Annotated in this window: 118 protein-coding genes and 4 tRNA genes (2 of these 122 only partly in view); 77 read left to right on the plus strand and 45 right to left on the minus strand. The window is 58.1% G+C overall.

Features of this window, described 5'->3' with window-relative positions:
- Positions 1-1470 carry the 5' portion of a TRAP transporter large permease gene (locus J0X12_RS12225; protein ID WP_207046144.1) on the minus strand. It extends 108 nt beyond the left edge of the window, so the window shows 1470 of its 1578 coding nt (coding positions 1-1470); the start codon lies at positions 1468-1470; the stop codon falls past the left edge of the window.
- Positions 1467-1985: a TRAP transporter small permease subunit gene (locus tag J0X12_RS12230; protein ID WP_207046146.1), complete on the minus strand. Its 519-nt coding sequence runs from the start codon at positions 1983-1985 to the stop codon at positions 1467-1469. The genes J0X12_RS12225 and J0X12_RS12230 overlap by 4 nt, the downstream gene beginning before the upstream one ends.
- 554 nt (positions 1986-2539) lie before the next feature.
- Between J0X12_RS12230 and J0X12_RS12235 the strand changes: the two genes are divergently transcribed.
- The 3 genes from J0X12_RS12235 to J0X12_RS12245 all read left to right on the plus strand — a co-directional run bounded on the left by J0X12_RS12235 (position 2540) and on the right by J0X12_RS12245 (position 7356).
- Entirely contained in the window at positions 2540-3631 is a 1092-nt protein-coding gene (locus J0X12_RS12235; RefSeq protein WP_207046148.1) for a TRAP transporter substrate-binding protein, read from the plus strand.
- A 64-nt stretch (positions 3632-3695) separates the two neighbouring features.
- Positions 3696-4691, plus strand: coding sequence for a TRAP transporter small permease subunit (locus tag J0X12_RS12240; RefSeq protein ID WP_207046150.1), 996 nt, complete (start codon positions 3696-3698; stop codon positions 4689-4691).
- Between the two features lie 10 nt (positions 4692-4701).
- Positions 4702-7356 carry a TRAP transporter large permease subunit gene (locus J0X12_RS12245; RefSeq protein ID WP_207046152.1) on the plus strand — a complete coding sequence of 885 codons (2655 nt, stop codon included), beginning with the start codon at positions 4702-4704 and terminating at the stop codon, positions 7354-7356.
- 103 nt (positions 7357-7459) lie between these two features.
- On the opposite strand, the gene J0X12_RS12250 is transcribed toward J0X12_RS12245, so the two are convergent.
- Together J0X12_RS12250 and J0X12_RS12255 are read right to left on the minus strand one after the other, a co-directional pair.
- Complete coding sequence (locus tag J0X12_RS12250) at positions 7460-8179, minus strand: arginyltransferase (RefSeq protein ID WP_207046154.1); 720 nt, start codon at positions 8177-8179, stop codon at positions 7460-7462.
- 91 nt (positions 8180-8270) lie between these two features.
- Positions 8271-10130 (minus strand): SLC13 family permease, encoded by a 1860-nt coding sequence (locus tag J0X12_RS12255; RefSeq protein WP_207046157.1) that lies wholly within the window; start codon positions 10128-10130, stop codon positions 8271-8273.
- Between the two features lie 150 nt (positions 10131-10280).
- Here J0X12_RS12255 and J0X12_RS12260 point away from each other — a divergent pair, with 150 nt between their 5' ends.
- Positions 10281-11543, plus strand: coding sequence for an NAD(P)/FAD-dependent oxidoreductase (locus tag J0X12_RS12260; protein WP_207046159.1), 1263 nt, complete (start codon positions 10281-10283; stop codon positions 11541-11543).
- Here J0X12_RS12260 and J0X12_RS12265 read toward each other — a convergent pair.
- Positions 11538-12050 carry an RDD family protein gene (locus J0X12_RS12265; RefSeq protein ID WP_207046160.1) on the minus strand — a complete coding sequence of 171 codons (513 nt, stop codon included), beginning with the start codon at positions 12048-12050 and terminating at the stop codon, positions 11538-11540. The genes J0X12_RS12260 and J0X12_RS12265 overlap by 6 nt on opposite strands.
- A gap of 131 nt (positions 12051-12181) precedes the next feature.
- On the opposite strand from J0X12_RS12265, the gene J0X12_RS12270 reads away from it, so the two are divergent.
- Positions 12182-13384 (plus strand): MFS transporter, encoded by a 1203-nt coding sequence (locus J0X12_RS12270; RefSeq protein WP_207046162.1) that lies wholly within the window; start codon positions 12182-12184, stop codon positions 13382-13384.
- Between the two features lie 12 nt (positions 13385-13396).
- A complete protein-coding gene (locus tag J0X12_RS12275) occupies positions 13397-14170 on the plus strand; it encodes a class I SAM-dependent methyltransferase (protein WP_207046164.1) in 774 nt (257 codons plus the stop codon).
- 1 nt (position 14171) lies between these two features.
- On the opposite strand, the gene motB is transcribed toward J0X12_RS12275, so the two are convergent.
- Positions 14172-15065, minus strand: a complete 894-nt coding sequence (gene motB / locus J0X12_RS12280; protein WP_207046166.1) for a flagellar motor protein MotB — start codon at positions 15063-15065, stop codon at positions 14172-14174.
- 29 nt (positions 15066-15094) lie between these two features.
- Positions 15095-15952, minus strand: coding sequence for a flagellar motor stator protein MotA (motA, locus tag J0X12_RS12285; protein ID WP_207046168.1), 858 nt, complete (start codon positions 15950-15952; stop codon positions 15095-15097).
- Positions 15953-16200: 248 nt separating this feature from the next.
- Here motA and J0X12_RS12290 point away from each other — a divergent pair, with 248 nt between their 5' ends.
- On the plus strand, positions 16201-16674 hold the full coding sequence (locus J0X12_RS12290; RefSeq protein WP_207046170.1) for a flavin reductase family protein: 474 nt from the start codon (positions 16201-16203) through the stop codon (positions 16672-16674).
- 105 nt (positions 16675-16779) lie between these two features.
- Positions 16780-17658, plus strand: a complete 879-nt coding sequence (locus tag J0X12_RS12295) for an NAD(P)-dependent oxidoreductase (RefSeq protein WP_207046172.1) — start codon at positions 16780-16782, stop codon at positions 17656-17658.
- A gap of 8 nt (positions 17659-17666) precedes the next feature.
- Here J0X12_RS12295 and J0X12_RS12300 read toward each other — a convergent pair whose 3' ends face one another.
- A complete protein-coding gene (locus tag J0X12_RS12300) occupies positions 17667-18065 on the minus strand; it encodes a CAP domain-containing protein (RefSeq protein WP_207046173.1) in 399 nt (132 codons plus the stop codon).
- 81 nt (positions 18066-18146) lie between these two features.
- Between J0X12_RS12300 and J0X12_RS12305 the strand changes: the two genes are divergently transcribed.
- Both J0X12_RS12305 and J0X12_RS12310 read left to right on the plus strand, forming a co-directional pair.
- Entirely contained in the window at positions 18147-19304 is a 1158-nt protein-coding gene (locus J0X12_RS12305) for a trans-sulfuration enzyme family protein (RefSeq protein ID WP_207046175.1), read from the plus strand.
- Positions 19304-20050: an SDR family oxidoreductase gene (locus J0X12_RS12310; protein ID WP_207046177.1), complete on the plus strand. Its 747-nt coding sequence runs from the start codon at positions 19304-19306 to the stop codon at positions 20048-20050. The genes J0X12_RS12305 and J0X12_RS12310 overlap by 1 nt, the downstream gene beginning before the upstream one ends.
- A gap of 12 nt (positions 20051-20062) precedes the next feature.
- Here the strand turns inward: J0X12_RS12310 and hemB are convergent, their stop codons facing one another.
- Entirely contained in the window at positions 20063-21064 is a 1002-nt protein-coding gene (hemB, locus tag J0X12_RS12315; protein ID WP_207046179.1) for a porphobilinogen synthase, read from the minus strand.
- 166 nt (positions 21065-21230) lie between these two features.
- Between hemB and J0X12_RS12320 the strand changes: the two genes are divergently transcribed.
- A complete protein-coding gene (locus tag J0X12_RS12320; RefSeq protein ID WP_288900845.1) occupies positions 21231-22382 on the plus strand; it encodes an isobutyryl-CoA dehydrogenase in 1152 nt (383 codons plus the stop codon).
- Positions 22383-22385: 3 nt separating this feature from the next.
- Positions 22386-23441: an enoyl-CoA hydratase/isomerase family protein gene (locus J0X12_RS12325; protein WP_207046183.1), complete on the plus strand. Its 1056-nt coding sequence runs from the start codon at positions 22386-22388 to the stop codon at positions 23439-23441.
- Positions 23442-23448: 7 nt separating this feature from the next.
- Here the strand turns inward: J0X12_RS12325 and J0X12_RS12330 are convergent, their stop codons facing one another.
- Positions 23449-23751 (minus strand): DUF1330 domain-containing protein, encoded by a 303-nt coding sequence (locus J0X12_RS12330; protein WP_207046185.1) that lies wholly within the window; start codon positions 23749-23751, stop codon positions 23449-23451.
- Positions 23752-23803: 52 nt separating this feature from the next.
- On the opposite strand from J0X12_RS12330, the gene J0X12_RS12335 reads away from it, so the two are divergent.
- Together J0X12_RS12335 and J0X12_RS12340 are read left to right on the plus strand one after the other, a co-directional pair.
- Entirely contained in the window at positions 23804-24598 is a 795-nt protein-coding gene (locus J0X12_RS12335; RefSeq protein ID WP_207046187.1) for an enoyl-CoA hydratase/isomerase family protein, read from the plus strand.
- 397 nt (positions 24599-24995) lie between these two features.
- Complete coding sequence (locus tag J0X12_RS12340; protein ID WP_207046189.1) at positions 24996-26462, plus strand: reverse transcriptase domain-containing protein; 1467 nt, start codon at positions 24996-24998, stop codon at positions 26460-26462.
- A 104-nt stretch (positions 26463-26566) separates the two neighbouring features.
- On the opposite strand, the gene J0X12_RS12345 is transcribed toward J0X12_RS12340, so the two are convergent.
- Complete coding sequence (locus J0X12_RS12345) at positions 26567-27343, minus strand: crotonase/enoyl-CoA hydratase family protein (protein WP_207046191.1); 777 nt, start codon at positions 27341-27343, stop codon at positions 26567-26569.
- Between the two features lie 172 nt (positions 27344-27515).
- Between J0X12_RS12345 and J0X12_RS12350 the strand changes: the two genes are divergently transcribed.
- Positions 27516-28331 carry an alpha/beta hydrolase gene (locus J0X12_RS12350; RefSeq protein WP_207046193.1) on the plus strand — a complete coding sequence of 272 codons (816 nt, stop codon included), beginning with the start codon at positions 27516-27518 and terminating at the stop codon, positions 28329-28331.
- A 16-nt stretch (positions 28332-28347) separates the two neighbouring features.
- Here the strand turns inward: J0X12_RS12350 and J0X12_RS12355 are convergent, their stop codons facing one another.
- Both J0X12_RS12355 and J0X12_RS12360 read right to left on the minus strand, forming a co-directional pair.
- Positions 28348-29112: an SDR family oxidoreductase gene (locus J0X12_RS12355; protein WP_207046195.1), complete on the minus strand. Its 765-nt coding sequence runs from the start codon at positions 29110-29112 to the stop codon at positions 28348-28350.
- Positions 29113-29172: 60 nt separating this feature from the next.
- A complete protein-coding gene (locus J0X12_RS12360) occupies positions 29173-30366 on the minus strand; it encodes an acyl-CoA dehydrogenase (protein WP_207046196.1) in 1194 nt (397 codons plus the stop codon).
- Between the two features lie 157 nt (positions 30367-30523).
- Between J0X12_RS12360 and J0X12_RS12365 the strand changes: the two genes are divergently transcribed.
- The gene (locus J0X12_RS12365) at positions 30524-30775 is read left to right on the plus strand and encodes a DUF6898 family protein (RefSeq protein ID WP_207046198.1); all 252 of its coding nucleotides are present in this window, start codon (positions 30524-30526) and stop codon (positions 30773-30775) included.
- 9 nt (positions 30776-30784) lie between these two features.
- Here J0X12_RS12365 and J0X12_RS12370 read toward each other — a convergent pair whose 3' ends face one another.
- Both J0X12_RS12370 and J0X12_RS12375 read right to left on the minus strand, forming a co-directional pair.
- Positions 30785-32401, minus strand: a complete 1617-nt coding sequence (locus tag J0X12_RS12370) for a phosphoethanolamine transferase (RefSeq protein ID WP_207046200.1) — start codon at positions 32399-32401, stop codon at positions 30785-30787.
- A gap of 212 nt (positions 32402-32613) precedes the next feature.
- A complete protein-coding gene (locus tag J0X12_RS12375) occupies positions 32614-32988 on the minus strand; it encodes a Ros/MucR family transcriptional regulator (protein ID WP_273543424.1) in 375 nt (124 codons plus the stop codon).
- A gap of 825 nt (positions 32989-33813) precedes the next feature.
- Between J0X12_RS12375 and glyA the strand changes: the two genes are divergently transcribed.
- From glyA to J0X12_RS12425, 10 genes are all read left to right on the plus strand, one after another.
- Entirely contained in the window at positions 33814-35103 is a 1290-nt protein-coding gene (gene glyA, locus J0X12_RS12380; RefSeq protein WP_207046866.1) for a serine hydroxymethyltransferase, read from the plus strand.
- Between the two features lie 57 nt (positions 35104-35160).
- Complete coding sequence (nrdR, locus tag J0X12_RS12385; protein WP_207046204.1) at positions 35161-35622, plus strand: transcriptional regulator NrdR; 462 nt, start codon at positions 35161-35163, stop codon at positions 35620-35622.
- A 34-nt stretch (positions 35623-35656) separates the two neighbouring features.
- Positions 35657-36772 carry a bifunctional diaminohydroxyphosphoribosylaminopyrimidine deaminase/5-amino-6-(5-phosphoribosylamino)uracil reductase RibD gene (gene ribD, locus J0X12_RS12390; RefSeq protein WP_207046206.1) on the plus strand — a complete coding sequence of 372 codons (1116 nt, stop codon included), beginning with the start codon at positions 35657-35659 and terminating at the stop codon, positions 36770-36772.
- Positions 36773-36777: 5 nt separating this feature from the next.
- On the plus strand, positions 36778-37374 hold the full coding sequence (locus tag J0X12_RS12395) for a riboflavin synthase (RefSeq protein WP_207046208.1): 597 nt from the start codon (positions 36778-36780) through the stop codon (positions 37372-37374).
- Positions 37371-38483 (plus strand): 3,4-dihydroxy-2-butanone-4-phosphate synthase, encoded by a 1113-nt coding sequence (gene ribB / locus J0X12_RS12400; RefSeq protein WP_207046210.1) that lies wholly within the window; start codon positions 37371-37373, stop codon positions 38481-38483. Before J0X12_RS12395 ends, ribB begins: the two co-directional genes overlap by 4 nt.
- Positions 38484-38486: 3 nt before the next feature.
- Positions 38487-38951, plus strand: a complete 465-nt coding sequence (locus J0X12_RS12405) for a 6,7-dimethyl-8-ribityllumazine synthase (protein ID WP_207046212.1) — start codon at positions 38487-38489, stop codon at positions 38949-38951.
- Positions 38948-39427, plus strand: coding sequence for a transcription antitermination factor NusB (nusB, locus tag J0X12_RS12410; RefSeq protein WP_207046214.1), 480 nt, complete (start codon positions 38948-38950; stop codon positions 39425-39427). The genes J0X12_RS12405 and nusB overlap by 4 nt, the downstream gene beginning before the upstream one ends.
- Complete coding sequence (gene thiL, locus J0X12_RS12415) at positions 39414-40427, plus strand: thiamine-phosphate kinase (protein WP_207046215.1); 1014 nt, start codon at positions 39414-39416, stop codon at positions 40425-40427. The genes nusB and thiL overlap by 14 nt, the downstream gene beginning before the upstream one ends.
- A gap of 105 nt (positions 40428-40532) precedes the next feature.
- Entirely contained in the window at positions 40533-41093 is a 561-nt protein-coding gene (locus J0X12_RS12420) for a DUF4865 family protein (RefSeq protein WP_207046217.1), read from the plus strand.
- Positions 41094-41140: 47 nt separating this feature from the next.
- On the plus strand, positions 41141-42331 hold the full coding sequence (locus J0X12_RS12425) for an MFS transporter (RefSeq protein ID WP_207046219.1): 1191 nt from the start codon (positions 41141-41143) through the stop codon (positions 42329-42331).
- 54 nt (positions 42332-42385) lie between these two features.
- Here the strand turns inward: J0X12_RS12425 and ppa are convergent, their stop codons facing one another.
- Positions 42386-42901: an inorganic diphosphatase gene (gene ppa / locus J0X12_RS12430; RefSeq protein WP_207046221.1), complete on the minus strand. Its 516-nt coding sequence runs from the start codon at positions 42899-42901 to the stop codon at positions 42386-42388.
- A gap of 293 nt (positions 42902-43194) precedes the next feature.
- Here ppa and J0X12_RS12435 point away from each other — a divergent pair, with 293 nt between their 5' ends.
- A complete protein-coding gene (locus J0X12_RS12435; protein WP_207046223.1) occupies positions 43195-45300 on the plus strand; it encodes a sodium-translocating pyrophosphatase in 2106 nt (701 codons plus the stop codon).
- A gap of 264 nt (positions 45301-45564) precedes the next feature.
- Positions 45565-46092, plus strand: a complete 528-nt coding sequence (locus J0X12_RS12440) for a DUF6622 family protein (protein WP_207046225.1) — start codon at positions 45565-45567, stop codon at positions 46090-46092.
- A 38-nt stretch (positions 46093-46130) separates the two neighbouring features.
- Here the strand turns inward: J0X12_RS12440 and J0X12_RS12445 are convergent, their stop codons facing one another.
- A complete protein-coding gene (locus J0X12_RS12445) occupies positions 46131-46583 on the minus strand; it encodes an outer membrane protein assembly factor BamE (RefSeq protein WP_207046227.1) in 453 nt (150 codons plus the stop codon).
- Positions 46584-46746: 163 nt separating this feature from the next.
- On the opposite strand from J0X12_RS12445, the gene J0X12_RS12450 reads away from it, so the two are divergent.
- The 8 genes from J0X12_RS12450 to J0X12_RS12485 all read left to right on the plus strand — a co-directional run bounded on the left by J0X12_RS12450 (position 46747) and on the right by J0X12_RS12485 (position 51616).
- Positions 46747-47292 (plus strand): ubiquinol-cytochrome C chaperone family protein, encoded by a 546-nt coding sequence (locus J0X12_RS12450; protein ID WP_207046229.1) that lies wholly within the window; start codon positions 46747-46749, stop codon positions 47290-47292.
- Between the two features lie 182 nt (positions 47293-47474).
- Entirely contained in the window at positions 47475-48032 is a 558-nt protein-coding gene (locus J0X12_RS12455) for a YceD family protein (protein ID WP_207046230.1), read from the plus strand.
- Between the two features lie 83 nt (positions 48033-48115).
- Positions 48116-48301, plus strand: coding sequence for a 50S ribosomal protein L32 (rpmF, locus tag J0X12_RS12460; protein ID WP_207046232.1), 186 nt, complete (start codon positions 48116-48118; stop codon positions 48299-48301).
- A gap of 42 nt (positions 48302-48343) precedes the next feature.
- On the plus strand, positions 48344-49489 hold the full coding sequence (plsX, locus tag J0X12_RS12465) for a phosphate acyltransferase PlsX (protein ID WP_207046234.1): 1146 nt from the start codon (positions 48344-48346) through the stop codon (positions 49487-49489).
- A gap of 12 nt (positions 49490-49501) precedes the next feature.
- Positions 49502-50473 (plus strand): beta-ketoacyl-ACP synthase III, encoded by a 972-nt coding sequence (locus J0X12_RS12470; RefSeq protein ID WP_207046236.1) that lies wholly within the window; start codon positions 49502-49504, stop codon positions 50471-50473.
- A gap of 185 nt (positions 50474-50658) precedes the next feature.
- Positions 50659-50964, plus strand: a complete 306-nt coding sequence (locus J0X12_RS12475; protein ID WP_207046238.1) for an integration host factor subunit alpha — start codon at positions 50659-50661, stop codon at positions 50962-50964.
- A 22-nt stretch (positions 50965-50986) separates the two neighbouring features.
- On the plus strand, positions 50987-51406 hold the full coding sequence (locus J0X12_RS12480; protein WP_207046868.1) for a MerR family transcriptional regulator: 420 nt from the start codon (positions 50987-50989) through the stop codon (positions 51404-51406).
- 133 nt (positions 51407-51539) lie between these two features.
- Positions 51540-51616: transfer RNA gene (locus J0X12_RS12485), tRNA-Pro, on the plus strand.
- 593 nt (positions 51617-52209) lie between these two features.
- On the opposite strand, the gene J0X12_RS12490 is transcribed toward J0X12_RS12485, so the two are convergent.
- A complete protein-coding gene (locus J0X12_RS12490) occupies positions 52210-52599 on the minus strand; it encodes a type II toxin-antitoxin system HicB family antitoxin (RefSeq protein WP_207046240.1) in 390 nt (129 codons plus the stop codon).
- 167 nt (positions 52600-52766) lie between these two features.
- On the opposite strand from J0X12_RS12490, the gene J0X12_RS12495 reads away from it, so the two are divergent.
- A complete protein-coding gene (locus J0X12_RS12495) occupies positions 52767-53846 on the plus strand; it encodes a COX15/CtaA family protein (RefSeq protein WP_207046242.1) in 1080 nt (359 codons plus the stop codon).
- Between the two features lie 42 nt (positions 53847-53888).
- On the opposite strand, the gene J0X12_RS12500 is transcribed toward J0X12_RS12495, so the two are convergent.
- The 3 genes from J0X12_RS12500 to J0X12_RS12510 all read right to left on the minus strand — a co-directional run bounded on the left by J0X12_RS12500 (position 53889) and on the right by J0X12_RS12510 (position 55680).
- Positions 53889-54440 carry a hypothetical protein gene (locus J0X12_RS12500; RefSeq protein ID WP_207046243.1) on the minus strand — a complete coding sequence of 184 codons (552 nt, stop codon included), beginning with the start codon at positions 54438-54440 and terminating at the stop codon, positions 53889-53891.
- Between the two features lie 66 nt (positions 54441-54506).
- On the minus strand, positions 54507-55298 hold the full coding sequence (locus tag J0X12_RS12505) for a CsgG/HfaB family protein (RefSeq protein ID WP_207046245.1): 792 nt from the start codon (positions 55296-55298) through the stop codon (positions 54507-54509).
- Positions 55282-55680: a hypothetical protein gene (locus J0X12_RS12510; protein WP_207046247.1), complete on the minus strand. Its 399-nt coding sequence runs from the start codon at positions 55678-55680 to the stop codon at positions 55282-55284. The genes J0X12_RS12505 and J0X12_RS12510 overlap by 17 nt, the downstream gene beginning before the upstream one ends.
- An 89-nt stretch (positions 55681-55769) precedes the next feature.
- Between J0X12_RS12510 and J0X12_RS12515 the strand changes: the two genes are divergently transcribed.
- Positions 55770-56150, plus strand: a complete 381-nt coding sequence (locus tag J0X12_RS12515; protein WP_207046249.1) for a VOC family protein — start codon at positions 55770-55772, stop codon at positions 56148-56150.
- A gap of 3 nt (positions 56151-56153) precedes the next feature.
- Here the strand turns inward: J0X12_RS12515 and J0X12_RS12520 are convergent, their stop codons facing one another.
- Genes J0X12_RS12520 through J0X12_RS12530 form a run of 3 tightly spaced genes read right to left on the minus strand, consistent with a single transcriptional unit; the run spans position 56154 to position 58735 of the window.
- A complete protein-coding gene (locus J0X12_RS12520; RefSeq protein ID WP_207046251.1) occupies positions 56154-57431 on the minus strand; it encodes an O-acetylhomoserine aminocarboxypropyltransferase in 1278 nt (425 codons plus the stop codon).
- A 1-nt stretch (position 57432) separates the two neighbouring features.
- Positions 57433-57924 carry a CoA-binding protein gene (locus J0X12_RS12525; protein ID WP_207046253.1) on the minus strand — a complete coding sequence of 164 codons (492 nt, stop codon included), beginning with the start codon at positions 57922-57924 and terminating at the stop codon, positions 57433-57435.
- A 4-nt stretch (positions 57925-57928) separates the two neighbouring features.
- Positions 57929-58735 (minus strand): enoyl-CoA hydratase, encoded by an 807-nt coding sequence (locus tag J0X12_RS12530; RefSeq protein ID WP_207046255.1) that lies wholly within the window; start codon positions 58733-58735, stop codon positions 57929-57931.
- Between the two features lie 176 nt (positions 58736-58911).
- Between J0X12_RS12530 and J0X12_RS12535 the strand changes: the two genes are divergently transcribed.
- The 4 genes from J0X12_RS12535 (at position 58912) to J0X12_RS12550 (ending at position 61378) form a co-directional block, all read left to right on the plus strand.
- Positions 58912-59322, plus strand: a complete 411-nt coding sequence (locus J0X12_RS12535) for a PaaI family thioesterase (RefSeq protein WP_237688153.1) — start codon at positions 58912-58914, stop codon at positions 59320-59322.
- 190 nt (positions 59323-59512) lie between these two features.
- Complete coding sequence (gene rplM / locus J0X12_RS12540; RefSeq protein ID WP_207046259.1) at positions 59513-59977, plus strand: 50S ribosomal protein L13; 465 nt, start codon at positions 59513-59515, stop codon at positions 59975-59977.
- Between the two features lie 2 nt (positions 59978-59979).
- Positions 59980-60513: a 30S ribosomal protein S9 gene (gene rpsI / locus J0X12_RS12545; protein WP_207046261.1), complete on the plus strand. Its 534-nt coding sequence runs from the start codon at positions 59980-59982 to the stop codon at positions 60511-60513.
- Positions 60514-60643: 130 nt separating this feature from the next.
- Positions 60644-61378 carry a DUF3800 domain-containing protein gene (locus J0X12_RS12550; RefSeq protein ID WP_207046263.1) on the plus strand — a complete coding sequence of 245 codons (735 nt, stop codon included), beginning with the start codon at positions 60644-60646 and terminating at the stop codon, positions 61376-61378.
- Between the two features lie 209 nt (positions 61379-61587).
- Here J0X12_RS12550 and J0X12_RS12555 read toward each other — a convergent pair whose 3' ends face one another.
- Positions 61588-62733 carry a PAS domain-containing sensor histidine kinase gene (locus J0X12_RS12555; protein ID WP_207046265.1) on the minus strand — a complete coding sequence of 382 codons (1146 nt, stop codon included), beginning with the start codon at positions 62731-62733 and terminating at the stop codon, positions 61588-61590.
- 259 nt (positions 62734-62992) lie between these two features.
- Here J0X12_RS12555 and J0X12_RS12560 point away from each other — a divergent pair, with 259 nt between their 5' ends.
- Positions 62993-63889, plus strand: a complete 897-nt coding sequence (locus tag J0X12_RS12560) for a fatty acid desaturase (protein ID WP_207046267.1) — start codon at positions 62993-62995, stop codon at positions 63887-63889.
- A gap of 130 nt (positions 63890-64019) precedes the next feature.
- Entirely contained in the window at positions 64020-64544 is a 525-nt protein-coding gene (locus tag J0X12_RS12565) for a hypothetical protein (protein WP_207046269.1), read from the plus strand.
- An 18-nt stretch (positions 64545-64562) separates the two neighbouring features.
- Here the strand turns inward: J0X12_RS12565 and J0X12_RS12570 are convergent, their stop codons facing one another.
- Entirely contained in the window at positions 64563-65543 is a 981-nt protein-coding gene (locus tag J0X12_RS12570) for an MBL fold metallo-hydrolase (RefSeq protein ID WP_207046271.1), read from the minus strand.
- Between the two features lie 296 nt (positions 65544-65839).
- Between J0X12_RS12570 and J0X12_RS12575 the strand changes: the two genes are divergently transcribed.
- Both J0X12_RS12575 and J0X12_RS12580 read left to right on the plus strand, forming a co-directional pair.
- The gene (locus J0X12_RS12575) at positions 65840-66625 is read left to right on the plus strand and encodes a DUF169 domain-containing protein (RefSeq protein WP_207046273.1); all 786 of its coding nucleotides are present in this window, start codon (positions 65840-65842) and stop codon (positions 66623-66625) included.
- A 202-nt stretch (positions 66626-66827) separates the two neighbouring features.
- Positions 66828-67361: a PAS domain-containing protein gene (locus tag J0X12_RS12580; protein WP_207046275.1), complete on the plus strand. Its 534-nt coding sequence runs from the start codon at positions 66828-66830 to the stop codon at positions 67359-67361.
- On the opposite strand, the gene J0X12_RS12585 is transcribed toward J0X12_RS12580, so the two are convergent.
- The 4 genes from J0X12_RS12585 to J0X12_RS12600 all read right to left on the minus strand — a co-directional run bounded on the left by J0X12_RS12585 (position 67346) and on the right by J0X12_RS12600 (position 69524).
- Entirely contained in the window at positions 67346-67987 is a 642-nt protein-coding gene (locus tag J0X12_RS12585) for a CatA-like O-acetyltransferase (protein WP_207046277.1), read from the minus strand. The two genes, J0X12_RS12580 and J0X12_RS12585, sit on opposite strands and share 16 nt — an antisense overlap.
- Before the next feature lie 2 nt (positions 67988-67989).
- Entirely contained in the window at positions 67990-68529 is a 540-nt protein-coding gene (locus J0X12_RS12590) for a SixA phosphatase family protein (RefSeq protein ID WP_207046279.1), read from the minus strand.
- 86 nt (positions 68530-68615) lie between these two features.
- Positions 68616-69092, minus strand: coding sequence for a GFA family protein (locus J0X12_RS12595; RefSeq protein WP_207046281.1), 477 nt, complete (start codon positions 69090-69092; stop codon positions 68616-68618).
- A gap of 12 nt (positions 69093-69104) precedes the next feature.
- Complete coding sequence (locus J0X12_RS12600) at positions 69105-69524, minus strand: GFA family protein (RefSeq protein WP_207046283.1); 420 nt, start codon at positions 69522-69524, stop codon at positions 69105-69107.
- Between the two features lie 413 nt (positions 69525-69937).
- Between J0X12_RS12600 and J0X12_RS12605 the strand changes: the two genes are divergently transcribed.
- The 5 genes from J0X12_RS12605 to J0X12_RS12625 all read left to right on the plus strand — a co-directional run bounded on the left by J0X12_RS12605 (position 69938) and on the right by J0X12_RS12625 (position 73423).
- A complete protein-coding gene (locus J0X12_RS12605; protein WP_207046285.1) occupies positions 69938-70147 on the plus strand; it encodes a cold-shock protein in 210 nt (69 codons plus the stop codon).
- Between the two features lie 156 nt (positions 70148-70303).
- Entirely contained in the window at positions 70304-70636 is a 333-nt protein-coding gene (locus tag J0X12_RS12610) for a hypothetical protein (protein ID WP_207046287.1), read from the plus strand.
- A 45-nt stretch (positions 70637-70681) separates the two neighbouring features.
- A complete protein-coding gene (gene argC, locus J0X12_RS12615; protein WP_207046289.1) occupies positions 70682-71743 on the plus strand; it encodes an N-acetyl-gamma-glutamyl-phosphate reductase in 1062 nt (353 codons plus the stop codon).
- 28 nt (positions 71744-71771) lie between these two features.
- The gene (locus tag J0X12_RS12620; RefSeq protein ID WP_237688135.1) at positions 71772-72296 is read left to right on the plus strand and encodes a gamma carbonic anhydrase family protein; all 525 of its coding nucleotides are present in this window, start codon (positions 71772-71774) and stop codon (positions 72294-72296) included.
- 137 nt (positions 72297-72433) lie between these two features.
- A complete protein-coding gene (locus tag J0X12_RS12625; RefSeq protein WP_207046291.1) occupies positions 72434-73423 on the plus strand; it encodes a cytochrome P460 family protein in 990 nt (329 codons plus the stop codon).
- Positions 73424-73449: 26 nt separating this feature from the next.
- Here J0X12_RS12625 and phaC read toward each other — a convergent pair whose 3' ends face one another.
- Positions 73450-75288: a class I poly(R)-hydroxyalkanoic acid synthase gene (phaC, locus tag J0X12_RS12630; RefSeq protein WP_207046293.1), complete on the minus strand. Its 1839-nt coding sequence runs from the start codon at positions 75286-75288 to the stop codon at positions 73450-73452.
- 216 nt (positions 75289-75504) lie between these two features.
- Here phaC and J0X12_RS12635 point away from each other — a divergent pair, with 216 nt between their 5' ends.
- The 8 genes from J0X12_RS12635 to J0X12_RS12670 all read left to right on the plus strand — a co-directional run bounded on the left by J0X12_RS12635 (position 75505) and on the right by J0X12_RS12670 (position 82769).
- Positions 75505-76668 (plus strand): OmpA family protein, encoded by a 1164-nt coding sequence (locus J0X12_RS12635; RefSeq protein WP_207046296.1) that lies wholly within the window; start codon positions 75505-75507, stop codon positions 76666-76668.
- A 101-nt stretch (positions 76669-76769) separates the two neighbouring features.
- Positions 76770-77978, plus strand: coding sequence for an LL-diaminopimelate aminotransferase (locus J0X12_RS12640; RefSeq protein ID WP_207046298.1), 1209 nt, complete (start codon positions 76770-76772; stop codon positions 77976-77978).
- A gap of 2 nt (positions 77979-77980) precedes the next feature.
- A complete protein-coding gene (locus tag J0X12_RS12645; protein WP_207046299.1) occupies positions 77981-79273 on the plus strand; it encodes a homoserine dehydrogenase in 1293 nt (430 codons plus the stop codon).
- Positions 79274-79332: 59 nt separating this feature from the next.
- A complete protein-coding gene (glpX, locus tag J0X12_RS12650; protein WP_288900767.1) occupies positions 79333-80292 on the plus strand; it encodes a class II fructose-bisphosphatase in 960 nt (319 codons plus the stop codon).
- A gap of 13 nt (positions 80293-80305) precedes the next feature.
- A complete protein-coding gene (gene recJ / locus J0X12_RS12655) occupies positions 80306-82093 on the plus strand; it encodes a single-stranded-DNA-specific exonuclease RecJ (RefSeq protein WP_207046301.1) in 1788 nt (595 codons plus the stop codon).
- A 92-nt stretch (positions 82094-82185) separates the two neighbouring features.
- Positions 82186-82260 (plus strand) — tRNA-Glu (locus J0X12_RS12660).
- A gap of 29 nt (positions 82261-82289) precedes the next feature.
- Positions 82290-82364: transfer RNA gene (locus J0X12_RS12665), tRNA-Glu, on the plus strand.
- A 102-nt stretch (positions 82365-82466) separates the two neighbouring features.
- Positions 82467-82769 carry a hypothetical protein gene (locus J0X12_RS12670; RefSeq protein WP_207046303.1) on the plus strand — a complete coding sequence of 101 codons (303 nt, stop codon included), beginning with the start codon at positions 82467-82469 and terminating at the stop codon, positions 82767-82769.
- Positions 82770-82785: 16 nt separating this feature from the next.
- Here the strand turns inward: J0X12_RS12670 and J0X12_RS12675 are convergent, their stop codons facing one another.
- Positions 82786-84060: a pentapeptide repeat-containing protein gene (locus J0X12_RS12675; RefSeq protein ID WP_207046305.1), complete on the minus strand. Its 1275-nt coding sequence runs from the start codon at positions 84058-84060 to the stop codon at positions 82786-82788.
- A gap of 174 nt (positions 84061-84234) precedes the next feature.
- Here J0X12_RS12675 and J0X12_RS12680 point away from each other — a divergent pair, with 174 nt between their 5' ends.
- On the plus strand, positions 84235-84492 hold the full coding sequence (locus J0X12_RS12680; protein ID WP_207046307.1) for a hypothetical protein: 258 nt from the start codon (positions 84235-84237) through the stop codon (positions 84490-84492).
- A gap of 2 nt (positions 84493-84494) precedes the next feature.
- Here the strand turns inward: J0X12_RS12680 and J0X12_RS12685 are convergent, their stop codons facing one another.
- Complete coding sequence (locus J0X12_RS12685) at positions 84495-84833, minus strand: PilZ domain-containing protein (RefSeq protein WP_207046309.1); 339 nt, start codon at positions 84831-84833, stop codon at positions 84495-84497.
- A gap of 193 nt (positions 84834-85026) precedes the next feature.
- Between J0X12_RS12685 and J0X12_RS12690 the strand changes: the two genes are divergently transcribed.
- The 3 genes from J0X12_RS12690 (at position 85027) to J0X12_RS12700 (ending at position 87542) form a co-directional block, all read left to right on the plus strand.
- Complete coding sequence (locus tag J0X12_RS12690; RefSeq protein WP_207046310.1) at positions 85027-85278, plus strand: hypothetical protein; 252 nt, start codon at positions 85027-85029, stop codon at positions 85276-85278.
- A 158-nt stretch (positions 85279-85436) separates the two neighbouring features.
- Positions 85437-86042 carry a hypothetical protein gene (locus tag J0X12_RS12695; protein ID WP_207046312.1) on the plus strand — a complete coding sequence of 202 codons (606 nt, stop codon included), beginning with the start codon at positions 85437-85439 and terminating at the stop codon, positions 86040-86042.
- 264 nt (positions 86043-86306) lie between these two features.
- Entirely contained in the window at positions 86307-87542 is a 1236-nt protein-coding gene (locus J0X12_RS12700) for an acyl-CoA dehydrogenase family protein (protein WP_207046314.1), read from the plus strand.
- Between the two features lie 22 nt (positions 87543-87564).
- Here J0X12_RS12700 and J0X12_RS12705 read toward each other — a convergent pair.
- Positions 87565-87638 (minus strand) — tRNA-Gln (locus J0X12_RS12705).
- A gap of 190 nt (positions 87639-87828) precedes the next feature.
- Complete coding sequence (locus J0X12_RS12710) at positions 87829-88953, minus strand: hypothetical protein (protein WP_207046316.1); 1125 nt, start codon at positions 88951-88953, stop codon at positions 87829-87831.
- 307 nt (positions 88954-89260) lie between these two features.
- On the opposite strand from J0X12_RS12710, the gene J0X12_RS12715 reads away from it, so the two are divergent.
- The 9 genes from J0X12_RS12715 (at position 89261) to J0X12_RS12755 (ending at position 98703) form a co-directional block, all read left to right on the plus strand.
- Positions 89261-90376 carry a Ppx/GppA phosphatase family protein gene (locus J0X12_RS12715; RefSeq protein ID WP_207046318.1) on the plus strand — a complete coding sequence of 372 codons (1116 nt, stop codon included), beginning with the start codon at positions 89261-89263 and terminating at the stop codon, positions 90374-90376.
- The gene (locus J0X12_RS12720; protein WP_207046320.1) at positions 90373-91119 is read left to right on the plus strand and encodes an RlmE family RNA methyltransferase; all 747 of its coding nucleotides are present in this window, start codon (positions 90373-90375) and stop codon (positions 91117-91119) included. Before J0X12_RS12715 ends, J0X12_RS12720 begins: the two co-directional genes overlap by 4 nt.
- Before the next feature lie 176 nt (positions 91120-91295).
- Positions 91296-92759, plus strand: coding sequence for an IMP dehydrogenase (gene guaB, locus J0X12_RS12725; protein ID WP_207046322.1), 1464 nt, complete (start codon positions 91296-91298; stop codon positions 92757-92759).
- Positions 92756-94063: an RsmB/NOP family class I SAM-dependent RNA methyltransferase gene (locus J0X12_RS12730; RefSeq protein WP_207046325.1), complete on the plus strand. Its 1308-nt coding sequence runs from the start codon at positions 92756-92758 to the stop codon at positions 94061-94063. Before guaB ends, J0X12_RS12730 begins: the two co-directional genes overlap by 4 nt.
- Before the next feature lie 139 nt (positions 94064-94202).
- The gene (locus J0X12_RS12735) at positions 94203-94709 is read left to right on the plus strand and encodes a tetratricopeptide repeat protein (protein WP_207046326.1); all 507 of its coding nucleotides are present in this window, start codon (positions 94203-94205) and stop codon (positions 94707-94709) included.
- 73 nt (positions 94710-94782) lie between these two features.
- Entirely contained in the window at positions 94783-96330 is a 1548-nt protein-coding gene (gene guaA, locus J0X12_RS12740; protein ID WP_207046328.1) for a glutamine-hydrolyzing GMP synthase, read from the plus strand.
- Positions 96331-96434: 104 nt separating this feature from the next.
- Complete coding sequence (locus J0X12_RS12745) at positions 96435-97055, plus strand: DJ-1/PfpI family protein (protein ID WP_207046330.1); 621 nt, start codon at positions 96435-96437, stop codon at positions 97053-97055.
- An 85-nt stretch (positions 97056-97140) separates the two neighbouring features.
- Positions 97141-98295: an acyltransferase family protein gene (locus J0X12_RS12750; protein WP_207046332.1), complete on the plus strand. Its 1155-nt coding sequence runs from the start codon at positions 97141-97143 to the stop codon at positions 98293-98295.
- 18 nt (positions 98296-98313) lie between these two features.
- A complete protein-coding gene (locus J0X12_RS12755; RefSeq protein ID WP_207046334.1) occupies positions 98314-98703 on the plus strand; it encodes an MAPEG family protein in 390 nt (129 codons plus the stop codon).
- 18 nt (positions 98704-98721) lie between these two features.
- Here J0X12_RS12755 and J0X12_RS12760 read toward each other — a convergent pair whose 3' ends face one another.
- Positions 98722-99351: a glutathione S-transferase family protein gene (locus tag J0X12_RS12760; RefSeq protein ID WP_207046336.1), complete on the minus strand. Its 630-nt coding sequence runs from the start codon at positions 99349-99351 to the stop codon at positions 98722-98724.
- A 95-nt stretch (positions 99352-99446) separates the two neighbouring features.
- The gene (locus J0X12_RS12765) at positions 99447-100037 is read right to left on the minus strand and encodes a TetR/AcrR family transcriptional regulator (RefSeq protein WP_207046338.1); all 591 of its coding nucleotides are present in this window, start codon (positions 100035-100037) and stop codon (positions 99447-99449) included.
- A gap of 65 nt (positions 100038-100102) precedes the next feature.
- Between J0X12_RS12765 and J0X12_RS12770 the strand changes: the two genes are divergently transcribed.
- Both J0X12_RS12770 and J0X12_RS12775 read left to right on the plus strand, forming a co-directional pair.
- Positions 100103-100513 carry a VOC family protein gene (locus tag J0X12_RS12770; RefSeq protein WP_207046340.1) on the plus strand — a complete coding sequence of 137 codons (411 nt, stop codon included), beginning with the start codon at positions 100103-100105 and terminating at the stop codon, positions 100511-100513.
- Between the two features lie 30 nt (positions 100514-100543).
- A complete protein-coding gene (locus tag J0X12_RS12775) occupies positions 100544-100798 on the plus strand; it encodes a hypothetical protein (protein ID WP_207046342.1) in 255 nt (84 codons plus the stop codon).
- 906 nt (positions 100799-101704) lie between these two features.
- Here J0X12_RS12775 and J0X12_RS12780 read toward each other — a convergent pair.
- On the minus strand, positions 101705-101887 hold the full coding sequence (locus J0X12_RS12780; RefSeq protein ID WP_207046344.1) for a hypothetical protein: 183 nt from the start codon (positions 101885-101887) through the stop codon (positions 101705-101707).
- A gap of 99 nt (positions 101888-101986) precedes the next feature.
- On the opposite strand from J0X12_RS12780, the gene J0X12_RS12785 reads away from it, so the two are divergent.
- The 3 genes from J0X12_RS12785 to der are packed head-to-tail and all read left to right on the plus strand — an operon-like array spanning position 101987 to position 105404.
- A complete protein-coding gene (locus tag J0X12_RS12785; protein ID WP_207046346.1) occupies positions 101987-102697 on the plus strand; it encodes a tetratricopeptide repeat protein in 711 nt (236 codons plus the stop codon).
- Complete coding sequence (locus tag J0X12_RS12790; protein WP_207046348.1) at positions 102694-104049, plus strand: outer membrane protein assembly factor BamB family protein; 1356 nt, start codon at positions 102694-102696, stop codon at positions 104047-104049. The genes J0X12_RS12785 and J0X12_RS12790 overlap by 4 nt, the downstream gene beginning before the upstream one ends.
- Before the next feature lie 17 nt (positions 104050-104066).
- A complete protein-coding gene (gene der, locus J0X12_RS12795) occupies positions 104067-105404 on the plus strand; it encodes a ribosome biogenesis GTPase Der (protein ID WP_207046368.1) in 1338 nt (445 codons plus the stop codon).
- Here der and J0X12_RS12800 read toward each other — a convergent pair.
- The 7 genes from J0X12_RS12800 to alr all read right to left on the minus strand — a co-directional run.
- Positions 105401-106099, minus strand: coding sequence for an SDR family NAD(P)-dependent oxidoreductase (locus J0X12_RS12800; RefSeq protein ID WP_207046371.1), 699 nt, complete (start codon positions 106097-106099; stop codon positions 105401-105403). The two genes, der and J0X12_RS12800, sit on opposite strands and share 4 nt — an antisense overlap.
- 24 nt (positions 106100-106123) lie before the next feature.
- Positions 106124-107596 (minus strand): amidophosphoribosyltransferase, encoded by a 1473-nt coding sequence (purF, locus tag J0X12_RS12805; protein WP_207046373.1) that lies wholly within the window; start codon positions 107594-107596, stop codon positions 106124-106126.
- Positions 107593-108288, minus strand: a complete 696-nt coding sequence (locus tag J0X12_RS12810; RefSeq protein WP_207046375.1) for a CvpA family protein — start codon at positions 108286-108288, stop codon at positions 107593-107595. Before J0X12_RS12810 ends, purF begins: the two co-directional genes overlap by 4 nt.
- 8 nt (positions 108289-108296) lie before the next feature.
- Complete coding sequence (gene radA / locus J0X12_RS12815) at positions 108297-109676, minus strand: DNA repair protein RadA (RefSeq protein ID WP_207046377.1); 1380 nt, start codon at positions 109674-109676, stop codon at positions 108297-108299.
- Between the two features lie 67 nt (positions 109677-109743).
- Entirely contained in the window at positions 109744-110520 is a 777-nt protein-coding gene (locus tag J0X12_RS12820; protein WP_207046387.1) for an ABC transporter ATP-binding protein, read from the minus strand.
- Between the two features lie 4 nt (positions 110521-110524).
- A complete protein-coding gene (locus J0X12_RS12825; RefSeq protein WP_207046389.1) occupies positions 110525-111301 on the minus strand; it encodes an MlaE family ABC transporter permease in 777 nt (258 codons plus the stop codon).
- Between the two features lie 3 nt (positions 111302-111304).
- Positions 111305-111776, minus strand: partial view of an alanine racemase gene (gene alr, locus J0X12_RS12830; RefSeq protein WP_207046391.1) — the final stretch only. It continues 641 nt past the right edge of the window; 472 of the gene's 1113 nt are visible here — the last part of the coding sequence; its start codon lies off the right edge, out of view — the gene reads right to left on this strand; the stop codon is at positions 111305-111307.

Below are 111776 nucleotides of genomic sequence, written 5' to 3' on the forward strand. Positions count from 1 at the left end.
CCGGTAGATAACACCCGTCGTTACCTCGGGCGGGGCCACTCCGCGCAGGTAGAATAGGGCAAAGCCGAAAGGCGGGGTCAGGAAGGAAGTCTGCAGGTTGAGCGCGATCATGATGCCAAGCCAGATCGGGCTGATATCCATGAGCAGCAGCACCGGCGCGACGACCGGGACAACGACGAAGGTGATCTCGACGAAATCGAGAAAAAAGCCCAGCACGAAGATAATCCCCATCACGACGAGAAGCGCCCCGAACTGCCCGCCCGGAAGGTCGCTGAGCAGCCGGTAGACGAGTTCATCCCCGCCCAGTCCGCGAAAGACAAGACTGAAAATAGTCGCCCCGATCAGGATGACGAAAACCATGGCTGTCATCTCCATGGTCGATTGGCATACCTCCCTCAGGATTTGGCCGCGATAGAGCCGGAGAAGGGCAAGCGCAAGGCCGGCCACCACAATCGCGAGAAGAAGAAAGGCAAGGATCGAGTTGGGGCCGACTCCCTCTGCGGCAATACCTTTGAGATCCGTGATATTGGCGAGAACTAACAGCAGCACAACGCTTCCCCCCGCAGTGTAGAGCAGCCAGGTTGCCGGGCCGTCTTCCCTCAGCGCTGCCAGCAGAAGGGCGCCGACGGCTCCAACGGAGGCAGCTTCGGTTGGGGTGGCGATACCGAGCAGGATCGAGCCCAGCACGGCAACGATCAGGATGACCGGCGGCAACAGCGAACGAAGCAGGCCGGGGATCAGGGAGCTATCCGCCGCTGTTCCGTCCTCTTCCAGAACTGCCGGCGAACTTTCCGGATTAAAGAAGGCGACAAGGATCTGGTACGAAATATAAAGGCCGACAAGAATCAGGCCCGGAATCAGTGCCCCGGCGAACAGGTCGCCGACCGAGACCGGCTCCGGCGACCAGTTGCCTTTCAGGGACTGCGCGGCGAGATAGGCGTTGGAAATCTGTTCCGCCAGGATGATCAGCACGATGGAGGGCGGGATAATCTGGCCAAGGGTGCCGGCCGCGCAGATCGACCCGGCGGCAAGACGCGGATCATATCCCTTTTTCAGCATAATCGGCAGCGACATCAGCCCCATGGTGACAACGGCCGCGCCAACGATCCCGGTGGAGGCGGCAAGCAAGGCCCCGACGATAAACACCGAAATCCCGAGGCCGCCACGCAAGCTTCCGAACAGGCGGCCCATAGCGCCGAGTAGCTCCTCCGCCACCCGCGATTTTTCGAGCATGATCCCCATGAAAATGAACAGCGGCACGGCAAGCAGTGTCTCGTTCCACATGGCGACGCCGAAGATGCGCGACGGGATTGCCCCGAGCAGGGACAGGTCAAACACCCCCAGCAGCCAACCGATGCCCGCCATGAAAAGAGCGCTACCCGCGAGGGTGAACGCCACGGGATAACCCGCCATCAGGCTGAAAATTGTAACCGCAAAAAGGGCGAGGGCGAGATAGTCGGCGATGGTCATGGCCGTTCCTCCCGCGACAGGATCTCTGTGATCGCGCGGCAGGCGATGGCCAGCCCTTGAAGGATCATGAGGACCGGAAAGACCAGAAGGAGGGATTTCAGAAGAAAGAGAAACGGCAGGCCGGAGCTTTCACGCGAGCCTTCGACAATGGTCCAGGATCCGGCGACATAGTTCCAGCTCAGGAAAAGGATTACGAGACAGACCGGGAACAACAGAAACAGGGTTCCTACAAGATCGATGGCCGCCTTGCCGGTTTGGCCGAGATTACCATATAGGAAATCGATGCGGACATGGCCACCGCGGCGCAATGTATCGGCAGCCCCGAGCATAAAGAGAAGGGAGAAGCTGTAGATAACGCTTTCCTGCAGCGCAACAGGACCGACACCAAAAACATAGCGGGCGAGGACGAGGCTGAACTGGACCAGCACCATGAAGAGCGCGAGCCAGGAAAGATATTTCCCGATGACGGCGCTCAGTGAATCAAGTAATCCGGCAAATGAGGTGAGGCGGGTCACGCAAATGTCTTCCAAATCACAGGGTCTTCGCCCTGTCTACCAGAACTAACGGCGTTATAGGCGAGCCGTCTGGATTTGGCAACCATAGGGAATATTGACCTGAGGGTAAGGCGATATCCACGCCAGATTCGAGGAAATTGCTCCGGATTTGCCGGAATTTGCCTTAAGCCTCGATAACTCAAGCCTTTTTCTAAACTCCATTCAAGAAATGGTGAAGATAATTTTATCTGCCCCGGATAAAATGAGTAAAACTTAAATATATTTAATAAAAACAATTGTTTAAAAGTGTGTATTAAATCAGCTTGATAGAAGACAGCAGTAATATGCGTTTTTTTTAATATGAAAATTTGCCTTGTATTTGGCATATCTTCCTGCAAAATGCGATCAACAGGGAGAATTCGCGAAATCTAGATAACCGGCACATGATGCCGGACAGATAAGAAATCTGCGCAAAAAGCAGTTCAACGAAATCCCGCGAAAAATCTGTTACATGATTGCTATTTTTGAAGGGCGGTTTGTCCCGTCATTCAGTTTTAAAATGGGAGGAACATTTTATGGAACGACGCAAGTTTTTAACAGGCGCTGCGCTTGCTGGTGCAGGGGTTGCTGCTGCACCGTTTGCGGCTCCGGCCATTGCCCAGGAACGCCGGGAGATGACGGTCGTCTCTACCTGGCCACGGGACTTTCCCGGGCTCGGCATCAGTGCCCAGCGTCTTTGTGCACGGATCACTGAAGTCAGTGAAGGCCGTATCACGGTAAACTATTTCGCCGCGGGTGAACGCGTTGGTGCATTTGACTCGTTCGACGAAGTTGCTTCCGGTAATGCGCAGGCCTACATCGGCGCTGACTACTACTGGAAAGGCAAGCATCCGGGCTTCGCTTATTTCACCTCCGTGCCGCTTGGCATGACCACGGTGGAATGGAACGCCTGGATCAAGTTCAAGGGCGGTCAGGATCTCTGGGACGAAATGTCCGGTGAATTCGGGCTGAAAGCACTGCCTTGCGGCGCAACCGGTACCCAGATGGGTGGTTGGTTCAACAAGGAAGTGAATTCCGCTGAAGATTTCAAGGGCCTCAAGTTCCGTATGCCGGGTCTCGGCGGCGACGTTATTGCCAAGCTCGGCGCGTCGGTTGTTTCGCTTCCTGGTGGTCAGATTTATGAAAACCTTGTTTCCGGCGCTATTGATGCTACGGAATGGGTTGGTCCTTACAACGACTACTTCCTGAAGTTCTACGAAGCCGCCAAATATTACTACTATCCGGGTATGCATGAGCCGGGTGGGGGACTTGCCTTCGGCATGAACAAATCCTGGTGGGAAAGCCTCACGAAATGGGAGCAGGCACTTATCACGACTTGCTGCATGGAAGAACATGCCGCACAGTATGAAGAAGCTCAGGCCCTCAACGGTCAGTATCTGCAGAAGATGATCACGGAAAACGGCGTTGTCCTCAAAGAATTCAATGATGACGTGTATGACGCCTTTGCCGAAGCCGCTCTCGCGGTTTTTGAAGAAACACGTGCCCATAGTGCACTTGCGGCGAAGATCGACGAGTCTTTCCAGGCCAACCTCCGGGAAATCGGTGGCTATCAGAAGATCGCGGAAGTCGCCTTCTCCAACCAGCGGAACCGTGTGCTGGGAATTTAAATAGCATGAGTTGCAAGGCAGGGGCGGGACAAACATCTCGCCCCTTCCACTATGGGAGGCGCTTATGACGATGGCGGGAGATGTCTATGCATCTAACCGTGGACTGCAATATTCGGTTCGGGTTTTCGGTTGGTGTATGTTGATTGGGGTGCCAATCTATTTTCTCAACAACTATTTTATTTTCGTTCAGGGTTGGCCTGGCATCGAACCGATATTTGCCGGGGGTGAAGTTACTGTCGATTCCTGGATACAGCTCGGTCTCTATTTACTCGGGCTTGTTTTTGCCATAGCGCTGGTCCGCAAGAACGCCTCGCGAACCTTGCGAGACGAGGCGGCGAGGATCACGCGGTTCAATACCTATCTGGTTCGAGCGGCGTTCTGGGCAGTATTCCTTGTCGGACTAGTCGATATGTCCCTGTCCTTTCTCCGGATTGAAGGGATACTTCCCTATATCGTGGGTGATCAGCTGAATGCCGATCTGGGACGCGTGCATTTCCGCGGTCCTTATGTCCATATCCCGCTGATTATTCTATCGCTTCTGATCGCGCTTCGATCCCGCACATTGGGCTTCCAGTGGCTGGCACTTTTGGTTGTCTTTGCCGAACTCGCGATTGTTTTCTCACGCTTCATCTTTTCTTACGAACAGGCGTTCATGGGGGATCTTGTCCGGTTCTGGTACGCGGCACTGTTCCTGTTCGCCAGTGCCTACACCCTCGTAGAGGAGGGGCATGTGCGCGTCGATGTTTTCTATGCCGGCTTTACCAACAAGACCAAGGGCTTCGTCAATGCGATCGGAACCCTGCTGATGGGCATTACCCTGTGCTGGACCATCCTGTTTGTCGGCATGGGCAGCAAGGCGTCCATCATCTACAGCCCGCTCGCCAATTTCGAGGTGAGCCAGTCCGGTTTCGGCATGCATGTAAAATATCTTATGGCCGGATTTCTTGCCGTGTTCGCGGTGACCATGCTGATCCAGTTTGTCAGCTACCTGATGGAGGCGGTAGCCGATTATCTGGAACAACCGGGTCATCAGGATCATGAAGCGTCACTGACGGGATAGAGTTTAAATCATGGAACTAGTCTTTCTTGCTCTACTTATCTTCCTGATGGCTCTGGCCCTCGGGTCCGGCTACCCGGTTGCCTTTGCGTTACCCGGGTCGGCCATTGTTACCGTCGCCCTTGCCGCCATTGTCGGCTATGCGGCCACCGGAAATCCGGATGCCTATTTTTCTCATGGCGGTCCCTGGCAATGGCTGAGTGCCGGTGTGACCAACCTGCGCGGGGTTTATTGGGAGGTTGAGCGGGATACGCTGATCGCCATTCCGCTGTTCATCTTCATGGGCATTATGCTGCAGCGCTCCAAAATCGCCGAAGATCTGCTGGTGACCATGGCGCAGCTGTTTGGCCCGGTGCCGGGTGGTCTTGGTATTTCTGTTGTCTTCGTTGGCGCGCTTCTGGCAGCAACGACCGGCATTGTCGGCGCAACCGTGGTGGCGATGGGACTGATCTCCTTGCCGGCGATGCTGCGCAACAATTACTCCAAATCCCTCGCGACGGGGACGATCGCGGCCTCGGGCACGCTCGGGCAGATTATCCCGCCGTCAATTGTTCTCATCATCCTCGCTGACCAGCTGGCCAGTGCAGTGGATCAGGCGGGAACGGCGCGCAAGGCCCTCTATAAGTCCGCGACGGGGGAGCTCTCCATGCCGTCCTCGTTCGATGTGGTGTCTACCAGCGCCGGTGAAATGTTCCTCGGCGCGTTTGTGCCGGGCCTGTTGCTTGTTGCCATCTACATGCTGTTCATCCTGATCTATGCCCTGATCAACCCGAAAGTTGCGCCCGCCGTTCATGGCGGAACATTCGACCGGGCTTTTTTCGGCAAGCTCGCATTGGCGCTTTTCCCGCCGCTTGGACTGATCTTCCTCGTCCTGGGGTCGATCCTGGCTGGTATTGCAACGGTAAACCAGGCCGGCGCCATCGGCGCGGTCGGTGCGATCATGATGGCCGGATACCGCCTGAAGGACGGGAGCAGGGGGGCCTATACGCCCGTGCTCCTCGGCCTCGCTTCACTCGTTCTCATTCTTGGCGTGTTGCTGATATTCCATCCCAACATCAAGTCCATTGAGACAACCAAGGATGCGATCGGCATTGCGCTTGGCGTTATCGGGACCGTGGGTCTTGTCATTGCCATCGGCTGGAGCAGCCTGCGCGCCTTCAAGATTGAAAACACTCTGCAGGAAGTGATGATAGAGACGGCCAAGACAACCTCTCTCGTGTTCATCATCCTGCTTGGCGCGGCGATGTTAACGGCGGCCTTCCGTGCGTTTGGCGGTGAGGAACTCGTCCGTGACTTCCTCAACAGTATGCCGGGCGGATTCTGGTCGAAATTCATCATCGTGATGGCGGTTATTTTTGTTCTCGGCTTCTTCCTCGACTTTATCGAGATTGCCGTGGTTGTCGTCCCGATCGTGGCACCGATTCTGCTGGCCGATCCCTCGGCGAATATTACCGCGGTCTGGCTCGGCGTAATGATTGGTCTGAACATCCAGACGTCGTTCCTGACACCACCGTTTGGTTTCGCGCTCTTCTATCTGCGGGGCGTGGCGCCGGCCATCGTCAAGACAGTGGATATGTACAAGGGCGTGATCGCCTTCATTTCGCTGCAGCTGATCGCCCTGGCAATTGTCGGTCTTTATCCGCAGCTGGTTAACTATCTGCCAAACCGTTCCTCGCTGACATCGGAGACGGCGCCACCGCCACGGAACCCGCGCCTGAATTATTGTGTCGATCGGTATATTTCCGATCAGTTCACGACGAATGGTGCCACAATCAATGCCGCGATTGCGGAAGCTCGGCAGCTTAATCTCGATTATCTGCCCAAGCGGTTGAAGTCCAATCTTGAAAAGAGTTTTGAGGCCGCGACTGAGGCGCCGGAACTGATGGCGCAGGCCTGGCAAGCTGATGCCGTCATCAATGAAAATGTTGGGGCATATCTGCCGATCCAGCAGAGTGTCCGTAATATCGAGTCCGAAATTGCAGACGTGGATCTGGAGATCAAGGACCTCAAAACCGATATCGGCCGGATGTATTCTGAAGATCAGGCAGATGCCAAGAAGAAGTTGCAGGATCTGGTCGCCGGGCTTGAAGCAGAACGCAAGGAGCTTGTCGCTGAAATTCCGTCCGACTGGAAAGAGACCTACGGCGCGTTCAAGAAACTGCTGAAAGAGGAAGCACTTCTCCGCAGCAAGTTCGGTCGGGCAGCCGGAGACGCCTACAAACCTGTTGCGGAAACAGTCGCCCTTCTTGAAAGCAATGACGCCTACATGGACCTGAAGGCGGGTATTATGCAGATCAAGAATGACCTTGCCGGCGCGGACGCGGATAAGCTGGTCGCTGAAATTGAGGAACTGAGCAGCCGTGTCAGCGATGTGGAAGGTGCATCCGATATAGCCTCGGGCCTGTCAAAGGTCCGGCGCAGCCTGAAGTCCAATACACCGGACTTCGAAAAGGCGACCGAGGAAATGGATAAGGTCGTTGCGGATTACGAGGAGCAGATTGACTGGCGGAACCAGGCCGGAACCAATCTCCTGCCCACTCTGGTTAAGTATGAACAGGCGATCCGCAGCACCATGGGACTTCGGGAACAACGCAAGCTGGATAAAGAACAGGCTCTCTTTGTCGCCAGTTGCCAGTCCGGCCATCGGAACGTGTCCCATTACTTCTAATGCCTTATACGGCAATCCGGTGAAATAGTCCGGCGGCGGCGGGTTACATAATCCGCCGCTTTTTTTTTGGTTTCGGAAAAGCTGTGGGGCGGACGCGCGGGCGCTACTTGGGCAGCAGTTGCCAGCCGTCGCGGGTCAGGATCTCGGATGGATAGAAGCGCTTCTTATAGGCCATCTTCGGGCTCTGGTCGATCCAGTAACCAAGATAGACATAGGACAGGTTCTGCCGCTCGGATTCGGCAATATGCCAAAGGATAAGATAGCTGCCCGGGCTGCGATGGTCTTCATCCGGATCAAAGAAGCTGTAGACAAGCGACAGGCCGTCCTCCATCTCGTCGATCAGGCAAACCGCGAACAGGCTGCCGTCGGGCTTTCTGAATTCCGACAGCCTTGAGCGAACCGGGCTTTCCTCGACCATCGCCTGATAATCGGAATAATCCATATCCACCATGCCCCCCTCCGAATGGCGGGAGGTCAGATAGCGGTGGAAAAGGTCAAAATGTTCGCGCGTCGCTTCAGAGGGAAGAATGCGCGCGGTGATGTCTGCATTCGTCTTCCAGATCCGGCGGAAGGATTTTTTAAGCGGAAACCCCTGAGCGCGGACCCGGATGGGAATACAGGCGTCGCACCCGTCACAGGCGGGCCGGTAGGCGAGATCCTGGCTGCGCCGGAACCCGGCATGGCTGAGCGTGTTGTGCAGGCCGTCCGGATCGTCACCGGCAAGCAGGGTCACTACCTTGCGTTCCAGCCGATCATCGAGATAGGGGCAGGGTGCCGGTGGGGTCGAGAAGAAAAATCGCGAGGGAATTTCAACGCGCTTCATCTTGCCATATGTCTCGTTTTTTTTCCCATAGAGTAAAGGTAACGCGAATTCGCGACTTCGCAAATAGGGCGATGAAATAAATGTCGTGAATCTACATTAAACCATAATAAAATGGCGCGAAAAGCGAGAATATGATCCAAAGTAGCAACACAAGCGGCGCGCCAGCCTTGAAAAAATCGGCAAATTTATAGTGCCCCGGACCCATCACGAGAAGATTCGTTTGATAGCCCATTGGCGTGGCGAAGGAACAGTTGGCGGCAAAGATAACAGCGAAGACAAAGATCATCGGATCAACGCCAAGTTCGCGCGCAATACTGATCCCGATGGGCGTGAACAGGACCGCCGTCGCGTTGTTGCTGAGAATATTGGTAAAGATCGCCACCAGCAGGAAAAAGGCGGAGAGAATCACTGGCGGTCCGGCGCCCACCATGACCGAGAGAACCCCATGCGCAAGATAGCTGGCGCCGCCGGTCGCCTGCATCGCCGCCCCGAGGCCGAGAGCCGCGCCGATGAGCAGCAGGATACGGCGGTCAATGGCCCGACTCGCCTGATAGATATTGAGGCAGCCGCTCGCCACCATCGCCACCGCCCCGCAGACGGCGGCCACAACAATGGGCAGCAGGCCGGTTGCGGCGCATACAACGACGGCGCCGAATATAAACCGGGCGCGCCAGGCAAGCGCCGTCGCCGGCAGTTCGCGGGCGGACCATTCCAGCAGCAACACATCCGGATTATTGCGTAGCCGCATGATGTCCGACCGGTTTCCAAGGATGAGCAGGACGTCCCCGGCCTCGAGCCGGATATCCGTCATCCGGCTGGTCCGGATCATGCGGGATCGCCGCTGGATCCCGATCACCACGCAGCGGGTGCGATAGTGGAAACTGATCTGATACAGCGCCCGGCCGATCATGCGCGACGCCGGGGCCACAACGGCCTCGGCCAATGTCTGGTCCTGCGCGGCACCGCCAAGTTCTGCGCTGGCCTCCGCCGTCGGGCTGTCCGGTTCCAGGAAGCCCTGCAATATCTGCGGGTTGTCGGAAAAAGCCTCGGTGATGGATTTGCGTGTTCCGGCAAATACTACCGCATCGGCGGGCTTCAGCGTGATGCCGTCAAACGGCGGCAGCAGGACATGCTCGCCGCGCTGAATGAACCGGATGGTGATGTTGCGCAGGCTCGGGAACTGACCGGCGACGGCTTCCTCTCCAACCAGCGGGCTGTCCGGCGCAACCTCCATCTGGACAATGAACTGCTTGCCGGAGATATCGATTACCTCCCCTTTCATCGACGTCCGGTCGGGCAGGATGCGGGGGATCACGATCAGGGCATAGACAAGCCCGAAGAGGGCGAGCACGGCGCCCGGCACGGTAAAGTCGAAAAACCCGATTTCGGGCTGCCCCGCCTGCGCGGCCGCGGCCATCACCAGAAGATTGGTCGAGGAGCCGATCAGCGTGGTCATGCCACCGAGAATCGACGCGTAGCTCAAGGGAATCATCAATGTCGAGGTGGAGCGATGCAGCCGCTCGGCAAGCGCGGTCATCAACGGGATAAAGATAACAACGACCGGTGTGTTGTTCATAAAGGCGCTAATGACCAGCACTGTCGCCAAGACCACGGCGATGGCGAGAATGGGGTGATGACGGCGCAGCGCGACAAGGCGGCGGATCGGCTGCTCCAGAGCGCCGGTGCGAACGATCCCCTGTCCGACCACCAGCAGCGAGAGGACCGTAATCAGTGCCGGATCGGCGATGCCGGCCAGAATCTGGGTGGGGGTCAGCAGATCATTGCCCGCCTGATCCAGCAGCGGATAAAAATGAAACAGCAGTAACAGGGCGGCGATCACCCCGATGGAGGACATTTCCAGCTCGATCTGCTCATTCGCAAAGGCGAAGATCGCAACGGCAATTAGGGCGAAAACCGCCCAGATGTGAAAAACTGATCCAACTATTTCCATGGGCCGCAAAAATTTCCTTGCTGTTTTAGCGCGTCGGAGTAAAAGCGTCGCGTTGGCAATATACCGACACCTCCATCATGAGGATAGTCTCTGATCTTGCAAGCCTGTTATTATCGCCGAATGGCCATAAACCGTTGAAGAAAAACCAAGATGAACGTCTCCTATTATGACGCCTCGGCGATAGCGCGTGCCGAGTATCCGCAGCTGAAAGGCGAGCGGAAAGCGGATGTCTGTATTGTCGGCGCTGGTTATACCGGGCTCTGCACGGCGCTGGACCTGGCGGAGGCAGGCTTTTCTGTCACCCTGCTTGAGGCGAAACGCATCGGGTTCGGGGCATCCGGCCGGAATGGCGGCCAGATTGCCACCGGCTACTCCCCCGGGATGATCGATACGGAAGAACTTGTGGGTCGGGAAGACGCCGCGCGGCTCTGGAAATTCTCCGCCGAGGCGATCCGGCTGCTGAAAGACCGTATAGCCCGCCATGATATCGACTGCGACCTGAAAGAGGGGGAGCTCTACGCGGCGGTCAAGCCACGCCATCGTGATTGGCTGCTGGATGAACTCGCGCATTGCGAAAAAGCCTATGGCTACAGCAATTACAGCTGGATCGACGAGCCCGACCTTGGCGAGTTGCTCGCCACGGAGCGGTTTTGCGGGGCGCTTTATGATTCTGAGGGCGGGCATCTGCATCCGCTGAATTACGCGCTGGGGCTGGGGCGTGCGGCGCAGGAAGCCGGGGTCACGATATTCGAAAATTCCGCTGTTCTCGAAATTACCGAGGGGCTTGCGCCGCTGGTCAGAACCGAGAAGGGGACGGTACAGGCCCGTCATGTGGTCCTGGCCGGCAATGCCTATCTCGCGGACCTGGACAGGACCCTGGCGGCGAAGATTATCCCGGTCGATGCCTGCATCATCGCGACGGAGCCGCTCGGGCAGGCGCGGGCGCGATCCTTGATGAATACGGAAGCCTGCGTGTCCGATACGAATTTCAATCTCGATTATTTCCGTATGTCAGCGGACCACCGCCTGCTGTATGGCGGGCAGGACAGGCTGATCGGTCACCGGAAGATGGCGGACGAGGCTTTGCGCGAGAATATGCTTGTCACCTTCCCGCAGCTGGAGGATGTCAAGATCGACTATGCCTGGGGTGGCAAGGTCGCGGTAACCCGCAATTTCCTGCCCGATGTGGGGCGCAAGGGAGGGAACGTCTATTACGCACAAGGTTATTCAGGGCAGGGCGTGCCGCTTTCGGCAATTGTCGGGCGCCTGCTGAGTGAGGCCATTCGCGGGGACGCCAGCCGCTTTGACGTGTTTGCCCGCATTCCGCACAAGCCCTTTCCGGGCGGGACGGCGCTTCGCGTGCCACTTCTGTCCATCGCCCGGTTATATTATGAACTCAAGGATGCGTTATGAGTGGATCGGCACGCGCCGGATCATCGTATCGACCAGATAGTCATGGAGCAGCCGGCCCCGCGGGTTGAACAGCGAGACCAGCAGGATCAATGACGAGGTGGCGGCAAGGGTGAAGTAGAACAGCGCGGCATGAATAAGGGCGATCAGATAGTCCGGTGCGTCCCCGTTCATCCGCTCCATGCGGACGTTCATAAACCGCATGCCGAATGTGGCACTCCCGGGACCACCAACGAGCAGGGTATGATAGGCGAGGGGGATAGCCGTCAGGATCAGCACAAGTAGCGGCGTCAGCACACCAAAGGTAATCACCCCGATCAGCGTCGCAGCAAAGGTGGCCGCGATCGAAATGACGGCAATGCAGAGCACGTCAATCGCATAGGCGAAGATTCGGCGCAGGCGAATTGACTCAAAATCATCGGGATTGAAGGTCCCGTTAGCGGCCCTTGTTTCGTGCTGGTCTCCTTTCAGAGGTGAGAGCTCGATTAGGGGTCCGTCGGTGTTTTTCATGTCGGGCGAAATCCTCTCGCTAAGACAACAATTGGTATCGTATTTATTTTTTAAATGGTACTTGTTGGTTGAAATACAATGATCCATTGCTGTTTCCGGGCGCGGCAGAATGGCACGGAAAAGGAAGCATCATGCAGTCACGTCCCATCCTCGTCCTTATTCTGGCTGGCGGATTGATCAGCCTGATCGCCATGGGGTCGCGCGCGGCCTTTGGCCTTTTTCTGGAACCTGTCTCGTCGGAATTCGGCTGGGGTCGGGAAGTGTTCGGCCTTTCCCTCGCGATCCAGAATATCGTCTGGGGATTGTCCCAGCCCTTCGCCTCCGCCATCGCGGATAAATACGGATCCGGCCGGACGCTGTTGGTGTCTGGTATTGTCTATGCGGCGGGCCTTTTCCTGATGTCGCAGACGGGCAGCGCGACCGAGCTGCACCTCTCTGCCGGATTGATGATCGGCCTTGGCCTTTCTGGGACTGGATTCGGTGTTGTCATCGGCTCTGTTGGCCGCGCAGTGCCGGAGGAAAAACGCTCCATGGCGCTCGGGATCGTTGGCGCGTCGGGCAGCCTTGGCCAGTTTCTAATGGTCCCGCTCGGGCAGGCATTCCTGTCCGGTTACGGCTGGTCGATGGCGCTGGTACTGATCGGCTGCTGCGCGTTGTTGATGATCCCGGCCGCTGCCTGGGTGACGGGTCGGGCGGAAGATAGCGCGGCCGCCGGTGCCGCGAACCTCACGGCGGCCATCCGCGAAGCGGCGTACAATGGCAGCTACTGGCTGCTGTTCTTCGGGTTCTTCGTGTGCGGTTTTCATGTCACCTTCGTCGCCGTGCATCTGCCCGCCTATATCGTGGACATGAATGTGGCGCCGGAATATGGCGCGATTGCCCTGTCCGTGGTCGGGCTGTTTAACGTGATCGGGTCGCTGGCGTCCGGATATCTCGGCGGGAAATACTCGAAGAAGTATCTCCTTAGCACGCTTTATTTCCTGCGTGCGGCCCTGTTTGTCGCCTTTATCCTCGTGCCGATCAGCCCGCTGACGATCCTCATTTTTGCCGGCGCGCTCGGTCTTTTATGGCTGTCGACGGTGCCGCTGACCTCCGGGCTGGTGGCGGTGATGTTCGGGCCGAAATATATGACGACCCTGTTCGGCTTCGTCTTCTTCGGCCACCAGATCGGCGCGTTTCTCGGAGCCTGGATCGGCGGTGTCGCCTATGACATGTACGGGTCCTACGATATTGTCTGGTGGATGAGTGTCGCGCTCGGCATTGTCTCCGGCATCCTGCACTGGCCGATCCGCGAGCGCATGCTTGTCCGACCGGCCCAGGCGGTCGGCGGCTGACGAGTAGGCAGGATGAATTTTCTAAAGAAGGAACTCTCCCCGGTCTTTGCCGCACTCGCCATTCAGGCGGTGATTTTCGGCGGTCTTTCCCTGTTGCGACCGGTGATCGCGGAGGCGATCGACATGCCGGTTCCGCTGCTCTGGCTGGCGCTGACGCAGGGGTTGATTGCCGGGATCGTCACACGGGGTTTCGGCTTTTCCATCCCCTGGGTGATCGGCCAACTGGTCGCACCGCCGCTGTTGCTGTTCGCGCTCGTCCTCGACCTGCCAAGCTGGATTTTCCCGGTTATCCTGTTGCTGCTGATCCTGGTGTTCTGGAATGTGGCCGTGGGCCGGGTGCCGCTGTTCCTGACCAACCGCACGACCTCTGTGGCGATCCTGAAGCTGCTGCCGAAAAAGAAGGGGGTGCAGATGGCCGATCTGGGCAGTGGCCTTGGCGGGACGCTCCGTCACCTTGCGAAACACCGACCGGATGCCCGGTTTACCGGCCTTGAAACGGCACCGATTCCCTTCGCGCTGTCCTGGCTGCTTGGTCGGCTAAGCGGCGCGAACAATCTGGCCTTCCGTTTTCAGGATATTTTCAGGGCGGATCTCGGTGCGTTCGACGTGGTTTATTGCTTTCTCTCGCCGGTCCCGATGCCGGAGCTGTTCAAAAAGGCCAAGGCGGAGATGAAACCCGGCAGCCTGTTCATCAGCAACAGCTTCGAGGTGGCGGGCCATAAACCGCACAAAATTGTCGAGGTTGACGACCGGCGACGGACGAAGCTTCTGGTCTGGAGGATGTAGCTTATTTAAGATTGGGGGGCAGGACGGGCGTTTCCCGAAGCAGGATTATACTGATCCGGCGGTTCCCGGGGTTCGATGGATCATCGGAAATCAACGGATCCGTATCCGCCCGGCCCGCAACTTTTTCAATCCGGTCCGGGGCGAGCCCGGCATCCAACAGGGCGCGGCGGCTGGCATTGGCACGATCAGAGGACAGTTCCCAGTTCGTGTAGTCGCCGCCATTGAAGGACGAACTGTCCGTATGGCCGCTGATGGACAAGCTGTTGGGCAGTTCCTCAATCGATTTGACGATCATCCCGACCAGCGCCCGGATGCGCGGGGTGATTTTGGCGCTGCCGCTTTCAAACATGCTTTCGTTAAACTGGTCGACGATCTGGATGCGCAGGCCTTCTGGCGTCATGTCGATGATCACGTGATCCTTGAGGCCGGAGAGCTCGGGGTCCTTGTTGATTGCCTGGCGAATCTGTTCGCGGGCCTGTTCAAAGCTGGCTTCCTCAATCTTCGCCAGCTTTTCAAGGAGTTCCGCTTCCTCCATTTCCCGTGTTTTCTTGGCGTCCTTGGTTTCACCCTTGCTGCCGTTCTCCGGCGGGCTGATGCTGGAAACGACGGAGGGAACACCAAGGTCGGAAACTCGCGAGCCTTCCGTCTGCATGCTGGTCCCACCAAGCATGCCGCCGGCTCCGGATTGGCTGATGCTGGCGGTTGTCGGCGCGAAATAGTCGGAGAGCCCCTCTTTTTGCTCGGTTGTCGTCACGTTGAGAAGCCAGAGCAACAGGAAGAACGCCATCATCGCCGTCACGAAGTCGGCATAGGCAACCTTCCAGGCACCGCCATGGGCGCCGTGGCCGCCTTTCTTGACTTTCTTGACGATAATCGGGGCGAGATCATCCGCCATGGGACACCCTTACACTGTCAGGAAACATATCAGATGGTCGGCGCTTCATTGCAGGCTTCTTCCAGTTCGATGAAGGAAGGACGTTCATGGTTATAGAGAGTCTTGCGGGCGAACTCGACCGACACGGCCGGGGCATAACCCTGCAAATGGGCGAGCAATCCCTGCTTGATGCATTCGAAATACTTTCCGTCCGCGTCCGAGAACTGCTCGAGATTCTTGCCCATGGGCGAAAAGAGTCCGTAGGCCACGAAAATACCGAAGAAAGTACCGACAAGTGCCGCGGCAATCAGGCCACCCAGCACTTCCGGCGGCTCGGCAATGGAGCCCATGGTCACGATCACGCCGAGAACGGCGGCAACAATACCGAAGGCCGGCAGGGCTTCGCCAAGTGCGGTCACCGCGCCGGAAATGGCATGTCCCTCGTTATGGTGGGTCTCGATATCCTGGTCCATCAGGGCTTCAAGCTCATGCGGATTTTCGGTCCCCATGGTCATCAGCCGGAGATAGTCGCAGACAAAGTCCACTGCATGGTGATTTTTCGAAAAGCTCGGGAAATGCTGGAACAGCTCACTTTCGTGAGGGTTCTCGATATGCGGTTCCAGTGCGATCATCCCCTTGGACTTGGAAAGCTTGAACAGGGCGTACAGCAGCGTGAGCAGCTCTGTATAGGCTTTCTTGTCATAGGGGGCGCCTTTCATCAGCTTGCCGAACGACTTGAGGAATCCGAAGATCACCCATTTCGGGTTGGCCTGCAGGAAGGCGCCGGCCGCTGCCCCCAGAATAATCAGGAATTCAAGCGGTTGGAACAGCACGGCAAAACTGCCGTGCGGCGCATAACCACCGGCGACGGAGCCGAATGTCACAACGATACCAATAATCCAAAACATTCTTACACAGAGGTCCTTACACGATGGCTTCCAAGGATTGAGGGCCTGATTTTGCCCCGAAAATGGTTAATAAACCGTGAGTAATTTTAGGAAGTTTTTAAAGATAGCTCTGTTTGGACAAAGAGTTGGTCGATATTCGCAACTTGCGAGACAATATAAGAAAATGGGTGATTTTGGCGGGCATTTATGGGAAAGTGCCGCCAATTGCCGAGAGAGCGCGTAAATTAGCATACAGGTACCAGATGCTCATGAGCTTTGACGCCAGAGAATTTAGAAATGCATTGGGTTGCTTCGCCACAGGAATTACGGTTGTTACCTCGCGAAGCGCGACGGGGGAACCGCTCGGCGTAACGGTAAACTCCTTCAGTTCCGTGTCCCTCGATCCGCCGCTGGTTCTGTTCAGCCTGGCCCATATCGGGGGGCATTGTCAGGAGTTTCTCGCCAGCGGGAAGTTTGCCGTAAACATCCTTTCGCGGGAGCAGCGCCATCTGTCCGATCGCTTCGCCATGACCCGCGACAACCGGTTTGAGGGGATCGATCATGACCTTGGCGAAAACGGCAGCCCGGTTTTCGGGAATAGCCTCGCTGTCTTCGAGTGTGAGACCTACGCGGTACATGAGGCCGGGGACCATGCGGTTTTCATTTGCCGTGTCACGAATGTCGCTATGGCGGAAAAGGAAGAGGCGCTCCTCTTTCACAAGGGTCAGTACCACACTCTCTGAGGCGCTAAATTCCATCAGTTGAAAAATTCCCTGCCGGGTCTTTCAACCTTGGCCGGGACCCGCTACAACTTGATCAGAACAATCTTGATCAGGAGATGGGTGGTTATGGGAGAGAAAGCAGCATTTATCGGGCTGGGCGTTATGGGGTATCCGATGGCGGGCTTCCTGCAGAAGGCCGGCTACGAGACAACCGTTTATAACCGCACCGGCGCCAAGGCGGAAAAATGGGTGGCCGAGTATGGGGGTGCCCATGCGGCGACGCCGGCCAAGGCCGCCGAGGGAGCGGATTTCGTTATGGTCTGCGTCGGCAATGACGACGACCTGCGCAGCGTCGTACTGGGCGAGAACGGCATTCTCGCCACCATGAAGGCGGGATCGATCTTCGTCGATCACACAACCGCGTCCGCGGAAGTCGCGCGGGAACTTGCGGCGGTCGCAAAGGAAAAAGGCGTGGGTTTCGTGGATGCACCGGTTTCCGGTGGCCAGGCAGGCGCGGAAAACGGTGTACTGACCGTCATGTGCGGTGGCGCGCAAGCGGATTTCGACCGTGCCAGCAAACCGATCGACGCCTATGCGCGGGCCTGCATGCTCATGGGGGATGTCGGCGCCGGGCAGCTCACCAAGATGGTCAACCAGATCTGTATCGCGGGTGTTGTTCAGGGGCTGTCGGAGGGAATCCATTTTGCCGAACAGGCCGGGCTTGACGCGGAAAAGGTGATCGAGGTGATTTCCAAGGGCGCAGCGCAGAGCTGGCAGATGGAAAACCGCTACAAGACGATGATCGCCAATAAGTTCGATTACGGCTTTGCCGTCGACTGGATGCGCAAGGATCTCGGGATCTGTCTCAAGACTGGCGATCAGATTGGCGCGAGCCTGCCGAATACCGCTCTGGTCGATCAGTATTATGCCGATGTCCAGAATATGGGTGGCAACCGGTGGGATACGTCGAGCCTGATAACGCGCCTTCGCAAACTGAAAAAATAGGCTTGGCGTCAGAGCGGCGCCGCGAGGGTGAGGGACCAGAAACGCGTGACCTCCGGCGCCTCGGGCTGGGCCGGCGAAATGCCGAGACCGACTTCCGTGACCTGGGCATTAAGGATGTTGGCGCGGTGCGGCGGACTGTCCATCCACATTTGCACGACGCCGGCCGCATCCACTGCACCGAGGGCGACATTCTCGGCCGCAGCGGTGAATTTGTATCCTGTCGCCAGTATGCGCTGATCAAAGGTCGATCCGCCCGCGCCGGAATGTGATAGCGCTTGTTTTCGGTCCATGAATTCAGCATGCTGCTGGGCGGTTAGCATCAGCTTGTCGTTCGGGGAGAGGGCGGGCAAGTCGACTTTCTCGCGCTCGGCATTCAGGCAGTCGATGACATCTGTTATCAGGCTCATGAAATGCTCCGATATGATTGAAATTGAAACATCGATAGTACTGGAACGCGCCGACCGGCGATTTTGTGAGGAATTTCCGCGATGACGGATAAAAATAAAGCGATTACCCCGGAAACCATGCTGGCACAGGCGCTCGGCGCGCTTGATCCCGCCTATAGAAGCGTGATTCCCGGCATTTACCCCGGCACGACCTATGAACGCGAGGCCGATGGCAGCTATCCAACGGGCCGGGTTTACAGCCGTGACCACAACCCTAACTATGAACAGCCGGAAGAGCTTCTGAGAACATTGGAAGGCGGCGCGAAGGCCCTGCTTTTTTCGTCGGGCATGTCGGCAGCGCTCGCTGTGGTACAGGCGCTCCGCCCGGGCGATCACATGATCGCGCCCAAGGTAATGTACTGGAGCTTTCGCAACTGGCTGCTGACCGTGGGGAAGGAATGGGGGCTGGAGATTTCCTTCGTGCCGAATGGCGATATCGCTGCGCTGGAGGCGGCGGTCATCCCCGGTAAGACCAAGCTGCTCTGGCTTGAAACCCCGGCCAACCCGACCTGGGTCGTGGATGACATTGCCGAATGGGCGCGGGTCGCGAAGGAGGCAGGGGCGCATCTTGCCGTCGATAACACGGTCGCGACACCGCTGCTGACCAATCCGCTCAAGCTGGGCGCGGATATCGTCATGCATTCGGCGACGAAGTACCTCAATGGCCATACGGACGTGCTGGCTGGCGCGCTGATCACCGCCAAAGAAGACGACTTCTGGGCGCGTGTGCGGGTCAACCGGAACGCTGGCGGGGCAATTCCGGGCCCGTTCGAGGCCTGGCTCCTCCTGCGCGGCATGCGAACCCTGCATCTCCGGGTCGCGCGCGCGTCCGAGAATGCGATGGCGATCGCCCGGCATTTTGACGGCGCAAAAGGCATTCGTGCCGTGCTTTATCCGGGTCTCGAATCGCATGAAGGGCATAAGATCGCGGCGCGGCAGATGACCGGTGGCTTTGGCGGCATGATGAGCCTTTGTATCGACGGCGGCGCAGAGGCAGCGATGGCTGTCGCGGCGCGCCTTAAGCTGTTCAAGCGGGCGACGTCCCTCGGAGGGATTGAAAGCCTTGTCGAGCATCGCGCCAGCATCGAGGGGGAGGGCACACCCTGTCCGCCCGATCTATTGCGACTTTCCATCGGCATTGAAAGCGCCGACGATCTGATCAATGATATCGATCAGGCTTTGGAAGGGAGAAAAAGCTAATGGAGCATTCTGTTATTGTAACCGGCGGCAGCCGGGGGATTGGCCGAGCCATCGCCCTTGGCGCGGCGACGGCGGGCTATCAGGTCTGTGTGAATTATGCCCACAACGCGAAAGCGGCGGAGGAGGTTGTGTCGGCGATCGAGACGGCAGGCGGCAAGGCCATTGCCGTGCAGGCCGATATGACCAAAGAGGCGGATATCCTGCGGATGTTCACCGCCGTGGATAGCGAGCTTGCCCCACTCACAGCGCTGGTCAATAACGCCGGTATCGTTGATAAGGCGTCAAAAGTTGACGGCATGAGCCTCGACCGGCTGGAACGCATGTTCACCACCAATATCACCGGACCGTTCCTGTGTGCACGGGAGGCGATCAAGCGTATGTCCACAGCCCATGGCGGCAAGGGTGGGGGGATCGTCAATATTTCCTCCGTTGCCGCGAAGACGGGCGCGCCGAATGAATATGTCGATTACGCGGCCTCAAAAGGCGCCATTGATGCGATGACCATCGGCCTTGCAAAAGAAGTCGCCGCGGAAGGCATTCGCGTCAATGCGGTGCGCCCCGGCATCATCTATACGGATATCCATGCAAGTGGAGGCCAGCCGGACCGGGTTGACCGGTTCAAGTCCGTGGTGCCGATGTTGCGCGGTGGCCAGCCGGAGGAAATTGCCGACGCTACCCTCTGGCTTCTCTCGGACCATGCCTCCTACGTTACGGGGGCGCTTCTGGATGTCTCCGGTGGTCGATAGGCCGCACTACCCTTAACCCTGCAGGTTCTGCGCGGCCTCGACGGCGAAATAGGTGAGGATGCCGTCGCAGCCGGCGCGCTTGAAACCGAGCAGGCTTTCCATCACGACCTTTTCACGATCAAGCCAGCCATTCTGGGCCGCACCGGCGAGCATCGCATATTCGCCTGAGACCTGATAGGCATAGGTCGGCACGCCGAACTCATCCTTCACCCGGCGGCAGATATCAAGATAGGGCATTCCCGGCTTGACCATCACCATGTCGGCGCCTTCGTTGATATCGAGGGCTACTTCGCGGATGGCCTCGTTGGTGTTTGCCGGGTTCATCTGGTAGGTGCGCTTGTCGCCCATGCCGAGATTGCCGGTCGAGCCGACCGCGTCGCGGAAGGGGCCATAAAAGCCCGACGCAAATTTCGCTGCATAGGACATGATCAGCGTGTCGCGATGTCCCTCCCGTTCCAGCGCATCCCGGATCGCCCCAATGCGTCCGTCCATCATGTCGGAGGGAGCGATGATGTCGCAGCCCGCCTCCACCTGGTTGAGGGCCTGGCCGACCAGCACGTCAAGGGTCGGGTCATTGACCACATACCCATCCTGCACCAGGCCGTCCTGGCCATGGGTCGTGAAGGGATCGAGGGCGACATCACAGAGCACGCCCATTTCCGGCACCACGTCCTTGATCGTCTTGATCGCCTTGCAGATGATGTTGTCCTTGTTGAGGGCCTCGCGCCCGTCCTCGGTTTTCAGATGCTGCTCTACGGCGGGAAAGAGGGCGATGGCCGGAATGCCAAGGTCATAAGCCTCCTTCGCCGCGACCTTCAGCAGATCAAGGCTGAGTCGCTTCACCCCCGGCATGGACGGAATATCTATGGCGAGATCCTCTCCCTCATGCACGAACACCGGCCAGATAAGGTCATTCGGGGTCAGGGTGTTTTCCGCCACCAGACGTCGGGACCAGTTGGTTCTGCGAACCCGGCGCATGCGGGTGCGGGGGAAATGGGGCGCAAGGGTTTTCATGAAAGGATTCCTGCTTCTGTCGCATCGATGATAATATTTCGCGGCATAGTATCCCTATGCGCGCCGGGTCGCAAATGTTTAAACCTAACGATCGTTTGGTAATTTATTGACAGCCATCACGCAAGGTCGTATCAACGAGGCAGAGCAGAAAAAGAGGCCGACACCCATGGACTTTAATCTATCGGAAGAACAGGTGGCTTTTCGCGATATGGCGCGAAGTTTTGCTGCCGAGGTCTTCGCCCCCAACGCTGAAAAATGGGATGAGGAAAGAACATTCCCTGTCATGGAAATGCGGAAAGCTGCCGAGCTCGGTTTTGCCGGCATCTATGTGGGGGAGGAGCATGGCGGCTCCGCGCTCACCCGTCTCGATGCGGCAATCATCTTTGAGGAACTGGCGGCAGGCTGTACCTCCACCGCGGCCTTTATCTCGATCCATAATATGGCCAGCTGGATGATCGACCGGTTCGGCTCGGATGCGGTGCGGGAAAAATTCCTGCCCAAGCTGACCAGCATGGAACATTTCGCGAGCTACTGCCTGACTGAGCCCGGCTCCGGGTCCGATGCGGCTGCGCTCCGGACCAAGGCGGAACGCGACGGCGATCATTATGTTCTGAACGGGGGCAAGGCCTTTATCTCCGGTGGCGGCAAGGCGGATGTCTATGTGACCATGGTCCGCACGGGCGAGGATGGCCCGAAAGGGATCAGCTGTATCGCCGTTCCCGCGGATGCGCCAGGCATCAGCTTTGGTGCGCAGGAACGCAAGATGGGCTGGAACTCGCAGCCGACCGCGCAGGTCCTGTTTGATGACTGCCGCGTTCCGGTCGAAAATCTTATCGGCAACGAAGGCGACGGCTTCAAGATCGCGATGATGGGCCTTGATGGCGGGCGACTCAATATCGGGGCCTGCTCTATCGGCGCCGCACGGGCCTGTCTTGAGCTTGCGCAAAGTTACACCGCCGATCGCAAGCAGTTCGGCAAACCCATCGGCAGCTTTCAGGCACTACAATTTAAGCTTGCGGACATGGCGACGGATCTGGAGGCGGCGCGGCTGATGATCCGGCAGGCGGCGGCGAAGCTGGACGCGAAGGACCCGGAAGCAACACTCTATTGCGCCATGGCGAAAAGATTCGCGACTGATGTCGGCTTCAATGTCTGTAACGAAGCGCTGCAGCTTCATGGCGGCTATGGTTATCTGCGGGATTTCCCGCTGGAGCGCTTTGTGCGCGATACGCGGGTGCATCAGATTCTGGAAGGCACCAACGAGATCATGCGCGTCGTAATCTCGCGCAAGCTGGCTGAGGGTGAGGGGAGAAGCTAGGGTATGAGTGAGGACGCAGAAATCCTGTTCGAGATAAGAGGCGCGATTGGCCTTGTCACGCTGAACCGTCCGAAGGCGCTGAATGCGCTCACCCACGAGATGTGCCTCGCGTTGGATGCAAAGCTGAAAGAATGGGAAACGGAAGCGGGCGTACAGGCCGTCCTGATCGAGGGGGCAGGTGAGAAAGCCTTTTGCGCCGGCGGCGATATCGTCAAGCTTTATAACGAGGGCAAGAGCGGCGGTGACTATCCCTATCATTTCTACCGCGATGAATATCTTCTCAATACGCGGATCAAGCATTTCCCGAAGCCTTATATTGCGCTGATCGACGGGATCGTCATGGGCGGCGGCGTTGGCGTTTCGGTCCACGGCAGCCACCGCATCGCCACCGAACGCACCCTGTTCGCCATGCCCGAAAGCGGCATCGGCCTCTTCCCCGATGTGGGCGGGACCTATTTCCTGCCGCGCCTGGAAGGGGAACTTGGCATGTATCTCGGCCTTACCGGGGCACGGCTTAGAACAGCGGATTCCGTCTTTGCCGGGATCGCCCAGCGCTATATCCCGTCCGAGAAGCTGCCCGCATTGAAAGACGCCCTCGCCGCGCATGAGTTTGCGGGCGATACCAGCGCGGAGATTGACGCGCTGATCGAGAAATTTGCCGCCGACTCCGGCGATGCGCCGATTGCAGACACCTTGCCCGCGATCAACCGCCATTTCGCACGAGGCTCGGTCCCGGCGATTATCGAGAGCCTGCAAGCCGATAGCGACGCGTTCGCGACGAAGACAGCTGACAGCCTGCTCACCAAGTCACCGACCAGCATGAAGCTTACCTTTGAGCAGCTCCGACGCGGCGCGAAACTTGATTTTGACGATTGCATGCGGCAGGAATTCCGCATGGTCAACCGCGTCATCAAGGGGGTTGATTTTTATGAGGGCACCCGCGCCGTTGTCATCGACAAGGACCAGTCCCCGAAATGGAACCCGGCCCGCCTTGATGAGGTGAGCGACGCGGAGATTGAGGCCTATTTCGAAGCCCTGCCTGACGGAGAGTTGTTCTAGCGTCCGCCTACCAGAGCGGTTTGTCGAGCCCTTCGAGCAGGACGAACTGCCCTTCGGCGGCGTCCTTTCGGGCGTCGCGCGCCTTCCGGTACTCGGGGCTGTCGTAGAACGCCTTCGCCGCCGCCATATCCGGATATTCAAGGAGGACCATTCGCCGGGTTTCCGTCGGCCCTTCCAGTGTTTCCATCGCCCCGCCGCGTGTTAAATACCGTCCGCCGTATTTTTTGATGGCGATCGGCGCAAGGGATTTATAGACTTCATACTGCTCGGGGTCGGTGACATCGATCCGGGCGATCATATAAGCGGGCATTTTACGGTCCTTTTCTGCGATCCAATTAATAAAAACAATAAGGGGGAATAGCATGAGCTACAAGTATGTAACAGTCACACGGGAAGGGCGCATCGCCACCGTCCGCTTCGATCGGGGAACCGATGTCAACGCCATGTCCATCGAGCTGATGGGGGAACTGACGGATGTCGCCCGCTCGTTTGAGGGGGATACGGAACTGAGCGCCATCATCCTCACCGGCAACGGGAAAAATTTCACCGTCGGCTATGACCTGAAGGACCCCGCGGTCAAGGCGCGGGTCTCGGCCGGCGTGATGGACCGGCGGGAGATGCTGAAAGTCGGCCCGAAGATGAGCAAGGCGTGGGAGGATCTGGAGCCCATGACTATCGTCGCCGTGGATGGCTATTGCATCGGCGGGGGCGTGGCCCTCTCTGTTGCCTGCGATATGCGCGTTGCGTCAAAGGGCGCGACCTTCTGGGTGCCGGAAATCCGCAACGGCATGAACATGAGCTGGCAGTCCGTGCCGCGTATGGTCAACCTGATGGGCCCGGCCCGTACCAAGCAGCTCTGCATCATTGCCGACAAGATCAGCGCCGATAAAGCCATGCAATGGGGCCTCATTGAGGAAGTGGCGGAGGAGGGCGGCGCCTACGCGCTCGCGCTCGAATTCGCAAAGAAAATTGCCGCCATGCCACCGCTCCCCGTCCGCATGATCAAGCAGGGCGCCTCAGTTGCCGCCAACGCCCTCAACCACGCCGTCAGCTATATGGATATGGACCAATACACCGTCGCCATCACCTCCGAAGACCACGCCGAGGGCATCAAAGCCTTCCTCGAAAAACGCGACCCGGTGTTTAAGGGGCGGTAGTGGGGGAAAACTTAAATTTTTTTCTATCTTCTATTGAATTTTGCAAACCTCAACACATGTATATGATGTTCGCAGGCTTGCCCTGTGTTCTATCCGCTAACAAAGATGAATAATCGGGGGTAGTGGAGTTGTGCTTAGAACTGTCAAGACCTATTGTGAATTCAGTTATTGCGATGATTAAGTTCATTGCGATCTCCTCGAAATCGATCTGGTCTTGCGACCATAAGATTAATATCTTCATGGTTACTATATAGCACATGACGTCGAAAGACATGCAGACCTAGAGCAGATTGGATAAACATGCCTATTCTGCTCGCGTCCAATAGACGGGGTGGAGATGGTTAAGCGGGATGCAACCCGTTATGCTCCACCCCTCTCGCATTATTGGGAGGGGGTAATGGACGATCAGATTTTAATGCAAAACGACCTTAAATGGTATCCGCACTTTGACGATGCGATTTCAGTTGAAGATGCAACTGAATATATCCAATCCCCAGAACTCGTTTCAAAGCACAACTTTTTTCCGTTTTTGAAGTATTCGCAAAGATGGACGAAATACGCAAAAAAGGGAGAAAAGGGTAAGGTCAAAGAACGCGAAATTAGATACGCGGCAAGAAAAGATGCGTATATCTATATGCATTATAGGCGAATTTTATCTAAATCATATGAACAGTGTTTGTTAGCTTCGGGTCTTAATGAAAGTATTCTAGCTTATCGAAAATTGCTTAAGAAGGACGGCGTGTCCGGTAAATGTAATATCGATTTCGCGAAAGAAGCATTTGATGAAATTAAGCGTCTAGGGGATTGTACCGTAGTTGCTTTGGATATCAGTAGTTACTTTGAGTCGCTGGACCACGAACTTCTATATTGTTTGTGGTGTCAAATGCTAGAGGTTGAACGCCTTCCAAAAGATCATTTTCATGTTTTCAGGAATATAACATCATACTCAATCGTTGATCTTCAAGATGTTTATGAAAGGCTTGGTTACTTCGGCAATAAAACCAAGGGTAAAGCTGGTAATGATATTAAGGGCTATCTTGTCTCTAAGCGAGAAATGCCAACTAAACTATGTGATGGTAAGACATTTAGACAGAAAATTATTGGTCATGGTGGAAAAGGAAAATCTCTAGTTCGTAAGAATTTCAAGCCTTATGGTATACCACAAGGAGCGCCGATTTCCGACTTGCTGGCTAACCTCTATTTACTCGAGTTCGATAAATTGGTTAATAGTTGGATGCAAGCAGTTGGCGGTAAATATTTGAGATATTCAGATGATATTTTGCTCATTTTACCAGGCGGAAAAAAAGAGGGAATCCAATATTTTAGGAAGGTTCAAGAATCCATAAATAAATTTGGGACGAAGTTAAAAATATCCGACGCGAAATCTTCGGTTTTTGTTTTTGAAAATAACGGGGAGTTTCAATATTTCTCAGTTGTTTTTGGTGAAAAAGGAAAAAATGGTCTTGAATACCTAGGTTTTAGATATAATGGCAGGGCAGTTTTTATTCGGGATTCAACTTTATCTAACTTGCATCGTAAAATCACGTTTGAAGCTAAGCGGCAGGCATACGCTCACGTATTGAGATATCCCGGAAAAAATATTGAGGAACTGAAATCACTATTCAATTATGAACAAGCTATCAAGAGATTTGGTCGGGTTGAGGACTTTGGGAGTGATGGCTTTCCGTCTGAGAAAAGTGTGTATAAATCATGGACGTTTTGGACTTATATCACAAGAGCAGTCAAAACTTTTCAAGGAACACGAAATAGATTTTATAGACAGATGAAATGTCATGAGAAAATTGTGAGAGATCGTATTGATGATGGATTGGCCCGCGCATTAAGACGAGTGAATGCCTCTTGATTTTGCGTTAATGTTTTGGAAAGTGCAATTTAGGTTGTTCACCCACCCAACCCCCGCGTGACGGCGGTGTGCCGCCACGCCGGGTATAGGCGCTCACTAATCCCTTATGAAAATTTGCCGTGGCGGCCGGTGCCTTTGACGAAGGTTCCGGCGCCGGACTGGAAGGCGTCGCGGAAGGCGTCTTTCGCCCCCTCGATTTCTCGGTCGATGGCCTCTTCCTCGGGATAATCCCATTGGCGAATGGCTGACTTTCGATCGCAGAGCAGGGCCGATTGCGGGAACGCCGCAAGCTGCCTTGCGAGGTCAAGTGCCTCCTCCAGCGCCTTGCCCGTCTCCGCCAGCCGGTCGGCGAGCCCGATGCGATAGGCCTCTTCAGCGTCCACGGGCCGTCCCGTCATCAACATGTCGAGCGCGCGGCTCTCCCCGATGATGCGGGGCAGGCGCACCGTCGCGCCATTTGGCATCGGTCCGCCGAAGCGACGACAGAACACCCCGAAAACGGCGCTCTTGCTGGCGACGCGCATATCACACCAGACCGCGAGGGCAAGTCCCGCCGCGACCGCATGTCCCTCCACCGCCGCGATCACGGGTTTTTCGAGGCGGCGGCGGGTCGCGCCCTTGTCGGTGCCGGCCCAGCTAAATCCGATTGCACTGCCGGAGGCAATTTCTTCAAGGTCTGCCCCGGCGCTGAAATAACCGCCAGCACCCGTCAGTATGGCGATGCGGGCCGTCTCGTCCTGCTCGAACTCCTGGAACGCGTCATGCAGGGCGCGCACCATTTCCACGGTGCAGGCGTTACGCTGTTCTGCGCGGTTGATGGTAACGATGGTGACGGGGCCATCCCTGGTCACCTCGATTTTGCCGTCGGCATATGTTTTCATGATCTGACCTGTTGTTTTTATAGTTGGGGGCCGGTTGATCCCTGGCGACGTCCGCCCAAGGAAGTCGCCTTCAGGTTAAGAGAATTTCGCTTGAATTGCCAGTGAAAGAGCGATTAATCTGACGTTCCGGGCCGGTAGTACCCGTGCCGTAAATTCTATCTGTGAGTGCTGTATGAGCCTGTTTCGAAAGATTATCCTCTCGATTATTGCGCTGGTGATGCTCTTTGGTGTGATCCCCTTTACGGGGATTTATTTTGCGCAAGGGGCGTTTGTCTTTCCGGTGCCCGATCGCGGGGCAGGGGAGGCCGCTGGCGGGTTCGAGGCGGTGACGATCACCACCGAAGATGGGGAGCAGCTCAACGCCTTCTATCACCCACCGGGGGAAAAGGCGGCGAGCATCCTCGTCTTTCATGGCAATGCGGAGACAGCGGCGAACCAGATGACGCGCGGGCAGGCGCTGGCCACGGCGGGCTATGGCGTGCTGCTCGCGGAATATCGCGGCTATGGTGGCAGCACGGGCAAACCGTCGGAGGCGGGGATCATCACCGATGGCCTCGCATCCTATGATTTTCTGGTGGCGAAGACGGAGGGGCCGGTCGGCATTCTCGCCCATTCGCTCGGCACCGGGGCGGCGATCCCCGTGGCAGCGGCGCGCGATCCCTTCGCGGTGGTGCTGGAAAGCCCGTTTACGTCCCTGCTGGCCATTGCGCGCTATCGCGTGCGGTTGATGCCGCCGCTTGATTTCCTGGTGAAATACCCGTTCCGCAATGACGCAGTGATCGGGGAGGTACGCGCGCCGATCCTGATCATTCACGGCACCGAGGACAGGGTCATCCCGTTTGAAGAGGGGGAGAAGCTCGCCACCCTCGCGCCGAAGGGCACCGCCTTTATCAAGATCGAGGGCGCCGGCCATAATAACCTCGGCCAGTATGACGACATAAAAATGGCGACCAGCTTCTTCACGAAAGCACTGGCCGCCAATCCGTAGCGCGAAACGCGCGCTTTTACTTCACATAGGCGTCGCGGAGTTTGCGCATGCCTTTCAGCCAGCGGTCATAGTCCGTTGCCTTGCGCTGGATATATTCGCGGACCTGCGGGTGGGGGAGGATAAGAAACTCTTCCTTGTCCATGGTCTCGACCACGCAGTCGGCAAGCTCTTCCGGTTCCATCGTGCCATCGACGGAGGCGACACTGCCGAGCCGGTCCTTGGTCATCGCGGTGCGGACCTGCTGCGGGCAGAGGACGGAAACGCGTAACCCCTTGTCGCCGTAACGGATGGAGAGAGTTTCCGCAAAGGCGACCGCCGCATGCTTTGTCGTGGCGTAGGTCGCGCTGTCGACCTGCGAGAGCAGGCCGGCGGCCGAGGCGGTGTTGACCAGATAGCCGCCGCCATTGGCGATCATCTTGTCAACCACGGCGCGGGCGGCATAGACATGGGCCATCACATGGACATCCCAGTTCAGCTGCCAGATATCATTCGGCGTTTCTTCCCAGCCATAGCGGGCGAGGCCGGCGTTGGAGACAAAGATATCGATCGGGCCATAGGCCTCCTCCGCCTTGGCGACGAGGTTCTGGATGTCCGATTCTTTGCCGACGTTGGTTGGAACGGCGAGACCATTGACGGATTTCGCCACTTCCTGGAGCGGTCCTTCCTGCAGGTCGGCGACGGTGATGCCCTTCGCCCCCTCCGCATGGAAGCGTTCGGCAAGCGCCTTTCCGATGCCGCTTGCCCCGCCTGTAATCACAACATTCTTGCCCGCTATTTTCATTTTTTCCTCCCGCAGCTTGAGGCTGCTTTATTGGTTTATGGGGCCGATTGTGGCGTTATTTCACGCGCCGGTAAAGGACTGAATGCCCGTCTGGGCGCGGCCCAGAATCAGCGCGTGCACGTCATGGGTACCCTCATATGTATTGACGGCCTCCAGGTTCATGACATGGCGGATGACGTGATATTCATCGGAGATACCGTTGCCACCATGCATGTCGCGGGCGGTCCGGGCGATATCGAGGGCTTTGCCGCAGGAGTTGCGCTTGATCAGCGAGATCATTTCCGGCGCGGCGCGGTTCTCGTCCCGCAGGCGTCCAACACGGAGGCAGCTCTGCAGGCCGATGGAGATTTCCGTCTGCATATCGGCGAGCTTTTTCTGGATCAGCTGGTTCGCGGCGAGGGGACGGCCGAACTGCTTGCGCTCCATTGTGTAGTTGAGCGCGGCCTGCCAGCAGAACTCGGCGGCGCCAAGCGCGCCCCAGGCGATGCCGAAGCGGGCGGAGTTGAGGCATCCGAATGGACCGCCGAGGCCCTTGACACCCGGCAGCAGATTTTCTTCCGGAACGAAGACATTGTCCATGACGATCTCGCCGGTGATGGAAGCGCGAAGAGAGAATTTCCCTTCGATCTTCGGCGCGGAGAGCCCTTCCATGCCTTTTTCAAGGATGAAGCCGCGGATGACACCGTCATCGGTTTTCGCCCAGACGACGAACACATCGGCGACAGGGGAGTTGGTGATCCACATCTTCGCGCCGTTCAGGTTATAGCCGCCATCGACGGATTTCGCGCGCGTAACCATGGAGCCGGGATCTGAGCCGTGATCGGGCTCGGTCAGGCCGAAGCAGCCGATCCATTCACCGGTCGCGAGTTTCGGCAGGTATTTCTGTTTCTGCTCCTCGGTGCCGTAGGCATTGATCGGATGCATGACGAGGCTGGACTGCACGCTCATCATTGAGCGATAGCCGCTGTCGACCCGCTCAACTTCGCGCGCAACAAGGCCGTAGGAGACATAGCCAAGACCGGCGCAGCCATAACCCTCGATCGTGGAGCCGAGAAGACCCAGTTCCCCCATCTCGGTGAAGATGGCCCGGTCAAAGGTCTCGTGGCGGTTCGCTTCCAGAACCCGGCTCATCAGCTTTTCCTGGCAGTAGTCGCGGGCGGTATCGCGGACCAGCCGCTCTTCTTCGGTCAGCTGGTCATCCAGCAGAAAGGGATCAACAGGGTCAAAAACGGGTTTGGAAGAGGCGCTGCTCATAAGGTTATCTCCGAATATATGTTTGTATATTTTGGCCGGGAGGCGGCATATGACCGTCTGTTTAGCCGCTTTGCGCTGCAACATCAATATGCTTCATGCGCGGGAACGATATATGCTAAGCTCATCCGGCGTCGGGAATTAAGCGGACAGACAGGCAATGTCATCAGAAGAGAAAAGCGAATATATCGTCGAGTTCCAGCAGCATGGCACGTCCGTGAAAGTGTCGGTGATCGACCCCAGGACAATGCTGGAAGTTTCTATCGTCGGGCCGAGCTCGGCCGGGCAGGAGGAGCTTAAACGCACGGCGCTCGCCAAGCTGCAATATGTGATGAACAAGAAGAAGGGGCCGCCGGCCACGGAGAAGACGTCTGCCCCCGATACGCCAAAGAAGCCGGGGATTGTCGTCTAGCCTGGCGGATTAGTGGAGATTAGGTTCGGGCTTCAGGGGCAGGATGCTCGACCCGCTGGCGATTTTGTTCCGGTCCACGATAACTTCGAAAACCTCCAAAAGAAGCTTGCTGAAATCATCGTGGGTCATCGGGTCATTGGTGCGGGCCCGCAACCGGTCCCGATCGATATCCGATGACTCGCTCGCCCAGATAATAAAGGGCACATGGGTTTGCGTTTCCGGCGCGACAAGATAGGGCATTCCATGCAGATAGACCCCCATCTCGCCAAGTGATTCTCCATGGTCGCTTAAATAGATCAGCGATGTTTCATAGCGATCCTGCTTGCCCTTCAGATACTCTATCGCGGCATCCAGAAAGCTGTCGGTATAGAGAATGCTGTTGTCATAGGCATTGACGATCTCGGAGTTGGCGCAGGACCCGAGTTCCTTTGACTGGCAGTCCGGTGTAAAGACCGCGTAGTCATCAGGATAGCGCTTGAAATAGGCGGGTCCGTGGCTTCCCATCTGGTGCAGGACGATCAGGATATCGCCCTCCTGCCGGGCAATATATTCGTCCAGCCCGTCCAGCATGCCGATATCGCGGCATTCCTCTACATCACAGCGGCGGTTTCTTTCCGGCGTGTTGAAAAGTTCATAGGGCATGCGGTTCGCCACCCCCTGCGAGCCGGTATTGTTGTCCCGCCAGAGCACGGACACGCCGGCCTTGACCAGTACATCGAGGGTATTCTCCGTGAAGCGCGCCTGATCGATGGCGAATTCCGACCGGTTATCGAGGGAGAACATGCAGGGCAGGGAGACCGCCGTCGAGGTGCCGCAGGAGCGCATATTGCTAAAGGAGATTATGTCATCCCGGCGGGAAAGTTTCGGTGTCGTTTGCCGCGCATATCCGTTCAGACCGAAGTGATCGGCGCGGGCCGTCTCGCCAATAACAACGATGACCAGTTCATGCTCTTCATCCTCGGCGGGGATATCCGCTGTTTTAACGCGAGGCCGGAAGGTCGTATCCATTGTGCCGCCGCCCGTATCAATGGCCAGCTTGATCACGGAATAGATCGGGTGGACTGGATTGGTGAAATACCGGAGCGGCTTGTGTTCGCGGAAAAGGCTGGCGTATGAATCGCCAAAGGGCGCCATGGTGAGCACCCCGACCAGCAGCGCGATTAGGGCCGCGCCGGCCAAGCGCCGCTGTCGCGCGAACAGGGGGGCTGGCTTGAGGGGAATCAGGACCATGAAGGCGGAAGGCAGGATGCCCAGCAGCCCGACCCGCATGATAAGCCCCCAGTTGAGCAGGTCGCCGGCCTCGTTGATATCTGTCGCGAGGACATTCCGGATCGTCTCCTTATCGATGGCGATGCCGAGGCTATCGCTGAAATAGCCGACAGTGGCGCCGGTTATCAGGAACAGAATGGCCACGAGCCGGACCGGCAAGAAGAAGCTGAAGATCGTCCCGAACAACATGATCGCACAGAGCAGGACAGCGCCCTGGGAGATGAGAAAAGGGAGGTATTGATCTATCCCGTAGACGGCGACGGTTTGCCTGAAGAACTGGGCATTTGCCGTTACCAGCAAAAACGCGGAAACGATCCACAACAGGGTGCTGTGGCTAAGAGAGAAACGAGGTTTCATAAATCTGGCGCATCCGCGATATGGTTTCCAATGCAAAACGCGCCGACAGAACGGAATCCTGTTGCTGACCGGTTCGCGGGTCATTGACCCTTAGTCGTCAGTTAATCGGAGAAATGTGGGGGATGCAAGATGTTGGTAAGCGGCATTATGCCGCGCCAGCCAGAAACCATTGCGGTTTCCGGCATTGTTGTTCAGGAGAGATCAGGCCGGAGTCACGCCGTCTTTTTCTTGCGGCCGAGGCCGAATTCCTTGGCGAATTGCGAGCGCCGCTTCGCGTAAGCGGGCGCTACCATTGGGTAATCCGGCGGGAGGTTCCATTTGGCACGGTATTCTTCCGGCGTCATGTCATAGTTGGATCGCAGATAGCGTTTCAGCATTTTCAGCTGCTTGCCATCCTCCAGACAGATGAGATAGTCGTTCTGGATAGAACGCTTGATCGGGACCGCGGGTTTCTGTTCTGTCTGCTCCGTCTCCGAATCCGCGTCAAGCGACGCCAGAGAGCTGTAAACTGACTTGATAACTTCAACCAACTCGGCATTTTCAACCTGGTTATTGCTCACATAGGCAGCAGTGATATCGGCCGTCATTCGGAGCAACTCCTCACGCTCAGATTGAGATGAGGGGATACCCTCTTTCGAAAAAGATTGTGTCATTGTGCTTTAGCTTCGTTCGCTTAATGGGGACTGTTTACTTACTCTACTTGTTACGAATTGTTGTGCAATGTCAATACATCGCAGTACGAATAACAGAAAAAAACTCTGAATAACGAATCGGAAGTCCTAATACACGGAGTCGCCAGACTAAAAACCTGTCGATTCCATCTTTAGTTTTTCAATTTTAATCCAGAGGCCTTTCTCGAATATTCGAAATTACAAAATAACATGTTTAAATACGCCACAATTACCTGAGAATTGTAGTATTATTTGAACGTAACATGAATCCAAGTTGATTTTTTCGCGGGTGCAGAGTCCGGGCGCGAAGTTCGCGATAATATTCAGACCTCTATACTACTATGGATTCAGCCATAGATATCATCTATTAAACTTATAATTAGATATCTACGAAGGCAAGCGCTTTTAATTATTTTTAAAATTGAATTGATCACCTCGACTAAGGTCGTTTGTGCTAGCTCAAAGTAAAGGTTATTTGCCGCCGAAAAAAAGAGCATTAATGGCAGAGTTTTTCTAGGAAGTCTTTGTCACCTGTGCTATCCATCCGGCGCAGTATTTGCGCGCGCGCGAAATACGACTATTCAGCAACTCTTCCGCCGGCTATTTTCCGACCGTATGAGGAAAGGCGCAAGACCATCGGGTGAGGGTCCCGCGAGTGCGGACGGAGAGGTGTATTATCTGTTTTGCACGGTTCATCCGGGGTGGACTGGGCCGGTCCGAAAAGGAGTTCAACATATGACGATGCAAAGTGCCGAGCTGGCCAACTTTTTCAAAGCCGATCTCGAACGCAACGATCCGGATGTCTTTCGGGCGATCGGACTGGAACTTGGCCGGCAACGGGACCAGATCGAGCTGATCGCCTCTGAGAATATCGTCAGCCCTGCCGTGATGGCGGCGCAGGGCTCTGTGCTCACCAACAAATATGCCGAAGGGTATCCGGGACGCCGCTATTATGGTGGCTGCGAATATGTGGATATTGTCGAGGAACTGGCGATTGAGCGCGCGAAGGAACTGTTCGGTTGCGGATTTGCGAATGTGCAGCCCAACTCCGGCTCGCAGGCCAACCAGGGTGCCTTCATGGCGCTGATCAAGCCCGGCGATACGATCCTTGGCCTGTCACTTGCGGCCGGTGGCCATCTCACCCATGGCGCGGCACCGAACCAGTCCGGTAAATGGTTTAACGCCGTTCACTACGGCGTGGACAAGGAAACGCACCAGATTGATTTTGATGAAGTCCGCGCCCTCGCGAAGGAACATCAACCCAAGTTGATTATCGCCGGTGGCTCGGCCTATCCGCGGCATATCGATTTCGCCACCTTCCGCCAGATCGCCGATGAAGTTGGGGCCTTTCTGATGGTCGACATGGCGCATTTCGCCGGCCTTGTCGCGGCGGGCGTGCACCCGAGCCCGTTCCCGCATGCGCATATCGCAACCACCACCACCCACAAGACTCTCCGCGGTCCGCGCGGCGGCATGATCCTGACAAATGACGAGGCGATCGCCAAGAAAGTGAACTCGGCGATCTTCCCGGGGATGCAGGGCGGCCCGCTGATGCATGTAATCGCGGCGAAGGCCGTGGCCTTTGGCGAGGCGTTGACACCGGCGTTCAAGACTTACGCGGCGCAGGTCGTCAAGAATGCGGAAGTGCTGGCGGCGACGCTTGTCGGGCATGGCTTTGATATCGTCTCCGGTGGCACCGATACCCATGTCATGCTGGTCGATCTCCGGCCGAAAAAGCTTACTGGCAACATTGCCGAGCGGGCGCTCGAGAATGCTAATATCACCTGCAACAAGAACGGTATCCCGTTTGACCCGGAAAAGCCGATGGTCACGTCGGGCGTGCGTCTGGGGACTCCGGCGGCGACAACGCGGGGCTTCGGCACGGCAGAATTCACGAAAGTCGGCGACCTGATTGCCGAAGTCCTTGACGGACTGGCTGCAAATCCGGAGGATAACGGTGCTGTTGAGGAAAAGGTCCGTGCAGATGTGAAGAAACTCTGCGACGCTTTCCCTCTTTACCCGGAAATGTAGGCGGAATGACCAACAAAGGGGCAGCGGGAGAAGATATGACAGGAAGGGAACGATCGGATGCGCTGTCCATTTTGTAGCAGTGACGAAACGCAGGTTAAGGATAGTCGGCCGACAGAGGATAATACCGCAATCCGGCGACGGCGGGCCTGTGCAACCTGCGGCGCCCGCTTCACCACCTTTGAGCGAGTGCAGCTGCGCGAATTGACAGTGGTCAAGAAAGACGGACAGCGGACGCCGTTCGAGCGCGAGAAGCTGGAACGGTCCGTCAGCATCGCCACCCGCAAGCGCCCCGTGGATCCGGACCGGATCGATCGCATGATAAATGGCATTGTCCGTCAGCTTGAAAGCAGCGGTGATCAGGAAATTCCGTCCGACAAGATCGGCGAATTGGTGATGGAGGGGCTGGCCGCGCTCGACAGCGTGTCCTATGTGCGCTTCGCCTCCGTCTACAAGGATTTCCGGGAAGCCAAGGATTTCGAAGAATTCATCGGCGAGCTCAGCACCAACGTCACGAGCTGAGTGCTGAAACCCGCCCCCAGATATACCGGTACCCATGACTGCCTCTGATACCCAACGGGACGAATTCCATATGCAGGCCGCCTTGCGCCTTGCCGCGCGCGGTCTCGGCCGGGTGGCGCCCAACCCGGCGGTTGGCTGCGTAATCGTGCAGAATGGGAATGTCATCGGGCGCGGCTGGACGCAGGACGGCGGACGGCCCCATGCGGAGACCATGGCGCTCGAGATGGCAGGCCCGCGGGCAGAGGGCGCGACTGTTTATGTCACACTTGAGCCGTGCGCCCATCACGGTAAGACACCGCCCTGTGTGGAGGCCCTCGTCGCGGCCGGGGTTGCCCGTGTCGTGGTTGCGTTGCGCGATCCGGATGAACGGGTCAATGGCGCCGGTATCGAGATTTTGCAAAAGTCCGGGATCGAGGTTGTCGAGGGTCTGCTTGCCAACGAGGCATCGGAGCTGAACGCGGGCTTTATCACCACCCGGCTGCACGGACGGCCGCTGGTCACCCTTAAAATGGCGACTAGTCTCGACGGACGGATCGCGACGGCGACCGGCGACAGCAAATGGATCACAGGCGTTGCTGCGAGACGTTATGGACATATGCTGCGGGCACAGAATGACGCGATCATGATCGGTGTCGGCACGGCGTTGGTCGATAACCCGGACCTGACCTGCCGCATTGACGGCCTCGAACAGTATTCCCCGATCCGCATCGTTGCGGATTCGCGGTTGCGCCTGCCGCTAACATCGAACCTGGTGGCGAAGGCGCGGGAGGTGCCGCTCTGGATTGTCACCGTGCTTGGCAACGATAAGGACCGGTTGCAGGCTCTGGAAGATCTGGGAGCCCAGGTGATCGAGGTGCCGGCCAATGAATCGGGGCTGCCCGACATGGGGCTCGGTCTCGAGGCTCTCGCGAAACGCGGAATAACGCGAATACTTGTCGAGGGTGGTTCCCATCTTCTGGCAACGCTGATAAAAGATGAGTTGGCGGATCGCCTGATGTGGTTTCGCGCCGGTCGGATTATCGGCGGGGACGGCATTCCGGCCCTTGAGTCCATCGGGCTGGAACGGATAAGCGAGGCGCCAGAACTTCACCTGATCGAGGAACGTCGGTTGGGTGATGATTTATTGGAAAGTTATTTTCTTCGGAATTGAGTGGAATGTTTACAGGCATAATTACTGATGTCGGACGGGTTCGCGCCATAGAGAAACTGGGCGATACCCGATATGAGATTGAAACCTCCTACGACACCGACACGATCGATATCGGCGCCTCCATCGCCTGTTCGGGCCCGTGCCTGACAGTGATTGAGAAGGGGGAGGGGTGGTTTGCCGTTGAGGCATCGGACGAGACGCTTTCCTGCACCAACCTTGGCGACTGGCAAGAGGGCACCGCAGTCAATCTGGAGCGAGCGCTGAAAATCGGCGATGAGCTTGGCGGCCATGTGGTCACCGGACATGTCGATGCGGTGGTCTCGCTGCTCCAGATGGAAACCATCGGTGACTCGACAAAGCTTGTCTTTTCGCTGCCGGCGAAGTTCGCCGGGCTGGTTGCAGCAAAGGGATCGATCTGTCTCGACGGTGTATCCCTGACGGTGAATGAGGTCGGGGACGATCATTTCACTGTGAATATCATTCCGCATACGCAGGAACATACCACCTTCGGTACGTTGACCGTCGGTCGGCGCATTAACTTTGAAATCGATGTACTGGCGCGTTATGTCGCCCGCATGACAGAGGTAAGTAAGAAAAAATGAGCTATAAAGAATACCTCTCCTCGACAGAGGAAATCATTGATGATGCCCGCAATGGCAAGATGTTCGTGCTTGTCGATGCGGAAGACCGGGAAAACGAAGGGGACCTGGTGATCCCGGCACAGATGGCGACCCCGGATGTGATCAATTTCATGGCGAAATTCGGCCGCGGGCTGATCTGCCTGTCGATGTCGGAAGAACGGGTCAACCATCTCGGGCTGCCGTTGATGGCGCAGGATAACGCCTCGCGCCTGACGACGAATTTCACTGTCTCGATCGAGGCGCGCGAGGGCGTCACCACCGGCATTTCTGCCGCCGACCGCGCCCATACCATTGCCGTCGCCATCGACCCGACAAAGAACGCACAGGATATTGTCTCGCCGGGCCATGTATTTCCGCTGGTCGCCCGAGAAGGCGGTGTGCTGCGCCGCGCCGGCCATACGGAGGCAGCGGTTGATATCGCCCGCCTTGCCGGGCTGATGCCGGCGGGGGTGATCTGCGAGATCATGAATGATGACGGGACCATGGCGCGCCTGCCGGACCTCGTGAAATTCGCCCAGTTCCATGGCCTGAAAGTCGGCACGATTGCGGACCTGATTGCCTATCGCCGTCGCCACGACAGCCTGATCACACGGGAGGTCGAGGCCGATATTTCCAGCAAGTATGGCGGCGACTGGAAGATGATCGTCTTCTCCAACCGGCCCGAATATGCGGAGCATGTGGCGCTGGTCAAGGGCGATGTTGCCGGAGAGGAGCCTGTTCTGGTCCGTATGCATGCGCTCAATCTGCTGGGCGATGTCCTCGGGGAGCTGGATGAAAATCCGGATACCCTGCATGATGCGATGAAGCAAATCGACAAGGCGGGCAAGGGCGTGGTGGTCCTGATCCGCGAACCTCGGGCGATGGCTCTCTCCGACCGGGTGCGTCGCAAGCTTGGCGAACCGCTCAAAGAATCCCATGAGCTGCGTGATTATGGTATCGGGGCGCAGATCCTCCTTGATCTTGGTATCAAGAACATGATCCTGCTCTCCAATCATACGCGGACCGTGGTCGGCCTCGACGGCTACGGGCTGGCGATTACGGAAACCCGCCTTATCGAAACGAAAGGGTGAGCCATGAGCAATGACCTACATCTGCTGATTGTCGAGGCGGATTTTTACCGCGATATCTCCGATGCCCTGCTCGACGGCGCGAAAGAGGTGCTGGATGCGGCGGGCGCGAGCTATGAGATCGTGCAGGTGCCGGGCTGTCTTGAAATTCCAGCGGCGATCCGCTTCGCCATCAAGTCAATGGAGTTCATGGGCGGTCGGCGACGTTTTGATGCCTATGTCGCCCTCGGCTGCGTGATCCGCGGCGAAACCTCCCACTATGATACGGTGTCGGAGGAAAGTGCGCGGGCGCTGATGGATATCTCGACGGAATACTGTATTGCGGTTGGCAATGGCATTATCACCTGCGAAAATGACGAGCAGGCCTGGGCCCGTGCCCGCAAAACTGAAAAGAACAAGGGCGGGGGCGCGGCAGATGCGGCGCTCAAGATGCTCAAGCTCAAGGAAAAATTTGGAATGTTCCCGCGATGAATGCGCGTAACGAAAAACGGGGCGATAAGCACAGCCGGCGCACGCTCGCCCGGCTGAACGCCGTGCAGGCCCTCTACCAGATGGAGCATGACAACAAACCGCCGCAGGAGGTGGTGGAGGAATTCCTGCTGCATCGTGTCGGCAAGGAGCTTGATGGCGACCAGTTCAAGGACAGCGACAAGCCGCTGTTCGAGGATATTGTCCTCAACACCAAGGCCCGTCAGGAGGAGATCGACAAGCTGATCGGCGACCGCCTTGAAAAGGACCGGACGACAGAACGGCTGGAAGTGGTTTTGCTCTGTCTGTTGCGGGCCGCGACATATGAATTCCTCGCCCGCGTGGATATGCCGGCGAAAGTGCTGATCAAAGAGTATATCGGCCTCGCCCGGACCTTCTTCACCGGCAAGGAACCGGCGCTGGTCAACGGGGTGCTGGACAAGATCGCGAAAGAGTTACGCACAGGTGAATTTGACTGACATGGCCGGGACCGGGCGAAATACCAACGAAGGTGAATTCGCGCTGATCGACAGGGTCCTGAAGCCGCTCGCGGCGGATACGCCTGCCGCGCTTGGCCTCACCGACGATGCGGCGGTCCTCACACCGCCCAAGGGAAAAGACCTCGTCCTGACCAAGGACGCCATGGTGGCGGGTGTGCATTTCCGTGAGGCGGACCTGCCCGGCGATATTGCGCGCAAGCTGCTGCGGGTCAATCTCTCCGACCTTGCGGCGATGGGTGCGACGCCTGTCGGCTATCTCCTTGCGACGTTCTGGCCGGAAGATCTCCCGCATGCCTGGATAACGGAGTTTGCCGAAGGGCTTGCAGAGGATCAGGAAGAATTCGGCGTCGGCCTTCTGGGCGGGGATACGGTGCGCACGTCCGGTCCGCTGTCATTATCGCTTACCGCAATCGGGAGCGTTGCGGAAGGCAAGGCGCTCCGGCGGAATGGGGCAGGCGACGGCGACCTGATTGTGGTGTCCGGTACAATCGGCGACGGAGCACTGGGTCTCCGGGCCCTCAACGGACAACTGCCGGACCTCGACCCGACCTCTGAAGAATATCTCGAGGACCGCTACCAGTTGCCGGAGCCGAGGATGGCCCTTGGCCGCGCACTTGTCGGCAAGGCGACGAGCTGCATCGATATTTCGGACGGACTGATCGCCGATATCGGCCATATCACGGAGGAATCCGGTCTCGGCGCGGTGATCGAGTGGGAGAAAGTGCCGCTCTCGGAGGCGGCGCAGGCAGCCGTGCAATCGGAACCGGACCTGATCGCGACAGTGCTGACCGGCGGTGACGACTACGAGCTTGCCTTCACCCTGCCAGCCGAGCGACGGGACGATCTCGTGAAGCTGGCGAAGGAAGGTGGCGTCCCGCTCACCATCATCGGGGAGATGATCGCGGGCGAGGGCGTTCGGGTGCGTCAGGCGGACGGCAATGACATGCCGCTGTCTGTCCGCGGATGGCAGCATTTTTGAACTGTTTTGCGATTATGCATATTAGCTATGCATTTGTGTGGGTTGTGTTTTCGTCATATTCTTGACATATTCCACGCGATTTTTATGTACTTCTGGGAGAGATGTATGCTGGCGATGCAATATTCGGTGCGCTTGCCACAAGATTTCGACGATAAGCAAATACATAAGCATGTGGCAGCCAGAAGCCGATTATTTGTCGGTTGTCCGGGTTTGCGCCACAAGTTCTATCTGTATGACTCCGAAGAGCATATCTATGCTCCTTTTTATATTTGGGAGAACGCGCAGTTCGCCCAGGAATTTCTTCTCAATAACCTGTTCAATGGCGTGACCGAAAACTTCGGCCGTCCGCGCGTGCGCAGCTGGCAGATCATTGCGTTTGATTATGGCCCGGCCAAGGAAAACCCGACCTATATGTGCAGCGCCGTGGACAAGGTGCCTGTCGGCCGTCCGGTCGGCGACCTGATGCAGGAGGAAAAAGAGCGCCATGAAGCTCTTTTGAAGACACCGGGACTTTATGCGCATATGGTTCTGCTTGATCCGGACCGCTGGGAAACGGGCCTGTACAGTCTTTGGCAAACACGGGAGCAGGCGGCGCCGGTCAAGGCCGATTGCGTCAGCGACTATAAGGTCCTGGAAAGCTATCAACAAATGCAGGGCGCGGAGTAGTCAACGCCTGTCACCTCATGTAACAACAAGAAGAAGGACGGGGCAAAATGGACCGCCGGACCAAGCTAAGCATTTTATTGATGTCCGGTTGTCAGGCGCTGATGAACAGCACGACGTCCATCATGATTTCCTCGGCGGCGCTGGCCAGCCTGGTCCTGCTGGGGGAGGACAAGTCGCTGGCAACCGTTCCAGTGACGGCCGTTGTGACGGGAACCGCGATTGCCACTATTCCCGCGTCCTTCTTCATGCGGCAGGTCGGCCGGAAGCTGGGTTTTCTTTTCGGGGTGCTGATCGGCATAACCGGCGCGGCTATCTGTAGCTACGGCATCTGGATCAGCAGTTTCTGGCTATTCGCCTTCGGTGCGATCTTTGTCGGTATGTCCACGGCCTTCGGGAACTATTACCGTTTCGCCGCCATCGATATCGCGGGCAACAAGAACCGAAGCAAGGCGGTCTCCTATGTCTTGGCGGGCGGGGTGATCGCCGGTTTTCTGGGCCCCCAGATCGCCAGCCATAGCAAGGACCTCTTCGCGCCCTTCATGTATCTCGGGTCTTATCTCTCGATCATCATCCTGGGTCTCCTCGCGCTCGTTTTCCTGAGCTTCGTCAGGATCCCGCGGATGGTCATCCCGGAGCATGAATCGGGTCAACGCCCCTTATCCGAGATTATCAGGCAGCCAACCTTCATTGTCGCCGTATTGAGTGCCATGATCGGCTATGGCGTGATGAGCCTTGTGATGACGGCAACCCCGCTGGCCATGGTCGGCTGCGGCCATCAGCCGAGCGATTCCTTCAACGTCATCAGCTGGCATGTGGTCGCGATGTTCGCCCCGAGCTTTTTTACCGGCTCGCTGATTTCGCGTTACGGGGAATACAAGATCATTATCCTCGGCGCCCTGCTGGGGCTTGCGAGTGTAACGGTCTCCCTCATGGGGCTGGAGCTTGCGAACTTCTATATCGCGCTGGTGCTGCTCGGCCTGTCTTGGAACTTCATGTTCATCGGCGGAACGACGCTCGTCTCGACGACCTACCGGCCGTCCGAGACTGCCAAGGTGCAGGGCCTGAATGATTTTCTGGTGTTTGGTACGGTGGCGACCGCGTCATTGATGAGCGGTCAGCTGCAGGAACGGTTCGGCTGGGATGTTGTTAATTTCGGTGCGCTGCCGTTGCTGGCATTCGTGATCCTGCTCTCGCTCTGGAGCATGCGCGCCAACCGTCGTCGACTTGCAACGGGGTAACCGGCGGCAGGAGCGGTAGGCGGGCCGGAACCCGCCTCAACCGCAGCTATTCCGTCAGACCAGGGATTTGCGGATCATTTCCGCGGCTTCCTCGGCATCGCCCCAGCGGACGATACGGACCCATTTGTCTTCTTCCAGATCCTTGTAATGCTCAAAGAAGTGGGAGATCTGGTCGAGCAGGATGCCGCGCAGATCGGTATAGTTGCTGATATTCGAATAATAGGGGTGCAGGTCGTCCACCGGCACGCTCAGGATTTTCTCGTCCTGGCCGGCCTCGTCCTCCATGATCAGCACGCCAACAGGGCGGGCACGGATCACGGCGCCGGGAATAACCGGAATGGGGCCGGCAACCAGAACATCCACCGGATCGCCATCGTCGGCGAGGGTCTGCGGAATGAAACCGTAGTTGCAGGGATAGAACATTGCCGTGTGCAGGAACCGGTCGACAAACATCGCACCGCTTTCCTTTTCCACCTCATATTTGACGGGGACGCCGCCAAGGGGAATTTCAATCACGACATTGACGTCCCACGGCACATCTTTGCCCGCAGGAATTTTTGAAAGATCCATGACTCATTGTCTCCAGGAAAATACTGGCGCTGCGATAGCATGTTCCAGAAGATTTTGCCACCGGCTATTCAAAAAAAATCCTTCTAAATTCATATGATAAAACGCTTGGAAAGGCAGTGCTAATTTAGGCATTTCCAATCCTTGCGCAATATAGGGTAATCTGGCATTCTACTGTTCGACCGGTGCTTGAGAGAGTTCGGTTCCACAGTTAAGGGGGAAAACTTCGCACGATAATTAACAAAAAACGTATGGCCCGCTAACGGCCAACTTGTAACATTAATGGGGATGAAAGAATGTCAGTAGAATTATGGATACCGATAATCTGCGGGCTGTTGGCCTTGTGCTACGGCGCTTACGCTTCACGATCGGTGTTGGCGCATGATGCCGGTACGGAAAAGATGCAACAGATCGCAGCCGCCATTCAGGAGGGCGCGTCCGCTTATCTGAACCGGCAGTATTTGACGATCGGGCTGGTCGGGATTGTCATTTTTGTCATTCTGTTTTTTCTGATGGATATTAAGGTTGCGATTGGGTTCGCGATTGGCGCCATTCTTTCGGGTGCAGCCGGTTTTATCGGTATGAACGTGTCTGTCCGGGCCAATGTAAGGACCGCGGCCGCCGCCGCGAGAAGCCTGAAAGAGGGCTTGGATGTTTCCTTTACGGCCGGTGCGATTACCGGCCTTCTTGTTGTTGGCCTGGCGCTGCTGGCCGTGGCCGGCTATTACGCCTATCTGGTTAGCGCCGGCGTTGAGGGTCGCGGCATTGTTGACAGCCTCGTCGCGCTGAGCCTCGGTGCCTCGCTGATTTCCATCTTTGCCCGTCTTGGCGGTGGTATCTTCACCAAGGGCGCCGACGTGGGCGCGGACCTGGTTGGCAAGGTCGAGGCCGGTATCCCCGAGGATGACCCCCGTAACCCTGCCGTGATCGCCGATAACGTGGGCGACAATGTCGGGGACTGTGCCGGCATGGCTGCGGACCTGTTCGAAACGTACGCGGTTACCGTGGTTGCGACCATGGTTCTTGCGTCGATTTACTTCTCGGGCGATGCGGTCATGATGACCTATCCGCTCATGATTGGCGGCGTCTGCATCATCACCTCCATCATCGGCACCTTCTTCGTCAAGCTTGGTGCGAACAACAACATCATGGGGGCGCTCTACAAGGGCTTTATCGTGACCACAATCCTGTCAGCCTTAGCGCTCTGGCCGATTACCCAGTTCACCGTCGGGATTGATACAGTTTACACTATCGGCGCCAAGGAGTTCACGGGCATGCACCTGTTCTTCTGCGGTCTGGTGGGTCTGGTCGTGACCGGCTTGCTGATCTGGATTACGGAGTATTACACCTCGACCGAATACCGCCCGGTGCGCAGCATTGCGGCCGCCTCTGAAACCGGTCATGGCACGAATGTGATCCAGGGACTGGCCGTCTCGATGGAGGCAACGGCGATCCCGGCGATCATTATCGTGGCCGGTATTATCGTCTCCTATAACCTTGCGGCCTTGTTCGGCATTGCCATTGCGGTGACCACCATGCTGGCGCTCGCCGGAATGATCGTCGCGCTCGATGCCTACGGTCCGGTAACGGATAACGCTGGCGGAATCGCGGAAATGGCGGATATGGACGAGGATGTGCGCAAGACCACCGACGCGCTGGACGCCGTGGGCAACACGACGAAAGCCGTGACCAAGGGCTATGCCATCGGCTCCGCCGGTCTCGGGGCGCTGGTGCTGTTCGCCGCCTATACGGAGGATCTACAGTATTTCATCACCAATGCGACGGCGGAACAGTTCAGCTACTTCCAGGGCGTCACCCTCGATTTCAGCCTGAAAAATCCGTACATCGTCGTGGGCCTGATTCTCGGCGGAATGCTGCCGTATCTGTTCGGCGCCATGGGTATGATGGCTGTGGGCCGGGCGGCAAGCTCGGTTGTTCGTGAGGTGCGTCGCCAGTTCAAGGAGATTCCCGGCATCATGGAAGGTACCGGTAAGCCTGATTACGGGCGTGCGGTGGATATGCTGACCAAGGCGGCGATCAAGGAAATGATCATTCCCTCCCTGTTGCCACTGCTCGCGCCGATTGTCGTCTATTTCGTGATAATGGGGATTGCCGACAAGTCGGCGGCCTTTGCAACCGTCGGAGCGATGCTGCTCGGCGTGATTGTCACTGGCCTCTTCGTCGCAGTCTCCATGACGGCGGGCGGGGGTGCCTGGGATAACGCCAAGAAATATATCGAGGATGGCCATCACGGCGGCAAGGGCACCGATGCCCATGCGGCGGCGGTGACCGGCGATACGGTTGGCGATCCCTACAAGGATACGGCGGGCCCGGCAGTCAACCCGATGATCAAGATCACCAATATCATCGCGCTTCTCCTGCTGGCTGTTCTGGCGCACTAGACCACGACGGCAGATCCAACAGAAAACCCCCGGTTTCGGCCGGGGGTTTTTTCATGACAGGTCGGGATCGGCCTGATCTGGTGACGAGGGTCACAATCAGGGCGGAAGTTCTGAAAACCGCTGTTCCGCGCCTCAATTAACCTTATAGTTTAAGCTATATGTTTAGTCCGGGTTAGACCGGGGTGCCTGCCAACACTGAAATAAGGCACCTGTCCAAGAGAGCAATACCATACTCAGAATTGTCACCGATTCAGGAGCATAAGAATGGTATCTATTTCATCCATCCTCTCTCACACACCAGTCTGGGTCTGGGCGCTCTTCGCCTTTCTTGTCCTCAGCGGACTCTCCGCGCTTCGTCCGCGCAAATCGCGGCCGGTGACCATGTTGTTGCTTCCCGTATTCTTCTTCGTCTGGGGTCTTTATTCTGTGTTCATGGAATTGCCCCGCTGGACGATTGCGCTCGGGGTCTTTGCGGTGATGATAGCGATCGGGTTCGGGATAGGCTGGCTGCTGGCGAGTCGGTATCCGGCGTCAACCTACGACCGAAAGGCGAAGCGGGTGATGCGTCCGGGGACCCCGTTGACCCTGATTTTCATCATGATCGGGTTCGTCGCGAAATATGTGCTGTCGGTTGTGATGGCCATTAATCCGGACCTGAGTGGGACGATCGGATTCTCCCTTGTATATGGCACCACGTCGGGCCTGATAAGCGGTGCCTTTTGGGGTATCATGGGCCTTCAGCTTCTGCAGGCCTTCAATTATATTGGGCAGGGCAACCGCCTAACGGGTTAGGCAGATTTACCTGGCACCAAACTTAGGCTGAAAAATTACTAGTTGTCCTGGGCGGCGCTGTTGAATCGGCCAAGGTTGCCGAAAAGCTGCTCCAGCAGGCCAAGCTTGCGACCGCCGGTCGGGGTTTCCCGCTCGACAATCTCGATTTCCCGGCCGTCTTCCTTACTGAGGTCTTTCACCTCTGCCACCACGTCATTGATGTCGAACTTGACGATCACGATATCGCGCTCGGTGACCTCCTTCGCCAGGAAGGCCAGATGTTCCGTCTTGCTGCTGATATAGTACCAGGCATCACCCTCGGTCTGGAAGGTCGCAATGCTGGAAGGGGAGCCCATGATTGCCTGCACCGTATCCTTGTTGGTGACGCCCGCTTCGATCTGGGCGAGCTGTTCCGGATCCAGGCGATAGCCCTGGTTCGTCTTGATCGGCTCACAGGCGGTGAGCGCGAGGCCGAGAACGGCGATGGAAAGCCCAGTCTTCAGTAGTTTCATGGTTCCTTGCTCCGGCGCGTCTTTCAGTTGACTAAACGCCGTGAAATGCGTAACTCAGGGATAATAAATGGCTTGCCGCTCGGCAAATGTCAAATTTTCTTAAGGGCGCGACGCCGATGATGCTGAAAAATCGAATATGCGCCGGATCAGCGGGAGGAACCGCGTGGGCCTAGCAAATTTCTTTCGCCGTAATCCGATGGAACGTCCGGCGGCGGATCTCTATGCAGAAATCGTGCGTCAGTCGCGCAATCCTGCCTTTTATACGGCCGCGGCGGTCCCTGATACCGTCGATGGCCGGTTCGAGATGATTTCCCTTCATGCGTTCCTGATCATGCGTCAGCTCCGGGGGAAGGGCAAGCGCGCGCAGAAGCTGTCGCAGACGCTGTTTGATGAAATGTTCGCGGATATGGACCAGAGTTTGCGCGAAATCGGCATCGGCGACCTCAGCATTGGCAAGCATATCAAGAAGATGGCCAAGGCCTTTTACGGCCGTGTTGCCGCCTACGACTCGGCCCTCGATGGAGAGGGGGAGGAAACGCTGGAAGAATCCTTGTTACGCAATCATTACGGCACGGTTGATGAGGTGCCGGCGGAGGCTGTGGCGAAACTGGCCCGCTATGTGCGGGCGGCGGATCAGCATCTTTCGGGGCAGGATCTCGAGGCGCTGATGAAGGGAAGCGCGGATTTCGGGCCCTTTCAGGCCGACTGAGCGAGTTGAGTCCGGGTAAAGTTTTTCCTTGTAAGGCGGGCAGAAAATCGCCATTTTCGGGAAATGACAAAATCCGTTGACCGCACGCATCGAAACCAGTATTTTCGCGCCTTCGAATCGCGTGCCCGGCAGAATGACGCCGGTCGGTTGTGCTTGAGCTGGTTTTAGAAGGAAAGATCGCCATGAAAGATGCCGGGGGTGGAATCGCTCGGTTGATCAATGTCGAGCGTCTCGGGCGGGAGCCCATGAATTTCGATATAAAGGCGACCGCGGAAGAATGCGAGGCGCTGGCGAAGTCGCTGGATATCCTCGGTCTGTCCGACGTGGAGGCGAGAGGATCGCTGGTCCGTCGCAGTTCAAACGGCCAGATCGCGGCGTCAGGGCGGGTGCGTGCGGAAGCGGTGCAGGCTTGTGTCGTCTCGCTGCAACCGGTGGCGCAGGCGATTGACGAAGAATTTACGGTGTTCTACACCTTTGATCCGGAAGACCTCAAGGTTGAGGATCTGGAGAAGGTTGTGGGGTTGGATGAGCCGGATCCGCCGGAGTTGATTGTTGGGGGCAGGATTGACCTGTTGTCCATGATATCCGAGCAGATCGCGTTGGCGCTGGATCCGTATCCGCGGCGGGACGACCTGCCGGAGGCGGAGATGGAAGAAGAGTTGGACCTTGATCAGGTGAAGAAGGAGCAGGGGACACATCAGCCCTTTGCAAATTTGAGGGACTTGATGAGTAAGAAGTGATATGAAGGCATAACGCTATCTCATATCGATTTATTTATATTGTCGCCCTGGCTCAAGGGCATCTGAAGTGAGAGACTGGAAAAATGGCAGTACCAAAGAGAAAAACCACCAAATCCAAGCGCAACATGCGCCGGGCCCATGACGCGCTTGTCGGCACGCAGGCGCAGGAATGCCCGAATTGCGGTGAGATGAAGCGGTCTCATCATATTTGTGGTGCATGCGGTCATTACGGTGATCGTGAAATCCTGGAAACGGGTGACATCCTCTAATCGGCATACTGCTGATTAGGATGGCCGGAACCGGACAAAAGTATGCCTGAGAATATTGTCATTGCTCTTGATGCGATGGGGGGAGATGATGCTCCTGACATCGTCATTAAGGGCATCGACATTATCCGCATACAGTTCCCCGAGGCCCGTTTCCTCCTGTTCGGGAACGAGGCACGGCTGGAACCGCTGTTAAAAGCACATCCCGGTGTACGCGCCGTGTGCGAGTTGCGTCACACGGATGAGGCCGTCAAATCCGAAGACAAGCCGAGCCACGCGCTCCGCAAGGGCCGCAAGAGCAGTATGCGTCTTGCGATCGATTCCGTGCGCGATGGCGATGCCGGGGCAATTGTCTCGGCGGGCAATACCGGCGCGCTGATGGCGATGGCGAAATTCTCGCTGCGAATGATGACCGGCATCGACCGCCCGGCCATTGCCTCCGTTCTGCCCTCTCCGCGAGGGGAGACGGTGATGCTTGATCTCGGTGCCAATGTCGAATGCGACGCCGATAACCTGGTGCAATTCGCCTTTATGGGGGCTGAATTCGCCCGTGCCGTGCTGGGGCGGGTGCCGCCGCGCGTCGCACTGTTGAATGTCGGGAGCGAGGAACTCAAGGGCCACGATACCATCAAGGAGGCCGGGGATCGCCTCCGCTCGATCGAGAATGCGCCGTTCGAGTACCAGGGCTTTGTTGAGGGCGATGATATTACCCGCGGCGTTGTTGATGTGATTGTTACCGATGGCTTTACCGGCAATGTGGCGCTGAAAACCGCCGAAGGGGTGGTGCGGCTCTTTACCGACTTCCTGCGTGCCGGTTATAAAAGTTCGCTGATTGCCCGAATTGGGTATGTCTTCTCCCGTGGCGGCCTGAATATCCTGAAGGAGCGGCTGGATCCGCGGGTCTATAACGGCGGCGTTCTCCTCGGGTTGAACGGCCTTTGCGTGAAAAGTCACGGCGGCACCGATGCCATGGGCTTTGCCAATGCCATCGGCGTTGCCATCCAGATGGTGTCCGACGACATGATCGATAAAATGCGCACAAATTTCGAGACCTTTGATATGGCCGCGAAAATGAGTAATAATGTCGCCACGCCTAACGGGGACGAGGAAAAGCAGCCGGCTGCCGCCTCGACATCCCGGCCCATCAAGACTAAAGATAAAGCTTCCAGCACCGTTGAGGATGCCGGATAGAACAGGAAGTACATGCGTCGCTCAGTTATTACCGCCACCGGATCCTATCTCCCCAAACGCATTCTGACGAATGACGAGCTGTCCCAGATGGTCGACACCACGGATGAATGGATCGTTGCGCGTTCCGGCATCAAGCAGCGCCATATCGCGGCGGACGGCGAGCTGACCTCTGATCTCGCGACCCATGCGGCAAAGGCGGCGCTGGAGATGGCGGGGCTGAAAGCCGATGATATCGACCTGATCGTTCTTGCCACAGCAACCCCGGACGAGACATTTCCCGCGACCGCGACCGTGGTGCAGAAGAATCTCGGCATGACCGGCGGCTTCGCATTTGACATCCAGGCTGTCTGTACAGGTTTTCTCTACGCGCTGGCGACGGCGGATAATTTCGTGAAGTCCGGCCAGGCGAACCGCGCGCTGGTTATCGGCGCGGAAACCTTCTCGCGCATTCTCGACTGGGAGGACCGGACGACCTGCGTTCTCTTCGCCGACGGCGCTGGCGCCATTGTCCTTGAGGCGGAGGACGGTGCGGGCACCTCCGACGATCGCGGCATTCTCACAAGCCATCTGCATTCGGACGGCGACAAGCATGATCTGCTCTATGTCGATGGCGGCCCGTCCTCGACCCAGACGACCGGTTACCTCCGGATGGAGGGGCGGGAGGTTTTCCGCCACGCGGTCAATAACCTCGCCAGCGTAGTGCATGAGGCGCTCGACGCGACGGGCCTGACCACCGACGATATCGACTGGCTGGTGCCGCATCAGGCGAACAAGCGGATCATCGACGGCACGGGAAGAAAACTTAAACTCGATCCAGAGAAAGTTGTCCTAACTGTCGATAAACACGGCAATACTTCCGCTGCATCCGTGCCGCTTGCGCTGGATGAGGCGGTTCGGGACGGACGCGTCAAGCGGGGCGATTTGCTGCTGCTGGAGGCCATGGGCGGCGGCTTTACCTGGGGATCTGCGCTGGTTCGCTGGTAGTTTCGCGAATCTCTTTTTCTGAGATAATGCCTATACGTCGTCAAATCCCCGATCAATTTCAATCAGTTATCGCGTCTTTTTGTCTAAAAACCGACTTTTACGGCGCTAACAGACGGGAATCGCGTCTTTATGATTGACGAGACCTGTCGCTTTGATAATCCTGTAAGGTCTAATGGGGTGATATCATGACAAAAAATACTTTAACCAGAGCAAATTTGGCAGAAGCTGTTTATCAGGAAGTCGGCTTGTCGCGAAACGAATCCGCGGATCATGTCGAGGCGGTTCTGTCAGAAATTGCGGACCGGCTGGTGGCCGGCGAGACAGTAAAGATTTCCTCCTTCGGCAGTCTTCAGGTACGGCAGAAGTCCGGCCGTGTCGGCCGCAACCCGAAAACCGGGGAAGAAGTGCCGATCAATCCGCGCCGTGTTCTCGTCTTTCGCGCGTCCCATGTTCTGAAGGACAAGATCAACAAGGGCAACGGTGGCGCATAAGGTGGCGAGAGAAGCACAGAAACTGCAAAAATCGCCTGACGCGTTCCGCACCATCAGCGAAGTCTCGACGGAGCTGGAAGTGCCGCAGCATGTCCTGCGTTTCTGGGAGACGAAGTTCAAGGTCGTCAAGCCCCTGAAGCGCGGCGGCGGGCGGCGCTATTACCGTCCTTCCGATGTGGAGCTGATCCGCGGCATCCGCGATCTTCTCTACAAGCATGGCTTCACGATTCGCGGCGCGCAGAAACTTCTGAAGGAGCAGGGCGGCCGCATCGACAATGTCGACGCCATGGTCTCCGCCGCCCGGGCGGAGGGGAACCCGGCGCTCTCTCCGACGGAAAGCAACGGCGGTAACGGCGGGAGCGATCCTCTTTCCGGGGAGGCAAAGGTGCAGCTGCGACGCGTCCTGAGCGACCTGAAAGAGCTGAAAGAGATGCTCGCCTGAGCGGGCGGACAGGGATTATTTGCAGGCGGAAAAAAAGTGAGTTTTGCGCCATAACGGGCGTTGCCATCGCGCGCCGGTCTCAGTATAGTGCGCCAGCCTTGGGCGCGGATGCGCCCGGTCACCAGGGACCTGGCGGGCAGTAGCGCAGCCTGGTAGCGCACTTCACTGGGGGTGAAGGGGTCGTCGGTTCAAATCCGGCCTGCCCGACCAATTAAAAGCCTCGAAGCCAAACGGTTTCGGGGCTTTTTTAGTGGGAAAATATTTTTTAGTACCACATCTTGTATGTCGAACTGATACTTCCCATATATTCTATAGTCCCAATTTGTTGGGGTAGAAAGTGAGGACTTCCATGTCCGAATTTTTGACTAACCCGATCTCATTTTTCACGGCGCAAAACGTGAAGTAAGGCAGACTAAACGGGTTGGGGAGAAGATCAAACACCGCGCCACGTCGATTTTGCGGTTGAGGTGGTCCATAGGTGCTGTTACGAGAGCCCCTTGTAAGAGGTGCTAACTCGCTTGATGCTTTTTTGAAGCACAATTTCCACAGCCCCAGATGGATAAGATCCGGAGTCGTAGTTTGTCACGGAACCTTTGAGAAATCCTCAAGGCCATGTCGGATTTGAGAGCGCTCCCCCCACTTAATACGCCGGTACCAGTTAATTGGTGCAGGCGTATTTTCCTTAGGCATTCTCGCTTTATCACAGATTCCCTGCCTACTTGAAAAGTGGAAATAAATAGTGATCAGGTGACCCGATCGCGGATCAGATCATTGATGGTGGTGCCGAGCGTGGCGGGGAGGGGTTAATTGTTGCTCATCAGCCGGGATAGCTTGTCGCGGGCGGCTTCGGCCAGAAAACCGGACCGGTTATCGGCAACGGCGTCGATCTCGGCCAGCAAATGCTCGTCAAGCGTGATCTGCACCCGTTGCGCCTTGCCGGGTAATCTTGCGCCAATCAAGACAAGGGCCAATACGTCGTCAGTCATAACATCCGCAAGCGGTGTTGCCGCCGGAATGGGGTCCTTGTCCTCAATGATGCCTTCAATATGAAGCTGCAGGGCTTCATGGGCGCTTCTGATGGCCTGTTCAATGGTTCCCCCGGCGCTAACACATCCGGCAAAATCGGGAAAAGAGATGTCATAATCGCTGTCCTGATCTTTACTTACCAAAGCAGGGTAGAATACCTGTTTCATCGCCATCTTTCCTCTAACTCATCAGGGCACGTAAAAGGAGAAGTCTAGGCGAATCAAATCGCAAGTCAATCAATCCCGCAGACGGCCGGGCCGTCCCCTGCGACGGAGTGCCGCAAGGGCCCTCTCGCTATATTGCTTTTGGGCGGAATTGGGCTATGTTGCGGGCCATGACAACGGATATTGAGAGCGGCGCAGGCGCGCCCGCAGGCGAAGGCCGTAAACTGGTGATCACCTGGCTCACGCTGGTGGCGGTGCTGGTGTTCGCGATGATCGTGCTGGGCGGGGTCACACGCCTCACCAATTCGGGCCTGTCCATGACCGACTGGAAGCCGGTGACGGGCTGGCTGCCCCCCTTGAGCCACGAGGCCTGGATGGCGGAGTTCGAGCGCTACAAGGCGTTCCCCGAATACCAGAAAATCAACAAGGGCATGAGCCTGTCCGAGTTTCAGGGCATCTACGCCTTCGAGTTTGCCCATCGGGTGCTGGGGCGCATTATCGGCCTCGCGTTCTTTGTGCCTTTCGTCCTGTTGCTGATCTTCCGGAAGCTCCCGCGGAGCATGGCGCCCCGGCTCACGCTGCTGTTCCTGCTCGGCGCGGCGCAGGGCGGCATGGGCTGGTTCATGGTGAAAAGCGGCCTCGTCGATCACCCGGACGTCAGCCATTACCGCCTGACCGCGCATCTCGCACTTGCCAGCCTGATTTTCGCCGTTCTCCTGTGGACGATCTTTGATCTTGTCCGCCCGGCGGGGGAGAGGCCCGCGCCCGCGCCCGCCATGGTGCGACGGACGGGTTATGGGCTGCTTTTCCTGATTGCGGTGCAGATTATTATCGGCGGCTTCGTTGCCGGGCTCAATGCGGGCTTTGTCTATACGGACTGGCCGTTGATGGGCGGGCGGTTTGTGCCCGAGGATTTCCTCTATATGCAGCCGCTCTATCACAACTTCCTTGAAAACCCGGGGACGGTGCAGTTTGTTCATCGCATGGTCGGGTACGCCATCGCGCTCACCGCCATCTGGCTGTACCTGACGAGCCGGAGCGGGGGATTGACCACGCGCCTCCGTCTTGGGATCTCGGCGCTGGTCAGCCTCGTCTTCCTGCAGATATTTCTCGGCATCGCGACGCTGCTCTATGTGGTGCCGGTCGCCCTCGGCGCGGCGCATCAGGCGGGCGGGATGCTGGTACTGGCCGCCGCCCTGTATGTGACCCATGAGCTATGGTTTAGCGGAAAAAAACCGGCCAGCGGGTGAGCTGACCGGCAAAGAGGGACGGCTTAAAGGCGCCGGGCGGGGTTATTTCTCCCAGATGTCCGGGGAGGAGTGGATCGCGCCGACGGTGACAATCACCCCGGCGACGGAGGCCTGGTTCTGTACAGGTGCGCGGTAGTAGTCATTATCCAGATCGGGCCCGCCCGCATCGATGAGGGACTGGATGATATCCGTCAGACCATCCTCCGAAATCGTGAGCCTTGGCTGCTCAAGTTGCGTATAGGCGCCGATCGCCGTATTGGCAACGCTGGATCCCGTATAGGTCAGGCTTCCCTTGGCATCGGCAGGAAAACCGGTGAAGTATGGCGCATCGAAATGCGGAAACAGGACCGTCTGCGGTGCCACCGTTGCCCCGATATTGTTGGACCCGAAGTTGGAGGCATAGCGGCCCTGAATGGTGATGGTGCCGGTGGTGTCGCCAACCGTCACATTGGTTTTGCTGATGCCGACGCTGACATCGTTTGTCACGTTTGCCGGTGCGCCCGGTCCGCCCGGTCCACCCGGACCGGTATATTTAGCGAGGGCGGGGCTGGCGGAAAGTGCCAGCAGGAGGGTGCCCATAATAAGTTTTTTCATCCTAAATTCCTTTGCTGAAAATGAAGTTGGGAAATGACGCATCCCTGATTAATGCGATTGTTTTGATTATGACGGAGAGGGGGCGTTGTCCTCGACCCCCTCAATGGTATCGACGATCGTCTGGCAATTGGACCGAAGATCGGGATTGAGCTGGGAGAGCATTTCATAGAGCCCGAACTGCAGCATGGAGCGGAGCGAGAGCTGGAGCGGTTCGCGGTTCTGGCCGCTGATATCGAGATCGACCAGCGTATCCCCGAAGAAGCGCCCGATGCCGAAGCCGGCCTCATCGGCGAAAATCTGTTTCGAGATATTGACCGCCGCCAAAACCTCGGATGTCCGCGCGTCGGTCAGGTGCAGATCAAGCCCGACAAGGGCGCGGTTCTGGCGGTAACGCGGACCGATCCCGGCGATGGTCAGCTCCGCCGCCGCGCCGGGAATGAAGTCGAGCGTATTGACCGAGCCCGAGATATAATAATCCATCAAGAGGAACTGCTTGGCGTCGCGGATGCCGAGCTGGATCTCGGTTATGACCGGGCGGGGATCGCGCCGGTTGACGACGGATTCCGCCCTGGCCCGGAGCAGGGTCGTCTGCATCATGTCGCCGGCGCCCTGGCTCACATACTTGCCGGTCCCCGCATACTCGCCGCTGAACTTGCCGGTGGCATCGACGATCTCACCGACCGCCCAGACGCCATGCAGTCTGGCGTTGGTCGCGACGCAGGCGATCAGGCGGTCATAGGGCGTGCTGACTGTCTGCACCGGCGGCCCCTTGGGCAGCGCGATATTCTCCTGGCTAGTCGCGACGCAACCCGTCAGGAGCAGGAGTGCAATGGGCAGGCCTTTAAGGATTGGTCGCATTTTTCGTCCCCACGATGCAGGCGACGTCGCCCGCCGAAATATCATTTGTCCCACTTGTGTTGATGGGCTGCTGCGCGACTGAATGACCGCAATGGGTGGAGGTGACATTCAACCCGCCCACATCGCCCGTGGTAATGTTCGTCTGCGTGTCGATCGAGCTGTTGGTGATGAAGAAATTATATTGTTGCCACTGGTCGTAGAACCCGCCGTTTTGCCGTTCGATCGCTTCGGAGGTGGTCAATTTTACCAACCTGTCATAGGATGTCTGGAAACCCGCGCTGTTGTTCCAGCCTTCCGCGGCAGTAACCGTGCCGTCCTTGGCGGCGGCGATCATGGGTAAAGTAAATAATAATATTGAGGTAACAATGAATGAATATTTCATGACCATTCCTTAATAAATAAATTATTTACTTAACTGGTAATAAATAAATTCGTTTCAATGTAAATATTACTTAAAAATAGAAATAAACAATGATTAAAAATCTGGATCATCTTGTTCTTACTGTCACAGATATTGAACGTACCAAAGCGTTTTACTGTGAAATATTAGGAATGATTTATGAGGAATTTGGTGAGGGGCGGCGGGCGCTGATCTTCGGGCCATCGAAAATCAACCTGCATCTGGCCGGGCACGAATTCGAGCCGAAGGCGCATCTGGCGAAACCCGGCACCGCGGATCTCTGTTTTATCATCGAGGGGGAGTTGGCGGAGATGCAGGCCCGGCTTGTTGCGGCCGGGATTGCCATTCTCGAGGGGCCGGTGGCCCGGACGGGGGCGAGGGGGTCGATCACGTCAATTTACGTGCGCGACCCCGATCTCAACCTGATAGAGCTATCCGTTTACGACGGATAGGCGTTAGCTGGCGCTGATGGCCTGTTCCAGATCGGCGATGATGTCCTCGACATTCTCGATCCCGATGGAAAGACGGACAACGTCCGGCCCGGCGCCCGCCGCGACCTGTTGTTCCTCGCTGAGCTGGCGATGGGTGGTCGAGCTTGGGTGGATGATCAGGCTCCGGGTATCGCCGATATTGGCGAGATGGGAGAACAGCTCAACCGTTTCCACGACCTTGACGCCGGCATCATAGCCACCCTTGATCCCGAAGGTGAGGACCGCGCCGGCACCGCCGTTCAGGTATTTCTGGCCCAGCTCATAATAGGGATCGCCTTTAAGACCGGCGTAGGAAACCCAGCTGACCTTGTCATGGTTCTTCAGATACTCGGCGACCTTGAGGGCATTCTCGCTGTGCCGTTCCATGCGAAGGGGCAGGGTCTCGATCCCGGTCAGGATCATAAAGGCATTGAACGGGGAGAGGGCGGGGCCCAAATCGCGCAGGCCCAGGGCGCGGCAAGCGATGCCGAAACCAAGCTGGCCGAAAGTCTCATGGAATTTGAGGCCGTGATAGGACTCGTTCGGCTGACTCAGGGTCGGGAACTTGTCGGACGCGCTCCAGTCAAAAGTGCCGGAATCGACGATCATGCCGCCCATGGAGTTGCCATGGCCGCAGAGAAATTTCGTCGCCGAATGCACAACAATGTCGGCGCCCCACTCGATCGGGCGGCAATGATATGGCGTGGCCAGCGTGTTATCGACGATGAGCGGGATGCCCGCCTCATGGGCAATCTTGGCAATCGCCTCGATATCGGTCATCACGCCGCCGGGGTTGGCAAGGCTCTCGATAAAGATGGCCTTGCATTTCGGTGTCAGGGCTTTCTTGAAATCTTCTGGGTTCTTCGGGTCAACAAAGATTGCGTTCCAGTCGAACTTCTTGAAGGACTGGCTGAACTGGGTGATCGATCCGCCATAAAGCCGGGTGGAGGCAAGGAACTCATCGCCGGGTTGCATCAGGGTGTGAAAGACGATCAGCTGCGCCGCATGACCGGAGGAGACCGCAAGGCCGGTCGCACCGCCTTCAAGTGTCGCTACCCGTTCTTCCAGCACCGCGTTGGTCGGGTTGGTCAGGCGCGAGTAGATATTGCCGAAGGCCTGCAGGTTGAACAGTTCCGCCGCGTGGTCCGCATCATCAAAGACATAGCCGGATGTCTGGTAGATCGGGGTGACGCGGGCGCCGGTGGTCGGGTCCGGTGCGGCACCGGCATGGACAGAGAGGGTTTCGAATTTTGGGGAGCTCATATTATTTTTTCCTTACTAGTTTTGAACGTTTTGAAGAAATGACATCGGACCGGCCGCCCATAAAGGCAATTTCACCGGACAGACGCCCGAATTCGATTTTGGGGCAGCGGTTCATGACCACTTTCAGGCCCGCCGCCTCGGCCGTGGCCGCCGCCTCGTCATCGCGCACACCAAGCTGCATCCAGATAACCTTTGCGCCGATCTTGATGGCCTCGTCCATAATGGGGGGAATCGCGTCGCTTGCCCGAAAGCAATCGACCATATCGACCGGCTCCGGAATATCCAGCAGGGAGGCATAGACCGTCTCACCCAGCAATTCCTGTCCCGCGAGACCGGGATTGACCGGGATCATCCGGTAGCCCTTCCGCTTCATGTATTTCATGACATAATAGCTCGGTCGTGCCGGATTGCTGCTCGCGCCGACCACAGCGATCGTCTTCACCTCATTGAGGATGTCGCCGATATAGTCATCGGCGTAAACGTCGTGGATCATCCGCTTATTCCCCTCGCCATTCGGGGTCGCGCTTTTCAAAAAAGGCGGTGAGGCCCTCCTTGGCGTCGCGGGTCTCCATATTCTCGCACATCACGCCGGAAGTGTATTTGTAGGCGTCCTCCAGCGACATCGGCAACTGCTTGTAAAAGGCGGCCTTGCCCATCTTTATCACCACCGGCGATTTCGACGCGATGTTGCGGGCCATTGCGAGGATGTGGCTATCGAGCGTGTCGGCGGGGAGGGCGGCGTTGATCAGCCCAATCTCCATCGCGCGGTCCGCCTTGATAAAGTCACCGGAGAGCAGCATCTCCATCGCCTGCTTCGGCTGGACATTGCGGCCGAGGGCCACGCCGGGTGTTGTGCAGAAAAGACCGAAATTGATGCCCGAGGTCGCAAACTTCGAGTCTTCAGATGCATAGGCGAGATCGCAGGAGGCGACGAGCTGCGTTCCGGCGGCGGTGACGGCGCCGTCAATGCGGGCGATGACCGGCTGCGGCAGGGTGACAACGCTCTGCATCAGGGTGCTGCATTGATCGAAGAGATCGGAAAGGGTGCCGTCGTCCGACATGGCAAGCACTTCGCGAAGATTATGACCGGAGGAAAAGACCGGCCCCTCGGCACGGAGGATCACCACATGGATGTCTTTATCCGCGGCGATGTCGTCCAGCGTCTCCTGTAGCTGCGCCATCATCTCGCGCGACAGGGAGTTCCGGCTCGACGGATCGTTGAGCGTCAGGGTCGCAATATGGTTTTCGACGGCAAGGCTGGTGACCTTGCGGTTGTCTTTGGTGGTGACTTCCCTCGCGGACATGTAATGCTTTCCTTGTTGGCTCCCCCGCCAACTGACCGATACCATAACGCTTTCTCAGGGCGGATCAATGCCCTGACCGGAATTTTTCTTCTCGTGAGGGACGGCCTTGCGGGACTGTTGCCAAGCTTATATTCTGTGACGCTTGATAACAAGAGGAGAAACCGCCCGTGCCCGTGATGACCGCCGAGATGCTGGAAGCTTTCAACCGGGAGCAATTCCCCCAGGTTGATCATTTGGGACTGAAAGTGGATCATGTGGACGATCACTCCATTATTGTCCGCATGACAACAACGGAGCGGCATTTGCGCCCGGGCGGCACGGTCTCCGGCCCGACGATGATGGAACTGGCCGACGCGGCGATGTATCTGCTGCTGCTGGCGCAAATCGGTCCGGTCGCGCTCGCGGTGACCACCAGCCTCAATATCAACTTCCTGCGCAAGCCGGAACCGGGGGAGATGATCGCGAAAGGGCGGATTCTCAAGCTCGGAAAGACCCTTGCGACCGGGGAGTTCAGCCTGTTCGCGGGCGATCCGGACGCCCCCGTTGCCCATGTCACCGCAACCTATGCCATTCCGCCGAAAAGGTAATTTAGCGAAAGGGCGGCATAAGGCGGCCCATTTTTGCGGTATTATAATACCACAATCATAAATTAATGAAAATACACCGCTATTTCGGTTGACTTGCCCCTAAAGTGAGATTATACCCGCCATCAGATCGGGGAGCCCATTGCTCCCTTTATTTTGTTGTGGCACGCGTTAAGCGAAGGCTGAGTTAAAAATGAAAACCTATTCTGCGAAACCCTCCGAGGTGGAAAAGAAATGGCTGCTGATCGATGCTGAAGGGCTCGTTCTCGGTCGTCTCGCCTCGATCATTGCGACCCGCCTGCGCGGCAAGCATAAACCCATGTACACGCCCCATATCGATTGCGGCGACAACGTCATTGTCATCAATGCGGAAAAAGTGGCCCTTACCGGCAAGAAGCTGACGGACAAGGTGTTCTACTGGCACACCGGCCATCCGGGCGGTATCAAGAGCCGGACAGCGGAAAAGACGCTGGGCAGTGCCCATCCGGAACGCCTGATCATGAAGGCAGTTGAGCGGATGATCCCGCGCGGCGCCCTTGGTCGTCAGCAGTTCAGCAACCTGCGTGTCTACGCCGGGCCTGAGCATCCGCATGCGGCGCAGAACCCCGAAGTGGTCGATGTTGCGTCGATGAACGCCAAGAACGTAAGGAGTGCCTGAGTATGGCTGATGAAGCAAACTCCCTTGAGGATTTGAAAGACCTGACCGAAGGCGCCGCCAAAGACGCCCCGGCAGCAGATGCCGGTGCCGAAGTTATCGAGGCTGCCGAAGTCATCGAAGTTGCCCATGTTGATCCGGTGATCGACAGCCTGGGTCGCTCCTACGCGACGGGCAAGCGGAAAAACGCCATCGCCCGCGTCTGGATCAAGCCCGGTTCCGGCAAGGTGACCGTCAACGGACGTGACCAGGAAGTCTATTTTGCGCGCCCCGTGCTCCGCATGATCCTGCTGCAGCCATTCGAGGTAACCGACCGCGTCGGCCAGTTCGACGTGATCTGCACGGTAAAGGGCGGGGGACTCTCCGGCCAGGCCGGTGCGGTTCGTCACGGTATCTCGAAGGCCCTGATGGCCTATGAGCCGGCATTGCGCCCGGCGCTGAAGGCCGAAGGCTTTATCACCCGCGACAGCCGCGTTGTGGAACGGAAAAAATACGGCCGCGCGAAAGCCCGCCGCAGCTTCCAGTTCTCCAAGCGTTAATCGCGAGAGCTACATACGACACGGAAAAGGGCTCGCTTCGGCGGGCCCTTTTTTTGTTGGAAAATTTAAAGAAGTGTTCTCAGTTGAATGAGGTTGACTTTTACTGTTCAGGGTTAGACAGTGTCTTCTTATGCCGGTTGAACCAATTGTTATTAAAAACACCCAATGCGACTATTCTATTTTTTCCGATGAAAGCCATACCGACGGCAATCACTCTTTTATGGTAATTGGCGGTATTCTTTGCAGATCTGCAGAGGCCCACTTAATCGCCAAGCGAATATCCAGCATACAGCAAAACTCAAAATTTAAAGAATCTCTTCAATGGAAGTCGATTAGTCGCAGGAAAATTATACTTTACAAACAAGTAATAGATGAAGTTCTTCGTTTGCAAGCGGAACATATTATTGACTTTTCCTGCGTGGTTTTTGAGAAAGGGAAAATCAATCATGCTCGTTACAACGAAAACGACCCAGAGACAGGATTCTTTAAATTCCTTTATCAACATCATTTAAAATCTCAAAGGCAATATGGGCGCCACTGTAAAATGCGAGGCTTTCATGGAAACATGGAAACGAGGTATGATTTAAACGAACTAAAACGATGTTTAAATGCTAGCGTAAAAGGGCCTCATACACCGTGGAAGCAAGTGGAGTTCAAAAATGTTTGTGAAACACATTGCTTACAGATTGCAGATGTGATGATTGGTGCGGTAGGATATTGTATAAACGGAAAATATGAGAGAAATCCAAATTCTCCGAAATCGATAGTAGCAAAATACTTAGAAGCAAATTCTCCAGTCGACAGCCTTAGCCTACAATCTAGTTGGCCTGATAAAGGATTTAGTATTTGGAGGTTTGAATTATAGTGTAGGTGGCTAGCCAGTTGGACTCTGGGCCATACATGACCCCATTCGCACACCTACACCATATAGTTTTGTTATATAAAATTTTCTTTCAGTAATCAATTGCAGGATGGTTGGGCGAGCTCAAAAAAAAGCCCAAAATGCCGCATTTCAATGGGGAGGGCAGCTTTCCGCGGCACTGAAGCAGGGCAGATCGGGGCGGGGATCCCGCGTTAGAACTGCGCCTTGAAATTCGCGGCGGGCCAGCTTGCTTCGACGAAGGTGCCGCCTTCTTCGCGGTTGCCGATTGTCAGCTCTCCGCCGCGGGCCTCGACATAGCGCTTGCAGATATAGAGGCCGAGCCCGAAGCCCTTGTGCTTTTCCGACGCGAGGAAGGCATCGCGCGCGAGGAATTGCTCACCGAAACTTTGCAGCACATGTTCCGGATATTTTTCGCCCTCGTCCTCAACCCGGCATTTCAGGGTCTCCTGATTGACGGAATACCAGCGAATGGTGACAATGCCGTTTTCGCCCGTATGCCGCAGCGCGTCGGAAATAATACTGCTTTGCATCACATTGCCGACCCCCCGGTCCCCGGTGACGAGTTTCGGCGCCGTCGCGTCGCGGATCAGCATTACCTGCTTCCCGTCACGTCGCGGGGTGTCCGCGAACATCTTGACAATTTCCGCCGTATGTTCGATCGGGTCATAGACCTCGCCGGTAATCTTTATACCGTCAATTTCGAGCTTACGCGCCAGCAGAATTTCATCGACCATCTCGAGCAATTGATCGGCGCTGTTCAGGATATTCAGGACATAATCCTTGTAGCGCTGGTTCGCGAGGTCGCCAAAAACCGAATTATGCATCAGCTGGGAAAAGCCGATGATGGCATTGAGCGGCGTGCGCAGCTCATGGCTCATGGCCGCGAGAAAGTTGTCCTTTGCCTGAACGGCGGCCGTCGCCTCGGCGAGGGTTTCTTCCAGCTTGGCGGCGGTTTCATTGGCGGCGGTTATGTCGAGGATGATGCCAAAAAAATAGGATTTGTCCTTATGCGTGTAAAATTGAAGATGCACCTCCACATCATAGGTGGAGCCGTCTTTTCGCCGATGCATCGTCTGGAAGGTTAGTTTTTCTTCCGCCCCCTCTTTCAGCTGCTGGACCATTTCCTTGAGCTGGGCGAGGGAGAATGTAGGCGCAATGTTAATTGGCGTCATCTGCCTGAGCTCATCCTGGCTATAGCCCAGATTTTGGAGCGCGCCCCGATTAACAAACAGGAATTTCAGCGTCTCGCCATCGCAGAGATAGATTTCGTTTAATGAGTCCTGAATGATTTTCTTCAGCAGATCTGGCGCGAAATCCAGTTGTGTGTCCGGCGTCATGGTAAAGGTACTTTGGGTAATATTTTGTACTAATGCTTTTAATTTAATGGGCGCATTATGGCTGAGTTGGCTCATTTTACAACACGGCGATCAAATTTATTTGGCCGATGGCTTGAATGTTGTTTTTTCAGGGAATATCAGCTTCCCATGCGGTCATCGCGGCGGGGTATGATATCTCAAAAGCCCGCCCTTGCGGGGCTTATTACTGCGCCGAAAATGTCGCATTTCAATGTGCTGCTTTCTGCCGTAAACTCTCGCCATGGAAAGCCGTGATTTTATAAAGTCACTGACACGCGGGCAGCGGGAGATATTAACGCGCCGCTCGGATGTGAAGGGACTCATGCATCTCGCCGGGCATGGTGGCCTCATCCTGCTGATCGGGGCGCTGATCGCGCTTGCTGGTCCGGGCTGGCCGCTATTGATGCTGCCGCAGGGCATTCTCATCATCTTCCTCTTTACCGCCCTGCATGAGAGCGTGCACCGCACAGCGTTTCGCAGCCTCTGGCTCAACAAATGGGTGGCGAGGGTTTGCGGCCTGCTGGTCGTGCTGCCGCCGGAGTGGTTCCGCTATTTTCATATCGAGCATCACCGCTTCACCCAGGACCCGCTGCGCGACCCGGAGCTTTTTACCCCGAAGCCAGAGACCCTGCCGCAGTACATCTGGCATGTTTCGGGCATCCCGATCTGGATTTCCCATTTCAAGACGCTTTTCAGGAATGCGGCGGGGCGCTGTGACGACCCGTTCGTGCCGGCGCATGGACGGGCGAGCGTGACCAGGGAGGCGCAGGCGATGCTGCTCGCCTACGCGGCGCTGCTGGTGTTCTCCCTTGCGGCGGGGTCCGCTCTTCTGCTCTATGTTTGGATTGTTCCGGCGCTGCTCGGCCAGCCCTTCCTGCGGCTCTACCTGCTGGCCGAGCATGGACTCTGCCCGGAGGAGGAGGGGGATATTTTCACCAATACCCGCACGACGCTCACCAACCCGCTAATGCGCAAGCTCGCCTGGAGCATGCCCTTTCATGCGGAGCATCACGCCTTTCCGGCGGTGCCCTTTCACGCGCTCGAGAATTTACATAGCCTTGTCCGGCCGCATTTGCAGGAGACCGAGAGGGGCTACATCGCCTTCCATCGGGACTATATCCGGCAGCTCCGCGGCTAGGCGCGGGCCAGCCGCCGATCGGCCGCCTACGCAGCCTTTTTCGCAAATCCCAAGAAAACGATTGATTAATGCGAATGATTATCATTATCATTAGCTATGCAACGGTTTTACTTTTGAATGAGCAGAGAGCATGGCATATCCCAACCCCGCCCCGAACAAGTTTAGCGATCTCAGTTTCCCCGAGCAGCTAACGCTATGGAGCCTGCGATTCTGGTCGGACGGGTTTCGCCAGAATTATTCACCCTATGAAACGCTGAGAGAGGCCTATACGCGGGCCAAATGCCCCGCGGGTTTGATGTCGCTGGATAATTTTCTGTCGCTCGTCATTGCCGGCCACCGCCGCGTTGTCGATTTCCGCTGCCCCTGTTGTGGCGGCATTTCAGAGGATGAATGGCGGTTGCTGCAATCGCTGGCGCTGGTGCAATCGGGGGGCGGGGCGCGGATCGCGGACCTCCTGTCTCATTTTCTCGAACCCGCCACCGCGCGCATCGCCCGGACGGTCATTTATGACTGGGCCGAGGAACTCAAGGAAAGCGGCCTCATCCTGCCGTTGCGCGACAGCGTCCTCGCGGCAATACCTGTGGCGCAGGCGGTGACCGGTACAGGGTCGGTGCTCCGGGTCTATTCCAGCCGGGGCAACATGGGGCTGCATTGACGGTCGTGACCTTTCGCCTCATGAGGCGGCTTTGAGCGACCTTGTTTCGCCGATTTGGAAGATCAGCGCATTCTCCGCCCCGAAATCCTGGTCGATGGCGGCCTGGCGGAAGCGGGTAGGGGGCTCGAACGGATCCTCCGGGGTGAGCATGATCGTGCCCCAATGCATGCCAAGGGCCCGTTTGGCGTCGATGGCCCGGGCGATTTTAATGGCTTCCTCCGGGGTGGCGTGGACCGACTTCATGATTTCGCGCGGTTCATAGGCACCGATGCCGACAAGGGCAAGGTCAAACGGGCCGTGGCGCTTGCCGATCTCCTTGAAAATCTCCCCATGTGCCGTATCACCGGAGAACCAGATATTCTCTTCCGCCGTCCTGATGCCGAAGCTCGCCCAGAGGGTCTTCTTCTGGTCATGCAGGCCACGACCCGAGGAATGCACAGCGGGCAGCGCAGTAATGGTAAGACCGTCTTCCGACCAGCTCTGCCACCAGTCTAGTTCGACCACCCGCGTGAAGCCGCGCCGGGTGAAGAAGCGGTGCAGGCCAAGCGGGACGATGACCTGCGTCTCCTCCTTATAGGGATAGGCGGCAAGGGCGCGCGCATCCAGATGGTCATAATGGTTATGGCTGACGACCATCACGTCGGCCTTCGGCAGTTCATCGGCTTTCAGGGCGGCGGGAACATAGCGCTTCGGGCCCATCTGGGCGGGGCCGGCAATGTCGGTGAGATAGGGATCGGTCAGGATCACCTTGCCGCAGGAACGCAGGATAAAGGCCGCATGGCCGAGCCAGGTCACGCTCGGGTTGCCGCCCGCGATAATCCCGGCCTCGACGTCGGCACGGTCCAGCACGTGACCCTCCGGTATATCGGGCACGACCCTCGATCGTAGCTGCCGCGAGATGAAGCGGAACAGGCCGCGCTTGCTGATGCGACGGTTGGGGCTACCCTCAGGGTTGCGAAAGCCGCCGTTCGGGTCATGGTGATAGGGTTTTGCCGTCATCGTCAGGTCTCGCCAGTGTCAGGGGTATCCCTATTAGATTGCGCCCGAGGCCGATATTTCAATAGCGGCGACGTCAGGCCGACCGCGCCGGAACGTTCCATTTCCGGTTTGCGTTATTGATCTGGATCATTTGCCACCATGCCGGTATTGTAGTCGCCATAGAACCGGGCAGGTGCCAAAACAGTTAGAAAAAGAACGAGGGCGCCGATCGGAGCTTCATTTCCGCATAAGACGGGCAGGATGACAGGAGCTGGATTTCTTGTCACGCTCTATAAAAATACAAAGGGGGAAGAATATTGACAAAACTTGAAGAATTCTACGACTGGGACGCGATCCTGGACGGACTCAACAAATATCTCCGGATCCGGGCGACTCCGATCGGCATGAAGCTGTTCGAGACGAAAGAGGAGATGGAAGCGGTCGAGAAAATTCGCCGTCCGAATTCAATTCATACGGCGGACCAGATCGTTGCCCAGGCCGCCCGTCTTGGCTGGACAGTCGGCGTGACCGCGGAGGATTTCGTCGGCGCCCAATGCGGCGCGGTGATGGGGCTGCACCCGCAGGATGCGGAATGGCAGGAAGGCGCACGCTATGCCGGCGTCTGGTATGAAACCCCGGAAGATGCCCGCAAGCATCAGGCGGCCATGACCGTCGTGCCGTCCGGGCAGTTCACGGCAATGGCGGTTTCGCCTCTGGCCTCGAAGCGCCTCAATCCGCCGGATATCTGCCTGATCTATGCGACCCCGGCGCAGATGATCATCTTTATCAACGGCCTGCAATGGGCGGGCTACAAGAAGCTGGATTTCTCGGTCGTCGGGGAATCCTCCTGCGCCGATAGCTGGGGGCGCGCCCTGTCTACGGGGGAGCCGAGCCTGTCGCTGCCCTGCTTTGCCGAACGGCGTTACGGCGGCGTGCTGGAAGATGAACTGCTGATGGCCATTCCGCCGGCCTATCTCCCCAAGGTAGTGGAAGGATTGGCGGCGCTGTCGAAAAACGGCCTCAGATATCCCATCCCGCAATATGGCATCCAGAATGATGTGCGGGCCGGCATGGGGGTGAGCTACAGCAGTAAATCCAAATAAATACCAGATAAAAGACGGATTTATTTCCGTCTTTTATTATGCTTCCCTAAAGCTCGTAGAACGTGAAGAATGAGTATTGGCATGCACTAAATAAATGAGTATATTCCCCGCCGCTTATAAATAGGGTATGTAGGTATGAAGGCTCATTCTGCTGGAGCCGGTCATGTTGCAATATTCGGGGCAAACAGGGAATTGTTGACGCATGGATTATGAGAAATTCGATGACATTGACTGGGTAACGCCCGATGCGAAGGAATTCGCGTATTACTGGCGCAGTCTGGATCGAGATCGTGTAGTCCCCCGACGAAGCAGTTTTGACCCGACCCGGATTTCGCCGTTGCTGCCTGGCATCGCGATATATGAGGTCAAATCCCGGGATGAGATTATCTACAGGCTGGCGGGCACCGCCGTGGTCGATCATTTCGGGATGGAAGTGACGGGCATGAATTTCCTGGATTTCTGGGAAGGGGACAGGCGCCAATTGGCAGCTGACTCCATGTTCAAATGTATTTCGACGCCTTGCGGCATGTTCACGCGACTGATCGGTGTTTCACGGAACGGGCGGGTGGAAACGAGTGTGGCCGTCGGCTTCCCGCTGCTTGACCAGGAGGAAGTCTGCAATCGGCTGGTGTTTTATTCCACCGGTTTCAATAACGCGGAGTATCGGGCCCCGGGGGAAGACCAGATCAAGACCCTGCGGGCGGACCAAACCGTCTTTATTCAGCTCGACGACTGAAACTCCTCGACATTTTTCTGCAACGCCTCAAAGAAGCGGGCCCCGTGCAGGCCATCCATGACCGCGTGATGCGCCTGTAGATTGACGGAAACCCGCGCGCGGCCCTCCTCCTCGACGATCTTGCCCCAGGCGATGCGCGGAATGCAGTCATCCTTGTTGGCCAGCGGATGGGTCGTTGCCGTGAAGTCGAGCCAGGGAAGGCAGCTGAGATAAATCCACTGATCCTCCCCCTCGATGTCATTTTCCAGTGTGGTTTGCCGCGTCGCCGCTTCAACCGCCGTCCGGCAGGCCGTATCGAAGGACGGCCAGTCTTCCCGATAGGGTGTCTGACAGAAGGCGAAACGGTCTCCCTCGATCGGCACAGTGAAGGACGGATGAACGATGTCATGCATCACCACGGTCTCGCCGCGAAAGCGGGTACGGAATTCGGGGATTCTGTTGGCGGCGCTGATGATGCAGAACAGCATCGCGTTAAAGACCGAGAGTTTCTCCCGCCGGGCGGTGGCCAGCAAGTTGGTGACAATGATCGGGGCGGTGAACCCGAAATGCGGCATCTCGCTTCGACGGTACATCTCGTAATGCGCGCGTCGTTCCCACCTCGTCAGATCGATCACCGTCTCGCCCATGATTACTCCTCATCCTCGTCCGTCGATCCCGGCAGCATCTTCGGCGTGACGAAATGGACGAGCTGACCCCGGCCGCCAAGGTCGCGCCAGTCATCGATATCGAACCGGATCTGCGTCAGCGCCCCGGTGGGGTATTTCTTCTCGATCAAATGGTAGCCGTTATCCGGCGTCCGTTCGGCAAGATCAAGCGCCATCTGCTGCATCGTCGGGTTATGACCGATGATCATCACATGGACCTCCTCGATCGCCGAGCTCTTGAGGTAGGAGATCAGCCCGCTGCCATTGCCCGCGGAGTAAATGGAGGGTTCAACCTTCACCTCGGTCCCGTCAGGCAGGAAGGGGTCGATCTGGGCCAGGGTCTCGCGGGTGCGGCGGGAGGGGGAACAAAGGATGAGGTCGGGGAAGATCTTGTTCTGTTCAATATAAGTGCCGATTTTCAACGCCCCGCGCCGTCCGCGGGACGTAAGCGGACGGTCAATATCGGCATTGGCCCGATCGGACCAGCTGGATTTGGCGTGGCGAAGCAACGTCAGTTTGCGCATAAAATCAATAGTCCTATTGGCTTTAAAAAACGCGATTTAACAGGTCCGCATGGAAATAATATGACAGGAATCTGGCCCAGTTGCGGCTAACTTTCAAGGCCGAGTCGCTGGTGCCATCCGGCGATCGATTCCTCCGGATACGCGTCAAATACCTTATCGTTCGGCCCGGCGTCCACCGGCACCCATGCCTTCTTCGACCCGACCATGAGGAAGGTCCGCTCAGGGGCGGCGGGCAGGTCCGTATCGATGGCGGAGGCGAAGGGGTGGATCAGCTCCGGCCAGCGGGGATCATGAACCCAGAGCGCGCTGCCGCAATTTTTACAGAAATGCCGCTGTGCCGGGCTCAGTCCCTGGTCCCCTTCCAACTGCGCCTGGTAGACAGAAATATTTTCCTCACCCTCGACCTTCAGGCTATCGGCGTCGCCGCCGAGGTTAATCGCGAAGCCGCCGCCGCCCTGGGTCTTGCGACAGATCGAACAGAAGCAGACGTTGAAGGGGTAGGGGTGGGCGGAATTGAGCGAGAACCGCACCGCGCCGCAATGGCAGGAACCCAGTAATTTCATCTGCATGTCTCCTCAGTTGCTGTCGGGGTCGTCGGGATAGCTGTCATATTGCGGCAGGCCGTCCGTAATCTCGTAATAGTCCTTCTTGTCGGCAACGAATATATGGCGGCTGGTTTTAAGGCCCGTGTCCCCCTCAAAACTCCCGGCGAGGATGCTGACCTGATCGCTATCCTTCCTCCGCCAGAACAGGTTGGCGCCGCACTCCCCGCAAAAGCCGCGTTCCGCCCAGTTGGAGGAGCGGTACCATTTCAGGCCGCGATCCTCGGTCAGGCGGAAATTCTCCAGCGTCGCGGCGGTGGCCGCAAAATAATGGCCGCTGGACTTCTGGCACTGGCCGCAATGGCAGGAAATAACGTCCCGCAGCGGTCCGGTGACATCATAGCGGACCGCGCCGCAAAGGCAGCTTCCCTGTCTGGTTGCCTTCTCTGTCATCGTCGATATCCTCCCTGTGCCCCGGATATGTCGCGCAAGGATATCCTGACTCGGTCGTTCCGTCAGCCTCAAAAGCACACACTGGGAACGGGAATTTTATATCCGGGTCATGATAGGAGACCTGCGCGTAAAAATGGCGGGAAGGCGCGCTGACCCTCAAATTTGCCTATAAAATATGCGACCTGCCTAACAGTGTTGCATCGTTCCGCAAGAAGAGTAACAAAAAATTGATTTTGCTGAAATCTTTCTTGCAAAAACGCTCATTATCTATTACGCGAGTCGTCGGGAGTCCTTGTTTTTCGGTTGTTATACGGCAGGAAACAGGGCTTCCAAGGTTGATCTGTCGCTGCTATTTGGGCACTTCGACAGCGCTATCGACCTGATATATAGAATGAGTGTCCAGGAGACTAAACATGGCAAAAGGTACAGTAAAGTGGTTTAACCCGACCAAGGGATACGGTTTCATCGCTCCAGATGAGGGCGGGTCAGACGCTTTCGTGCATATTTCGGCTGTTGAACGAGCCGGCTTGACGACCCTTCAGGAAAACGCAAAAGTTCAATATGAACTTGTTGAAGGGCGTAACGGCAAAACATCTGCTGAAGAACTCGTGCTGCTGGACTGAGATAAAAGGTTCCGATACGAAAGAGAAAAGGCGGCGTTTGCCGCCTTTTTTTGTGGGGAAAACGATAGTGCCGGGATGAGAACCTTTGCCATCAGAGGATTTTCATGTAAATAAACCGGCAGGAACGCGCCACGGCTGGCGCCAAGGTTTAAGTGAATGAACTACCCAATTAAAAACGCGGACGATATCGATATTGAAACGCTTGGCATTCCTCTCGATGCGGAGGGCGGCTTCACGATCCAGGTGAAGGACCATGTCCATCGGCTCACTGGGGAAGAACTCGCGGCGGAAATGCGCGACCAGCTCGATATCCGCAGTTCGTTACGCGGCGCGCTCTTAAGAAAGGCGAACAAGGATATTCTGGCCGGCCTGAAAAAAGGCCGACTCCGACTAAGCGAGGAAGCCCGCGAGGCTTTTGATCTGAATATTTTGATCTGGTTTGCAGACAAGGCCCTGAAGGGCGAGCACAAGCCTTATCTGAAGACATAATTTGCTTTTTTAGGAGTCCGGCGCGATCCTTGCCGGTATATGGACATGACGAATACAACAACGAAAATCAAAGCGGGCATTCTCGGCGCGAGCGGCTATACGGGGGCGGAGGCAATGCGGCTGCTGCTCCGGCATCCGAATGTCGAAATGACGCTGCTGACAGCGGACCGGAAAGCCGGCCAGCCAGTGGAGGAGGTTTATCCCCATCTTGGCGGCTATGGCCTGCCAGACATGATCGCGGTGGAGGATGCGGACTGGGCGACGGTCGATGTGGTCTTCTGCGGCCTGCCTCACGGTACGACGCAGGAAATCATCGCGACACTGCCGGCAACCGTGAAGGTGGTCGATCTCTCCGCCGATTTCCGGATCGAGGATCCGGACACCTACGCCGAATGGTACGGCCATGAACATCGGGCGATGGATCTGCAGAAGGACGCGGTCTACGGCCTGACGGAGCTGTATCGGGAGAAGATCAAGTCGGCGCGGCTGGTGGCCTGTCCCGGCTGCTACCCGACGGCGGTGCTCCTTTCGCTGGTCCCGCTGGTCGCTGCCGGACTGATTGACGCGGATGACCTGGTGATCGATGCAAAGTCGGGCATTACCGGCGCGGGCCGGGGATTGAAGCAGAACACCCTGTTCAGCGAGGCGGGAGAGGGGCTCAGTCCCTACAGCATCGCCGCGCATCGGCACGCCCCGGAAATCGAGCAGGAAGTCGCCAAGGCCATCGGCCGGGCGCCCGCCGACATGCGGGTCAATTTCGTGCCGCACCTGATCCCGATGAGCCGGGGGGAGCTGATTACGTCCCATGTCCGGCTCGCCAAGGGCAAGACGGCCGCAGACTTGCGCGCCGAAATCGCGAAAGTCTATGAGGGCGAGCCCTTCGTCCGGCTGCTGAAAGAGGGCGCGATCCCGCAGACGCAGATGGTGCGGGGCTCCAACAACTGCGTGATCAATGTATTCGAGGACCGGATCAAGGGCCGGGCGATCGTCATCGCGGCCATCGACAATCTGGTCAAGGGATCGAGCGGGCAGGCAGTTCAGAACATGAACCTGATGTTCGGGCTTGAGGAAACCCTCGGCCTGGAACAGGCGCCGCTATTCCCGTAAAAGAAATAACAAGAAGAGATTATTACGCATGAGCAAGAATATCATTCCCTTCAAGGGCGTCATGCCCGAGATCGCCGAGGATGCCTTTATCGCGCCGTCGGCGGACGTGATCGGCGACGTGGTAATCGGCGAGAAATCCAGCATCTGGTTTAACTGCGTCGTGCGCGGGGACGTCCACTCGATCCGTATCGGCAAGCGCAGCAATATCCAGGACGGTACGGTCATTCATGTGTCCGGCGGCACCCATTCGACAACGATCGGCGATGATGTGCTGGTCGGGCATAACTGCCTGATCCATGGCTGCACGCTGGAGAATGGCAGCTTCGTCGGCATGGGCGCGGTGATACTGGACGGCGTCGTTGTCGAAAGCGGTGCGATGGTCGCTGCCGGGGCGCTGGTCACCCCGGGCAAGCGCGTGCCCAGCGGCGAACTCTGGGGCGGCTCCCCCGCCAAATGCCTGCGCCAATTGACCGCAGAGCAAAAAGCCAACCTCACCAACGGCGCCAAGCATTATGCGGAACTCGGCCAGACCTACCGCGCGGAACTGGGTTAGTCGGGCACAACCGTCCGATTCCTTATCCCTGACATCCTCGCGCGTTATTCACCCCATCGTGATGAGAGTTGAGATTATTTCTCGCGGCCATCGACATATGCTCCTCCCAAAGCATTCAAAAACGAGGAGAAAAGTATATGTCCGCACTAAATTCGAAACTTCTGTCATCCACCTTCGTGGCAGCCCTGATCGGTGTGGGCGGCGTTGTCGCTGTCGCGGCGGTGGCTGTGCCGATCACTGCCATGACGGTCAAACCAGCGGCAGCGGCCTGTAACCCCTGCGCCGCGAAGAAGCCCGCCAACGCCTGCAACCCTTGCGCTGCGAAGAAGCCAGCCAACGCTTGCAATCCTTGCAACCCATGTGCAGCGAAGAAGCCGGCTAATGCCTGCAACCCCTGCAATCCGTGCGGGGCGAAAGCCGCCACATCAGAATGCGTTGTGCCCTCCGTACAAAAGGCTGCCCTTTGTAATCCTTGCGCCGCGAAGAAAGCCTGCAATCCGTGTAATCCATGTGCGGCCAAGAAAGCCTGTAACCCCTGTAATCCCTGTGCCGCGAAAAATCCGTGTGCCGCCAGCAACCCCTGCAACCCGTGCAATCCCTGTGGTGCTGCTGTCGCGATTTCAGATGTGGAACTGGAACCTGCTGAGGCCACAGCCGCCTATAACTGCCTGAACGCGGACATGACGGCGGCCTATGCCAGTTCCGGCTTGCCGGTGGCAGCGCAGTATCTCGACTGGAAAGCCTTCTCAATCGCGCCATATGCGTCTGCCACCCATGGCGGGCGGCATGTCATGAACTATGCCAACAGTGTCGCTGAGGAAGCCTATGGCCGTTATGAGGAAGTCGGCCGGATGCCGGTAGGCTCTGTCCTGGCAAAGGACAGCTTCGTCGTCCAGACCGATGGTTATGCCACCGTCGGGCCGCTTTTCCTGATGGAGAAGATGGCCGCCGGCTTCAACAAGGCGAGCGGCGACTGGAAATACACCATGATCATGCCTGACGGCTCCGTGGCCGGTGTCACCAACGGCAAGGGATCGGACATGATGAAATTCTGCTATGAATGCCACATGGCGATGGAGGATACGGACAGTCTCTTCTTCCTGCCTGAAGACCTCCGGGTTAACTAACCCCCCTGGATGACGGCGGTGGCCAGCTACTTGCTGCCGCCGCCGTTGTCTTCACTATAGGGCTTGGCCTTGACCTTCACATAGCTGCCCGGCGCATCCTCGATCGGCTTCAGCTTGCCCTTCGCCGGATCGCGCGCCGGTACTTTCGGGCCTGATTTCTTCGACAGCCACTTGTCCCAGTACGGCCACCAGGAGCCGGGATGCTCCGTCGCGTCGGCGAACCACTCCTCCGCCGTGTCGTATTTCTTCTTCTTTGTGTTGGTCCAGTGCTGGTACTTCTTCGCATCCGGGTGATTGATAACCCCGGCGATATGCCCGGAGCCCGCCAGCATCAGCTCCGTCGGGCCGCTGAACATCTTGGTATTCTTGAACACCGATTTGAACGGCGCAATATGGTCTTCCTTGCTCGCCTGGATAAAGATCGGCGTCTTGATCTTCGACAGGTCGATGGGCTGGCCGCCAAGGGTGAGGGCGCCCGGCTGCTGCAGCAGGTTCTTCTGGTACATATTGCGCAGATAGAAGCTGTGCATCTTTTGCGGCATGTTGGTCGCGTCGGTGTTCCAGTACAGCAGGTCGAACGGGAAGGGCGACTTGCCGAGCAGGTAGTTATTGATCACGAAGGACCAGATCAGGTCGTTGGAGCGCAGCAGGTTGAAGGTGTTGGCCATCTCCTTGCCCTCCAGATAGCCACCCTTCATCTTGCTTTCGACCAGCTTGATATGATCCTCGTCGGTGAAGACGAGCAGGTCGCCCGCTTCCTCGAAGTCGAGCTGGGCGGCAAAGAAGGTGGTCGCCTTGATCCGGTCTTGCTCCCCGATAGCGGCGAGATAAGCCATCGTCGACGCCATCAGCGTCCCGCCAATGCAATAGCCTATGGTGGTGACTTCCCGCTCACCGATAGAAGCCTCGATCGCGTCGAGCGCGGCAAGAACGCCTTCGGACATGTAACTCTCGAACGTCTTGTCCACATGCCGCTCGTCCGGGTTGACCCAGGAGATGACAAAGACCGTGTAGCCCTGCTCGGTGCACCATTTGATGAAGGAGTTCTCTGCCTTCAGGTCGAGAATATAGAATTTATTGATCCAGGGCGGCGTGATCAGCAGCGGCCGCTTATACACCTCTTTCGTGGTCGGCGCATACTGGAGGAGCTGCATCAGGTCGTTCTCGAAAATCACCTTGCCGGGCGTCACCGCGATATTGCGCCCGACCTCGAAGGCGGATTCGTCCGTCATCTTCGGGATCAGCTGCCCTTTCGTGCGCTTGAGATCGTCGAGCATGTTCTCCAGCCCGTGCACCAGGTTCTCGCCCTTGCTTTCCACGGTTTTCTTCAGGACATCCGGGTTGGACCAGAAGAAGTTCGACGGTGACATCGCGTCCGTATAGAGCTTGGTATAAAACTCCGCCTTCTGCTTTGTCTGCTTGTCCAGCCCATCGACATCGGCAACCGTTTCCTGGATCCAGTTGGCGGTCATCAGGTAGGACTGCTTGATATAGTCAAAAATCTGGTTCTGGCTCCATTCCTCGGACTTGAAGCGTTTGTCACCCGATTCCGGCGTCACCAGTGGCCCTGCTTCTTGCCCGCTGGCCCGCAACGCGGCACTCTGCCAGAGATCCATGTAGTTCTTCCACAGCGCGGCCTGCGCCTCGATGATCTTGCCCGGATCGGCCATCATCTTGTTCATCAGCTCCATGAAGGTCTTGCCGACGGTTCCCGGGTCGGGATCGATATGGGTTTTTTGCTGGTTGTTCAGAAATTCGGTGACGAGCTCCTGGCTCTGCGCGGCAATTTTTGCGAAATTCTCTGCGAATTCCTTGGACGCCTCTAAGGCTTCCTGGCTGCTTTCGAGCGGCTCCTTGTTCGACATGCTGACATATTCTCCCTGAGTTGCTCTCGTCTGTGATGACCGACAGATTTCAGGCTGAATAAAATTCCCCGATAGCCCTGAAATCGTCAGAAAACATTGCGAATTTCTCCCTCTTATGTTTAATGATAGCGTTGTTTTTTTAAGAGTATATCAAAAACTTGCCAATCTCAATGCGGGCCTCGGGTCAAAGCGGGGACAGGCAGGACGGACATCTTGATGACCATGACGCCACACGTATTCGAAAATCGCCTTTTACGCGCCTCTCGCCTCTTGCTGTGCGGGGTCCTTCTGCTGGGCTTGTTGGCAGGGACCGCCTGTTCCACCGACAATACCGACGAGCAGGAGGCGGCGGAATATCCGAACCTGAACAAGGTACCGGAGAAGCCGGAAACGGTTGCCTCGCTGGCGGAGGCCAAGGAGATCGAGGAAGGGCTGCGCGCCGATCGCGACAAGGCCCGCTATACCGATGAGACCCTCCGTGCCGATACGTCGTTGCAGCCGCCGCTGGCGGCGCCCCCAAAACCGGTGGTCGAGGAAGTAAAGACGGAAACCGTCACCGAGGTGACCGAAACGGTGAAAGCGGACGGTTCTGAAACAGTGACCGAGACCGTAACCGAGGTTGTCGAGGACAAAACCACCGAAGCGGCGGCCCCTGCCGTTGCCGCCGTGGCCCAGGAAAAAGTGACGGAAACACCGCTGCCCGCACCCGAAGTTGCAGCGGCCGCAACCGACGAGACCCCGACGGCAGCGCCCATGCGCGACCAGGTGATTAGCGGCGAGACCACGCCAAAGCCGGCCGTCGCCAGTGTCTATGAGCAGCAGCTTGCGGCCCAGAACGCAACCCGCCTGCCGGATACCATAAGCGCGAGCGGCGCCTCCAATACGGCGTCAACGGCGTCAACCGAGGCATCGGCCCCGGCAGCAACGGCCGCGTCCTCTTCCTCCTCTTCCGGCAATTCGCTGACCCTTAATCCGCCGGCCAATGAGGGCGGGCGCGTCATCCAGAATTATGCCGCCTCCGACGGGTCAAGGCCGATCGAAACCATTTACTTCGCGCAAGGCTCTCACCGCATCAGCGCGGCGGACAGGGCCAAGCTCGACCGCATCGCCCGCACCCAGAAGGCGACCGGCGGCACGCTGAAGATCGTCGGCCACGCCTCCAGCCGGACGCGGGACATGCCCGAAGCGCGGCACATGATCGTCAATCTCAATGTCTCGCAACTGCGGGCATCGAAGATTGCGGAGTATTTTATCGAGGCGGGGGTTGAACCGTCCAATCTTTTGGTCGAATCCGTCAGCGATGCGGAACCCCTGATCAATGAGCCGATGCCGAGTGCCGAAGCAAAGAACCGCCGCGCGGAAATCTTTCTTCTAAATTAACGAAAAGTCGTTTAAATACCCGCGTAGGAATAACCCCAGGCTCCCGGAACGCCCGAAATGCGCGCCGGGAACCGCTTTATTAATGTAACAGGAAAAGGCTGATGGATCCGGATTTCCACCGAATAAAACGCTTGCCGCCATATGTATTCGAAGAAGTGAATCGAATGAAAGCAAAGGCGCGAGCGGCCGGAGAAGACATCATCGATCTCGGTATGGGCAATCCCGACAGCCCAACGCCGCCGCATATCGTTGAAAAGCTGGTGGAAACAGTGCGCGACGGCCGCACCCATCGCTATTCGACCAGCCGGGGCATTCCCGGGCTGCGCCGCGCCAACGCCGCCTATTATAAGCGCCGCTTCGATGTCGAGATCGACCCGGAGACGGAAACCATTGCGACACTTGGCTCGAAAGAGGGGCTGGCCAACCTCGCCATGGCGATCACTACGCCGGGCGATGTCATTCTGTCGCCGAACCCGAGCTACCCGATTCACCCCTATGGCTTCATCATCGCCGGGGCCGTTGTCCGTCATTTCGAGGTCGGGCCGGGAATTGACTTCTTTGCTGCGCTGGAGCGCGCGGTGCGGCACTGCATCCCGACGCCGACCTGCCTGATCCTCAATTTCCCGTCGAACCCGACGGCAATGACGGTGGATCTGGAGTTCTACAAGGAAGTCGTGAAATTCGCCAAGGAGCACGGGATGTACATCCTGTCCGACCTGGCCTATGCGGAGATTTACTTCGGCGACGTCAAGCCGCCGTCGATCCTGCAGGTGGAGGGCGCGCGCGATATCGCGGTCGAGTTTACCTCGCTCAGCAAGACCTATTCCATGCCGGGCTGGCGCATGGGATTCGCGACCGGTAACAAACGGCTGGTCGGCGCGCTGGCCCGTATCAAGTCCTATCTCGATTACGGCGCCTTCACCCCGATCCAGGTGGCGGCGACGGCAGCCCTCAACGGCCCGCAGGACTGTGTTGAGGATTTCCGGCAGCTTTACAAGCACCGGCGCGACGTGCTGATCTCCGGCTTTGCCGCGGCGGGATGGGAGGTGCCGTCCCCGGAGGCGACCATGTTCGCCTGGGCGCCAATCCCGGAACCCTTCACGCATCTGGGCAGCCTCGAATTTTCGAAACTCCTGCTGCAGGAAGCGAAAGTTGCAGTCGCCCCCGGCCTTGGCTTTGGGGAACATGGGGACGGCTTTGTCCGTGTCGCCATGGTTGAGAATGAGCAGCGGATTCGCCAGGCGAGCCGCAACATCAAGAAATTCATGGCGAATGCAGATCAGCATCTCGCCAGAAAAGAGGCGTCCTGATCGTGAGTACAAATGTAAGAATTGGTATCGCCGGGCTCGGCACTGTCGGCGCGGGTGTGTTGAAGATCATCAAGGAGCATGGCGACCTGCTGGAGGCGCGCTCCGGGGCGCATCTGACAGTCACCGCCGTTTCCGGACGCGATAAAACCAAAGACCGCGGCGTCTCGCTGGACGGGCTGACATGGTATGATGATGCCCGCGCGCTCGCCGACGATCCGAATGTGGATATCGTGCTGGAACTGATCGGCGGAAGCGATGGCATCGCCAAGGACCTCTGCGTGAAATCCCTTTTGAACGGCAAGCCGGTGGTCACCGCGAACAAGGCCCTGCTGGCCGAGCATGGCAACGCGCTTGCGAAACTCGCCGAGGAACATAATGCCCAGCTCGCCTATGAAGCGGCAGTCGCCGGCGGCATCCCGATCATCAAGGCGCTGCGCGAAGGGCTGGCGGGCAATGCCATCTCCCGCGTTTACGGCATCCTGAACGGCACCTGCAACTATATCCTCACCGAGATGGAGGAGACGGGCGGCGAGTTTGACGCCATCCTGAAGGACGCGCAGGACCTGGGCTATGCCGAGGCCGATCCCAGTTTTGATATCGATGGCGTCGATGCTGCGCATAAGCTCGCGATCCTGACCAGCGTCGCCTTCGGCACCCCGGTCGACTTCGCACAGGTCTATATCGAGGGGATCCGTAACGTCACCGCCGCCGATATCACTGCGGCGAGTGAGCTTGGCTACCGTATCCGCCTTCTGGGTGTGGCCCGGCGGACAGAGAAGGGGATCGAGCAGCGGGTGCATCCCTGCATGGTCCGGCATGAGACCACCATCGCCAATGTGAACGGCGTCTTCAACGCGGTTGTCGTGGATGGCGATTTCGTCGACGAGACGTCCTATGTCGGGCGCGGTGCGGGCGAGGGGCCGACGGCCTCCGCCGTGGTCGCTGATATCGTTGATATCGCGCTTGGCCGCCACACCCCGACTTTCGGCATTCCGGTCTCGAAGATGACGGAGATCCCGACGGTTCCGGTCGAGGATCATGTGGGGGCCTATTACGTCTGTCTCACCGTCTATGACAAGCCGGGCGTGATTGCCGATGTGTCGGCGGTATTCCGCGATGAAAACATTTCCATCGAGAGCCTGCTTCAGCGCGGCCGCTCCAAGCAGGAGGCGGTTTCCGTCATCCTCGTCACCCATGAGGTGCAGGAGGCGGCGTTGGTGCGGGCGCTTGGAAAAATAGAGAAATTCGCCCATAGTGTGGCAAAGCCGCGTATGATTCGCATTGTGTCACTATAGGTGTTGGGTAGCAGTGAGCGTGACAGGATGATCGCGCCAAGAGTAATGGAAGAAGAAATATGACTAAGTCCTCGCATTTGGATAGAAATCTCACCCTGGAAATCGTCCGTGTGACGGAAGCCGCCGCGCGCGCCGCCTGTAATTTGGTAGGCCTCGGCGATGAGAAGGCCGCCGACCAGGCCGCCGTGGACGCGATGCGGACCGCACTCAACCTCCTGAATATTGAAGGCCGGATCGTCATCGGCGAGGGCGAGCGGGACGAAGCGCCGATGCTCTATATCGGCGAGGAAGTCGGCACGGGCAAGGGCCCGAAGATCGACATCGCGCTTGACCCGCTGGAAGGCACGACCCTGACCGCCAAAGGCGGACCGAACGCGCTGGCCGTGATCGCGTTCGCGGAGGAAGGGAACTTCCTGAACGCGCCGGATACCTATATGGAAAAGATCGCCGTCGGCGGTGGCTACCCCGAAGGGATCATCGATATCAACAAGTCAGCCGGTGAAAACCTCCGCGCAATTGCCGAGGCAAAGGGCGTGCCGGTCAATCAGACCATGGCCTGCGTCCTCGATCGGCCGCGCCATGCAGAAATTATCGCTGATATCCGCGAGACGGGCGCGCGTATCCAGTTGATCTCCGACGGTGACGTGGCCGGCGTGATGGCGACTGCAAATCCCGACACGGGCATCGATATGTATGTCGGCACCGGCGGCGCACCGGAAGGCGTTCTCGCCGCGGCGGCGCTTCGTTGCATCGGTGGACAGATGCAGGGTCGCCTGGTCTTCCGCAATGACGACGAGAAGGCCCGTGCCGCCAAATGGGGCATCACCGACCTGCACCGGATCTATAACCTTGAGGAACTGGCTGCCGGGGAAGTCATCTTTGCGGCAACCGGCGTAACCGACGGCTCCATGCTGCGCGGCGTGCGCCAGCGGGGCGACCGGGTCTATACGGAAACCATCGTGATGCGGTCCTACTCCGGCACGGTGCGCTACATCCGGGGCGATCATAAAGCTAAATAACGGGGACTGATTCATGGACGCGCCTTTCGCGCCGGCCTTTCTGGATGTTGAAAATTCCCTGACGTCCCGGCGCTGGCGATTGCGGTCCGAGAATGAACGCCTCGGCCTTGCCATCTCCCAGCGGCTGGACGTGCCAGAAATTGTCGGCCGGGTGATGGCGGGGCGCGGTGTCCCGCTGGAGGAGGCGGAGCAGTACCTGACGCCGCAGCTGCGCCACCTGCTGCCCGATCCGTCCAGTTTCAAGGATATGGATGCGGGGGCGGCGCGCATTGCGGCGGCGATCCAGGCGGGGGAGAAGGTCGCCGTCTTTGGCGACTATGACGTGGATGGCGCAACTTCCTCCGGTCTGTTGAAGCGATTCTTTAACGCGATTCGCCAACCCCTTGAAATATATATCCCCGACCGCATGAAGGAAGGCTACGGCCCGAATGCACCGGCGATGGACACGCTGAAAGGGCGGGGGATCGACCTGGTCATCACCGTCGACTGCGGGATTGTTTCCTTCGACGTGTTGAAACATGCCCGGGAGATCGGGCTGGACGTGATCGTTGTCGATCATCACCAGGCCGAAACGCGCCTGCCCGAGGCGGTGGCCGTCATCAATCCCAAGCGCCATGACGAGAGCCAGCAATTTACCTATCTTGCCGCTGTCGGCGTCACCTTCCTGCTGGTGGTGGCGATCAACCGCGCGCTCCGAAACGCGGGCTGGTACAACGACGCCCGGCCGGAGCCGGATCCGCGCCATTGGCTCGACCTGGTAGCGCTGGGGACGGTCTGCGACGTGGTGCCACTGATCGGGCTTAACCGCGCCTTTGTCGCGCAAGGGCTGAAAGTAATGGCGCGGCGGGGCAATGCGGGCCTCGCGGCACTTGCCGATGTGGCCGGGCTGGATGAGACGCCGGGCACCTATCACGCGGGGTTCCTGCTAGGCCCCCGGGTCAATGCCGGGGGGCGGGTCGGGCGTCCTGAATACGGCCCGGAACTGCTGTCCAGCGACAGCCCGGATAAGTGCCGGGAACTGGCCGGGCATCTCGATCGCTATAACAAGGAACGCAAGGAGATCGAGGCCGAGGTGCAGACAGAGGCGCTGCTGATGGTGGAGAAAAGCAGTCTCAAGAATGATTCGGTGATTGTCGTCGCCGGGGAGGGGTGGCATCCCGGCGTGATCGGTATTGTCGCCAGCCGCCTGAAGGACACCTATCAGCGCCCGGCGGTCGTGATCGCGCTGGACGGCGGGACGGGCAAGGGCTCCGGCCGCTCGATTCCCGGTGTGGATATGGGCGCCGCCGTGGGGGCCGCGCGGCATAAGGAGCTTATCGTCGCCGGCGGCGGCCATCTGATGGCGGCAGGGCTGACCATTGCGTCGGACAAGATCGACGCCTTTCGCGCCTTTCTGAACGAGCGGCTGGCAAAGGACGTGAGCGACGCGGCGAGGGCGGCCAGCCTCGGCCTTGACGGCGCGCTCTCCATCGAGGGGGCAACACCGGAGCTTGTGGCGCTGCTGGAGCAGGCGGGGCCTTACGGAGCCGGAAACCCAGAGCCGAGATTCGCATTACCGCGTGTCCGGCTGGTGCAGGCGAGCATTGTCGGCGAAAATCATGTGCGCTGTATCCTCACCGGGACGGCCGGTCGCGGGCGTTTGACGGGGATATGCTTCCGCGCACTGGAAACGCCGCTTGGGGACGCCCTGCTGGGCCATAACGGCGGCAGTTTTCATATTGCCGGGCATCTGAGAAAGAATAACTGGCGCGGAAACGTCTCGGCCCAGTTGCTGATTGAGGACGCCTACCGCCTCGCATAACCCTGTCCACGGTAAAATTTGAAAAAATTCCAATTTTTTACTTGATATGTCGGGCGAAGATCGGTAAATCCTGCCCCTGCGACCGGATACGTGTCCCCTTCGTCTATCGGTTAGGACGCCAGATTTTCATTCTGGAAAGAGGAGTTCGATTCTCCTAGGGGATACCATCCGGTCCGCGGCTGTACCCTTACATTGCGTCCCCTTCGTCTATCGGTTAGGACGCCAGATTCTCATTCTGGAAAGAGGAGTTCGATTCTCCTAGGGGATGCCAACGCCGCGGCGGACAGATCTATTTGCTCTCTTCCATTTTTCGTCCCGATCACTAAGTATAGGGTAATCGCGCCTGCTGTGACTTTAACTGACGGAGATATTGATGAATTTGCGCCTGTGTTTTGAACATAAAGCCGGAGTGAATATCGACGAGGCCACCGTCTTTCGTCATTACGCGGAGAATTACCTGAACGGGTTTAACGTGAAATGGGCCGGCTCGATCAGCATCCCGCACCATGATACGAAAACCAGCCCGATGGAGCCGCTCTGGCAGTATATAATCCCGGATGCCTCCACGGCGGCCCGCGACTACCTGATCGAGTATCTCGATCGCAACCCGATGGCCGGCTATTTCGTCCATGTCTATGAAGTCGACAGCGGCACCGGCGACCAGAAAATTCACTAGACCTTAAGGGGTGTTGCTAGGCGCTGGCTTTTGTGTCGAAGCGGGCGTCTTCCATGTCGGCGCCGTCAAAGATGGCCCCGTTCAGTTTTGCGCCCCTGAAATTGGCGTCGATGAGGTTGGCGTCGGTCATGTTCGCGCCTTCGAGGTTGGCGCCCACAAAGCTCGCCGCTGACAGGTTGGCGGGCCATTTCTTGCCCAGGGGCTCCCCCTTGGGCCCTTTGAGGTCCACGGCGGTGAGAATGGCGCCCTTCATTTGCGCGTTCTTGAGGTTGGAGCGGGACAGGTTGACCCCCTCCATCATCGCGTCGGTCAGGTCCACATCCTCCATGATGCATTGCGACATGTCGGACATCACGGTCTGGCAGCCGCGCATGATGGTGCCCTTGAGGTTGGCGCCCTTCATGGTCGCGCCACTCATGGCGCAGCCGGTAAAGTCCATGCCTGACAGGTCCATGCCCGACAGGTCGGCGCGCTCGCCTTTCAGGCCGTTGGTCTCGACCCAGAGGAAATGCTTCTTGAGGATGCCCTGCAGGTTCGGCGGGAGCGGGGTGGATTCCTCCTCCGGAATCAGATGTGCGGCGGCGGCCTTGGATTTGGAGAAGTCGACATTCTCCAGCTTCGCGCCGTCGAGTTTCACATTGTCGAAATTGCAGCCCTCGACCTTGGCACCGGACAGGTCAACATTGCTGAGATCCGCCCCGGCAAGATCGGCGCCGGTCAGGTCGCAGCCCGCCATGTTAGAGCCCATGAAGCCCGCGCCATGCAGGTCCGCGTTTGATAGATTGGCCCCGCGCAGCTGGGAATAGGCGAAGTTCGCATTGCCGAGCGCCGCACCGGACAGGTTGGCGCCGTTGAGATTGGCTTTTTCCGCGACCACATCCTCCATTTCCGCATCGGACAGGTCACTGGCGGGGAAGGTGACGGTTTCGCCGCCGGACAGTATGAGGGAGCCGCCGCGAAAATCCGCTTCCTGCAGGTTCGCGCCATTGAGTTTCGCGCCCTTCAGCTCCGCGCCGCGCAAATCGGCCCGGATCAGCAGGCTGTCGCGCATGTCCGCCTTGGTGAGGTCCGCGGCGTATAGATCGGCGGCAATCAGGTTGGCGCCCCGGAAAATGGTCCGCGAGAGCTTGCAGCCCGAGAGGCAGGATTTCTGGAGTTTCGCCCCGGCAAAATTCGCCCCGGTAAAATCGGCATGCTTGAAATTCGCGCGTGCCCCTTTCTTGGAGTCGGCGAGCCACCGTCCGTGGTCGGCAAGCATTTGCATAATTTCCTGTGGCGTCATTGTTGTCATGCGGAGCTCTCTTTGGTCGAACCCTGTCTTGTCCGTGATAAGACTAGATTAACATTTTTCACACATACTTCAGGGGCAGTAACGGCCTGTCGTCTGGCTTTTATACCCAGACAAGGTTAATAGTTAGTTGCTATCTGCTGTTAAATGACGAATCAACGCCGGGGACGAATAGAAATGTTTCAAGTGACGCAGGAGCAGGTCGATGCTCTTGAAATTTGGGTAAAGGACCGCCGCGAAGCCTATGTTCGCAAGGGGTTCCATCTGGCGGCGAACGCAGGGGCGACGCCGCTTGCATCATTCTCGGTGGATGGCGGGCTGAAGCCGGAGGACCTGGAAAAATCAATCATGGAACTGCGCAAGGAATATGAACTGGCGGAAATGTTCCATAAGGACGCGAAACAGATGCTTCACGCCGGACGGCAGGGCGGCTGACGTCAGTTAACCACGTGGAAGCGTTCGCGGCGCTTCTTGGCCAGCAGGCCGGAAATCTTTTGGATCAGCGCCTGCTCCTTCTCTTCTGAAAACGCAAACTTCACCCCGACACCGTTCTCCATCTGGCGGACGATGCGGGCGGGGATGATCCCGACATTCTCGATCTCGAGCGTAATTTCGGTCGCGTCGGGCAGGCGCATGTCCATCTGCAGCCCGGCCCCGCCGAGCGAGATATTGAGGATACGCGCGTGCAGGCGGCCGCCGTCATGGGCAATCTCGGTCTCCCGGGCCAGTTCTACGCGGCGATGGGCGCGGCGGTTCTCGATATCGGATGCGGTCATCTTGGCTCCTGCGGGTGGGCCCGTCTTCACGGGCCGCAGCTGTTGTTAAACGGGCAGTCTCGCCGAGATTGGTTAATAAGTCGTTTGCAGTGCCGCTAAATCGCCATAAAGCAGGGATAGGAGGGCGGGCGTTAACCTTTCATTTACTCTCTCGCTTTACTCTTGGGGAACAATTATCAGGAAAGGGTCCGTTATGCGGCAACAGGAACTCACGTCTCTCGTCGAGGGATTGAAATCCGAATTCTCGAAAGCGCCCCGGCTTAACCGCAAATCCATCGCGGACCGGGCAAACGGCGCCAACATCGCCGCGCTTGACCTGATACTTGAGACCACAAGCACGGAGCAGGAGGGGCCCGCGACGCGGGAACAGGCACAAACCCTGAAGGCACTGTCACATGAATTCAAGGAAATATCCGGCATCCTCGGCGGACTTCGCACCCGGTAATCCGGGGGGCAGGGTCCCTGCGCGCAGATTTGCGGCCCGAGAGACGGGAATAGGGTTAAAATCTGGTTTGGCAAAGCTGCCGAATATGTTACATCTGCTGTGCATATTCCGGATAGTCGGCGCTCGTCGCGTTTCCATTGAATGTTGAATAGTAGAAAATGCCGCTCGTATCTGACCTGAAAGAAAAACTGACATCCCTTTGGCAAGCCGTGCTCACCCGCACCAGGGCCAGTTCCTGGACGGAGCGGGCAATTGTTGCCGCGCCGGTACTGGCGTCGTTGCTGGTCGCCGGGGTGACATTGCTGCTCGATATCTTCCTCCGCGGTATGACCGGGCTGGGGTGGATCTTCTCGCTTCTCGGCACGGCCGGGCTTCTCCTCGTCTTCTTTGCGCCGCTGGCCTATGTCGGCGTCTACCTCTACAAGCGCGTCTGGCACCGGTTGAAAGAGCGGCGCTTCATGGATGCGCTCTGGATCGGGCTTTATCTGCCCCATGCCTTCGCCGTGCTGATCGTCGTGATTGCCCAGCTGGAGGGATCGGAGAATATCACCAGCCTCTCCGCCGCGATCATCACCTGGGCGATGCTGAGCCTGTTGCTCTCGCCGTTCAGCGTGCTGCTGACCCTGCTGGTCTGGTCCTACCTGCCGAAGGAAATCCGCCTGCCGAGGGAGCTGTTGCAGCTCCCCTCGCGCCTTAACGCCCGCGGCCAGAACCTCCTCGCCCCGCCTGCACCGAAAGACGACAGCGACGCTTTGCGGACCTGAAGTCGGACGTTTTCATCATAGTTCGGGCGACTGGGTCCTCCGCCAGCGTGGGATTTTTATAGAATTATCGCAGCCCTGCCACCAGTTCCTCCCGCTGCACTTCCCGCTTTACTTTGATCGCTAATATGTGCAGAATTTTGCGTCGATAAAACAAGAACAAGCAGACGCAAAAAACTGCATAAATAACAATAAATTATAGCGACGTCCGGCGACCGAGACAGGGGCCGGGTGACGTTCAAAATCCCGAGAAGAAGGAGCAGGAAAATGGCCGCTATTGCGTTCGAACTCCCCGAGTCAGTGGAACAGGTACGCGACGGAATTCGCGCGTTCGCCGAGCAGGAGGTGATCCCCCGGCATGAGAGGAACCGTGATCTTCTGGAAAATCCGCGCCTGAAATATGACGAGGACGGGCGCCTCTCCGCGCCGGTGCGGGCGCTGATCAAGGAAATCCGCATGGCCTCGGCCGAGGCGGGCTATTACCATATGTGCGTGCCGGAGGCGCTGGGTGGCGGCGGTTTCGGCATGCAGGCCTATTACGCCTGCTGGGAGGAGCTGTTCCATACCTGCGGGCCGCAGAACTGGATGATGCTCTATGCGTTGTCGCATTGGGCCTTCGGGCCGAGCCGGCTGCTCGAGAAGGTGACAGATCGCGCGCGGGACGAGATTCTGGGCCCGCTCATGTCCGGCGAGAAATCCATGTGCTTCGGCCTGTCCGAGCCGGGGGCGGGCTCCGACGCCTCGATGATCAAGACACGCGCCCGCAAGGACGGGGACGGCTGGGTCATCAACGGGCGCAAGATCTGGACCTCCAACGCGCCGATCGCCGATTACTGCGTGCTGTTCGCGGTGACCGATGCGGAAAAGGCGGCGGCGAAAAAGGGCGGCATTTCCGCCTTCATCGTGCCGACGGACGCGCCCGGCTTTGTGATGCAGCGCGTCGTCAAGCTGTTCGGCCATATCGGCGGGGACGAGGCGGAGCTGGTGTTCGAGGATTTGCGGGTCGAGCCCTGGCAGGTTGTCGGCGAACTGGACAACGGCTTCGGGGCGGCGCTCTACGGGGTGTCGCTCGGGCGGATCTATAACTCGGCCCGCGCGGTGGGGTTGGGGCGCTGGTCGGTGGAGCTGGCGCTTGAATACGCCAAGCAGCGCATCGCCTTTGGCAAACCGATTGCGGAGTATCAGGGGGTGAGTTTCCCGCTCGCCACCGCCGCGACGGAGCTGCATGCCGCCCATCTGATGGGGCTGAACGCGACGAAACTCCTCGATCAGGGGGAGGCCGCGATCAAGGAACTCTCTATGACCAAGGCCTATTCGGTGCAGGTCGGGCTCAAGGCCGTCGATCAGGCGATGCAGGCCCACGGCGCGATGGGGCTGACCAACGAGGTCGGCCTCGCCGAGGCATGGCAATACTTGCGCATTATCAATATCGCCGACGGCTCCAACGAGATCCTGAACAAGACCATCGCGCAGAGACTACTGAAAGGCGACGTGGATTTGTGAGGGAGGAGTGGGCAGCGAAAGTTGGCTGGGGAACCAGGACTCGAACCTGGATTGACGGAGTCAGAGTCCGCTGTCCTACCATTAGACGATTCCCCATCCTGAAAAAACTGGATGTGATTTTCCAGAACCTAATAACGAACATTGAACACTGCGTCAAGCGTTGTGGCTCTCATCCTTTTTATATCTGTCCGGCCGGGTTTCTTTTGGATTTGTGATATCGCCTGCCGCGCAGGTCGGGAGTGGTTTTCGCGCCAATTGTTCCGGCAGGCGCTGCGGGTTTCGGGCTTTACATATTGATTCCGCGTCGGAAAATTTCTGATGCGGTGCTGTCAAGCTGGCTGGCACAGGCGGCAAAGCACGCCAGCCAGTCCTCGCCAAGCGATCGCTTCTGCGTGATCAGGTAACGGGCAATATCCCGTAAAATGGAGATGTCGACATGATCAATGTCTTTCGTTACCACGGGCTTATGCTTCCCGTCATAGCGATAGGACAAGGCGCAGGAAAATTTTTGGCCGATATCTTCGTTGAAGGCTTCCACAGACTTTCTGTATTTCTCCTCGAGGGTTTGCAGCGTCGCTTCCGTGGCCGCGATTTCGGTTCGTTTGTGCTTATAGGTATTTACCAGATAGCGGGAGGCCAGCCCCGGTGCCGACTCGGGCCCAGTGTAGGGATTGCCGGTTTCCGCCATCTGATCCAGATGCTGATCCCACCATTGTCCGATAACTCTGATGACGGCCATTTCGTCAATATCCAGGGAACGATTGACCCTGATTGGCAACATTTTATCCAGCTTCTCATAATCGATGCGGGTTGCGTTGCAAAAGGCCCGGGCTATGTCTCTTTTGTGCTTATTATAAGAAATAAGCTCCACATCCGCGAAATTATTCACCAGAAGGTAGGAAAGGGCGATGTGGGGGTGCTCTCCCCTGTCCCGGATATAGGTCTCGATGGATTGGGCCTTTAAATTGCCTTCCAGCCTCATTTCATGGGCATAGAGAGAAAAAAGAAAGTCGATCGGGTCCCGGACATAGGCAATGATTTTCAGCTCAATATGGTATTTTTCAACGAAGGCCTTTAACGCGGCAACGGTAACATCATTGAGGACGATGGCTTCGCTGGAAATGATAACCGTCTTGTACCGGTTTTTGAAATAGCGATGATATAGTCTTTTCTCCCTTGCATATTGATGTATCAGGCGATGCAGTCTTCGTCCCGTTTTCGGGGGACGCAGGAAATGGTTCAGATAAAGCCGTAATCTTTCGCCGTTTCCGGATCCAATATTATACTTGATACTCTCCGGGTTGCCTTTCTCATAGAAGATGCCCTGTCGGGCAAGTCCCGCTGCATTATTGGCAAGCCAGGATTGCAGCGCAGAAGAGCCGGTTTTAACAAACCCGACATGCAGTATCAAACGCCTGCTGCTCGGGCCTTTGACCAAATTCAATATCACAACTGGAACTCACGTAGCTATTAGTCCAGGTTGTTTCTATTTTTTTTAAAGTATATCATAGTTGTGTGAAATATAAAAGCACAGGTTGATCCTGAAAAATTCTAAACAACTCGATACCGGATCCGGGCCGGAACCTGTCAACACCCTTAAATCCGGGCAGGGCAAAAATATATATATGAACCTTCAGTCGAAAACTGCTAACATTGGGAAAAGGGAGTGCGGCCTTAGCTGTCGCGCCCGCAGATTATTTACCTGGAGGTAGTCCTGGGTGGCAACAACACAACCCCGGAGAACAGACAAGAGTGACCGCAGAAGATATCGACGTAATTTCAACAATGGCAGGGATTCCTCGTCCGACATATTCGGAGCGCTGGATCTTGGGACCAATAACTGCCGGCTGCTGATCGCGAAGCAGCAGGGCAAGGGATTTCGCGTCATCGATAGCTTTTCGCGGATCGTGCGGCTTGGCGAGGGCGTCAGTCTCACCGGCCAGCTATCCGAGGCGGCGATTGAGAGAACGGTAGAGGCGCTCGGCATCTGCGCGGACAAGATGCGTCGTGCCGGTGTCACCCATATGCGCTGCGTCGCGACGGAGGTCTGCCGCAAGGCGGACAACAGCGAGGATTTTCTCGACCGCGTGCGCATTGATTGCGGGATCGAGCTCGATATCATCTCAACGGCGGAAGAGGCGGCGCTGGCGGCGGAGGGCTGCGGCCCGCTTATCGATTACCGGCATCAGAACGCGCTGGTGTTCGACATCGGTGGCGGCAGTACGGAGCTGGTCTGGCTCGGCCTCAAGGGGCGCAAGCAGAGCGAGGTTCTGGGCTGGATGTCCATTCCCGTCGGCGTGGTCACCCTGACCGAGCGGCACGGCGGGATGCAGGTTTCCCCGGCGGCCTATGCCGAGATGATCACCGACGTCTGCCAACATGTCGATGAGTTCGAGGCGGCGCACGGAATCGCCGGGCAGATTCGGGACGGCCGTGTGCAGATGCTGGGCACCTCCGGCACGGTGACGACACTTGCGGGGGTGCATTTCGGGCTGGAACGCTACAGCCGGCGCCGGGTTGACGGGGCGTGGCTCAATACCTCCGCGATGATCGATATCTGTCACCGGCTGTCGACCAGCGATTACGAGACGCGGAAGAAGGAACCCTGTATCGGGGAGGAACGGGCCGATCTGGTCGTGTCCGGCTGCGCAATTGTTGAGGCGATGCACAGCCGCTGGCCAGTGAAGAAACTGCGGGTTGCCGATCGCGGCCTGCGCGAGGGAATGCTGCTCGGCATGATGCGGCGGGCCACGCGGGACCGCCGACGAGCGGCAGAGGCAGCAGCGCGACAGCGTAAACAGAAGGCGGCGAGGGAGCCGAAGGCAGCGACATGAGTAATGGACCGAAACGACCCGGCGGCAAGAGTGGCAGCGGCACCGGCATGACCGGGCGGCTGCTCCACACCAAGGTGAAGTCGGCGCGGGGGCGCAAGACCTCCTCCACCAACTGGCTGCAGCGGCAGCTGAATGACCCCTATGTGGCGGAAGCCCGGACGCGGGGCCTGCGCAGCCGTGCGGCGTTCAAGCTGATGCAGCTTGATGAGCGCTACAAGCTTCTCAAATCCGGCGATTCGGTGGTCGATCTCGGCGCGGCGCCGGGCGGTTGGACCCAGGTCGCGGTGGATCGCGTCGGCGCCGAGAAGGGCAAGGGGCAGGTGCTCGCCGTCGATATCCTGGAGATGGAGCCGATGTCCGGCGCCCAGATCATGCAGCTCGACTTCACCGAGGAGGGCGCCGATGACAAGGTGAAAGCCGCCCTCGGCGGGCCCGCGAATGCGGTTATCTCCGACATGGCCGCGCCAACGACGGGCCATAAGCAGACCGATCATTTGCGCATTGTCTTCATGTGCGAACTCGCGCTCGCCTTCGCCATTGACGTGCTCGCGCCGGACGGGGTGTTTATCGCCAAGGTTCTCAAGGGCGGCACGGAAAACGACCTTCTGGAGCAGATGAAGAAGAATTTCACCCATGTCCGTCACGCCAAGCCCGAGGCCAGCCGCGCCGACAGCCGCGAGGCCTATGTTATCGCCACCGGTTTCCGCGGGAAAAACGACGCGGAAGAGGACGAAACAGCGTAATTCCGCAACTCCCAAAAAAATGTAATTCCGGTAATTTTCGCCCTATTAATTTTGAAATCTGCCTGTATGATTGCGCGGCAATTCCATAGATCAAACTGTTGGTAGCTGTGTAGTTCTGCACCGGCCGGGAATGATCACCACCCTATATTTTGAGCCCTTGCGCTCCTGGAGTTGTCATGAATATTCGCGAAGCCTTTACCTTTGACGATGTGCTGCTGCAACCGGCGGCCTCGGAAATCCTGCCGACGCAAGTTGATACGACAACCCGGCTGACCCGGGAAATCTCGCTCGGCATTCCCCTGATCTCCAGCGCCATGGACACCGTGACCGAAGCGACGATGGCTATCGCCATGGCGCAGGCCGGCGGCATCGGGGTGATCCACAAGAACCTCGATATCGCGGAGCAGGCGAACGAGGTCCGGCGGGTCAAGAAGTTCGAGGCCGGCATGGTCGTCAACCCGGTCACCATCGCCCCAGACGAGCCACTCTCCGAGGCGCTCTTCCTGATGCAGGTCAACAAGATCTCCGGCATTCCGGTGACCGAGCGGAAAAGCGGCAAGCTGGTCGGCATTCTTACCAACCGCGACGTGCGTTTCGCCACCGACAGCCGCCAACCCGTCAGCGAGCTGATGACCCGGGACAACCTCGTCACCGTGCGCGAGATGGTGACGCAGGACGAGGCCAAGCGCCTCCTGCACCGGCACCGGATCGAGAAGCTGCTGGTGGTCGATGACGAATATCGCTGCATCGGCCTGATCACGGTGAAGGATATCGAGCGCTCGACACTGTTCCCCGATGCCTCCAAGGATGAGCAGGGGCGCCTGCGCGTCGCCGCCGCCGTCGGTATTGGCGATGACGGGATTGCCCGGGCGGAGGCCCTGATCGACTCCGAGGTGGATGTGCTGATCGTCGATACGGCCCACGGACATTCCAGCCGGGTGCTGGAGGCGGTCAACCGCATCAAGAAACTCAGCAACCGCACGCAGGTGATCGGCGGCAACGTCTCCACCGCGGCGGGTACGAAGGCACTCATCGACGCGGGCGTGGACGCGGTGAAAATCGGGATCGGCCCCGGTTCCATCTGCACGACGCGGATCGTCGCCGGTGTCGGCACACCGCAGCTCACCGCGATCATGGATGCGGCGGCGGCCGCCGAAGGCTCCGGCGTTCCGGTGATTGCCGATGGCGGCATCAAGACATCGGGTGATCTGGCGAAGGCGCTGGCAGGCGGGGCAAGCTCCGCCATGATCGGCTCGCTTCTCGCCGGAACCGACGAAAGCCCGGGGGAGGTGTTCCTTTATCAGGGCCGGTCGTTCAAGTCCTATCGCGGCATGGGGTCCCTCGGGGCCATGGCGCGGGGCTCCGCCGATCGCTATTTCCAGGAGGAAGTCTCCGATAACCTGAAACTCGTGCCTGAGGGGATTGAGGGGCGGGTGCCGCATCGCGGACCGGCCAACGCGGTCATTCACCAGCTTGTCGGCGGCCTCAAGGCGGCGATGGGCTACACCGGCTCGAAGGATATCGTGACCCTGCAGAAAAACGCGAGCTTTGTCCGCATCACCAATGCGGGCCTGCGCGAGAGCCATGTGCATGACGTTTCCATTACCCGCGAGGCGCCGAACTACCGGCAAGACGGATGATATCTGCCGCACGGCTGGCTGCGGCCGCCGAAATTCTGGACCTGATCGGCGCGGCGCAAACGCCCGCCGAGCAGCATATCGGGACCTACTTCCGCGCCCGCCGCTATGCGGGATCGAAGGATCGCCGCTGGGTGACCGAATTTGTCTACCGCGCGTTGCGCCGTCAGGGAGAACTGGACTGGGCCACCGTTGAGACAGGACTTGAGCCTTCCCCGAGACTCCGTTGTTTTTTAAGCCTTCTCCTGTTTGAGGGAGTGGTGCCGGAGGATCTGGCGAAAAGCTGGTTCGGCGGTCCACACGGCTTGCCGGACCTGACGGAGGCGGAGGCGGCAGCGCTTGCGAAAGTCGTCACGCTCGATATGTCTGCCATGCCGGCGGAGGCTGCGGGCAACTTCCCGAAGTGGCTCGCCGACAAGATCATCGAGCAGTATGGCGAGAGCGCCGCAGACGTCATGCAGGCCTATGGCCATCGGGCGCCGGTCACCCTCCGGGTGAATGCCCTGAAGGCGACGCGGGATGACATCCTTGCCACCCTGAAAGAGGAGGGGATCGACGCCGAGCCGACGCCGTTCTCTCCCGACGGGATTATCCTGAAGGACCGCCTCAACCTCAGCCGTCATCCGCTGCTGGAAGGGGGACGGATCGAGCTGCAGGACGAGGCCGCGCAAATCGCCGCCCGCCTCGCACTTGCCCATCCGGGGATGAGCGTTGTCGACTTCTGCGCCGGTGGCGGCGGCAAGTCCCTCGCCATGGCGGCAGGGATGGCGCATCAGGGAAAGATCTATGCCTTCGATACCAATGCGCGGCGGATGCGCGATATCCAGGCCCGCGCGACACGGGCCGGTGTCACCCTGATCGAGCCGGTGGCCATCACTGGCGACGACAGTGATGTTGACATCTTCGGGCCGCTTGTCGGCAGTGTTGATCGGGTGTTTGTCGACGCGCCCTGCTCGGGTTCCGGCACCTGGCGGCGACAGCCGGACCAGAAATGGAAGTTGGCCCCTGAACGGCTTGACGAACTTGTCGCGCTGCAGGGGGATATCCTGAACCGGGCCGCGCCACTTGTGGCGCCGGGAGGGCGGCTGGTTTATGCGACCTGCTCCATCCTTGAGGGCGAGAACGAGGCGCAGATCACTGCCTTTTTATTGTCACATCCGGAATTTAGTCTTCTCCCCGTGAGTGCGCTTTGGGACACGGCAGGTCTTGACGGAAACTGGGCGCAGGAGGTGTTCGCGGTCACGCCGACAGAAGGTGGCCGCGATGGCTTCTTCGCTGCCGTGCTTGAAAAAGGCGCCGCGCGATAATTGCCCTCCGCCAGGTTGCCGTGCTCACCATCTCGTGAATCGGATTGCCGATTTTATTCGGTATAATGTAATCCGAAACAGCGGATGGACCGTATAGACCTGAAAAGCGCCAGAAAGATAATGGGAGAGGTTGAAGACAATGACATTTCGCAAAATAGTAACGGCTTTTCTGACCGTATTCGCCGCGCAGCTTCTGGCCGCGCAGATCGTTTTTTCCGCCGGAAGTGGCGGCGGCAGCGGTGGCGGTGACGGAAATGCGGGCAGCACGGCCAGCAGTTCGCAAAGTGCTGATTTTGCCGCCGGAAAGGCCGCCATTGACGCGGAACAGTGGGATGCGGCCATCGCCGCCTTCACCAAGGTGACGATGAGCGAGCCCGAAAATGCCGATGCCTACAACTATCTCGGCTATGCCAACCGCAAGCTGAAAAAATATGACGCGGCCTTTGCCAACTACAACAAGGCGCTCGCCATCAACCCCGAGCATAAGGGCGCGAATGAGTATATCGGCGAAGCCTATCTGCAGACGGGCAACCTCAAAATGGCGGAGGAACATCTCGGGAAACTGGACTCGATCTGCTTCTTCGGCTGCCCCGAGTATACCATGCTGAAACGCGCGGTTGACGACTACAAGGCGAAGCAAAGCTGAGGCGGGTAAAAAACTGCCAATACCGGTCATAAACGGGCTGGACAGAAATCCACAAACTGTCTAAACCCCGTTTATGAAAAACAGTATTCTGATCATTGACTTCGGTAGTCAGGTCACCCAGCTGATCGCGCGGCGCGTCCGGGAGGCTGGGGTTTACAGCGAAATCATCCCCTTCAATACAGCGGCCGAGCGGCTGCAAGACTTCGACCCGGCGGGGATTATCCTCTCGGGCGGTCCGGCCTCGGTGATCGGCGACGAGACGCCGCGCGCCCCGGAAGCGGTTTTCGAGATGGGCGTGCCCGTCCTTGGCATCTGTTACGGACAGCAGACCATGGTCAACCAGCTTGGCGGCAAGGTCGAGGCGCCGGACCATCGGGAGTTCGGCCGCGCCGATATCAATGTCACCGCCACCTGCGACCTCTTTTACGGCGTATGGGAGCCGGGCGCGCAGGATCAGGTCTGGATGAGCCATGGCGATCATGTGGTGGCCATCCCCGACGGCTTCTCCGTTGTCGCTACGTCAAGCGGCGCGCCGTTCGCGGCCATTGCCGATGACACGAAAAAATTCTACGGCGTGCAGTTCCATCCGGAGGTCGTCCATACTCCGCGGGGCGCGGCGCTGCTGTCCAATTTCGTGCATAAGATCTGCGGCCTCGCCGGGGACTGGACCATGGCCGCCTTCAAGGATCAGGCGATGGATGCCATCCGCCGACAGGTCGGGGGCGGAAAAGTCATCTGCGGTCTGTCGGGCGGGGTCGACAGTTCCGTTGTCGCCGTCCTTATCCATGAGGCGATCGGCGACCAGCTGACCTGCGTCTATGTCGATACGGGCCTGATGCGCGCGGGCGAATCGGAGCAGGTGGTGAGCCTGTTCCGCGACAAATACAACATCCCCCTCATTCATCGCGACGCGTCCGACCTGTTCCTCGGGGAGCTGGAAGGCGTTGAGGACCCGGAAACCAAGCGCAAGACCATCGGCCGCCTTTTCATCGATGTGTTCGATGAGGAAGCCAGCAAGGTTGGCGGCGCGGAATTCCTCGCCCAGGGCACGCTCTACCCGGATGTGATCGAGAGTGTCTCTTTCGCCGGCGGTCCCTCCGTCACCATCAAGTCGCATCATAACGTTGGCGGCCTGCCCGAACGGATGAACATGAAGCTGGTCGAGCCGCTCCGCGAGCTGTTCAAGGACGAGGTGCGTGATTTGGGCCGCGAGCTTGGCATGGCGTCGGAACTCGTTGACCGGCATCCCTTCCCGGGGCCGGGCCTCGCCATCCGCATTCCGGGCGCGATCACCCGCGACCGGCTGGAGATCCTCAGAAAAGCCGATACCATCTATCTCGACGAGATCCGCAAGGCGGGCCTCTATAACGAGATCTGGCAGGCCTTCGCCGTCCTGCTGCCCGTGCGCACCGTTGGCGTGATGGGCGATAACCGCACCTATGAATATGTCTGTGCGCTCCGCGCCGTGACCTCCACCGACGGCATGACCGCCGACTACTACCCCTTCACCCACGAGTTTCTGGGCCGCACCTCGACGCGCATCATCAACGAGGTCAAGGGCATCAACCGCGTCGTCTATGACACCACGTCGAAGCCGCCCGGAACGATTGAGTGGGAGTAGGGGAATAAAAATACTGGTTGATTAAGGTCCCTAGGTTGATTTATGGAAGTGACTTGACTGGGTGACAATACGCCACCCTGTGTTGCTTGAGGGGAGTGCCCAGTATGAAAATCGCGATCCTTACCTTTCAGGGGTTTAACGAGATCGATTCCCTTGTCGCCTACCGGATGCTGCACTGGCTGCAGAAGCCGGACTGGGAGATTACCATCTGCAGTCCCGAGGCGGAAGTGACCTCCATGGGTGGGCTTTCCATCCGGGCGCACTCCGCCCTTGAGGACGCGAGCGAGGCCGATGCGGTGATGATCGGCAGCGGCTCTCTCACCCGCCAGATTGTCGAGGATGAGAGCATCATGAGCCGGATCAGGCTTGACCCTGCGCGTCAGGTGATCGCCGCGCAATGCTCCGGTACCCTGATGGCGGCGAAACTCGGCCTGCTCGGTGGCGTGCCAGCCTGCACCGACAGCGCAACCAAGCAATGGGTGCTGGACGCCGGTGTTGAGGTTCTGAACCAGCCGCTTGTCGCCCATGGTAATGTGGCGACAGCGGGCGGCTGTCTTGGCTCCGCCTATCTCACCGGATGGACCATCGCCATGCTGGACAGCCTCGACACAGCGTCAACGGCGCTTCACTATTTCGCCCCGGTCGGGGAGAAGGACGGGTTTCTCAAGCGCGCCCAGCAGAACATCTCGCCCTACCTGCGGGAACGGGAGTATATGGAGGCCTAGGCCACCGCGCTATTTAGCTTTCCTTAAGGTTAATGCGATAGATTTCCTGAAGTAACAGGACAAGTCGCAGTAACAGGAGAGCTATGTGCAGTATCGGCCGGAAATCGACGGCTTGCGGGCGGTTGCCGTCGGGCTTGTCCTCCTGTATCACGCCGGGTTCGGTTTCCTCGGCCGGAATGACTGGTTTGCGGCGGCCGATATTGGCGTCGATATCTTCTTTGTGATCAGCGGCTACCTGATTACGACCATCATCCTCAAGGAAATGCGCGAGACCGGCGCCTTCAGTTTCCGGAATTTTTATGAACGGCGGGCACGGCGTATCTTGCCGGCCCTGTTCTTCGTTATTCTGGTCAGTTTTCCGGTGGCCCTCTATATTCTGTCGTCCAGTGAGCTGACGGCGTTTCTCGACAGCATCCTCTATATCGTCTTCTTCATCTCCAACTATTTTTTCTATCAGCAGGGGGTCCAGATTGGCGCGGAATCCCTGTCCATCGAGCCGTTCCTCCATACCTGGAGCCTGGCGATCGAGGAGCAGTTCTACCTGATCTTCCCGGTTATCCTGCTGCTGAGCGCCCGGTATTCCCCGAAATTCACCCTGTCGCTGTTCTTTACGCTGTTCTTTCTCAGCCTGCTGTTCGCGGATTTCAACACCTACCGCCGCTCCGAGTTTAACTATTTCATGCTGATCTCGCGGTTCTGGGAATTGCTGGCCGGGGCGATCCTCGCCTTTCTGGAGAATGAGTATGGCAAGATCCGGCACCAGTTCCTGAACGGCGTTATGCCGGTGGTCGGCATGTCCATGATCCTCTGGTTCCTTCTGTTGTTTGATCCGGGGCCGGCGCATCCGAGCCTGACGACCCTTGTGCCGGTGGTCGGGACGGCGCTTGTCATCGCCTTCGCCTCGCGCGAGGACCTGGTCGGCGTGATACTGGGATCAAGGCCGCTCGTTGCCCTGGGGCTGATTTCCTATTCGCTGTATCTCTGGCATTTTCCCGTTTTTGCTTATTTCGACAGAACCCAGCCGGCCCCGACGAACCTGGACAAGATCGGCTGGGTCGTGCTGTCCATCATACTGGCGACGCTCTCCTATTTCCTGATCGAGCAGCCTTTCCGCAACCGCCGGCTTATCACCGCGAAGCCGTTTTTCCTGTCGATCGCGACTGTTGCCATCGTGATTGTCGGTTTGTCATTTTTGGGCGAGCCGGGTAAGATTAGCGAGCTAACCGCTATACTTGACTAGAAACCCGGGACCACCTGTATGCATGTCACGATCACACCTCTCTTCGCGGCCCTGCTGGGGCTGATTTTCTTTTTCCTGAGCCTGCGCACCTCGCTGGAGCGGCGGCGGGCCCGGGTGTCGATTGGCGATGGGGGTGACAAGGGGCTGCTGATGGCCATTCGGGCCCATGGGAACTTCATCGAATATGTGCCGATCTCGCTGCTGCTGATGGCCTTTCTGGAAATGCGCGCCGTCAGCATCTACGTGATTATGGTGCTGGGCACGATGCTGGTCGCGGGCCGTTGCCTGCATGCCATCGGGATCAGCCGCGCCAACGCGAATATCCGCCTGCGACAGATCGGCGCGGGCCTCTCCCTGCTTGTGCTGCTGATCGGCAGCCTGTGGCTGCTCTACAGCTATCTCATCTGACACTGCGCGAGAGACGCCTCACGCCACCTTTTCGTCTGCTGGCCAGGGGTTTTTCCACGCGGGGATCTGCTCCAGGCCATCGAGCCAGCGGGTGATGTTGGGGAAGTTTTCAAACGGCATGTCCGCCTCTTTCCAGTAGCGCGCCATGGAGCCGAGGGAGAAATCGGCGACGGTCAGCCGGCCCGCCGCTGCAAAGTCCTTGCCGGCGAGATGGGCGTCCAGCACCTTGGCGTATTTGAGGCAGTTCTTCTCGGATTTTTCCAGAACCGTGACATCGGGCGGGCCCATGTTGAAGGTCTTCTTGACGATTTTCTCGACATAATAGGGGCCGACAGCCGGGGTCCAGTGCCCCTCGTTCCAGGTGAGCCAGCGCAACACCTCGACCTGCTCCTCGAGATTCTCGGTCGGCCACATGTCAGAGCCGGCCTTGATGCAGAGATGCGCCATGATCGCCGCCGATTCAAACAGGACGATCTCGCCATCCACCAGCGTCGGGGCCTTCTTGTTGGGGTTGATCGCCTTATACTCCGGTGTATGCAGGCCGCCGGTGACGGGATCAATCCGGACCAGTTCTGCTTCGATACCCAGATGCTTGACGAGGGCAAGGACGCGCAACGGCGCCTGTGCATGTATCCAGTAAATCTTCATATCTCATCCTTCTGACAATTTCCCGAAACATGCCTGCGCGGTCCCGGCGCTGTCAATAATGGAGGGGAAAAAAGCAGCCGGAATGGTGCGGAGCGTCACACCCTGATCCCGTCGAGCAGCGCGTCGATTGCGGCACGGTACGGGGCAGGGGGGTGTCCTTCGGCAATGGCGAGCGCCGCCCTGTCAAAGGCCGCCGCGAGGAGATCGGCGAGGGCCGCCCGCGGAATATCCCCGATCAGGCCCTGGCGGTGCGCCTCCTCAAGCCCGGCGAGCAGGGTCTGTCCGCCGGTGAGCCGGTCCAGACGCTCCATCTCGATCACGCCGAGCACCACCGGTCCCTCGAGCAGGAGAAGCCGGGCCCGGCCCGGAATCGTCATGGCCTCGAAATAGGCCGTTGCCCCGGTCGAGAGCGCGGTTAGCGGGTTCGCTATGCCCTCCGTTTGGTCGTTGATGGACGCCGCAACTTCCTGCATCTCCGCCTCGATAACCGCCCGGAACAGGTCCGCCTTGTCCTTGAAGTGATGGTACAGCGCGCCGCGCGTGACTTTTGCACGGGTGACAATCTCCGGTGTCCCGGTTTCCGCGTAGCCTTTCTCGACAAACAGCGCGCGCGCCGAGTTGACCAAGGCCGCACGGGTGGTTTCCGTGCGTTCCTTATTTGAGCGTATAGATCTTTTTTCTTGCATACATGCAGCCTGTATGTAAAATGAACATACGCAGACTATATCTTATTTAACGGAGGAAACAAAGAATGAAGTGCACCCAATTTTATCCCGTTATCATGACCGACAAGGTGCAGGAAACGGCCGATTTCTATGTCTCGAATTTTCGTTTCCACAAGGTGTTCGACAGCGACTGGTACCTTCACCTGCAGTCAGCGGAGGATCCGGACGTGAATATCGCGGTGCTCGACGGTACGCATGAAACCATCCCCGCGGTGGGGCGGGGACGCGTTTCGGGCCTGCTGATTAATTTCGAGGTGGAGAATGTGGACAAGGAATATGACCGGGCGAAAGCCGCCAACCTGCCGATCCTGCTGGAGCTGCGCGACGAGCCCTTCGGCCAGCGGCATTTCATCACGCAGGATCCGAGCGGAGTCATGATTGACGTGATCAAGCCGATTCCGCCGAGCGCGGAATTCGCGGCCCAATTTGCCGATTAATGACGGCGCAAGACGCCGTCGGGCGGCCTAGTGATGGATGGGGGGGTCGGTGCGGCGGCGCTTGTATTTGCTGCCGCGCTCGATCTCGTCATTGATCTCGTCGGCGATATCGTTCCAGCCATACTGCCGCGCGGCGTGAAGGGCGCGCTGCAATCCGCAGGTATCGATAAGGTTCTGCGCTATCTGTCGCTTGCGCTTGTCGAGGGACTGACTGGCCATCTACTCTGTCTCCGGTTCTTCAATTCAGAACGCTGCATTTGGGAGAAGATTACGGCCAAATCATGAAATTACCGTAAAGAGTTGGCGAGGGACGGGTTTTATACCGCCCGGGACCGCATCCGCCACCCGCACCGTCAGGGGTCGGCTGCCCTCCCCGGGAGTCCGCCGATAGTGTCTTTTATTGCGGATTTTCATCGGCGATCCGCCGTAGGGGCGAGCCAGCGAACAACCGTTGGTGGATGTCCGGGTTTGAAAATCACGAGCCTGGACGAGGAGGAAAAATATTTTTCCTTGGTAAATTAGGGACTTGCGAATTCGTCCGTCAGGCGGTCGCGCGAACTGCCCGAGATGGCGGGGTTTGCCGGCGCTGCCGAGGGCGGTTTTTCCATTAGAGTTATTGCATGTACGGCACGGCTGTGTTATACTGCAAGGGCTAGAAGGAATTGGTTTTCACTGCCACTTCGCCCCCTTTTTCCGGGGGATTTTAAAGGAGGTTTTAGGACAGATTGGATATCAAATTCCCTATATATAGCGATGTCAATGATACCACAAAGAAGAGACCCTCTGCGAATTGGTATCACCGGAATTGGGACAATTTTTACGGGACGCTATCGTAAAGGCGCCTTGCGGATAATAAGGAAGTTCTGTGCCGGATAAAAAATTGGCATCGCGCAAGTCGGCGGAAACCGGCGTTTATTCAATTACGAACAGGCTCATGGTTTCCTGAACGATTTCTTGGACGCCCAGGTGGGACCCCTCGGACGAAATTTGCCGCGACCTCTGTCAGTATTTATGGGACGGAGCCGCATAATTGTCCGCCGCGTCTCACCAACAGGAAATGATCCTACGACGGATTGACGCGCCCCCGGCCAGGGCGCCAAACCCAACGGCGGATCAGGACCGGTGTCCATCTTTCCAGCCATACCCGGATGCCCTGGAGGGGGAGACCCCGCACCGTCCGGATCGCGCCTCTTACCCGCCGTCACCGAAGGTCTTGTAGAGGAAGGCGACCACCAGCGCCACGGCGAGCCAGATCGCGATGTTGCGCAACAGGACCGCCTTGCCGGTGCGCCGCGTGTAGTAGAGAAAGCCCGGTAGTACCAGCGCGAGCACCATCACCATGGCCACCAGCTGTAAAATTTGCCCTTCGCTCATGAAATTCCGTTCCGAATGGTTATATACTCCGTCATACTATATAGTTTCGCGAGCTTTCCGGCCAAAATATCAAAATTTGGCGGATGCACGAGACAACATTTGCTTAAATTCGTCCGGCGGTTTATTTTGCACCGGATTTTGACGGCGGAACTGGAGTTTTTTGTGGCCGATATTTTTAACGAAGTGGATGAGGACGTCCGTAAGGACAAATCGCTGGCGCTATGGAAGGCCTATGGCAAATATGTCATCGGTGCCGCGGTCCTGATCGTGGTGGCGACCGCGTCCTATGTGGGATGGCAGAATTACGTCCAGAACCAGTCACGCACCCAGGGCGCCGAGTTTGAGGCTGCTGCGGCGCTGGTGGCGGATGGAAAGCTTGGTGAAGGGGCGGCGGCTTTTGCCGGGCTCGCAGAATCGGGCAATGCCGGATACCGCCCGCTTGCCGCCCTTCGTGAGGCCGAGGCCATGATCGCCGCGGGCGAGGGCGAGAAGGCCCTCATCGTGTATGACCAGCTCGCCGCCGACAGTGGCATCGATGAGGAATTTTCCACTCTCGCCAATCTGCTTGCGGGCTATTACCTGATGGATGCCGGAACGACCAGCGAGGTTCGTGACCGGATTGCCCCCTTGACGGAACCGGGAAGCCTGTTCAGCGCGTCGGCCAATGAATTGCTCGCGCTCACCTATATCAAGGATGGCGACACCGCGCAGGCGAAAGAGGTTCTCGCGCTGGTCCAGAATGACGCCGCCACGCCCGACGATGTCAAGAGCCGGGTAACTCAGCTTCTCGCCGCGATCGAGGGTAAATGATCGGCATGCAGATGCGCTTTCGGCACAATCTGATCCGGCAGGCTCTGCGACCGGCCCTTCTGGGGACGGCGCTGGTGACGCTTGGCGCCTGTTCCTGGTTCGGCAATGACGAGCCGCCGCCGCTTCCCGGAGACCGGATCTCGATCCTCTCGCTGGAACAGACGCTGGAGGCCGATGCCGGCCTCGCCGATCTGGAAGTGCGCCTGCCTGTCCCCTATGAGAATGCCAACTGGCCGCAGGCCGGGGGCATCCCCTCCCATGCACTCTATCATCTCGAGCTGGGCGATGACCTGAAGGAAGCCTGGCGTGTCGATATCGGCGACGGATCGGACGATGAGAACCGCATGTTCTCCTCCCCGGTGATCGCGAACGGCAAGGTCTATGTCATGGACGCCAGCACCACCGTCACCGCCTATTCGGCGGAGGATGGCAAAAAGCTGTGGGGCCGTGACCTGACGCCCGAGGATGAGGATGACGGCAGCATCGGCGGCGGCGTTTCCTATGAATACGGCCGTGTTTTCGCCACCACCTCCTACGGCGATGTGATCGCGCTGGACGGGGAGAGCGGCGAGGTTCTCTGGAAAACCAGCCTCAATGTGCCGGTCCGTGCCGCGCCAACCATTGCCGACAAGCAGGTCTTCGCCATCACCTTCGACAGCCGGATTTTCGCCCTCGACGCGGCAACCGGGGAAATCAACTGGAATTTTGAGGGCGGGGTGGAAACCACCGGCCTTCTGGGCGCGGCCAGCCCGGCCTTCGCCGGCGGGACGGTCGTCGTTCCGTTCGCAAGCGGGGAAGTCTTCGCCCTGCGCGCCGTCAACGGGCAGCAGGCCTGGAGCGAACAGCTCGTCCGCCGCCGCTTTTACAGCTCGCTCACCTCGCTCACCGATATCAATGCCTTCCCGGTCATCGACCGGGGCGTCGTCTATGCCGCCAGCTATTCCGGCCGCATGATCGCCGTCGATCTCCGCTCGGGCAACCGGCTGTGGGACCAGGAAATCTCGACGCTTCAGACCCCGTGGGTCGCGGGCGACTTCCTGTTCGTGGTCACGACTGACGGCGACCTTGTCTGTCTGTCGCGGCGCAATGGCCTGATCCGCTGGGTCCGTCCGCTCGGCAAGTATGAGGACCCGGAGGAAAAGCGCGACCTGATCATCTGGTCCGGCCCGATCCTGGCGAGCGACCGGCTGATCCTGGTGTCCAATTACGGGGTGGCCGTGTCGGTGTCCCCCTATGACGGGAAGGTTCTCGGCCAGATTGAACTTTCCGACAATGCGTCGATCCCGCCGGTAGTCGCCGGGAACACCCTTTATATCCTGACTGACAACGCCGATCTGGTGGCGTTGCGTTAACATATTGAATTAAGAACATGTCTTTTACCGTTGCGATCATTGGCCGTCCGAATGTCGGCAAGTCGACCTTGTTCAACCGTCTGGTGGGCAAGAAGCTGGCGCTTGTCGATGACACGCCGGGCGTCACCCGCGACCGCCGCGAGGGCGAGGCGAACATCAGCAACCTGCATTTCCGCGTGATCGACACGGCGGGGCTTGAGGAAAGGTTCGACGATAGCCTGGAAGGCCGCATGCGCCGCCAGACGGAAATCGCGCTGGCCGAGGCGCATGTCGCGCTGATGCTGATCGATGCGCGCACGGGCATCACCCCGCTGGACAAGCATTTCGCGGACTGGCTCCGCAAATCGGAAACACCGGTTATTCTGGTTGCCAATAAATGCGAGGGCAAGGCCGGCATGCCGGGCCTGATGGAGAGTTTCTCCCTCGGCCTTGGGGAGCCGATCGCGCTCTCCGCCGAGCATGGCGAGGGTATGGCGGAACTCTTTGACGTGCTGCTCCCGTTCGAGAAGCAGGAGGCGGAGGAGGACGAACAGGACGAGGAAAAACCGCTGCAGCTCGCCATCGTCGGCCGCCCGAATGCGGGCAAGTCAACGCTCGTCAATTACCTCATCGGCGAGGACCGCATGCTGACCGGGCCCGAGGCCGGGGTCACGCGCGATGCCATCGCCGTTGAATGGAACTATGAAGGCCGCGCCATCAAGCTCGTCGATACGGCGGGCCTGCGCAAGAAGGCGCGGGTGCAGAAGAAGCTCGAAAAGCTCTCCGTTGCCGACAGTCTCCGGGTGATCCGCATGGCGGAGGTGGTCGTCCTCATGGTCGATGCGGAGGAAACCTTCGAGAAACAGGATCTCACCATCGCCGCTCATGTGATCGAGGAGGGGCGCGCCCTCGTCATCGCGGTGAATAAATGGGACACGGTGAAGGACCGGCAGGGCACGCTCAAGCTCATCCGCGACCGGCTCTCCATCTCGCTGCCGCAGGTGCGCGGCGTGCCGGTGGTGACCCTCTCGGCGCTCTCGGGGCGCGGGGTGGAAAAGCTGATCCCGACGGTGCTGGAGGTGTATGAGCTTTGGAATACCCGCATCTCGACCGCGCGGCTCAACCGCTGGCTGGAGGTGATGCTGGAGCAGCATCCGCCGCCCATGGCCAAGGGACGCCGCCTTAAAATCCGTTATATGACGCAGGTCAAGGCCCGCCCGCCGACCTTCTCGCTGTTTATGTCCTCACGTGGCGAACTGCCGGAAAGCTATATCCGCTATCTGATCAACGGCCTCCGCGAGGACTTTAACCTCCCCGCTGTCCCCATCCGCCTTTTCCCACGCACGGGCAAAAATCCTTACGCGGATAAGGGTTAGGCTTTAAACAACGCCCCATTCTCCTCACTCAGCACGGCGTCGAGGAACATCTGCGCTTTGGTTTCGGGGAGCGGGTGGTCCTCGGGGTTTTCGGCGGGGTAGGCGATGGCACGGAGGCGGGTGCGGGTCGGGCCGGGATCAATCAGGTTGACTTTGACGTTGGTCTTGGCGACCTCTGCGGCGTAGGTTTTGGCAATCGTCTCAAGCGCGGTCTTGCTCGCGGCATAGGCGCTCCAGAACTGTTTGTTCTCATGGGCAATGCTGGAGGTGACAAAGAGGGCGCGGCCCGCCTCGCTCTGGCGGAGTAGCGGATCGACGGCGCGGATCAGCCGCCAGTTGGCATGGACATTGAGCTTGAACACATCGTCCCACAGCTCCGGCACATATTGCTGCGTCGGCATCAGCTTGCCGACCATGCCCGCATTACCAACGAGGATATCGAGCTTTTTCCAGCGCTCGTAGAGCGGCATGGCGAGGCCGTCGATGGCGGCGGTATCCAGCAGGTCGAGCGGGACGAGCGTCGCACTGCCGCCCGCATTCTGGATCTCGTCATCCACTTCCTCCAGCCCGCCGACGGAGCGCGCGACGAGAATGACATGGGCGCCCTCGGCCGCGAACCTCTTCGCCACTGCCGCGCCAATACCGCTGGAGGCGCCGGTGATCAGCGCCACTTTATCTTGTAATTTACCGGACATGGGATCTTTCGCTAATTTATCGGTTTAATATCGTTCGGCGAGCAGGGTCAGCTCCTTGTCGACGCCGCTCTCGTTATCGACGAGCTCGATCGGGTAGTCGCCGGTGAAGCAGGCATCGCAATATTGCGGCTGTTTCGCGTTGCGGCCCTCTTCGCCCATGGCCTTGTAAAGACCGTCGAGGGAGATGAAGTTGAGGCTGTCCGCGCCGATAAAGGCGCACATCTCGGCAAGCTCATACTGTGCGGCGAGGAGTTTCGCCCGGCTCGGCGTATCGACCCCGTAGAAGCAGCTATGGGTGGTGGGCGGGCTGGCGATGCGCATATGCACCTCCGTCGCGCCGGCCTCGCGCACCATCTGCACGATCTTGGTGGAGGTGGTACCGCGAACGATACTGTCATCGACGAGGATGACCCGCTTGCCGTTAATCAGGGCGCGGTTGGCGTTATGCTTGAGCTTGACGCCGAGATGGCGGATCTGGTCCGTCGGCTCGATAAAGGTGCGGCCGACATAATGGTTGCGGATGATCCCCAGATCAAAGGGGATGCCCGATTTTTCCGCATAGCCGATGGCGGCGGGCGTGCCGCTGTCCGGCACGGGAATCACGAGATCGGCCTCGACCGGGTTTTCCGTGGCCAGCTGGCTGCCGATGGATTTGCGCACATCATAGACCGAGCGCCCCTCGACCACGCTGTCGGGACGGGAGAAGTAGATATGCTCGAACACACAGAAGCGCTTGGGCGGCGTGGAGAAGGGGAAATGGGTGGAAATGCCGCTGTCATCGACGACGACAACCTCGCCCGGCGAGACATCGCGGACAAACTCCGCCCCGATGATATCGAGGGCGCAGGTCTCCGACGTCAGGATATAGGCGTTCTCGAGCTTGCCGAGCACCAGCGGGCGCACGCCGAACGGGTCGCGCATGCCGACCATCTTCTTGCTGGTCAGGGCGACGAGGGAATAGGCGCCGGTGATTTTCGACATCGCATCGACGAGGCAGTCAACAACGCGGGTCTTCTTGCTGTTGGCGACCAGGTGGATGATCACCTCGGTATCCATGGTCGACTGGAAGATGCTGCCCTCCTGCACGAGGCGGCGGTGCAGGGTGGAGGCATTGGTCAGGTTGCCGTTATGGGCGACGGCGAGGCCGCCATTTGCGAGATCGGCGAAGATCGGCTGGACATTGCGCAGCACGGTGCCGCCGGTGGTGGCGTAGCGGTTATGGCCGAGCGCGGCGTTGCCCTTCAGGCTCTTGATGACTTCCTCGGTCGAGAAATTGTCGCCGACCTTGCCCATGGCCTTGTGGCTGTGGAAATGCCGGCCGTCATGGCTGACGATCCCGGCGGCTTCCTGGCCGCGATGCTGCAGCGCATGAAGGCCGAGGGCGGCGAGGGCGCCCGCTTCCGGGTGGCCGTAAATTCCGAAAACCCCGCATTCCTCATGCAGCTTGTCATCATCGAACGGATTGCAAGAAACGTGGGCGGCGGAAGACTCAGTCATTTGGGTTTTTCCTGTGTGCTCTTGGTTAGGTTTTCCATTTGCTGGCGGGCTTTGTCGTCATAGCCCTTGTCGAGGAGGTTCACGGCCCCGTCGACACTGTTTTTCAGGCCATCCTTGACCCCGTCGGGCAACTCGTCATATTTCTGCTTGAGGCGATCCATCGTGTCCTTGTCGCTTTCTTTCGAAATATTCAGGTTCTCCTGCATATCGGGCGGCAACAGCCGCGCCACGAATTCTCCGCTTGCTTCAATAATCGGCAGCATCCTCGCCTGCAATATCCACTCCGGCCGATCCTTTTCCGGGATGAACTGGACGAAAACCAGCCAGGCAATGCCGAGCAGGATAGCGCCGCGCGCGATGCCGAAGAAAATCCCCAGCGAGCGGTCCAGCGCGCCAAGGCTCGACGCCTTGACCTTTTCCGAGATTGCATGGCTGATATAGGACAAAATGACCAGAGAGAGAATAAAAATCACCGCCCCGGTCAAAATATCTGCGATCAGCAGGTTCAGAATGAACTCCCGGGCGATCGGCTGGGCAATCGGAAACAGGTAGAGACTGAGGAAAATTGCACCGACCCAGCCCGCCACCGAGAGCGTTTCCTTCACGAATCCGCGGATGAAGCCGAAAATCGCCGAGATGAGAAGAATGACCAGTATGGCGGCGTCCGCGCCTTGGATGGGCATATTTTCCATGGGTACTCCTATACTGCCCGGGTCATCGGTTTTGTCTCGGAGAAAAGCGAGACGATTTCCCGTAAATGCTCAATTTCGATAATCTTCATGGGGCCGGCCTTGACCTTGCTGCCGGCGGGGATGATGGCGGTGGTGAAGCCGAGCTTCGCCGCCTCCTTCAAACGGGCGTCGGTCTGGCCAACCGGGCGAATCTCTCCCGACAGGCCGATCTCGCCGAAAAACAGGCTGCCCGGCGGCACCGGAATGTCCGAGATGGAGGAGACAAGCGCTGCGGCAACCGCAAGGTCCGCCGCCGGTTCCTGCACGCGCAGGCCGCCTGCCACGTTGAGATAGACCTCGCTGCCCGCGAAGGAGAGATCGCAGCGGGTATCGAGCACGGCCAGCACCATGGCAAGGCGGCTGGTGTCCCAGCCGATTACGGCGCGGCGCGGCGTCGCCTGCGAGGTGGCCGCGACCAGCCCCTGGATTTCCACAAGCAGCGGGCGCGTCCCCTCCATGCCGGCAAAGACGGAGGCGCCGCTGATTGTCTTGTCGGGGCTTGAGATAAACAGGGAGGAGGGGTTCGCCACCTCCTTCAGCCCGGCATCCGACATCTCGAACACGCCGATCTCGTCCGTCGCGCCGAAGCGGTTTTTCACCGCGCGCAGGATACGGAACTGATGGCCACGGTCGCCCTCGAAATAGAGCACGGTGTCGACCATATGCTCCAGCACGCGGGGGCCGGCGATCTGCCCGTCCTTGGTGACATGGCCGACGAGGATGACGCTGGTGCCGGTTTTCCGGGCCAATCGGATCAGCTCCTGCGCGGAGGCGCGCACTTGCGCGACCGTGCCCGGGGCACTCGGCAGGTTGTCGGCAAAGACGGTCTGGATCGAATCGATCACCAGCAGTTTCGGCGTTGCCGTCTTTTCCACGCTGGTGATGATATCGCGGATCGAGTTGGCGGAGGCCAGCTGCACCGGCGCGTCGGCAAGGCCGAGCCGCTGGGCGCGCATGGAAATCTGCTGCGTTGCCTCCTCGCCGGAGATGTAGATACAGGGGGAGCCCGCCATCGCCATTTTCGCGACCGCCTGTAACAGCAGGGTCGACTTGCCGATGCCCGGATCGCCGCCGATCAGGATGGAGGAGCCGGGGACGAAGCCGCCGCCCAGTACCCGGTCCAGCTCCCCGATCTGGCTGGCCGTGCGTTTATATTCGGAGATGTCGGCATTGAGCGCGGTGAAGGTGAGGGCGCGGCCCTTGCCGGTGCTGAGGCCGCTCGGCACGGCGACATCGGCCGTGCTTTCCAGCAGAGAGTTCCACTCCCCGCAGGACTCACAGCGGCCTTGCCATTTCCGGTAGGTTTCGCCACAACTTTGGCAGGTGAATTGTTCGCTGGATCGCGCCATTCAGCTTTCCGTCCAAAAAAATCCGGTCACAGCCGTCATAAATTCAATAGGGGCGGCCATCCGCCATTCAGGGTTTCAAAATATCCAGTTTGATCGGCCCGTCCACATCGCCATGGACGAACTGCTCCACATAGGGATCACCGCAGGTATGAATCTCCGAGGCGAGCCCCGCCCACACAACACTTCCCTTATAAAGGAGGGCGATGCGGTCTGCAATTTTTTGCGCGCTCTCCATATCGTGGGAAATGGTGAGGGTGGTGGCGCCAAGATCCTGCGTGCAATCACGGATCAGGTTATCGATCACGTCGCCCATGATCGGGTCGAGGCCGGTCGTCGGCTCATCGAAAAAGATGATCTCCGGGTCCGCCGCGATGGCCCGGGCGAGGCCGACGCGCTTCTGCATGCCGATGGAAAGCTCCGCCGAGTGTTTTTCCGCGAGATCGGGACCGAGGCCGACAAGCGCCAGTTTCTGGATGGCGATGTCCTTCGCGTCCTTGCGGTTCATGCCATGGGCCTGGATCAGGCCGAAGGCGACATTCTCCCACACGGTCAGGCTGTCGAACAGCGCCGCATACTGGAACAGCATCCCGGTTTTCCGCAGGATCTGCTCGCGCTTATGGGTGTTGGCGTTGGTGATATCCTCCCCGTCGATGAGGATCTGGCCGCTTTCCGGTTTCAGCAGGCCAAGGATGCATTTCAGCATCACCGACTTGCCAGTGCCCGAACCGCCGATGACAACCAGCGATTCCCCCGCCATGATGGAAAGGTTGAGGTTGTCGAGAATGACTTTCTTGCCGAACGCCTTGCAGACGTTGCGAAGCTCGATTTTTGGGACGTCCGACATCGGCTTAATCGATCAGCAGGACGGTGAGGAAATAGTCGCTGATCAGGATCATGACGAAGGAGGAGACCACCGCATTCGTTGTCGCCTTGCCCACCCCTTGCGCGCCGCCGGTCGAGTTGAACCCGTGGTAGCAGCCCATCAGCGTGACGATAAAGCCGAACACGCTGGCCTTGATCAGGCCGGACACCACGTCGCGAATTTCGAGGAATTCAAAGGTGTTGTTAAGATAGTTGCTGGCATTGAAGCCGAGCTTTTCCGTCGCCACCAGGAAGCCGCCCGACACCCCGATGATATCGCCGACCAGCACGAGGAAGGGGAGCGTTACCAGCCCGGCAATCAGCCGCGGCGCGACGAGATATTTAAACGGGTTGGTGGAGAGGGTGACGAGGGCGTCAATCTGCTCGGTCACCCGCATGGTGCCGATCTCGGCGGCGATGGCCGCGCCCACACGTCCGGCGATCATCAAACCCGATAGCACCGGTGCCAGTTCACGGGTGAGGCCGATGACAACGATTGTCGCGACGGCACTCTCCGCATTGAAGCGGGAGGAGCCGACATAAATCTGCAGCGCCAGCACCATCCCGGTGAATAGCGCCGTCATCCCCACAACGGGGAGGGAGTAATAGCCGATATCCATCATCTGCTTGCCGAGAAGGCGGAGATAATAGGGCGGTACGATGCAATGACGCAGGCTGTGGGCGGTGAAGATGGCGATCCGGCCGACCGCTGCCATGAAGGAGAGGAAAACCCGACCAATAGTGGCTAGAAAGTTATGTTCCATGTCCTAGACCGCCGCGTCCAGATATTCACGATAATAGCGGCTGCCAAGCGCGGTGAGGACTTCATAGGGGATGGTGTCCGCATGGACCGCCACTTCATCAAGCGGGACTGCGCCGCCTATCAGGTCGACAAAGGCGCCGGGTGCACAATCGCCCGCCGGAACCTTACTGACATCAACGGTGATTATATCCATGGAAACGCGTCCTACTACTGGAACCTTGATATTGTTAATCGCACATTCAGCCTTATTACCCAGGACGCGAAAATAGCCGTCTGCATAGCCGACAGAAACGGTTGCAATCCGGCTCGACCCCTCAGTTCGGAATGTCGCACCATAGCCAACGGGAAATTCGCTGTCAACGTCCGCCACCCGCAGGATACGTCCGCGCAAATGCACCACCTCCCGCATCGGATTGGGCGCGCCGGCATGGGGGTTGCCGCCAAACAGGGCAATGCCCGGCCGGACCATGTCGAAA

Origin of the sequence: Sneathiella sedimenti (assembly GCF_017313765.1) — a bacterium.
Lineage (GTDB): Bacteria > Pseudomonadota > Alphaproteobacteria > Sneathiellales > Sneathiellaceae > Sneathiella > Sneathiella sedimenti.

Bases quoted from the DNA above. Each gene is read 5' to 3' on its own strand.
- radA (WP_207046377.1), bottom strand. From the start codon at position 109,676: ATGGCGCGATCCAGCGAACAATTCACCTGCCAAAGTTGTGGCGAAACC.
- J0X12_RS12395 (WP_207046208.1), top strand. From the start codon at position 36,778: ATGTTTACAGGCATAATTACTGATGTCGGACGGGTTCGCGCCATAGAG.
- J0X12_RS12790 (WP_207046348.1), top strand. From the start codon at position 102,694: ATGATCGGCATGCAGATGCGCTTTCGGCACAATCTGATCCGGCAGGCT.
- ribD (WP_207046206.1), top strand. From the start codon at position 35,657: ATGACTGCCTCTGATACCCAACGGGACGAATTCCATATGCAGGCCGCC.
- guaB (WP_207046322.1), top strand. From the start codon at position 91,296: ATGAATATTCGCGAAGCCTTTACCTTTGACGATGTGCTGCTGCAACCG.
- J0X12_RS12635 (WP_207046296.1), top strand. From the start codon at position 75,505: ATGACCATGACGCCACACGTATTCGAAAATCGCCTTTTACGCGCCTCT.
- J0X12_RS12595 (WP_207046281.1), bottom strand. From the start codon at position 69,092: ATGAAATTACTGGGTTCCTGCCATTGCGGCGCGGTGCGGTTCTCGCTC.
- J0X12_RS12625 (WP_207046291.1), top strand. From the start codon at position 72,434: ATGTCCGCACTAAATTCGAAACTTCTGTCATCCACCTTCGTGGCAGCC.
- J0X12_RS12735 (WP_207046326.1), top strand. From the start codon at position 94,203: ATGACATTTCGCAAAATAGTAACGGCTTTTCTGACCGTATTCGCCGCG.
- J0X12_RS12340 (WP_207046189.1), top strand. From the start codon at position 24,996: ATGGACGATCAGATTTTAATGCAAAACGACCTTAAATGGTATCCGCAC.
- rplM (WP_207046259.1), top strand. From the start codon at position 59,513: ATGAAAACCTATTCTGCGAAACCCTCCGAGGTGGAAAAGAAATGGCTG.
- J0X12_RS12700 (WP_207046314.1), top strand. From the start codon at position 86,307: ATGGCCGCTATTGCGTTCGAACTCCCCGAGTCAGTGGAACAGGTACGC.
- J0X12_RS12420 (WP_207046217.1), top strand. From the start codon at position 40,533: ATGCTGGCGATGCAATATTCGGTGCGCTTGCCACAAGATTTCGACGAT.
- J0X12_RS12560 (WP_207046267.1), top strand. From the start codon at position 62,993: ATGGAAAGCCGTGATTTTATAAAGTCACTGACACGCGGGCAGCGGGAG.
- J0X12_RS12585 (WP_207046277.1), bottom strand. From the start codon at position 67,987: ATGGGCGAGACGGTGATCGATCTGACGAGGTGGGAACGACGCGCGCAT.
- J0X12_RS12330 (WP_207046185.1), bottom strand. From the start codon at position 23,751: ATGCCCGCTTATATGATCGCCCGGATCGATGTCACCGACCCCGAGCAG.
- J0X12_RS12490 (WP_207046240.1), bottom strand. From the start codon at position 52,599: ATGAAACAGGTATTCTACCCTGCTTTGGTAAGTAAAGATCAGGACAGC.
- J0X12_RS12275 (WP_207046164.1), top strand. From the start codon at position 13,397: ATGAATTTTCTAAAGAAGGAACTCTCCCCGGTCTTTGCCGCACTCGCC.
- guaA (WP_207046328.1), top strand. From the start codon at position 94,783: ATGAAAAACAGTATTCTGATCATTGACTTCGGTAGTCAGGTCACCCAG.
- J0X12_RS12555 (WP_207046265.1), bottom strand. From the start codon at position 62,733: ATGACGCCGGACACACAACTGGATTTCGCGCCAGATCTGCTGAAGAAA.
- J0X12_RS12245 (WP_207046152.1), top strand. From the start codon at position 4,702: ATGGAACTAGTCTTTCTTGCTCTACTTATCTTCCTGATGGCTCTGGCC.
- J0X12_RS12265 (WP_207046160.1), bottom strand. From the start codon at position 12,050: ATGAAAAACACCGACGGACCCCTAATCGAGCTCTCACCTCTGAAAGGA.
- J0X12_RS12780 (WP_207046344.1), bottom strand. From the start codon at position 101,887: ATGAGCGAAGGGCAAATTTTACAGCTGGTGGCCATGGTGATGGTGCTC.
- purF (WP_207046373.1), bottom strand. From the start codon at position 107,596: ATGACTGAGTCTTCCGCCGCCCACGTTTCTTGCAATCCGTTCGATGAT.
- J0X12_RS12690 (WP_207046310.1), top strand. From the start codon at position 85,027: ATGCGGCAACAGGAACTCACGTCTCTCGTCGAGGGATTGAAATCCGAA.
- J0X12_RS12260 (WP_207046159.1), top strand. From the start codon at position 10,281: ATGAACGTCTCCTATTATGACGCCTCGGCGATAGCGCGTGCCGAGTAT.
- J0X12_RS12345 (WP_207046191.1), bottom strand. From the start codon at position 27,343: ATGAAAACATATGCCGACGGCAAAATCGAGGTGACCAGGGATGGCCCC.
- der (WP_207046368.1), top strand. From the start codon at position 104,067: ATGTCTTTTACCGTTGCGATCATTGGCCGTCCGAATGTCGGCAAGTCG.
- J0X12_RS12355 (WP_207046195.1), bottom strand. From the start codon at position 29,112: ATGAAAATAGCGGGCAAGAATGTTGTGATTACAGGCGGGGCAAGCGGC.
- J0X12_RS12435 (WP_207046223.1), top strand. From the start codon at position 43,195: ATGTCAGTAGAATTATGGATACCGATAATCTGCGGGCTGTTGGCCTTG.
- J0X12_RS12425 (WP_207046219.1), top strand. From the start codon at position 41,141: ATGGACCGCCGGACCAAGCTAAGCATTTTATTGATGTCCGGTTGTCAG.
- J0X12_RS12730 (WP_207046325.1), top strand. From the start codon at position 92,756: ATGATATCTGCCGCACGGCTGGCTGCGGCCGCCGAAATTCTGGACCTG.
- recJ (WP_207046301.1), top strand. From the start codon at position 80,306: ATGGACGCGCCTTTCGCGCCGGCCTTTCTGGATGTTGAAAATTCCCTG.
- J0X12_RS12810 (WP_207046375.1), bottom strand. From the start codon at position 108,288: ATGGAAAATATGCCCATCCAAGGCGCGGACGCCGCCATACTGGTCATT.
- ppa (WP_207046221.1), bottom strand. From the start codon at position 42,901: ATGGATCTTTCAAAAATTCCTGCGGGCAAAGATGTGCCGTGGGACGTC.
- J0X12_RS12570 (WP_207046271.1), bottom strand. From the start codon at position 65,543: ATGACGGCAAAACCCTATCACCATGACCCGAACGGCGGCTTTCGCAAC.
- motB (WP_207046166.1), bottom strand. From the start codon at position 15,065: ATGGCGGATGATCTCGCCCCGATTATCGTCAAGAAAGTCAAGAAAGGC.
- J0X12_RS12350 (WP_207046193.1), top strand. From the start codon at position 27,516: ATGAGCCTGTTTCGAAAGATTATCCTCTCGATTATTGCGCTGGTGATG.
- J0X12_RS12800 (WP_207046371.1), bottom strand. From the start codon at position 106,099: ATGTCCGGTAAATTACAAGATAAAGTGGCGCTGATCACCGGCGCCTCC.
- J0X12_RS12290 (WP_207046170.1), top strand. From the start codon at position 16,201: ATGAGCTTTGACGCCAGAGAATTTAGAAATGCATTGGGTTGCTTCGCC.
- J0X12_RS12445 (WP_207046227.1), bottom strand. From the start codon at position 46,583: ATGAAACTACTGAAGACTGGGCTTTCCATCGCCGTTCTCGGCCTCGCG.
- argC (WP_207046289.1), top strand. From the start codon at position 70,682: ATGACGAATACAACAACGAAAATCAAAGCGGGCATTCTCGGCGCGAGC.
- rpmF (WP_207046232.1), top strand. From the start codon at position 48,116: ATGGCAGTACCAAAGAGAAAAACCACCAAATCCAAGCGCAACATGCGC.
- J0X12_RS12685 (WP_207046309.1), bottom strand. From the start codon at position 84,833: ATGACCGCATCCGATATCGAGAACCGCCGCGCCCATCGCCGCGTAGAA.
- J0X12_RS12755 (WP_207046334.1), top strand. From the start codon at position 98,314: ATGCATGTCACGATCACACCTCTCTTCGCGGCCCTGCTGGGGCTGATT.
- J0X12_RS12270 (WP_207046162.1), top strand. From the start codon at position 12,182: ATGCAGTCACGTCCCATCCTCGTCCTTATTCTGGCTGGCGGATTGATC.
- J0X12_RS12670 (WP_207046303.1), top strand. From the start codon at position 82,467: ATGAATTTGCGCCTGTGTTTTGAACATAAAGCCGGAGTGAATATCGAC.
- phaC (WP_207046293.1), bottom strand. From the start codon at position 75,288: ATGTCGAACAAGGAGCCGCTCGAAAGCAGCCAGGAAGCCTTAGAGGCG.
- J0X12_RS12600 (WP_207046283.1), bottom strand. From the start codon at position 69,524: ATGACAGAGAAGGCAACCAGACAGGGAAGCTGCCTTTGCGGCGCGGTC.
- J0X12_RS12405 (WP_207046212.1), top strand. From the start codon at position 38,487: ATGAGCAATGACCTACATCTGCTGATTGTCGAGGCGGATTTTTACCGC.
- J0X12_RS12530 (WP_207046255.1), bottom strand. From the start codon at position 58,735: ATGTCCGCGAGGGAAGTCACCACCAAAGACAACCGCAAGGTCACCAGC.
- J0X12_RS12760 (WP_207046336.1), bottom strand. From the start codon at position 99,351: ATGAAGATTTACTGGATACATGCACAGGCGCCGTTGCGCGTCCTTGCC.
- J0X12_RS12305 (WP_207046175.1), top strand. From the start codon at position 18,147: ATGACGGATAAAAATAAAGCGATTACCCCGGAAACCATGCTGGCACAG.
- J0X12_RS12310 (WP_207046177.1), top strand. From the start codon at position 19,304: ATGGAGCATTCTGTTATTGTAACCGGCGGCAGCCGGGGGATTGGCCGA.
- J0X12_RS12525 (WP_207046253.1), bottom strand. From the start codon at position 57,924: ATGATCCACGACGTTTACGCCGATGACTATATCGGCGACATCCTCAAT.
- J0X12_RS12535 (WP_237688153.1), top strand. From the start codon at position 58,912: ATGACCGCCGAGATGCTGGAAGCTTTCAACCGGGAGCAATTCCCCCAG.
- J0X12_RS12335 (WP_207046187.1), top strand. From the start codon at position 23,804: ATGAGCTACAAGTATGTAACAGTCACACGGGAAGGGCGCATCGCCACC.
- plsX (WP_207046234.1), top strand. From the start codon at position 48,344: ATGCCTGAGAATATTGTCATTGCTCTTGATGCGATGGGGGGAGATGAT.
- J0X12_RS12565 (WP_207046269.1), top strand. From the start codon at position 64,020: ATGGCATATCCCAACCCCGCCCCGAACAAGTTTAGCGATCTCAGTTTC.
- J0X12_RS12375 (WP_273543424.1), bottom strand. From the start codon at position 32,988: ATGACGGCCGATATCACTGCTGCCTATGTGAGCAATAACCAGGTTGAA.
- J0X12_RS12610 (WP_207046287.1), top strand. From the start codon at position 70,304: ATGAACTACCCAATTAAAAACGCGGACGATATCGATATTGAAACGCTT.
- J0X12_RS12605 (WP_207046285.1), top strand. From the start codon at position 69,938: ATGGCAAAAGGTACAGTAAAGTGGTTTAACCCGACCAAGGGATACGGT.
- J0X12_RS12325 (WP_207046183.1), top strand. From the start codon at position 22,386: ATGAGTGAGGACGCAGAAATCCTGTTCGAGATAAGAGGCGCGATTGGC.
- J0X12_RS12370 (WP_207046200.1), bottom strand. From the start codon at position 32,401: ATGAAACCTCGTTTCTCTCTTAGCCACAGCACCCTGTTGTGGATCGTT.
- J0X12_RS12720 (WP_207046320.1), top strand. From the start codon at position 90,373: ATGAGTAATGGACCGAAACGACCCGGCGGCAAGAGTGGCAGCGGCACC.
- J0X12_RS12500 (WP_207046243.1), bottom strand. From the start codon at position 54,440: ATGAAAAAACTTATTATGGGCACCCTCCTGCTGGCACTTTCCGCCAGC.
- J0X12_RS12360 (WP_207046196.1), bottom strand. From the start codon at position 30,366: ATGAGCAGCGCCTCTTCCAAACCCGTTTTTGACCCTGTTGATCCCTTT.
- J0X12_RS12765 (WP_207046338.1), bottom strand. From the start codon at position 100,037: ATGCAAGAAAAAAGATCTATACGCTCAAATAAGGAACGCACGGAAACC.
- J0X12_RS12295 (WP_207046172.1), top strand. From the start codon at position 16,780: ATGGGAGAGAAAGCAGCATTTATCGGGCTGGGCGTTATGGGGTATCCG.
- J0X12_RS12515 (WP_207046249.1), top strand. From the start codon at position 55,770: ATGATTAAAAATCTGGATCATCTTGTTCTTACTGTCACAGATATTGAA.
- ribB (WP_207046210.1), top strand. From the start codon at position 37,371: ATGAGCTATAAAGAATACCTCTCCTCGACAGAGGAAATCATTGATGAT.
- J0X12_RS12440 (WP_207046225.1), top strand. From the start codon at position 45,565: ATGGTATCTATTTCATCCATCCTCTCTCACACACCAGTCTGGGTCTGG.
- J0X12_RS12365 (WP_207046198.1), top strand. From the start codon at position 30,524: ATGTCATCAGAAGAGAAAAGCGAATATATCGTCGAGTTCCAGCAGCAT.
- J0X12_RS12695 (WP_207046312.1), top strand. From the start codon at position 85,437: ATGCCGCTCGTATCTGACCTGAAAGAAAAACTGACATCCCTTTGGCAA.
- J0X12_RS12620 (WP_237688135.1), top strand. From the start codon at position 71,772: ATGAGCAAGAATATCATTCCCTTCAAGGGCGTCATGCCCGAGATCGCC.
- hemB (WP_207046179.1), bottom strand. From the start codon at position 21,064: ATGAAAACCCTTGCGCCCCATTTCCCCCGCACCCGCATGCGCCGGGTT.
- J0X12_RS12505 (WP_207046245.1), bottom strand. From the start codon at position 55,298: ATGCGACCAATCCTTAAAGGCCTGCCCATTGCACTCCTGCTCCTGACG.
- J0X12_RS12820 (WP_207046387.1), bottom strand. From the start codon at position 110,520: ATGTCGGACGTCCCAAAAATCGAGCTTCGCAACGTCTGCAAGGCGTTC.
- J0X12_RS12520 (WP_207046251.1), bottom strand. From the start codon at position 57,431: ATGAGCTCCCCAAAATTCGAAACCCTCTCTGTCCATGCCGGTGCCGCA.
- J0X12_RS12320 (WP_288900845.1), top strand. From the start codon at position 21,231: ATGGACTTTAATCTATCGGAAGAACAGGTGGCTTTTCGCGATATGGCG.
- J0X12_RS12495 (WP_207046242.1), top strand. From the start codon at position 52,767: ATGACAACGGATATTGAGAGCGGCGCAGGCGCGCCCGCAGGCGAAGGC.
- motA (WP_207046168.1), bottom strand. From the start codon at position 15,952: ATGTTTTGGATTATTGGTATCGTTGTGACATTCGGCTCCGTCGCCGGT.
- J0X12_RS12770 (WP_207046340.1), top strand. From the start codon at position 100,103: ATGAAGTGCACCCAATTTTATCCCGTTATCATGACCGACAAGGTGCAG.
- J0X12_RS12745 (WP_207046330.1), top strand. From the start codon at position 96,435: ATGAAAATCGCGATCCTTACCTTTCAGGGGTTTAACGAGATCGATTCC.
- J0X12_RS12300 (WP_207046173.1), bottom strand. From the start codon at position 18,065: ATGAGCCTGATAACAGATGTCATCGACTGCCTGAATGCCGAGCGCGAG.
- J0X12_RS12235 (WP_207046148.1), top strand. From the start codon at position 2,540: ATGGAACGACGCAAGTTTTTAACAGGCGCTGCGCTTGCTGGTGCAGGG.
- J0X12_RS12250 (WP_207046154.1), bottom strand. From the start codon at position 8,179: ATGAAGCGCGTTGAAATTCCCTCGCGATTTTTCTTCTCGACCCCACCG.
- nusB (WP_207046214.1), top strand. From the start codon at position 38,948: ATGAATGCGCGTAACGAAAAACGGGGCGATAAGCACAGCCGGCGCACG.
- J0X12_RS12470 (WP_207046236.1), top strand. From the start codon at position 49,502: ATGCGTCGCTCAGTTATTACCGCCACCGGATCCTATCTCCCCAAACGC.
- J0X12_RS12680 (WP_207046307.1), top strand. From the start codon at position 84,235: ATGTTTCAAGTGACGCAGGAGCAGGTCGATGCTCTTGAAATTTGGGTA.
- J0X12_RS12510 (WP_207046247.1), bottom strand. From the start codon at position 55,680: ATGAAATATTCATTCATTGTTACCTCAATATTATTATTTACTTTACCC.
- J0X12_RS12455 (WP_207046230.1), top strand. From the start codon at position 47,475: ATGAAAGATGCCGGGGGTGGAATCGCTCGGTTGATCAATGTCGAGCGT.
- J0X12_RS12475 (WP_207046238.1), top strand. From the start codon at position 50,659: ATGACAAAAAATACTTTAACCAGAGCAAATTTGGCAGAAGCTGTTTAT.
- J0X12_RS12240 (WP_207046150.1), top strand. From the start codon at position 3,696: ATGACGATGGCGGGAGATGTCTATGCATCTAACCGTGGACTGCAATAT.
- J0X12_RS12825 (WP_207046389.1), bottom strand. From the start codon at position 111,301: ATGGAACATAACTTTCTAGCCACTATTGGTCGGGTTTTCCTCTCCTTC.
- rpsI (WP_207046261.1), top strand. From the start codon at position 59,980: ATGGCTGATGAAGCAAACTCCCTTGAGGATTTGAAAGACCTGACCGAA.
- J0X12_RS12580 (WP_207046275.1), top strand. From the start codon at position 66,828: ATGGATTATGAGAAATTCGATGACATTGACTGGGTAACGCCCGATGCG.
- glyA (WP_207046866.1), top strand. From the start codon at position 33,814: ATGCAAAGTGCCGAGCTGGCCAACTTTTTCAAAGCCGATCTCGAACGC.
- J0X12_RS12675 (WP_207046305.1), bottom strand. From the start codon at position 84,060: ATGACAACAATGACGCCACAGGAAATTATGCAAATGCTTGCCGACCAC.
- J0X12_RS12590 (WP_207046279.1), bottom strand. From the start codon at position 68,529: ATGCGCAAACTGACGTTGCTTCGCCACGCCAAATCCAGCTGGTCCGAT.
- J0X12_RS12640 (WP_207046298.1), top strand. From the start codon at position 76,770: ATGGATCCGGATTTCCACCGAATAAAACGCTTGCCGCCATATGTATTC.
- nrdR (WP_207046204.1), top strand. From the start codon at position 35,161: ATGCGCTGTCCATTTTGTAGCAGTGACGAAACGCAGGTTAAGGATAGT.
- J0X12_RS12255 (WP_207046157.1), bottom strand. From the start codon at position 10,130: ATGGAAATAGTTGGATCAGTTTTTCACATCTGGGCGGTTTTCGCCCTA.
- J0X12_RS12550 (WP_207046263.1), top strand. From the start codon at position 60,644: ATGCCGGTTGAACCAATTGTTATTAAAAACACCCAATGCGACTATTCT.
- glpX (WP_288900767.1), top strand. From the start codon at position 79,333: ATGACTAAGTCCTCGCATTTGGATAGAAATCTCACCCTGGAAATCGTC.